General features: G+C 52.3%; 105 protein-coding genes, 1 pseudogene and 1 riboswitch (1 of these 107 running past the window's edge). Of the genes and pseudogenes, 48 read left to right on the top strand and 58 right to left on the bottom strand.

Features of this window, described 5'->3' with window-relative positions:
- Both D6029_RS17745 and D6029_RS17740 read left to right on the top strand, forming a co-directional pair.
- Positions 1–179, top strand: partial view of a leucyl aminopeptidase gene (locus D6029_RS17745; RefSeq protein ID WP_120066060.1) — the end only. It extends 1,291 nt beyond the left edge of the window; the window shows 179 of its 1,470 coding nt (coding positions 1,292–1,470); its start codon lies off the left edge, out of view; the stop codon is at positions 177–179.
- Positions 154–459: a PTS sugar transporter subunit IIB gene (locus tag D6029_RS17740; protein ID WP_120066059.1), complete on the top strand. Its 306-nt coding sequence runs from the start codon at positions 154–156 to the stop codon at positions 457–459. Before D6029_RS17745 ends, D6029_RS17740 begins: the two co-directional genes overlap by 26 nt.
- Here D6029_RS17740 and D6029_RS17735 read toward each other — a convergent pair.
- A complete protein-coding gene (locus tag D6029_RS17735) occupies positions 456–1,277 on the bottom strand; it encodes a helix-turn-helix domain-containing protein (RefSeq protein ID WP_120066058.1) in 822 nt (273 codons plus the stop codon). The genes D6029_RS17740 and D6029_RS17735 overlap by 4 nt on opposite strands.
- 359 nt (positions 1,278–1,636) lie before the next feature.
- Between D6029_RS17735 and ybiJ the strand changes: the two genes are divergently transcribed.
- Positions 1,637–1,897: a DUF1471 family protein YbiJ gene (ybiJ, locus tag D6029_RS17730; protein ID WP_120066057.1), complete on the top strand. Its 261-nt coding sequence runs from the start codon at positions 1,637–1,639 to the stop codon at positions 1,895–1,897.
- Positions 1,898–2,137: 240 nt separating this feature from the next.
- Here ybiJ and ybiB read toward each other — a convergent pair whose 3' ends face one another.
- Positions 2,138–3,106 (bottom strand): DNA-binding protein YbiB, encoded by a 969-nt coding sequence (ybiB, locus tag D6029_RS17725; protein WP_120066056.1) that lies wholly within the window; start codon positions 3,104–3,106, stop codon positions 2,138–2,140.
- A gap of 229 nt (positions 3,107–3,335) precedes the next feature.
- Here ybiB and D6029_RS17720 point away from each other — a divergent pair, with 229 nt between their 5' ends.
- The 5 genes from D6029_RS17720 (at position 3,336) to D6029_RS17700 (ending at position 8,830) form a co-directional block, all read left to right on the top strand.
- The gene (locus tag D6029_RS17720) at positions 3,336–3,866 is read left to right on the top strand and encodes a fimbrial protein (RefSeq protein WP_120066055.1); all 531 of its coding nucleotides are present in this window, start codon (positions 3,336–3,338) and stop codon (positions 3,864–3,866) included.
- Between the two features lie 127 nt (positions 3,867–3,993).
- A complete protein-coding gene (locus D6029_RS17715) occupies positions 3,994–4,674 on the top strand; it encodes a fimbrial biogenesis chaperone (RefSeq protein ID WP_120066054.1) in 681 nt (226 codons plus the stop codon).
- Between the two features lie 66 nt (positions 4,675–4,740).
- Positions 4,741–7,314 carry a fimbria/pilus outer membrane usher protein gene (locus D6029_RS17710; RefSeq protein WP_147365248.1) on the top strand — a complete coding sequence of 858 codons (2,574 nt, stop codon included), beginning with the start codon at positions 4,741–4,743 and terminating at the stop codon, positions 7,312–7,314.
- Positions 7,315–7,336: 22 nt separating this feature from the next.
- Positions 7,337–8,317, top strand: coding sequence for a fimbrial protein (locus tag D6029_RS17705; RefSeq protein WP_120066053.1), 981 nt, complete (start codon positions 7,337–7,339; stop codon positions 8,315–8,317).
- A gap of 9 nt (positions 8,318–8,326) precedes the next feature.
- Positions 8,327–8,830 carry a fimbrial protein gene (locus D6029_RS17700; RefSeq protein WP_120066052.1) on the top strand — a complete coding sequence of 168 codons (504 nt, stop codon included), beginning with the start codon at positions 8,327–8,329 and terminating at the stop codon, positions 8,828–8,830.
- On the opposite strand, the gene dinG is transcribed toward D6029_RS17700, so the two are convergent.
- Positions 8,827–10,983: an ATP-dependent DNA helicase DinG gene (gene dinG, locus D6029_RS17695; RefSeq protein WP_120066073.1), complete on the bottom strand. Its 2,157-nt coding sequence runs from the start codon at positions 10,981–10,983 to the stop codon at positions 8,827–8,829. The two genes, D6029_RS17700 and dinG, sit on opposite strands and share 4 nt — an antisense overlap.
- A gap of 139 nt (positions 10,984–11,122) precedes the next feature.
- Here dinG and D6029_RS17690 point away from each other — a divergent pair, with 139 nt between their 5' ends.
- From D6029_RS17690 to D6029_RS22695, 3 genes are all read left to right on the top strand, one after another.
- Entirely contained in the window at positions 11,123–12,244 is a 1,122-nt protein-coding gene (locus D6029_RS17690) for a ribosomal protein uL16 3-hydroxylase (RefSeq protein ID WP_120066051.1), read from the top strand.
- Positions 12,245–12,315: 71 nt separating this feature from the next.
- Positions 12,316–13,071 carry a MerR family transcriptional regulator gene (locus D6029_RS17685; protein ID WP_120066050.1) on the top strand — a complete coding sequence of 252 codons (756 nt, stop codon included), beginning with the start codon at positions 12,316–12,318 and terminating at the stop codon, positions 13,069–13,071.
- A gap of 69 nt (positions 13,072–13,140) precedes the next feature.
- The gene (locus tag D6029_RS22695; protein WP_244212422.1) at positions 13,141–13,248 is read left to right on the top strand and encodes a hypothetical protein; all 108 of its coding nucleotides are present in this window, start codon (positions 13,141–13,143) and stop codon (positions 13,246–13,248) included.
- Here the strand turns inward: D6029_RS22695 and D6029_RS17680 are convergent.
- The 5 genes from D6029_RS17680 to bglX form a co-directional block, all read right to left on the bottom strand.
- Entirely contained in the window at positions 13,229–13,960 is a 732-nt protein-coding gene (locus tag D6029_RS17680) for an ABC transporter permease (RefSeq protein WP_120066049.1), read from the bottom strand. The two genes, D6029_RS22695 and D6029_RS17680, sit on opposite strands and share 20 nt — an antisense overlap.
- The gene (locus tag D6029_RS17675; RefSeq protein ID WP_120066048.1) at positions 13,944–14,903 is read right to left on the bottom strand and encodes an ABC transporter ATP-binding protein; all 960 of its coding nucleotides are present in this window, start codon (positions 14,901–14,903) and stop codon (positions 13,944–13,946) included. The genes D6029_RS17680 and D6029_RS17675 overlap by 17 nt, the downstream gene beginning before the upstream one ends.
- Positions 14,900–16,057, bottom strand: coding sequence for an ABC transporter permease (locus D6029_RS17670; RefSeq protein WP_120066047.1), 1,158 nt, complete (start codon positions 16,055–16,057; stop codon positions 14,900–14,902). The genes D6029_RS17675 and D6029_RS17670 overlap by 4 nt, the downstream gene beginning before the upstream one ends.
- A 31-nt stretch (positions 16,058–16,088) precedes the next feature.
- Positions 16,089–17,000, bottom strand: a complete 912-nt coding sequence (gene osmF, locus D6029_RS17665) for a glycine betaine ABC transporter substrate-binding protein OsmF (RefSeq protein WP_120066046.1) — start codon at positions 16,998–17,000, stop codon at positions 16,089–16,091.
- A gap of 152 nt (positions 17,001–17,152) precedes the next feature.
- The gene (gene bglX, locus D6029_RS17660) at positions 17,153–19,450 is read right to left on the bottom strand and encodes a beta-glucosidase BglX (protein WP_120066072.1); all 2,298 of its coding nucleotides are present in this window, start codon (positions 19,448–19,450) and stop codon (positions 17,153–17,155) included.
- A gap of 193 nt (positions 19,451–19,643) precedes the next feature.
- On the opposite strand from bglX, the gene dld reads away from it, so the two are divergent.
- Both dld and D6029_RS17650 read left to right on the top strand, forming a co-directional pair.
- Positions 19,644–21,389, top strand: coding sequence for a D-lactate dehydrogenase (gene dld / locus D6029_RS17655; protein ID WP_120066045.1), 1,746 nt, complete (start codon positions 19,644–19,646; stop codon positions 21,387–21,389).
- A gap of 161 nt (positions 21,390–21,550) precedes the next feature.
- Positions 21,551–22,102 carry a GNAT family N-acetyltransferase gene (locus D6029_RS17650; RefSeq protein ID WP_120066044.1) on the top strand — a complete coding sequence of 184 codons (552 nt, stop codon included), beginning with the start codon at positions 21,551–21,553 and terminating at the stop codon, positions 22,100–22,102.
- Positions 22,103–22,107: 5 nt separating this feature from the next.
- Here the strand turns inward: D6029_RS17650 and pbpG are convergent, their stop codons facing one another.
- Positions 22,108–23,058, bottom strand: a complete 951-nt coding sequence (gene pbpG / locus D6029_RS17645; RefSeq protein ID WP_120066043.1) for a D-alanyl-D-alanine endopeptidase — start codon at positions 23,056–23,058, stop codon at positions 22,108–22,110.
- Positions 23,059–23,195: 137 nt separating this feature from the next.
- Positions 23,196–23,783: a Yip1 family protein gene (locus D6029_RS17640; RefSeq protein ID WP_034494197.1), complete on the bottom strand. Its 588-nt coding sequence runs from the start codon at positions 23,781–23,783 to the stop codon at positions 23,196–23,198.
- Between the two features lie 282 nt (positions 23,784–24,065).
- Between D6029_RS17640 and D6029_RS17635 the strand changes: the two genes are divergently transcribed.
- Together D6029_RS17635 and D6029_RS17630 are read left to right on the top strand one after the other, a co-directional pair.
- Complete coding sequence (locus tag D6029_RS17635) at positions 24,066–25,292, top strand: MFS transporter (protein WP_120066042.1); 1,227 nt, start codon at positions 24,066–24,068, stop codon at positions 25,290–25,292.
- A gap of 52 nt (positions 25,293–25,344) precedes the next feature.
- Positions 25,345–25,914, top strand: a complete 570-nt coding sequence (locus D6029_RS17630) for a DedA family protein (protein WP_120066041.1) — start codon at positions 25,345–25,347, stop codon at positions 25,912–25,914.
- Here D6029_RS17630 and D6029_RS17625 read toward each other — a convergent pair.
- Positions 25,911–26,684 (bottom strand): SDR family oxidoreductase, encoded by a 774-nt coding sequence (locus D6029_RS17625; RefSeq protein WP_120066040.1) that lies wholly within the window; start codon positions 26,682–26,684, stop codon positions 25,911–25,913. The two genes, D6029_RS17630 and D6029_RS17625, sit on opposite strands and share 4 nt — an antisense overlap.
- A 65-nt stretch (positions 26,685–26,749) precedes the next feature.
- Positions 26,750–28,198 (bottom strand): multidrug resistance outer membrane protein MdtQ, encoded by a 1,449-nt coding sequence (mdtQ, locus tag D6029_RS17620; RefSeq protein ID WP_120066039.1) that lies wholly within the window; start codon positions 28,196–28,198, stop codon positions 26,750–26,752.
- A gap of 258 nt (positions 28,199–28,456) precedes the next feature.
- Here mdtQ and D6029_RS17615 point away from each other — a divergent pair, with 258 nt between their 5' ends.
- From D6029_RS17615 to D6029_RS17605, 3 genes are all read left to right on the top strand, one after another.
- The gene (locus D6029_RS17615) at positions 28,457–29,194 is read left to right on the top strand and encodes a class I SAM-dependent methyltransferase (protein WP_120066038.1); all 738 of its coding nucleotides are present in this window, start codon (positions 28,457–28,459) and stop codon (positions 29,192–29,194) included.
- A 106-nt stretch (positions 29,195–29,300) separates the two neighbouring features.
- Complete coding sequence (gene yohP / locus D6029_RS22880) at positions 29,301–29,384, top strand: small membrane protein YohP (protein ID WP_072009412.1); 84 nt, start codon at positions 29,301–29,303, stop codon at positions 29,382–29,384.
- A 145-nt stretch (positions 29,385–29,529) separates the two neighbouring features.
- A complete protein-coding gene (locus tag D6029_RS17605) occupies positions 29,530–30,444 on the top strand; it encodes a LysR family transcriptional regulator (protein WP_120066037.1) in 915 nt (304 codons plus the stop codon).
- Between the two features lie 104 nt (positions 30,445–30,548).
- Here D6029_RS17605 and D6029_RS17600 read toward each other — a convergent pair whose 3' ends face one another.
- The 5 genes from D6029_RS17600 to rhlE form a co-directional block, all read right to left on the bottom strand.
- Positions 30,549–31,943 (bottom strand): glycoside hydrolase family 1 protein, encoded by a 1,395-nt coding sequence (locus D6029_RS17600; protein WP_120066036.1) that lies wholly within the window; start codon positions 31,941–31,943, stop codon positions 30,549–30,551.
- Positions 31,944–31,958: 15 nt separating this feature from the next.
- On the bottom strand, positions 31,959–33,818 hold the full coding sequence (gene bglF, locus D6029_RS17595) for a PTS beta-glucoside transporter subunit IIABC (RefSeq protein WP_120066035.1): 1,860 nt from the start codon (positions 33,816–33,818) through the stop codon (positions 31,959–31,961).
- Between the two features lie 151 nt (positions 33,819–33,969).
- A complete protein-coding gene (gene licT / locus D6029_RS17590; protein ID WP_120066034.1) occupies positions 33,970–34,812 on the bottom strand; it encodes a BglG family transcription antiterminator LicT in 843 nt (280 codons plus the stop codon).
- A 160-nt stretch (positions 34,813–34,972) separates the two neighbouring features.
- Positions 34,973–35,905, bottom strand: a complete 933-nt coding sequence (gene dusC / locus D6029_RS17585; protein ID WP_120066033.1) for a tRNA dihydrouridine(16) synthase DusC — start codon at positions 35,903–35,905, stop codon at positions 34,973–34,975.
- A gap of 110 nt (positions 35,906–36,015) precedes the next feature.
- Positions 36,016–37,383, bottom strand: a complete 1,368-nt coding sequence (gene rhlE, locus D6029_RS17580) for an ATP-dependent RNA helicase RhlE (protein ID WP_120066032.1) — start codon at positions 37,381–37,383, stop codon at positions 36,016–36,018.
- A gap of 252 nt (positions 37,384–37,635) precedes the next feature.
- Between rhlE and cecR the strand changes: the two genes are divergently transcribed.
- Genes cecR through D6029_RS17555 form a run of 5 tightly spaced genes read left to right on the top strand, consistent with a single transcriptional unit; the run spans position 37,636 to position 43,305 of the window.
- Entirely contained in the window at positions 37,636–38,331 is a 696-nt protein-coding gene (gene cecR / locus D6029_RS17575; RefSeq protein WP_120066031.1) for a transcriptional regulator CecR, read from the top strand.
- On the top strand, positions 38,321–39,322 hold the full coding sequence (gene hlyD, locus D6029_RS17570) for a secretion protein HlyD (protein ID WP_120066030.1): 1,002 nt from the start codon (positions 38,321–38,323) through the stop codon (positions 39,320–39,322). Before cecR ends, hlyD begins: the two co-directional genes overlap by 11 nt.
- Complete coding sequence (locus D6029_RS17565) at positions 39,315–41,063, top strand: ATP-binding cassette domain-containing protein (RefSeq protein WP_120066029.1); 1,749 nt, start codon at positions 39,315–39,317, stop codon at positions 41,061–41,063. Before hlyD ends, D6029_RS17565 begins: the two co-directional genes overlap by 8 nt.
- Positions 41,050–42,189, top strand: coding sequence for an ABC transporter permease (locus tag D6029_RS17560; protein WP_120066028.1), 1,140 nt, complete (start codon positions 41,050–41,052; stop codon positions 42,187–42,189). The genes D6029_RS17565 and D6029_RS17560 overlap by 14 nt, the downstream gene beginning before the upstream one ends.
- 9 nt (positions 42,190–42,198) lie before the next feature.
- The gene (locus D6029_RS17555; RefSeq protein ID WP_120066027.1) at positions 42,199–43,305 is read left to right on the top strand and encodes an ABC transporter permease; all 1,107 of its coding nucleotides are present in this window, start codon (positions 42,199–42,201) and stop codon (positions 43,303–43,305) included.
- Here the strand turns inward: D6029_RS17555 and D6029_RS17550 are convergent.
- On the bottom strand, positions 43,267–43,677 hold the full coding sequence (locus D6029_RS17550; protein WP_120066026.1) for a YbhQ family protein: 411 nt from the start codon (positions 43,675–43,677) through the stop codon (positions 43,267–43,269). The two genes, D6029_RS17555 and D6029_RS17550, sit on opposite strands and share 39 nt — an antisense overlap.
- Before the next feature lie 132 nt (positions 43,678–43,809).
- Here D6029_RS17550 and D6029_RS17545 point away from each other — a divergent pair, with 132 nt between their 5' ends.
- Genes D6029_RS17545 through D6029_RS17535 form a run of 3 tightly spaced genes read left to right on the top strand, consistent with a single transcriptional unit; the run spans position 43,810 to position 46,870 of the window.
- A complete protein-coding gene (locus tag D6029_RS17545) occupies positions 43,810–44,568 on the top strand; it encodes an endonuclease/exonuclease/phosphatase family protein (protein WP_120066025.1) in 759 nt (252 codons plus the stop codon).
- On the top strand, positions 44,565–45,821 hold the full coding sequence (gene clsB, locus D6029_RS17540; protein WP_120066024.1) for a cardiolipin synthase ClsB: 1,257 nt from the start codon (positions 44,565–44,567) through the stop codon (positions 45,819–45,821). The genes D6029_RS17545 and clsB overlap by 4 nt, the downstream gene beginning before the upstream one ends.
- Positions 45,821–46,870: a lysylphosphatidylglycerol synthase transmembrane domain-containing protein gene (locus D6029_RS17535; RefSeq protein ID WP_120066023.1), complete on the top strand. Its 1,050-nt coding sequence runs from the start codon at positions 45,821–45,823 to the stop codon at positions 46,868–46,870. Before clsB ends, D6029_RS17535 begins: the two co-directional genes overlap by 1 nt.
- Here D6029_RS17535 and D6029_RS17530 read toward each other — a convergent pair.
- From D6029_RS17530 to moaA, 6 genes are all read right to left on the bottom strand, one after another.
- Positions 46,867–47,577 (bottom strand): Bax inhibitor-1/YccA family protein, encoded by a 711-nt coding sequence (locus tag D6029_RS17530; protein ID WP_120066022.1) that lies wholly within the window; start codon positions 47,575–47,577, stop codon positions 46,867–46,869. The genes D6029_RS17535 and D6029_RS17530 overlap by 4 nt on opposite strands.
- 87 nt (positions 47,578–47,664) lie before the next feature.
- A complete protein-coding gene (gene moaE / locus D6029_RS17525) occupies positions 47,665–48,117 on the bottom strand; it encodes a molybdopterin synthase catalytic subunit MoaE (RefSeq protein WP_120066021.1) in 453 nt (150 codons plus the stop codon).
- Position 48,118: 1 nt separating this feature from the next.
- Entirely contained in the window at positions 48,119–48,364 is a 246-nt protein-coding gene (gene moaD, locus D6029_RS17520) for a molybdopterin synthase sulfur carrier subunit (protein WP_120066020.1), read from the bottom strand.
- Positions 48,357–48,854: a cyclic pyranopterin monophosphate synthase MoaC gene (gene moaC / locus D6029_RS17515; RefSeq protein WP_120066019.1), complete on the bottom strand. Its 498-nt coding sequence runs from the start codon at positions 48,852–48,854 to the stop codon at positions 48,357–48,359. Before moaC ends, moaD begins: the two co-directional genes overlap by 8 nt.
- 3 nt (positions 48,855–48,857) lie before the next feature.
- Positions 48,858–49,370: a molybdenum cofactor biosynthesis protein B gene (gene moaB / locus D6029_RS17510; protein ID WP_120066018.1), complete on the bottom strand. Its 513-nt coding sequence runs from the start codon at positions 49,368–49,370 to the stop codon at positions 48,858–48,860.
- A gap of 22 nt (positions 49,371–49,392) precedes the next feature.
- The gene (gene moaA / locus D6029_RS17505; protein ID WP_120066017.1) at positions 49,393–50,382 is read right to left on the bottom strand and encodes a GTP 3',8-cyclase MoaA; all 990 of its coding nucleotides are present in this window, start codon (positions 50,380–50,382) and stop codon (positions 49,393–49,395) included.
- Positions 50,370–50,503, bottom strand: a riboswitch (molybdenum cofactor riboswitch). (Overlaps the previous gene by 13 nt.)
- Before the next feature lie 199 nt (positions 50,504–50,702).
- Between moaA and yvcK the strand changes: the two genes are divergently transcribed.
- Positions 50,703–51,611, top strand: a complete 909-nt coding sequence (gene yvcK, locus D6029_RS17500) for a uridine diphosphate-N-acetylglucosamine-binding protein YvcK (RefSeq protein WP_120066016.1) — start codon at positions 50,703–50,705, stop codon at positions 51,609–51,611.
- A 102-nt stretch (positions 51,612–51,713) separates the two neighbouring features.
- On the opposite strand, the gene uvrB is transcribed toward yvcK, so the two are convergent.
- Positions 51,714–53,729 (bottom strand): excinuclease ABC subunit UvrB, encoded by a 2,016-nt coding sequence (uvrB, locus tag D6029_RS17495; protein ID WP_120066015.1) that lies wholly within the window; start codon positions 53,727–53,729, stop codon positions 51,714–51,716.
- Between the two features lie 14 nt (positions 53,730–53,743).
- On the opposite strand from uvrB, the gene D6029_RS22430 reads away from it, so the two are divergent.
- Both D6029_RS22430 and D6029_RS17490 read left to right on the top strand, forming a co-directional pair.
- Entirely contained in the window at positions 53,744–54,112 is a 369-nt protein-coding gene (locus D6029_RS22430; protein WP_147365247.1) for a hypothetical protein, read from the top strand.
- A 429-nt stretch (positions 54,113–54,541) separates the two neighbouring features.
- Positions 54,542–55,252, top strand: coding sequence for an ABC transporter ATP-binding protein (locus tag D6029_RS17490; protein ID WP_120066014.1), 711 nt, complete (start codon positions 54,542–54,544; stop codon positions 55,250–55,252).
- A gap of 43 nt (positions 55,253–55,295) precedes the next feature.
- Here D6029_RS17490 and D6029_RS17485 read toward each other — a convergent pair whose 3' ends face one another.
- The 6 genes from D6029_RS17485 to bioB form a co-directional block, all read right to left on the bottom strand.
- On the bottom strand, positions 55,296–55,814 hold the full coding sequence (locus D6029_RS17485; RefSeq protein WP_120066013.1) for a helix-turn-helix transcriptional regulator: 519 nt from the start codon (positions 55,812–55,814) through the stop codon (positions 55,296–55,298).
- Between the two features lie 17 nt (positions 55,815–55,831).
- Positions 55,832–56,095, bottom strand: coding sequence for a hypothetical protein (locus D6029_RS22690; protein WP_120066012.1), 264 nt, complete (start codon positions 56,093–56,095; stop codon positions 55,832–55,834).
- A gap of 171 nt (positions 56,096–56,266) precedes the next feature.
- Entirely contained in the window at positions 56,267–56,950 is a 684-nt protein-coding gene (gene bioD / locus D6029_RS17475) for a dethiobiotin synthase (protein ID WP_120066011.1), read from the bottom strand.
- The gene (bioC, locus tag D6029_RS17470; RefSeq protein ID WP_120066010.1) at positions 56,943–57,701 is read right to left on the bottom strand and encodes a malonyl-ACP O-methyltransferase BioC; all 759 of its coding nucleotides are present in this window, start codon (positions 57,699–57,701) and stop codon (positions 56,943–56,945) included. Before bioC ends, bioD begins: the two co-directional genes overlap by 8 nt.
- Positions 57,685–58,836 (bottom strand): 8-amino-7-oxononanoate synthase, encoded by a 1,152-nt coding sequence (gene bioF, locus D6029_RS17465; protein ID WP_120066009.1) that lies wholly within the window; start codon positions 58,834–58,836, stop codon positions 57,685–57,687. Before bioF ends, bioC begins: the two co-directional genes overlap by 17 nt.
- The gene (gene bioB, locus D6029_RS17460; protein WP_120066008.1) at positions 58,833–59,873 is read right to left on the bottom strand and encodes a biotin synthase BioB; all 1,041 of its coding nucleotides are present in this window, start codon (positions 59,871–59,873) and stop codon (positions 58,833–58,835) included. The genes bioF and bioB overlap by 4 nt, the downstream gene beginning before the upstream one ends.
- Positions 59,874–59,962: 89 nt before the next feature.
- Between bioB and bioA the strand changes: the two genes are divergently transcribed.
- The 4 genes and pseudogenes from bioA (at position 59,963) to D6029_RS17440 (ending at position 63,904) form a co-directional block, all read left to right on the top strand.
- Entirely contained in the window at positions 59,963–61,252 is a 1,290-nt protein-coding gene (bioA, locus tag D6029_RS17455; protein WP_120066007.1) for an adenosylmethionine--8-amino-7-oxononanoate transaminase, read from the top strand.
- A 70-nt stretch (positions 61,253–61,322) separates the two neighbouring features.
- Entirely contained in the window at positions 61,323–62,003 is a 681-nt protein-coding gene (locus D6029_RS17450; RefSeq protein WP_120066006.1) for a type 1 glutamine amidotransferase domain-containing protein, read from the top strand.
- 15 nt (positions 62,004–62,018) lie between these two features.
- Complete coding sequence (locus D6029_RS17445; RefSeq protein ID WP_120066005.1) at positions 62,019–62,495, top strand: kinase inhibitor; 477 nt, start codon at positions 62,019–62,021, stop codon at positions 62,493–62,495.
- 111 nt (positions 62,496–62,606) lie between these two features.
- Positions 62,607–63,904: pseudogene (locus D6029_RS17440) on the top strand (putative acyl-CoA thioester hydrolase).
- Positions 63,905–63,970: 66 nt separating this feature from the next.
- Here D6029_RS17440 and pgl read toward each other — a convergent pair.
- Positions 63,971–64,969: a 6-phosphogluconolactonase gene (gene pgl / locus D6029_RS17435; protein ID WP_167456025.1), complete on the bottom strand. Its 999-nt coding sequence runs from the start codon at positions 64,967–64,969 to the stop codon at positions 63,971–63,973.
- A 129-nt stretch (positions 64,970–65,098) separates the two neighbouring features.
- Here pgl and D6029_RS17430 point away from each other — a divergent pair, with 129 nt between their 5' ends.
- Positions 65,099–65,917, top strand: coding sequence for a pyridoxal phosphatase (locus tag D6029_RS17430; protein WP_120066003.1), 819 nt, complete (start codon positions 65,099–65,101; stop codon positions 65,915–65,917).
- A 50-nt stretch (positions 65,918–65,967) separates the two neighbouring features.
- Here the strand turns inward: D6029_RS17430 and modC are convergent, their stop codons facing one another.
- The 9 genes from modC to D6029_RS17385 form a co-directional block, all read right to left on the bottom strand.
- Positions 65,968–67,026, bottom strand: a complete 1,059-nt coding sequence (gene modC / locus D6029_RS17425) for a molybdenum ABC transporter ATP-binding protein ModC (protein WP_120066002.1) — start codon at positions 67,024–67,026, stop codon at positions 65,968–65,970.
- On the bottom strand, positions 67,026–67,718 hold the full coding sequence (gene modB, locus D6029_RS17420) for a molybdate ABC transporter permease subunit (protein ID WP_120066001.1): 693 nt from the start codon (positions 67,716–67,718) through the stop codon (positions 67,026–67,028). The genes modC and modB overlap by 1 nt, the downstream gene beginning before the upstream one ends.
- Positions 67,718–68,491 (bottom strand): molybdate ABC transporter substrate-binding protein, encoded by a 774-nt coding sequence (modA, locus tag D6029_RS17415; RefSeq protein WP_120066000.1) that lies wholly within the window; start codon positions 68,489–68,491, stop codon positions 67,718–67,720. The genes modB and modA overlap by 1 nt, the downstream gene beginning before the upstream one ends.
- A 123-nt stretch (positions 68,492–68,614) precedes the next feature.
- Positions 68,615–70,054 carry a magnesium transporter gene (gene mgtE, locus D6029_RS17410; RefSeq protein ID WP_120065999.1) on the bottom strand — a complete coding sequence of 480 codons (1,440 nt, stop codon included), beginning with the start codon at positions 70,052–70,054 and terminating at the stop codon, positions 68,615–68,617.
- Between the two features lie 153 nt (positions 70,055–70,207).
- Positions 70,208–71,854, bottom strand: coding sequence for a multidrug ABC transporter permease/ATP-binding protein (locus tag D6029_RS17405; protein WP_120065998.1), 1,647 nt, complete (start codon positions 71,852–71,854; stop codon positions 70,208–70,210).
- Positions 71,855–71,925: 71 nt separating this feature from the next.
- A complete protein-coding gene (gene alkB / locus D6029_RS17400; protein WP_120065997.1) occupies positions 71,926–72,567 on the bottom strand; it encodes a DNA oxidative demethylase AlkB in 642 nt (213 codons plus the stop codon).
- A complete protein-coding gene (gene ada / locus D6029_RS17395) occupies positions 72,567–73,637 on the bottom strand; it encodes a bifunctional DNA-binding transcriptional regulator/O6-methylguanine-DNA methyltransferase Ada (RefSeq protein ID WP_120065996.1) in 1,071 nt (356 codons plus the stop codon). The genes alkB and ada overlap by 1 nt, the downstream gene beginning before the upstream one ends.
- An 81-nt stretch (positions 73,638–73,718) precedes the next feature.
- Positions 73,719–74,759 (bottom strand): FAD:protein FMN transferase ApbE, encoded by a 1,041-nt coding sequence (apbE, locus tag D6029_RS17390; protein ID WP_120065995.1) that lies wholly within the window; start codon positions 74,757–74,759, stop codon positions 73,719–73,721.
- Positions 74,760–74,898: 139 nt separating this feature from the next.
- The gene (locus tag D6029_RS17385) at positions 74,899–76,029 is read right to left on the bottom strand and encodes a porin OmpC (protein ID WP_120065994.1); all 1,131 of its coding nucleotides are present in this window, start codon (positions 76,027–76,029) and stop codon (positions 74,899–74,901) included.
- A gap of 865 nt (positions 76,030–76,894) precedes the next feature.
- Here D6029_RS17385 and rcsD point away from each other — a divergent pair.
- Positions 76,895–79,552, top strand: coding sequence for a phosphotransferase RcsD (gene rcsD, locus D6029_RS17380; RefSeq protein WP_208642696.1), 2,658 nt, complete (start codon positions 76,895–76,897; stop codon positions 79,550–79,552).
- A 16-nt stretch (positions 79,553–79,568) separates the two neighbouring features.
- On the top strand, positions 79,569–80,219 hold the full coding sequence (rcsB, locus tag D6029_RS17375; protein ID WP_120065992.1) for a response regulator transcription factor RcsB: 651 nt from the start codon (positions 79,569–79,571) through the stop codon (positions 80,217–80,219).
- An 83-nt stretch (positions 80,220–80,302) separates the two neighbouring features.
- Here the strand turns inward: rcsB and rcsC are convergent, their stop codons facing one another.
- The 3 genes from rcsC to gyrA form a co-directional block, all read right to left on the bottom strand.
- The gene (gene rcsC / locus D6029_RS17370; RefSeq protein ID WP_120065991.1) at positions 80,303–83,149 is read right to left on the bottom strand and encodes a two-component system sensor histidine kinase RcsC; all 2,847 of its coding nucleotides are present in this window, start codon (positions 83,147–83,149) and stop codon (positions 80,303–80,305) included.
- Positions 83,150–83,365: 216 nt separating this feature from the next.
- Positions 83,366–83,752 carry an ASCH domain-containing protein gene (locus D6029_RS17365; protein WP_120065990.1) on the bottom strand — a complete coding sequence of 129 codons (387 nt, stop codon included), beginning with the start codon at positions 83,750–83,752 and terminating at the stop codon, positions 83,366–83,368.
- A 111-nt stretch (positions 83,753–83,863) separates the two neighbouring features.
- Positions 83,864–86,527 (bottom strand): DNA topoisomerase (ATP-hydrolyzing) subunit A, encoded by a 2,664-nt coding sequence (gene gyrA, locus D6029_RS17360; protein ID WP_120065989.1) that lies wholly within the window; start codon positions 86,525–86,527, stop codon positions 83,864–83,866.
- 160 nt (positions 86,528–86,687) lie between these two features.
- Between gyrA and ubiG the strand changes: the two genes are divergently transcribed.
- The 4 genes from ubiG (at position 86,688) to yfaE (ending at position 91,517) form a co-directional block, all read left to right on the top strand.
- Positions 86,688–87,407 carry a bifunctional 2-polyprenyl-6-hydroxyphenol methylase/3-demethylubiquinol 3-O-methyltransferase UbiG gene (ubiG, locus tag D6029_RS17355; RefSeq protein ID WP_120065988.1) on the top strand — a complete coding sequence of 240 codons (720 nt, stop codon included), beginning with the start codon at positions 86,688–86,690 and terminating at the stop codon, positions 87,405–87,407.
- A gap of 354 nt (positions 87,408–87,761) precedes the next feature.
- Complete coding sequence (nrdA, locus tag D6029_RS17350; protein ID WP_120065987.1) at positions 87,762–90,047, top strand: class 1a ribonucleoside-diphosphate reductase subunit alpha; 2,286 nt, start codon at positions 87,762–87,764, stop codon at positions 90,045–90,047.
- Positions 90,048–90,128: 81 nt separating this feature from the next.
- Complete coding sequence (gene nrdB / locus D6029_RS17345; RefSeq protein ID WP_120065986.1) at positions 90,129–91,259, top strand: class Ia ribonucleoside-diphosphate reductase subunit beta; 1,131 nt, start codon at positions 90,129–90,131, stop codon at positions 91,257–91,259.
- 3 nt (positions 91,260–91,262) lie between these two features.
- On the top strand, positions 91,263–91,517 hold the full coding sequence (gene yfaE / locus D6029_RS17340; protein ID WP_120065985.1) for a class I ribonucleotide reductase maintenance protein YfaE: 255 nt from the start codon (positions 91,263–91,265) through the stop codon (positions 91,515–91,517).
- 63 nt (positions 91,518–91,580) lie between these two features.
- Here the strand turns inward: yfaE and glpT are convergent, their stop codons facing one another.
- Positions 91,581–92,939 (bottom strand): glycerol-3-phosphate transporter, encoded by a 1,359-nt coding sequence (gene glpT / locus D6029_RS17335; protein ID WP_120065984.1) that lies wholly within the window; start codon positions 92,937–92,939, stop codon positions 91,581–91,583.
- Between the two features lie 239 nt (positions 92,940–93,178).
- Between glpT and glpA the strand changes: the two genes are divergently transcribed.
- Genes glpA through glpC form a run of 3 tightly spaced genes read left to right on the top strand, consistent with a single transcriptional unit; the run spans position 93,179 to position 97,250 of the window.
- Positions 93,179–94,798, top strand: coding sequence for an anaerobic glycerol-3-phosphate dehydrogenase subunit A (gene glpA, locus D6029_RS17330; RefSeq protein ID WP_418230275.1), 1,620 nt, complete (start codon positions 93,179–93,181; stop codon positions 94,796–94,798).
- Positions 94,795–96,054: a glycerol-3-phosphate dehydrogenase subunit GlpB gene (gene glpB, locus D6029_RS17325; protein WP_120065982.1), complete on the top strand. Its 1,260-nt coding sequence runs from the start codon at positions 94,795–94,797 to the stop codon at positions 96,052–96,054. The genes glpA and glpB overlap by 4 nt, the downstream gene beginning before the upstream one ends.
- Positions 96,051–97,250 carry an anaerobic glycerol-3-phosphate dehydrogenase subunit GlpC gene (glpC, locus tag D6029_RS17320; RefSeq protein ID WP_167456024.1) on the top strand — a complete coding sequence of 400 codons (1,200 nt, stop codon included), beginning with the start codon at positions 96,051–96,053 and terminating at the stop codon, positions 97,248–97,250. Before glpB ends, glpC begins: the two co-directional genes overlap by 4 nt.
- A 2-nt stretch (positions 97,251–97,252) precedes the next feature.
- Here the strand turns inward: glpC and D6029_RS17315 are convergent, their stop codons facing one another.
- From D6029_RS17315 to tctD, 4 genes are all read right to left on the bottom strand, one after another.
- On the bottom strand, positions 97,253–98,449 hold the full coding sequence (locus tag D6029_RS17315; RefSeq protein WP_120065981.1) for a nicotinamide mononucleotide deamidase-related protein YfaY: 1,197 nt from the start codon (positions 98,447–98,449) through the stop codon (positions 97,253–97,255).
- A gap of 140 nt (positions 98,450–98,589) precedes the next feature.
- On the bottom strand, positions 98,590–99,132 hold the full coding sequence (locus tag D6029_RS17310; protein ID WP_120065980.1) for a YfaZ family outer membrane protein: 543 nt from the start codon (positions 99,130–99,132) through the stop codon (positions 98,590–98,592).
- 164 nt (positions 99,133–99,296) lie between these two features.
- Positions 99,297–100,703 (bottom strand): sensor histidine kinase, encoded by a 1,407-nt coding sequence (locus D6029_RS17305; protein WP_120065979.1) that lies wholly within the window; start codon positions 100,701–100,703, stop codon positions 99,297–99,299.
- Positions 100,690–101,364: a transcriptional regulator TctD gene (gene tctD, locus D6029_RS17300; protein ID WP_120065978.1), complete on the bottom strand. Its 675-nt coding sequence runs from the start codon at positions 101,362–101,364 to the stop codon at positions 100,690–100,692. The genes D6029_RS17305 and tctD overlap by 14 nt, the downstream gene beginning before the upstream one ends.
- A gap of 137 nt (positions 101,365–101,501) precedes the next feature.
- On the opposite strand from tctD, the gene D6029_RS17295 reads away from it, so the two are divergent.
- From D6029_RS17295 to D6029_RS17285, 3 genes are read left to right on the top strand one after another with little or no spacing between them, the layout of a single operon-like run.
- Entirely contained in the window at positions 101,502–102,482 is a 981-nt protein-coding gene (locus tag D6029_RS17295; RefSeq protein WP_120065977.1) for a Bug family tripartite tricarboxylate transporter substrate binding protein, read from the top strand.
- A 12-nt stretch (positions 102,483–102,494) separates the two neighbouring features.
- Entirely contained in the window at positions 102,495–102,926 is a 432-nt protein-coding gene (locus D6029_RS17290) for a tripartite tricarboxylate transporter TctB family protein (RefSeq protein ID WP_120065976.1), read from the top strand.
- Between the two features lie 14 nt (positions 102,927–102,940).
- Entirely contained in the window at positions 102,941–104,458 is a 1,518-nt protein-coding gene (locus D6029_RS17285; protein WP_120065975.1) for a tripartite tricarboxylate transporter permease, read from the top strand.
- A 57-nt stretch (positions 104,459–104,515) separates the two neighbouring features.
- Here the strand turns inward: D6029_RS17285 and menE are convergent, their stop codons facing one another.
- The 8 genes from menE to D6029_RS17245 form a co-directional block, all read right to left on the bottom strand.
- Positions 104,516–105,880: an o-succinylbenzoate--CoA ligase gene (menE, locus tag D6029_RS17280; protein WP_120065974.1), complete on the bottom strand. Its 1,365-nt coding sequence runs from the start codon at positions 105,878–105,880 to the stop codon at positions 104,516–104,518.
- Positions 105,877–106,842: an o-succinylbenzoate synthase gene (gene menC, locus D6029_RS17275; protein ID WP_120065973.1), complete on the bottom strand. Its 966-nt coding sequence runs from the start codon at positions 106,840–106,842 to the stop codon at positions 105,877–105,879. Before menC ends, menE begins: the two co-directional genes overlap by 4 nt.
- The gene (gene menB / locus D6029_RS17270) at positions 106,842–107,699 is read right to left on the bottom strand and encodes a 1,4-dihydroxy-2-naphthoyl-CoA synthase (RefSeq protein ID WP_120065972.1); all 858 of its coding nucleotides are present in this window, start codon (positions 107,697–107,699) and stop codon (positions 106,842–106,844) included. Before menB ends, menC begins: the two co-directional genes overlap by 1 nt.
- A complete protein-coding gene (gene menH, locus D6029_RS17265; protein ID WP_120065971.1) occupies positions 107,696–108,478 on the bottom strand; it encodes a 2-succinyl-6-hydroxy-2,4-cyclohexadiene-1-carboxylate synthase in 783 nt (260 codons plus the stop codon). Before menH ends, menB begins: the two co-directional genes overlap by 4 nt.
- Positions 108,475–110,145: a 2-succinyl-5-enolpyruvyl-6-hydroxy-3-cyclohexene-1-carboxylic-acid synthase gene (menD, locus tag D6029_RS17260; RefSeq protein WP_120065970.1), complete on the bottom strand. Its 1,671-nt coding sequence runs from the start codon at positions 110,143–110,145 to the stop codon at positions 108,475–108,477. The genes menH and menD overlap by 4 nt, the downstream gene beginning before the upstream one ends.
- A gap of 207 nt (positions 110,146–110,352) precedes the next feature.
- Positions 110,353–111,654 (bottom strand): isochorismate synthase MenF, encoded by a 1,302-nt coding sequence (gene menF / locus D6029_RS17255; protein WP_120065969.1) that lies wholly within the window; start codon positions 111,652–111,654, stop codon positions 110,353–110,355.
- A gap of 122 nt (positions 111,655–111,776) precedes the next feature.
- Positions 111,777–112,076, bottom strand: coding sequence for a stress response protein ElaB (gene elaB, locus D6029_RS17250; RefSeq protein WP_115630109.1), 300 nt, complete (start codon positions 112,074–112,076; stop codon positions 111,777–111,779).
- Positions 112,077–112,146: 70 nt separating this feature from the next.
- Positions 112,147–112,596, bottom strand: coding sequence for a GNAT family N-acetyltransferase (locus D6029_RS17245; protein WP_120065968.1), 450 nt, complete (start codon positions 112,594–112,596; stop codon positions 112,147–112,149).
- Positions 112,597–113,007: 411 nt separating this feature from the next.
- On the opposite strand from D6029_RS17245, the gene D6029_RS17240 reads away from it, so the two are divergent.
- Positions 113,008–114,375, top strand: coding sequence for a phosphoethanolamine transferase (locus tag D6029_RS17240; RefSeq protein WP_167456023.1), 1,368 nt, complete (start codon positions 113,008–113,010; stop codon positions 114,373–114,375).
- A gap of 82 nt (positions 114,376–114,457) precedes the next feature.
- Here the strand turns inward: D6029_RS17240 and D6029_RS17235 are convergent, their stop codons facing one another.
- On the bottom strand, positions 114,458–114,664 hold the full coding sequence (locus tag D6029_RS17235; RefSeq protein ID WP_120065966.1) for a YbfA family protein: 207 nt from the start codon (positions 114,662–114,664) through the stop codon (positions 114,458–114,460).
- A gap of 429 nt (positions 114,665–115,093) precedes the next feature.
- On the opposite strand from D6029_RS17235, the gene kdpF reads away from it, so the two are divergent.
- Positions 115,094–115,183: a K(+)-transporting ATPase subunit F gene (gene kdpF, locus D6029_RS17230; protein WP_120066070.1), complete on the top strand. Its 90-nt coding sequence runs from the start codon at positions 115,094–115,096 to the stop codon at positions 115,181–115,183.
- Positions 115,184–115,343: the final 160 nt, after the last annotated feature.

Here is a 115,343-nt window from a genome sequence, read left to right as displayed (position 1 = left end):
CTCAATTCTTGAGTAAGTTTTGCCACAAGTCGCCATGGGCGCATTTAGATGTCAGCGGCACCGCGTTGAGCCGGGGTAAATACACCCAGGCCAGCGGACGCCCTGCTCTGTTACTGACGCAATTTTTACTCGATATCTGCAAAGGAAAGACAAATGAAAAAGATTCTGCTGGTATGTGATTTAGGCATGTCGACCAGTCTGGTGGTCAAACGCATGCAGGAAGCGGCGGTGAAACGTGGGCTTGAAGTTGAGATTCAGGCGAAGGGCATGAGCGATTTTAAAAACGTGATTACCGCTTTTGATTGCGCGCTTCTTGGCCCGCAAATCGCTTATAAACTGGCGGACTGTAAACAGATTGCCGCGCCGCTCAATAAGCGAGTGGAAACTATTAATATGATGGATTACGGCATGGTCAACGGGGAGAAAATTCTTGACCACGCATTGAGCCTGATTAACTAACGAGTTTTTAGCCACGCAGCCGGCGTGAGGTTTTTAAGTCGGCTGCGGATAATCCGCTTATTCAGCAAATCTTCAAATTCCAGCAACACCGCGCCAAAACCCAAACGCCTATCGTAGCGCTCGCCGTTGAGTAACTGTTCCAGCGTTTGCGCCCATTCGCCACTTGCTGCTCTTTCCTGCCAGGCTTCCGGCTGGGCTTCATCCAGCGGAACGTCGAGCCTTTGCGCCAGCTCCTGCGTCAGCTTCGTTGAGCAGGCAGTCAACGATTTCACTTTTAACAGTAAGCCCTGCTGCAAAAAACCCACCAGCGCATCAAGCGATTGCTGTTCGTCACGTTCACGCAATGCCACAGCCAAAAACCCAGAAACCGGGCAGCTAAAGGCCAGCAACGCGCCATGTTTATGGCTAATGCTTTCAGGAAGCGAAAACACATCAAGGCGTAAATGCCCGACGGGCTGCTTTAAATCAGGTTTCGACAGACGGGATTGCTGCCAGTTTTGCAACGTGCGGCTAACGCTTGCGCGGGAAATTCCCTGCTGAACGAGTAACTGTGCAGCTTCCACAAGCTCATCGAGAGAAAGCGATAATCGCACACGCAGAAAGACCAGCATCGCTTCTTGTTCGTGGCTCAGCGCACGATGAATGGTATTAGGCCGATGAGATTTGTCATAACAGTCATCTCGCTTACGCCAACGCCTGACGGTATCCACAGAAATGTTCAGCTCTTCCGCCAGTTCACTGTCGGTTTTGTCAGAGCTTTGAATATATTTGCGGGTACGTGGCGTGGTGGTGGCGTTGGAGTGCAGCTTGATCTCCATCGAACCTCTTCATCATGAGTTAAGTAAGATCTTCATTATAAAAGTAAGTGTCGCAGCGGAAAGAACAAATCCACACATTATCGTAAAAATAGCGCGCAAGCGATTGCAGGCCAGACCAGTTCTATCTTATGAAAAAAAGTAGCAAAAAATGCGGAAAGCGAAGCGGGATCTGGATCACACAATTAACAATGATGATTCGCTCGCTAATCATCACTCATTTCAATGATTTAACTCAACTTCAAAAAAATTGAACAAGGCCGTCAATTCTATTCGATTTTATATTCTGCTCAAAAGTGTGACCATAATCACATCGACGGAACAACGTCACCTTAAACAGAATAACCTGCGAGAAATTAACTATGAAAACCATCAAATATGCTGTAGCCGCTATCGCCCTGACCACTCTTTCTTTCGGTGCCATGGCTGCACAATCTATCAGCGCTGCTGACGCTCAGAACATGAACAAAATCGGCGTGGTTTCTGCTGACAACGCAACCACTCTGGATGGTCTGGAAGCGCAACTGGCTTCTAAAGCAGAACAAGCGGGCGCAAAAGCGTACTCAATCACTTCTGCTAACACCAACGGCAAAATGAGCGGTACTGCGGTTATCTATAAATAACCCTGCGGTATTGCACGGATTTTTACCCAAATAATTCAAGATGCATCGCGGCGGCAAGCGAATGAATCCCGATGAGCTTACATAAGTAAGTGATTCGGGTGAGTAAGCGCAGCCAACAAAGAGGCAGCTTGAAGTATGACGGGTACACCCTCATATTTGGAGCTCTGCTCCACCCTGTTTGACTCTGTTATACCCTTGTTGCCCGCGGCTCTTTACCGCGGGCTTTTTTTTGCCTGTTTATCAGAATGTCTGATTAACGCGAAGCAAACCATCTTCAAACGTCGCCACTTCACCCGTCGCCACCAGGCAGCACGCCATTTGTGTTTTCAATGATTGCGGGATGGGTTCTACACCTGCCACGCAGCGTTCAATCCAGCGCGCGGTCACTTCAGGATCTTTGCCAGCCGGCAATACCACTTCGCCTTCACTGGTTTCGGTCTGGCGTTCGCTTACCACTCGTTCGCCCAAACTATCAATCAACGTAATTTGCGGGCAGCGTTGCGGATTGGCATAAACTTCCCCTTCCGTGCCATGCATCAACAGGCCGCGCCCGCCAATATCAGCGAAGAACTTCGCCACTTTTGACACATATTCAGGATGGGAAACGCTGGCAAGACGCAGCGCTGCATCTTCTTCAAACGGCGTCGCTAGTTTTGCTAGCGTGTGCGCACTGTTTCGCACGCCCATGCGCCAGCGCATCGCGAGCTGATCTTCCATCGGCGGGCAAAGCGCGCTGATCGGGATATACACCGGATGATGCGAATCCAGTTTGGCTTGCGCCTGGCCCGCATGTAGCGTCGGTTCAATGCCCATCAGCGTAAAAATGGTTTCAGTTAACACACGAGTCGGATCGTGGCTGACGCCGTGCACCACCACCGGGAAGCCCAGGCGGTTTAGCAGCATCGCTAATAATGGCGTGAGGTTGGCTTGTTTGCGCGCACCGTTGTAAGACGGGATGACAATCGGCATCGGCTTGTTAACCGGCGGCGTCAGGGAGATTAAATGGTGCTTCATCGCGTCATAGAAGCCGAGCATTTCTGCCTCGCCTTCTCCTTTAATGCGCAACGCAATTAGTACGCCGCCTAGCTCCAGTTCCGGCACTTCGCCTCTGAGCATATGGGCATACAGGCCACGAGCGGTGTCAAAATCCAGATCGCGAGCATGGTTCTTACCGCGCCCGACTTCTTTAATGATCTTACGGTAATCCATCGGTTAATCCTTGCAAATTGAGTCGTGTGATGATGCCCGGACTAGCATATGCCAATATTCAACAAATGGGTGAATGAGCCAAATTGTTAGCTAACTACTTATATAGCATCATATTAATTTTCGCTAAATTATTCATTAAGCATTGACACATTGCAATACATACACGCGGTGAATATATTTGTTTCAACCCATCAGGGTAAAATGTTTTCTAACCTCTTAAGGATATTCAATGAAACGTGTAATTGCTTTGTCTCTTTTATCAAGTGCGTTTATCGCATCACCCGCTACTTTTGCCGCTAACGGTGAAGGCCAGGTTAATTTCACCGGTGAAATTCTCGATACCGCCTGTGAAGTCGTTAATTCACTTGCCGCACCACTTAATGTTCAAATGGGGAAAGTATCTAAAAATGTATTTACTGCCAAGGGTGATACGACTTCACCAGAGAGTTTTAATGTCATTTTAAGGAATTGCCCAGCGTCTGTTTCTACTGCTTCAATTACATTCTCTGGTACACCGGACACGAATAATGGAGATGTCCTCGCTATTTCTAGCGGTGCGGGTGTGGCAACAGGTGTTGGTATTCAGTTGCTCGATGAATCATTACAACCTTTGCCGCTATTCCAGGCATCTATTGATCATCCTTTAACTCCAGCGGTTGATAACGAATTGCATTTCGGGGCTCGTTATATTAGCACTGCCAGTTCTGTCACTGCGGGTGTAGCAAATGGCGTAACTAACTTCACCGTCGTATATAACTAATCTCCCGTCTAAGATTGTGAGTCTAACTCACTAGCATTATTATTTATTTTCACCGTCATTAAAATAAACTCCGCTGGTGAGTCAGACTTTATTATTTTTTATTAATCAAAACTTCACAGGTATTATTATGCGTAAATTAATCATTGCAGCACTTTGCATTGCTACAACTTCTGTCGCAGCTCACGCTGGCGTTATTATCGGTGGTACCCGTCTGGTTTATAATGGTGATCAAAAGGAATCTTCGATAAGTATTAATAATCCAGACAGTACTAACTATCTCATTCAATCATGGATTTCTCCAGAAAATGAAGGGGGCAGCAAACCACCTTTCATTATTACGCCGCCATTGTTTCGCTTAAAAAGTTCTGAAGAAAATATCCTGCGCGTAGTAAAAACTGCCGGGCAACTCCCGGAAGATAAAGAGTCACTGTACTGGCTGGACATTAAAAGCGTTCCTTCGGCTAAGAAAGGCGATAACGCCAATACGTTACAAATCGCGGTGAAAACGAAAATAAAATTAATCTACCGCCCCCAGAGTATTTCCGGCACACCAGAAGAAGTCGCCAATAAAATCACATGGAAGAAAAGCGGCAATACATTAACGGCTAACAACCCAACCCCTTTCTATATGAATTTGCAGGATGTTAAATTGAATAATAAAGAGATTAAGAATGTAAATTACCTGCCGCCAATGAGTAGCAAGACCTACACACTTAACGCCAGCGAAAGCCAGGGTAACAACATGAGCTGGAAAATCATTAATGACTATGGCGGTATCAGTAAAACCTTTACCACCAGTGTACATTAACAGTTTTTATCATAACCACTGTTAAATGGCTGGCGAGCATTGTTGTATTAATCATGGTAATTAATTATGTCTTGTATTTTTCAGCGCAACCAAAAAATAGTCACCACGACGCGTATCGCCTTCGCTGTCTCATTGTGCATTGTTTTAATGGGATCCATGCCGGGAAAGGTACAAGCAGATGATTATTTTAATCCTGCATTATTGGATTTAGAAAACCCAGACCAGGGTAAAACTGATTTCAGTGTATTTGAAAAAGACGATGCTCAGGCACCCGGGACGTATCATGTCAATATTTACATCAATAACGAATCTGTGGATACCCGGGATATTGTTTTCAGTCTCTCAGAAAAAGATAACTCCACTTTACAACCCTGTTTCTCACGAGAAATGCTGGAAGAATTTGGCGTAAAAGAAGATGCACTGCCAAAAAATGAAGCCACGGATAAATGTGTTTATATCACTCAGATCCCCGATGCCAGTGCTGAATTTAAATTTAACGAACAAAAGTTAATGGTGAGCATTCCGCAATTCTTGTTAAAACACGTACCACGCGGATATGTTTCTCCCGATCAATATGATGAAGGGATCAACGCTGCACTCTTGAATTACAGCTTTTCGGGAAGCAAAAGCACCGGACTTAACGAACAGGCGCAAGATAACACGAATTACTTTCTCAACCTGAGACCGGGCCTGAATCTGGGTGCATGGCGTTTGCGAAACTATTCAACCTGGAACCAAAACTCCAACGAAAACGGTAATAAAGAAGATGATTTTTCTAGCGTCTATACCTACGCACAACGCGATATTATTGCCCTGAAGAGCCAGTTAACGTTGGGTCAGAGCAGTTCACCCTCCGATGTTTTTGACAGCGTGTCGTTTACCGGTGCGCAACTGGCATCAGACGACGACATGCTCCCGGACAGCATGAAAGGCTTTGCCCCGTTAATTCACGGCATCGCGCGCAGCAATGCACAGGTTACGGTGCGCCAGAATGGCTATGTGATTTACCAAAGTTATGTGTCGCCGGGTGCATTTGAAATTAACGACATGTATCCAACCGGCAGCAGCGGCGATTTAAATGTCACCGTGAAAGAGTCAGATGGCAGCGAGCAAAATTTCGTCGTGCCTTATGCATCGCTTCCTGTGTTACAGCGCGAGGGGCATCTGAAATACAGTATTACCGCAGGACAATATCGCTCTTACAACGATGACGTCACACCCAGCCCATTCCTGCAAGGCACTGCCATGTACGGCTTAAAAGGTGGTTGGACGGTGTATGGTGGCCTGCAAGGCAGCTCGCATTATTCAGCGCTGAGCATGGGGGTGGGTAAAAACTTCGGCTCCTTTGGGGCGCTTTCACTCGATGTTGATCATGCAAAATCAACGCTTAAAGACGAATCAGAACAGACGGGTAACTCATGGCGTCTACGTTATAGCAAAGATTTTGCGACCACTGGCACTACGGTTGCTGTTGCGGGTTATCGCTACTCGACGGCGGGTTTTTATTCGCTGCAAGATGTGATGGATTCCTATACCGATGACAGCGATGACACCCTCAATGACCATCGCAGCCAGCGCCAGGAAGTCACCATCAACCAAAAAATTAGCCCAACGCTTGGCTCGCTGTCCATCAGTGTAGTAAAAGAACAATACTGGAACTCGGACAAAAGTATGGCATCGCTGAGCCTGGGTTATAACAACAGCTGGAATGGAATCAGCTATGGTATTAATTACAGCTATAATAAAAACACCAATAATAATGATGATGACAATGACCACGAAGAAAATGATTATGACAACGATAAAGTGTTATCTTTTAACGTCTCAATACCTTTAGACCGGTGGTTAAAAAACACCTACGTCAACTACAGCTTAAATAATAGCAAAGAATCAGGAACCACACATAACATAGGAATTAGCGGTTCTGCACTGGAAGGTAATAATTTGAGTTGGAATATCCAACAAGGTCTTTCAGCTCAAGGCGACAATAATTCCACCACGCTCAATGCCGATTATAAAGGTACGTATGGCGAATTGACTGCCGGTTATTCGCAAGATCAAAATCAACGCCAGATTAACTACGGTGTGCAAGGCGGTATTGTCGCACATGCTAATGGCGTGACTTTCAGCCAACCGCTGGGTGAAACAATCGCGTTAATTAAAGCTCCCGGCATTGAAGGGGTTGGTGTTAATAACCAGACCGGCGTGAAAACAGATTTCCGTGGTTATACCGTGGTGCCTTATGTCAGTCCATACCATAAAACCGCACTGTCATTAAATACGCAAATGCTGGCAGACGATGCCGATTTAACAATGGCATCCCAATCGGTAACACCGACGCGCGGTGCCGTAGTACGCGCCAGCTACGACACGCGTATCGGAAAGCGCGTGTTAATGATGCTCACGCGCAGCAGTCAACACCCAGTTCCATTTGGGGCTTCGGTCACTATTGCGGATACCAAAGATACTGAAGAATTTATCGTGGGTGATGACGGCCAGGTTTATCTCACGGGTCTGGAGGACGAGGGTTCGCTGTTGGTGAGTTGGGGGAAAGGTGCGGATAAACAGTGCCACGTCAATTACCAATTACCTAAAACGGCCGCACAGGATATTCCGACAATTAACGCTACGTGCCAATAAACATTAATCCCAGGTAACGATTATGAAATACTTAAAATACCTTTTTTGTGCAACATTACTTATCATCATGATATTGCACTCGCAGCATGCTCATGCTGCCTGCACCTCACCGGACATCCCTAATCAGGCAGTGATGAATTCTATTTCCGTGTCTTCGACTTTACCCGTTGGGCAGATTATTCCCGGAACCGATCACTTATTTACCATCAGTGGTTCTTGCTCGTCGGGACATAATAACAATGTGATCATCGGCTGTTATTACGGTTCAGGTAATGCGGTCGCAGGCTTTCCTGGTGTTTATGACACGGGTGTAGCCGGAATAGGTATTACCTTAATTAACGAACAAGGACAGCGTATTGTAGGGACTGGCCAAAGTTGTGATACCCGGGGGACACCCTTGGGATACGTTTCAACCGATGGTAAAGACACCTTTAATTTCACCGCCACCATTGCCCTGGTAAAAACATCCGTCAATATTTCGTCTGGTTCACTCCAGCAGGCACAAACAAAATTTGGTGTGGGTGTGTATGGGCGCGATGCGATTGGGAATCCGAATCAACTTTCCTATGCCGGGAATATTAATTTTAAAGCCGTGACCTGTAATGTCCCAACCAAAGCACTGTCGGTTGATCTTGGCAGCCCATTCGCGGGTGATTTTCCGGGAGTTGGGAGTACGACACTCGCCAAAACATTTATTGTTCCGGTTACCTGCAACGACCCAGTAGAAATAGGAACCGAACTTTCCAGTGGTAATGGCTATGAATTACCCGATATAGGCGTAGTGAAATTAACCCAGGAATCGGGCGTTGCCACAGGTGTTGGCGTGCAATTTTTATATAATGGCAGTCCATTAGTCGTAAACAACTACATCACCACCGGAAATATTACCGTAGCGGATGAAACCATTAATATTCCCTTTGATGTGCGTTATTACCAGACAGCATCGACGGTCACTCCTGGTGCGGCCAACGCTGTTGCCACGCTGAGTATTTCTTATCACTAGGACGACATCATGTTAAAAATTGTTTTTGCCCTTTTTGCTTGCAGTCTGTTTATGGCCCATGCCGACGATGTCGTCGTTAATGTAACCGGCAGAATTGCTGCTTCACCCTGCAATGTGGATGCGGGCACCACTAACCAAACGGTAGATTTAGGTCAGGCAGTAGCAACAGATTTTAAACAAGCCGGAGCGGGATCGAAATGGCACGACTTCGACCTCAAACTCTCTGGTTGCCCGGCCACTACCACTTATGCAGCCGCTCTTTTTATGGGCCAACCGGATTCTACCTCAACCACAAAATTCGCTAATCTGGGCACCAGCACCGGGCTTGCGCTTGATATCGAAAACCGCAACCACGATACAAGTTATGGGCCAAATGACCGTTTCACCGTTCCGGTAAACGACAGTGATCACAAGGCCACATTTCCTCTCTCAGCCAGAATGTATAGCACTTCCGGCACCGTGACAGGCGGGTCTTTTTCGAGTGTTGTTCAAGTTGTCTTTGTTTATAACTAACGGCGTTTACGCGGCGCACGTTTTTTTGCTGGAGCCACGGCAGGTGCCGCTTTTGCCGCAGGCGCTTCGGGCTGGCTTATTGGAAACACCGGCAAGGCATTCAGCAAACGCTGGCCGTAGTTTTTGGTCAGCAGTCGGCGGTCGTAAATCACCACTTCGCCATAACAGCCGTGGCTACGAATCAAACGCCCGACCTGCTGAATAAGGTTGAACGACGCCGCAGGTAAACTCTGCACTTCAAACGGATAGCGTTTCAGGGTTTTCAGCCATTCGCCTTCGGTGAGCACCACCGGGCTGTCGATAGGCGGGAAGGCGATTTTGTGAATATGCACCTGGCTGAGTAAATCACCTTTTAAATCCAGACCTTCAGCAAAAGATTGCAGGCCAATCAACACGCTGGTTTCGCCCTGCTCCACCCGCTTGCGATGGGTTTCCACCAGCCGATAACGCGGCTGATCGCCCTGCACTAATAACGTCAAACGCAGATCGGTGACGTGTGTTAAAAACACCTGCATCGCCCGGTTGCTGGCAAACAGCACCAGCATGCCTTTATGTTCCCCTTTCGCCAGTTCCGCGCGGAAAAACGCCGCCATTTCAGCCAGATGTTGGGCTTCATTTTCCATCGTCGGTTCAACGGTGAGCTGCGGAATCACCAGCTTCCCCTGCTCAACATGGTTAAACGGCGAGTCCAGCGCGATAAACCGGTCGCCCGCGTGTTCATCCAACCCGCTCATCTCTTTCAGACGGTCGAATTTATTGAGCGAACGTAGCGTGGCGGAAGTGACAATCACATGCGGCACATTACGCCACACCAATTTTTCGAGCTGATCGCTGACGCGAATACCAACGCAATGGAAGTACAAATGCGGCTGGCCGTCACGGATATCCCGCGTCACCCATTTTGAAACTGGCGCACCGGATGCCTGCTCCAACGACGACAGCCGCCACAGTTTGCTTTGGGTTTCGAAATAACCCAGGGCGCGGTTCATATGCAAAAGCGCACGATGCAAACGCACGATATCGTGGCTGCCGGTTTTTTCACTGAGATCGTTAAGCAGCGCTTCTGACAAGCCGCGCAGCCCTTCCATTAATTTTGCCAGCCGCTTGCAGATCACCATCAATTCTTCGGGCAGCACGCCCATTTCGAAGCGATGTTCCGCTTCTTGCTCACCCGGCAACCACAACGAAACGATGCTGCTAAACGAGTTCAGCAGTTCGTAAATTTCATCACAATGATTGGTCAGGCGTTCAGGGGAAGTCAGCGGCGGAGGGCTTTTCGGGCGGAACTGCGCCATGCAGGTTTCCACCAGTTTGGTGAACAAATCGAGCTGCAAACGGCTGTAACCGGGCGTGACTTCAGCGCTCATTTCCAGCGCGTCGCGGGCGACGTCTGGCAAATGATGGCCTTCGTCTAAGATCAGCAGCAGGTTTTTCGCTTCCGGTAACACCGCATCGCTTTCCATCGCTGCCATTACCAGCGCGTGGTTAGCGACCACCACTTCGGCATCGTCGATTTCACGCCGCGCCACAAAGAACGGACATTCGCGATACCAGTGGCAATTGCGGCCCAGGCAACTGGCTTTGTCGGTGCTCAGGCGTCGCCATAAATCATCTTCAATGTTTTGCGCGGCGTGGTCACGCAGCCCGTCCCATTTATAGGCATCGAGATCGGTTTTCAGCTTCCCGCAGCGCTGTTGTTCGTCTTTGCTGGTGGGTGCCATTTCGTCTTCGAGAAACGCCAGCAAATCGCCTTGCGCCAGATTATCCGTCGCCAGCGCCGCCAGATTGCGCGGGCAAACGTAGCGCCCGCGCCCAAAGGCGGCGGTGAATTTTAAATCGGGGATAATTTTGCGCAGCAACGGTAAATCTTTGCTAAATATCTGATCCTGCAACGCGACGTTGGCGGTGCTGACCACCAGCGTTTTTTGTTCGCCACGGGCAATGGCAATGCCGGGAATCAGGTACGAAAGGGTTTTCCCCACGCCGGTGGGTGCCTCAATCGCCAGATGACGCCCCTCTTCACCCGCGAGCGTTTTCGCCACTTCGGCAATCATTTGCCGTTGCGGTGGGCGCGGAATAAAGTCCGGGATCTGCTGCTGTAGCGCCTTATACCAGGCGGCGATTTGCTCTTTTTGAGCGGAGGACAAAGCCATGGAGATCACTTTCACTGTATAAACAACCACTATTGTCCCACTTTTTGCAGTCTTACAGCAAGCCTTGACGCATGACAAGGTGGCCAGCAGCCGTTCCTCTCTATAATCGAGCCCGTTTATCCTCCACTGGTATCAAAAAATGGATTATCAACTCAATTTAGACTGGCCTGAATTTATGGCGAAATACTGGCAGAAAAAGCCAGTCGTTTTAAAAAATGCATTTCCTGATTTTGTCGATCCGATTACCCCGGATGAATTAGCCGGTCTTGCTATGGAAGCAGAAGTGGACAGCCGCCTGGTGAGCCATAGCAATGGTCAATGGCAGGCCGCCAACGGGCCTTTCGAGCATTTTGATAATCTGGGCGATAGCGGTTGGTCACTGCTGGCGCAAGCGGTAAACCACTGGCATGCACCCTCTGCTGAACTGGTGCGCCCGTTCCGCGTGTTGCCAGACTGGCGTTTAGATGATCTGATGATCTCTTTCTCAGTGCCGGGTGGTGGCGTAGGCCCACACATCGATCAGTACGATGTGTTTATTATTCAGGGCATGGGCAGCCGCCGTTGGCGTGTGGGCGACAAACTGCCAATGCGTCAGTTCTGCCCGCATCCGGCGTTGCTGCACGTTGACCCATTCGAGCCGATTATTGATGAAGATTTAGAACCGGGCGACATTCTGTATATTCCACCAGGTTTCCCGCACGATGGCTTCACCCATGAAACGGCGCTCAACTATTCCGTCGGTTTCCGTGGGCCAAATGGCCGAGATTTGATCAGCAGCTTTGCCGATTACGCGCTGGAAAACGACCTGGGCGGCGAGCATTACAGCGATCCTGATCTCACCGTCCGCGAGCATCCAGGCAAAGTGGAAAGCTACGAGCTGAATCGCCTGCGCGACATGATGATGGAAGTCATCAGCCAGCCTGAAGATTTCAAACAGTGGTTTGGCCGTTTCGTCACTACGCCGCGTCATGAACTCGACGTCGCACCTGCCGAGCCGCCATATCAGCAAGACGAAATCCTCGACGCGTTGATGGGCGGTGAAAGCCTGACGCGCTTAAGCGGATTGCGCGTGCTGAACGTCGATGGCGTGTTCTTCGTCAACAGCGAACCGATGGCAGCACCGGTTCCTGCGGCAGCTGATGCGCTGTGCCGTTTCACGACGTTGAGCCAAACAGAATTGGGCGATGCGCTGCAAAATCCAGAGTTTGTTAACGTATTGACTGAACTGGTTAATCAGGGCTACTGGTACTTCGACGACTAATATAGTTCACCAAAGTTATCTTCACTGACTACATTTATACGGGGGCTTCCCGGGAAGACGGTGGGAATAACATGGCGCTTTTTACCATTGGTGAAGTGGCTGTGCTTTGTGATATCAACCCCGTAACGTTGCGTGCCTGGCAACGACGTTACGGGTTATTGAAACCGCAGCGAACAGATGGCGGCCATCGGCTATTTGACGATGCAGACATCGAGCGTATCCGCGAAATCAAACACTGGATTGAAAATGGTGTTCAGGTTAGCAAGGTGAAAGCCCTGCTAAACGGTGAGCTTCAGGATCTGGAAAGCGGCTGGCGTGAGCGCCAGGAACTGTTACTACACCATTTGCAAGGCGGCAACCCTTCTCGCCTCCGGGCATGGATTGCAGATATCGGTCGTGATTACCCCGCTGAAACTCTCGTCCAACAACTTTACACCCCGCTACGTCGCCGCCTGCAATGCCAGCAAGTTACCCTCAATACACTTCTAAGCCTGCTGGACGGGGCGCTGATTAATTACATCGCGCTGTGCCTCGCATCGGCACGCAAACGCAGCGGTAAAGATGCTTTGCTGGTAGGTTGGGACACACCCGATACCACGCGTTTATGGATGGCGGCGTGGATGGCAATCCAACAAGGCTGGCGGATTGACGTATTGGCGCATCCGCTGCATCAACTTCGCCCTGAGATCTTCGCCCAACAGACGTTATTAGTGTGGTGCGGCGACACGCCGACAACTCATCAACTCGACCAACTTGAGCTTTGGCGCTGTGCGGGCAAGCAGATTTTCCCGCTGATGAGCAACGGGCATTCGACCGAACGCGCATAAGATAAATTTAAAGGTTCATTAACAACCCGGCTTCATCTTATAATCACCTCCGCGATATAAGGAGCGAAGATGAAACTAAGTAAAATTGCCCTTGTGGGTGGAATGTTGACCATGGCCATCGGCGGGATTGGCGGCGTAGTGCTGATGGGTTACATCGTTATTCTGCATGGCGCGTGATGTAGCGTAAAACGCGCTCAAACAGGCGGTCGATAACAATTGCCGCCAGCGCCACCAGCAAAGCACCCTGAATCACATAGGCGGTGTTAAAACCGCTCAGGCCGATGATTATCGGTGAACCTAACGTGCTGGCCCCCACGGTTGAGGCAATCGCCGCCGTGCCAATATTAATAATCACCGAAGTGCGGATCCCCGCCAGAATCAACGGTGCCGCCAGCGGTAACTCTACTTTTCGCAGCATCTGCCAACGGCTCATTCCCGCGCCCATCGCAATCTCTTTTGTCGCTTCCGGCACCGCCCCCATTCCAGCCAAAGTCCCTTGTAAAATGGGCAGCAAACCGTAAAGCACCAGCGCGATAATCGCAGGCTGTTGACCAAACCCCATCACTGGAACCGCAATCGCCAGCACCGCCACGGGCGGGAAGGTTTGCCCGGCTGCGGTAATGGTTTCGACCAAAGAACGGAACTCCAGCCCCGCCGGACGCGTCACCGCAACGCCCAGCCCAACGCCAACCACAATCGCCACCATGCTTGAAACACCCACCAGCAGGAAATGTTTCAGCGCCAGCGCCATAAAGCTGTCTTGCAGATAAACCGGCCTTTCCAGCTCTGGAAACAGCCAACTGAATAATGTGCTGCTGTACGGCATCACCGCTAATAGTGCGATGAATACCGCAATCAGCCACAGTAATGGGTCACGAAGCAGGCGCATTTTCACCTCGCAACGATTCTCCCTGAACTAAATCGCTAAAATGCAGCACGCCGCTTGGCTCGCCGCGCTGATTCACCACCGGCAACTGTTGGCACTGACGGTGGACAAATAACGATAACGCCTCGCGCAGCGTCAAGGATTCATTGATTGGCTCGCCGTCTAAACGTTCGTGAGTCCGCACCCGGTCAGCCACATAACGCAATGAGAGCAAGCGCACGCCCAGTTCACTGCGGCCAAAGAAATCCCGCACAAAATCCGTCGCCGGGCGCGTTAACAGTTCCAGCGGCGTGCCTTGTTGAATCACCTTTCCGTTGTCCATCAGCACAATGCGATCGGCCAGCGTCAGCGCTTCGTCGATATCGTGCGTAACCAGCACAATGGTGCGCCCGAGCAACTGATGAATGCGGATAATTTCCTGTTGCAGCGCCCCACGCGTCACCGGGTCGAGCGCGCCGAAGGGTTCGTCCATCAGCAATACTTCCGGGTCAGCCGCGAGCGCCCGCGCCACGCCGACGCGCTGCTGTTGCCCGCCAGAAAGCTGGTGCGGATAACGGTCACGAAATTGCGCCGCCTCAAGGCCGAGTAAATCGAGCAATTCGTCGATACGGGCGTTGATTCGCGCCTTCGGCCATTTCAGCAATTGCGGCACGGTGGCGATGTTCTGCGCCACATTCCAGTGCGGAAACAGGCCAATCGACTGAATCGCATAACCCATGCGGCGGCGTAGTGTTTTGGCATCAAAATTACGGATTTCTTCTCCGGCAAAGCGAATGCGCCCGGTATCGTGCTCCACCAGGCGGTTGATCATTTTCAGCGTCGTAGACTTGCCCGAGCCGGAGGTGCCAATCAGCACCGTAAACTGCCCTTCTTTAATGTTCAGCGACAGGTCACTGACCGCCGCCTCGCCCTGGAAAAACTTGCTGACATTTTCAAATTCAATCATGGCTGTTTTTCCTCCAGCAAAGAGATAAACAGTTTAAAAAGTGCGTCACAAATAATGGCTAATGCAATAACCGGGATCACGCCAAGCAACACTAAATCCAGCGCGCTGCTAAGCAAGCCCTGGAAGATGATCGCCCCAAAACCGCCCGCCCCAATCAGCGCGGCAATCACCGTCATGCCGATGGTTTGCACACAGACCACACGCAGGCTGCGCAGCAAAACCGGCAGCGCCAGCGGCACTTCGGCCTGCCAGAAAATCTGCCAGCGCGACATGCCCATACCTTCAGCACTTTCAATAATATTACGTGGAACCTGCGCCAGCCCGGCGACCACACCGCGCACCAACGGCAACAGCGCGTACAGCACCAGCGCGATTAACGCCGGAGCAACGCCAATTCCGCTCACGCCCACTGAACCTAACCACGGCGCGAGTTTGACTAACCCCGCCAACGGCGCAATCAATAAACCAAACAGCGCCACCGACGGCACGGTTTGGATGACGTTGAGCACTGAAAACACGGAAGATTGCCAGCCTGGACGGGTATAACAAAACACGCCCAACGGCACGCCAATCACTAACGCAGGCAGCAAAGTGCCAAACAGCAACGCCAGGTGGCGGAACAGCGCATCGTCGAACACTTCCTGGCGGTTGGCATACTCTTTTAGCAAAGAGAGATCGGCAAAATAGCCACTGAGCAGTAATGCGACAGGCACAATCCAGATTTGCATATTGAGTAGCAAACGCCAGAGCACACTTGGCGTCAGGCGGTTAATCGCATCGGCACACAGCAGCAAACAAAGCGTTAACGACAGCCATAACCCGCTACCGGGCGACGTTCGCGCAAGCGTGCTGCCCGTTTCGGCAAAGTGTGTCGCCGTCTGCCCAAGCATCCACAAAATGATGAGAAACAAAAACTCGCCCACGATAAGGGTCAATAACAATGGGAGTGGCCGACACGGTGTCAGCACCAGAATGGCCAGAACGAGAACCGGAAGTGAAAACAGCAACCAGGTTTGCGCCGGGAGATGACTAAGCGCGATAGACTCCCCGGAAACCAGGCGGTTAGGGGCGAAGTTGATAAACGGTAACGCAGCGCCCGCCACCGCCAGCAAAATCACCAGTAGCAGCAGGACGCGATTATGAATTTTGAGCAAACGAACGTCCTGTATTTTTAATTCACAAAAGCTATTTCACAAAGCCTTTCTGTTTCAGGTAGTCAGCCGCCACTTTTTTGGCATCTAACCCTTCCACCGCAATGCTGGCGTTAAGCTGTTGTAGCGTTTTTTCATCCAGAGATGCAAACACAGGTTTTAGCCAGGCGTCCAGTTCCGGGTAGGCTTTTAGCACCGCTTCACGCACCACAGGCGTTGGGGCGTAGATTGGCTGCACACCTTTCGGGTCGCTCAGGGTTTGCAAACCCAGTGCCGCCACCGGGCCATCCGTTCCGTAAGCCATCGCCGCGTTAACGCCAGAAGTTTGTTGCGCCGCCGCTTTAATCGTTACCGCGGTATCACCACCCGCCAGCGACAATAACTGCGGCTGCTCGAGTTTGAACCCGTAGGCTTTTTCAAAGGCAGGAAGCGCATCAGAGCGTTCGATAAATTCAGCTGAAGCCGCCAGTTTAAATTCGCCGCCTTTTTTCAGATAGGCGCTGAGATCGTCAAGCGAGGTAAGTTTGTTTTTTTCAGCCAGATCTTTGCGCACCGCAATGGTCCAGGTGTTATTCGCGGGTGCCGGCGTTAACCACACCAGGTGATTTTTTTCGGCATCGAGTTTTTTGACTTTCTCATAGCCCTGCTGGGCATTTTTCCACGCTGCGTCTTTTTCATCTTTGAAAAAAAACGCCCCGTTACCGGTGTATTCCGGGTAAATATCCAGTTCGCCCGCGGTAATCGCCCCACGCACTACAGGAGTTGTGCCTAATTGCACTTTATTGACGGTTTTAACACCGTGGCTGTCCAGTACCTGCAAAATGATATTACCGAGCAACGACCCTTCGGTATCAATCTTTGAGCCGACTTTGACGGGCTCTGCGGCCTTTGCCCCTGCGGCTAATAATGCTAACCCTGCCATGCTCCAACGCGCTGCTAAGTTCATCGTGCTTCCTCGCTGTTTTTCTTTGCTTAAAAATCATGGAGTCGCAAAAGTTTAGTTGAATTTTTGGAGGTTGGTGGAATGAGACGGGCAGAATAAGAAAAGAGCCGGAAAACCGGCTCTTTATTTGGGACTATCTTCAAGGATGAAGGAGATTACTTCAGTTCAAACTCACCCTGCTTAACACGGGCAGAATCCAAACCAATAAACACGTTAAACTTGCCAGGTTCGGCAACGTGCTTCATTTGTGCATTCCAGAACTTCAGCCCCTCGACGTCAATCGGGAAGCTCACGGTCTGGGTTTCGCCAGGTTTGAGCATCACTTTCTTAAAGCCTTTCAGCTCTTTCACCGGGCGACTCATCGACGCCGTCACATCCTGCAAATACATCTGCACCACGGTTTCACCTGCGCGGTCACCGGTATTTTTCACTTCAACAGAGGCTTCAACTTTGCCATCGGCTTTCATGGTTGGCGCTGACATTTTCACATCAGAAACGGTAAACGTGGTGTAGCTCAGGCCGTAACCGAATGGATACAGCGGGCCGTTGGCTTCATCAAAGTAGCGTGAAGTGTATTTGTTTGGTTTTTCCGGGTTGTACGGGCGACCGGTGTTCAGGTGGCTATAGTAAGTCGGAATTTGCCCCACGGAACGTGGGAAGGACATCGGCAATTTGCCTGACGGGTTGTAATCGCCAAACAGAATGTCCGCCACCGCGTTTCCGCCTTCGGTGCCGCTATACCAGGCTTCGAGCAAGGCGTCGGCTTGTTGGTCTTCTTTGACCAGCGCCAGCGGGCGACCATTCATCATCACCAGCACCAGCGGTTTGCCAGTAGCTTTCAGCGCGGCAATCAAATCACGCTGGCTTTGCGGCAGAACCAAATCGGTACGGCTTGAAGCTTCGTGCGCCATGCCCTGCGCTTCACCGACTACGGCAACGACAACATCGGCAGATTTAGCGGTGTTCACCGCTTCGTCGATCATCTCTTTAGCAGAACGCTTATCTACCGAAACGGCAGGTTCGTACTGGTTCAGGAATTCAACGATGCCTTTGTCGTCGGTGACGTTCGCGCCTTTAGCGACCACGATTTTCGCGTTGTCGCCTACCGCCGTTTTAATGCCCTGCAATACGGTGACCGTCTGGTCAGAAACGCCTGCCGCAGACCAGCTACCCATCATGTCGCGCTTGCTGTCAGCCAGCGGGCCAACCACGGCGATAGTGCCGGATTTTTTCAGCGGCAAGGTTTGCTGACGGTTTTTCAGCAATACCATGCTTTCACGCGCCACTTCGCGCGCTTCTTTGCGATGCAGACGGCTTTCGGCGTTGGTATCTTCCGGGTCAGATTCTTTCGGCCCTAAGTGGCTGTATGGATCGTTAAACAGACCCATATCGTATTTCACGTTCAGCACGTGGCGCGTGGCATCATCCAGTTCAGCCATCGGCACCGCACCGCTTTTCACCAGTTCCGGCAAGTATTTGCTGTAGTACTCGTCGCTCATACTCATGTTGATGCCGGAGTTCAGCGCAACGCGCACCGCATCTTTCGGGTCGCTCGCCACGCCGTGTTTGATCAGCTCTTTGATTGCGCCGTGGTCAGAAATGGTGATGCCTTTAAATTTCCACTCGTCGCGCAGCAAGTCTTTCAACAGCCAGGAATCAGATGACGCTGGCGTGCCGTTCAGGGAGTTCAGCGCCACCATCACACCGCCGCTGCCCGCATCCAGTGCGGCTTTGTACGGCGGCATGTAGTCGTTGAACAGACGCTGCGGGCTCATATCCACGGTGTTGTACTCTTTGCCGCCTTCCACTGCGCCGTAGGCGGCGAAGTGTTTGACGCTGGTCATCACCGAGTAACGGTCTGCCGGGCTTTTGCCCTGCATCGCTTCAACCATGGTGCGGCCCATGATTGACGTCAGGTAAGTGTCTTCACCGAAACCTTCGGACACACGGCCCCAGCGCGGATCGCGCGAGACATCAACCATCGGTGCCCAGGTCATGTTCAGGCCATCGTCTGCGGCTTCATAAGCAGAAACCCGCCCTACCGTTTTCACGGCTTCCAGGTTAAAGGATGAGGCTAAACCGAGGCTGATAGGGAATACGGTACGTTGGCCGTGAACCACGTCGTAGGCAAAGAATAATGGGATTTTCAGGCGGTTAAGGCTCATCACCTGATCTTGCATGGCGCGGATGTCGTGGCGGGTGACGGTATTAAAAATCGCGCCCACTTGCCCGTCTTTGATCATCTCTCGAATGGCTTCTTTCGGGTTATCCGGCCCAACGCTGATTAACCGTAATTGGCCGATTTTTTCGTCGGTGGTCATTTTGGTCAGCAAATCAGTGACGAAGGCGTCACGGGCTTCCGGCGTTAACGGATGTGGGCCAAACATTTCGTTAGCCAGCGCGGGTTGCAGCGCAAGGCTAACTGCGATACTTACAGAACAGAGCCATTTCATCGACATTACTCTCTTGCTCAGGCCGCCACAGCGGGCAGCACGAAGTGATAAGACGTGCAGTGTGCCACAAGGTTACAGCGGTAAGAAGAGTCGCTTCGGTGTTATCTGCTGATTTTCCGAACGTTTCAGAAGATTCATTACCGATTTGCGAGCTATGCTTGTAGTCGTCAATATTTTCCCAAGGAGCGGATAAATGCCTAACCCTACCGATACTCAAAAACAGACCTTTATTAATGAATTAAACCGCCTGGTTGGCAGCTCACATGTATTAACCGATGCGGCAAAAACGGCGCGCTATCGCAAAGGCTTCCGCTCCGGTCAGGGCGACGCGCTGGCGGTGGTTTTCCCCGGCACGTTGCTGGAGTTATGGCGCGTGCTGAGTTTGTGCGTCAGTACCGACAAAATCATTTTGATGCAGGCGGCGAATACCGGGCTGACCGAAGGCTCAACGCCGAACGGCAATGATTACGACCGCGAAATTGTGATTATCAGCACCCTGCGCCTGGATAAAATGCAACTGCTCGATGGCGGCAAGCAGGTTCTGGCCTTCCCTGGCAGCACGTTGTATCAACTTGAAAAAGCCCTGAAACCGCTGGGGCGCGAGCCGCATTCGGTGATTGGTTCATCGTGTATTGGCGCGTCGGTGATCGGCGGCATTTGTAATAACTCCGGCGGTTCGCTGGTGAAACGCGGCCCGGCGTATACCGAAATGGCGCTGTATGCGCGCATTGATGAGCAAGGCAAATTAACCCTGGTCAACCATCTGGGGATTGATTTGGGCGTCACGCCGGAACAAATTCTCGGCAAGCTCGACGACGAACGAGTGAAGCCTGAAAACGTGCTACATGACCAACGCCAGGCTTCCGATAAAGATTACGCCGAACGCGTGCGTGATGTAGACGCCGACACGCCATCGCGCTTTAACGCCGACCCAAGCCGCCTGTTTGAAGCGTCCGGGTGCGCCGGGAAACTGGCTGTTTTTGCGGTACGCCTCGATACTTTTGTCGCCGAAAAGCAAAATGAAGTGTTTTACATCGGCACCAATCAACCGGAAGTGCTGACTGAGCTCCGCCGTCATATTCTGGCTAACTTTGAAAACCTGCCAGTCGCGGGCGAATACATGCACCGCGATATTTACGATATTGCCGAAGTGTATGGCAAAGACACTTTTATGATGATCGACAAACTCGGCACCGACAAAATGCCGTTGTTCTTCACCCTGAAAGGCCGCGCCGACGCGTGGTTTGAAAAAGTCCCGTTTGTTAAACCGCACTTTACCGACCGCGTGATGCAACGCTTGAGCGGCTGGTGCCCGAGCCATTTGCCGCCGCGCATGAATGAGTGGCGCAGCAAATACGAGCATCATCTACTGCTGAAAATGTCCGGCGAAGGGATTGCTGAGGCGCGCAACTGGCTGGAAAGCTACTTCCAACAGGCTGAAGGTGACTTTTTTGTCTGCACGCCAACCGAAGGGGCAAAAGCATTCTTGCATCGTTTTGCCGCCGCCGGGGCTGCCGTGCGTTATCACGCGGTTCACGCCGACGAAGTGGAAGATATTCTGGCGCTGGATATCGCCCTGCGTCGTAACGATCAGGAATGGTTCGAGCAATTACCGCCGGAAATCAGCAGCCAGATTAGCCACAGCCTGTATTACGGTCACTTTATGTGCCACGTTTTCCATCAGGATTACATCGTTAAAAAAGGTGTAGATGCCCACGTGCTGAAAGAGCAGATGCTTGCTCTACTGCGCACGCGCGGCGCGCAATATCCGGCAGAACACAACGTCGGGCATTTGTACGAAGCGCCGGATAGCTTAAAACAGTTTTATAAGGCCAATGACCCAACCAACAGCATGAACCCTGGCATTGGTAAAACCACAAAGCATAAATGTTGGGAAGAGCAAACTTGTAGCCATACGCATCACCACGACCACCATTGAGTGAGGGTGTCAACCACCAGAACAGGGGCTATGTTTAGACTATTTTTAGTACTAGATTAGGTCGCTGAACAGGTGTTGTAGGGGGATAAGCGATAGCGCCAGTCTTGTCGGATGACGCTGCGCTTATCCGACCTACAAATATTTTGGTACAGGAGCGAGAGATGTCAGTGCTCGAAACATTCCCCCAGGCGCGGTTGCAGGTTCGTGATGCCACGCCCGATGATATCCCGGCCATTACGGCTATTTATGAATGGCATGTGCTGCATGGCCGGGGTTCTTTTGAAGAAATCCCCCCAACACAAGCTCAAATGGCTGAACGGCTGCAAGCGGTTCGCGATCAGGAGCTGCCGTGGCTGGTGGCTTTGCATAGCGGCATTGTGGTGGGTTATTGCTACGCGACGGTTTATCGTCCGCGTCCTGCTTACCGTTTTACCCTTGAAGATTCGGTTTATATCGACGCCAGCATGACGGGCCAGGGTGTGGGAAGTGAGTTATTGAACCAGTTGATAGAGCGCTGTGAGCAAGGCCCGTGGCGGCAAATGGTGGCGATTATTGGCGACGGCGAAAACAACACCGGTTCATGTCGTCTGCATAAGCAGTTGGGTTTTGAAGTGGCCGGGCTGTTGCAAAGTGTGGGGTTCAAGTTGGGCGCATGGCGCGATACGTTGATTATGCAGCGTCCGCTTAACGATGGAGATCGGACGCTGCCATAAATCTTTTAATCGTCTAACGCATTACCCTGCGTACTGTTACTCGCCATTTGCGCCGCTTTTTGCTTTTTATAAGCCAGAGCCGACCCCGGAACTGGCGTTACTTTGCCGCTTTCCAAATAGTTACGCAGACGGTTTGCATCCGCGAAGTGGGTGTATTTACCGAATGCGTCCAGAACCACCAATGCCACCGGGCGATTGTTAATCATGGTGCGCATCACTAAACAATGGCCAGCATTGTTCGTAAAGCCGGTTTTGGTCAGCTGAATATTCCACTTGTTGTTATAAACCAAATGGTTGGTGTTACGGAACGGCAGCGTATACGCCGGGTTGGCAAAGGTCGCCATATCTTCTTTGGTGGTGCTCAACTGGCCAAGCAGCGGATATTGCTTCGAGGCAATCAGCAATTTGGACAAATCACGCGCCGTGGAAACGTTCTTAATCGATAACCCCGTCGGCTCGACATAGCGCGTGTGGGTCATGCCAAGAGATTTCGCTTTCGCATTCATCGCGCGAATAAATGCGTTATAGCCGCCCGGATAATGGTGCGCAAGGCTGGCAGCAGCACGATTTTCCGATGACATTAATGCCAGCAGCATCATGTCTTTACGGCTGATTTTGCTGTTCAGGCGTACGCGGGAATAGATGCCTTTCATTTCGGGCGTCTGGCTGATGTCGATACTCAGCATTTCATCCATCGGCAATTTGGCATCCAGCACTACCATCGCGGTCATCAATTTGGTGATTGAGGCGATCGGACGGACTAAATCCGGGTGGCTGGAATAGAGAACTTTGTTCGTCTGCAAATCGACAATCATGGCGCTACCGGAGGCAATTTCCTGCCCGGCAGACTGTTGTGTTGTCGAGGCAACTGAAGCTTTATTCGCGGCCTGGGAAGCGAATGGTACGGCAATCATCAGCGCAAGGCTGAGCAACGAGAGACGGATTTTTGTCGGCATGGTGACACTTCTGTAAGTATTCAATTATTTTATGTGCCCGCAAATCTATTCTCTTGATGAATGAATAGAATAGAACGGGGCGCCAGCATAATACTCTGACGCCCCGGAAAACTGCCACAATTGATTCGTAACAATTATCAGAATAGTCGATATCCATAACCCCAGAGAATTACACTCAGGGCCAGTAACACTTCCAGTACCAGCACACCAATGGCGAGCGTTGAGCTGGAAAAGCTCATTCCCTCTTCTTTATTGATGCCCAAAAACTCAGGCACACCAACGTACAACAGGTATCCGGTGTAGATTAATGCTGCCGCACCCACCAGCACGCACAGCCACACCAGCGGATAAAGTGCCACCAGGCCACTCAAAAACAGCGGTGTGGCGACATAACCCGCAAACACCATGCAACGAGCCAGTGACGGGCGATGCGGATAATTTCGCGCCATCCACCAGATCACGCGCCCCATCACGGCAACGCCTGCCAACATCAGTGCATAAAACAGTACGCCTAAATAGAATCCGGTAAACATCGATAATTGAACGAACGTACCGTCACCAAAGTTCCAGCCAATTTGGGTTGTGCCGATAAACGCACAGATAACCGGAATGGCCGCCATGATAAGCACATGGTGCGTGTAGTGATGCGATACCGTTTCGTTCTCGCGTTTTATGGTCTGCATTTCACGATTTGGATGGGAGAATAATCCCCAGACATGACTCATAACGCCTCCTGACAAACGAGTGAGCACAGTCAAAGTATAATGCACAGCGGTAGATTGTTTTTTAATCGGTTGAAAATAAGTGAGGTGAACGGGTGCGCGATTTTAATGCCGCTACGTTGACGAAACGGTAAAAGCGTCATATTTAAATAACCTACCTATTCTTCGTTCCAGGAATGTTCCCGATGTAGTTCCGTAACCAATGAGCCTGTCGTCACACGATGACTTCGTTATTTCTCAACCCGTTGAGAAACGCATACTTATTGGATTTTTACGGAAAACATCATGCTAAAAGCACTTTACCAGGCCCTGGCGGGAAAGCCGTGGCTGCAATTACTCGGCTTGTCTTTTGTCGTTTCCTCAATCGGGAATGGCATTACCTATATCGTTATTTTCAGCGAACTCATTCGTCTGTCTGCACCAGCCACTTCACTTGCTATCGCCTATGTTTTGTCGACGGCTCCCGGTTTTATCGGCAGTCTCATCGGTGAACGATTTTGCCGCAGTGGAAGCCCTTTTTGGATTCTGATCGCGGGCGAATGCCTCGGGCTTTTAGGACTTGCCGCCCCTTTTAGCGCGGTGATGAATGGATCTATCACGCTATTTTTTATCGCGCAGACCGTATCCGCATTTACCATCGGCATGACATTTCCGGCCATCAGTAAAATATTCAAAACAGGGCTTAGCGAAAAAGAGCTACCGGCTGCGACCGCACTTGAAACCTTTGTATTTGCCTGCAATGTAATATTTGGCGTTGGGCTCGGGCTGATATTTCTGGGGCAGGTCAGCGTTATTACTTTGCTGTTTATCGACCTGGGCAGCTTTGCTGTTGCGTTGATATTACTGATGCTGGCTAAATCACGGTTCCGCCAAACATTTATGGTGATTTGCGCATCTGGGGCAAAAATCAGTTGGCGCTCGATCTCCCCTTCGCAGCGGCGGACAATTTTGCTTTTACCGTTGCTGGCCTTTGCCGCAGCGCCTGCAATGTCTCTGTTGCCAACCCTGGTTCCCGCCACGTTTTCTACCCATGAGGCGCACCGCATGGCGCTGGCATTACTTTTCGCCCGCAGCCTCGGGCAATTAGTTGGCCCTCTCATTCTTAATCCTGAGAAGTTCGAAAAATACAGCAATAGCAACGTGCTCCTGCTCGGTTGCCTGTTTATCTTTATTGCTTGCTACGGGCTGGTTCCCTTTGTGCCATCACACTATCTGGCGTTAATACTGATCTTTACCGCCCATGTTTTCTCGAATGTCGTTTTTTCGCTGGCGGTTTACAGCCTTTTGCAAAAGTTTGATGAAAATCTGGTTGCCGCAGCCATGGCCAAAAGCTACCGCTGGCAGATGATCGTCACCTCGGTTGTTTCTGTAGGTGCGGGCTATAGCGCCCAGCATTTTGGGGTGACGCACACACTTTATCTGTTCAGCGGCGCAGGATTTATGCTGATCGTTATGCTGTCGTTAAGTGGACGCTGGGTAAAACTAAGATCAACCACATTGAGAATGGAGTAGCGGCAAGGTCTATACTGATAATGAGCAACAACAAGGAGTTACATAATTTACTGTGGATATTAATAATCTGATTGAGCATTACGGTTATGCCGCGCTCGTTATTGGCAGTATGGCCGAAGGGGAAACCATCACGCTGCTGGGCGGCGTTGCGGCGCATCAGGGGCTGTTGAAATTCCCGCTGGTGGTGCTTTCTGTGGCGCTTGGCGGAATGATTGGCGATCAACTGTTGTATCTGATTGGCCGTCGTTTTGGTGGCTCAATTAAAGAGCGTTTTAAGAAGCATCAAAAGAAAATCAATAAAGCACAGCGGTTGATAAATCGCCACCCGTATTGGTTCGTGATTGGCTCGCGTTTTATGTATGGGTTCCGCGTGATTGGCCCGATTTTGATTGGCGCCAGTCGCCTGCCGCCGAAGATTTTTCTGCCGCTTAACATTATTGGCGCAATCATTTGGGCAACGCTTTTTACCACGCTCGGCTATGTCGGTGGCGAAGTGGTTGGCCCATGGCTGCATAACCTGGACCAACATCTTAAGCACTGGATTTGGCTGCTGGGCGTGATTGCCCTGGTGTGGCTGGCGCGTTACTGGTTCAAACGCCGCGAGAGCAAAGATGAAGATTAGCCTTTGGGTTTGAAGTGAGGGTTGGCGAACATAAAGCCGCCATCAACAATAAACGATTGCCCGGTGGTGTAACTCGCGCTGTCAGAACATAACCATGCGACCAGGCTCGCAATTTCTTCCGTTTCCCCTGCTCGCCCCAGCGGGATTTCAGGGATTTTGCTTTTGGCTCCGTCGCCTTCGCTCATGTTATTCATTGGCGTGGCGACAGCGCCTGGCGCAACCGCATTCACCAGAATTTTGTGATGCACCAACTCCATCGCCATTGATTTCGTCAGCCCGCCAAGCGCATGTTTCGCGGCGGTATAGGCGCAGGCATCGGGCAGCGGCGTGTGTTCATGAACAGAAGTGATATTCACAATGCGCCCACCGTGACCTTGCGCCACCATGGCGCGGGCGACTTTTTGTGAACAGATAAATGCGCCGTCGACATCCACCGTAAACAGCTTTCGCCACTCATCGAGAGTGACATCCAGAAACGCATTTTTACTCATCGCCCCGGCGTTATTGATTAGCGCATCGACGCGCCCGAAGCGCGCAATCAGCTCATCAATACCTGCCGCACCGTCTGGAAGATTGGCTAAATCGAGTTGCACGGTTTCGGCTCGCCTGCCAAAACCTCTGACCTGACGCGCGGTTTCTTGCGCGCCTTGCTCGTCAGAATGCCAGGTGATACCGACATCAAACCCCTGCTCGGCCAGCATCAGCGCACATTTCTTGCCGATGCCTGAATCTGCCGCCGTGACGATAACAACTTTATTTGCAGTGCTCATCCACCCCTCCCGGCCATTTTCAAATCAGCTTTTAATTATAGGAGGTGGTGGAAGATTCGCGTTTGCTATGCCTTTCCAGACGGGTGGTAGCCGCCGCCTAACGCGGAGATTAACTGCACGTCAGCGTTAAGCCACTGCCCGTGGAGTTGAATCGCTTTCGCCTGTTCTGACAGCTCCGGCAAAGTGGCTGCGCTTAAACGCGCCCCTGAAATCACACCGGCTTTATAACGCGCCTGGGCAAGGGTTTTGAGTTTATGCGTGCCTTGTAAGATGGTGGTCTGGTGCTGGTTTTCAGCCGCCACGGCGTTCAACTGGCTGGCCGCTTTTTCAACATCATTGACCGCGCCGACCACCGCTTTGTTGTAGCTGGCAATCGACAAATTGCTCTCGGCACGCACAATATCGAGGTTGGCGTTCAGTCGGCCACTGTCGAAGATTGGCAACGTGAAGCCGCCAATAATGCCCATTTGTTGTGCCGAACCGCGGAACAAATCGCTCAGGTGCAGCGCATCATTTTGCAAGAAGGCGCTTAAATTCACATCCGGGTAAAACGCGGCTTTTGCGGCATCAACGCTGCTCAGCGAAGATTCGATATACCAGTGCGCTTCCTGAAGATCCGGGCGGCGCGCCAGCAATTCATAGCCCATATTTTCCGGCACGCTTGATTTCACTTTTGGCAGCGCAACGCGTTTGATATTTGAGGCCGCATGGGCATCGCCGGTAATGGCGGCAAGCTGCGCCTTCGCGATGTTAATGCGCCCTTCTATGTCATCGAGCTGCTGCTGGGTTTTCACAAAATCAATATTCGGTTCAACGTCGTCAACCGATGAGTTGATCCCTTGTGCATAAAGGTGTGTCTCAACATCAACGATATTTTTCTGTGCCGCGAGGGTTTGTTGTTTGACATCTTTTAACGCCAGTAGCGTTTGCATATCCCAGTACAGACGCACGACATTTGCCGAAATCACCTGTTTGGCCTGGGCAAGCTCGGCCTGTTTCGCTCTCATGACGCCGACTTTCGCTTCCACTTCCGAGCGATTTTTGCCCCACAAATCTAAATCCCAACTCGCCGTCAGCCCAAAGTTACCGTTGGTGTAATACGGGCCAGTGGTGCCAGCCGCCGGGTCAGTCAAGGCGAACGGCCCCATCACCCCTTCCTGAGACATTTTCTGGCGCTCAACGTTGGCGGAGAAATCCATCTGCGGGCCATCGCTGGCTTCCTGCATTTGTGTCTGCGCCTGCGCAAGCTTGATGCGTTGCTGCACCACGGCCAAATCTGGGGAGTCTTTCAGGGAGCGTTCGACCAACGTATTAATCTGGCTGTCGTGATAATCGCGCCACCAGTCGCTGCCCGGCCAACCATGCGCCAGTTCAGGAGGAAGTGGGGTATCCAGCTTTTGTGGAGGAGTTTTTTGTGCGAGAGGAGCATCGTCATTGTGCATTGGCGCACAGCCGGACAAAACGAGCATTAACGCGACGCCAGTCGCCGCGAGAGGGAAACGTGAGGAAGTCATAAGTAGCCACAGAGTAAAAGAAAGGACTCAGGTTACGCATTCCACCCGGCAAAAGTTTAGGTATCAGTGGCAATACACATGAAGTTAATAAGGGAAACAATTTGAAACTAGTTTATCTGAATTATTATATGTAGACGATAAATAACTACCGTTATTATATTTCCCCAATCAATATGTCATCAGCCATAAATCTTCCCCCTGCTAAATAACTTCACTAAACTTCTTCTGCCACTTACGGCTTTGCGAACAGGAGTTGCAATGACACAGAATATCTATGATAACCCGGCCTTTTTTGAAGGCTACGCGACGCTCGACCGCTCAATAAAAGGGTTAGATGGCGCCCCAGAATGGGCAACCATGCAAACCTTATTGCCGTCGCTACAGGGCAAAACCGTGGTGGATTTAGGCTGCGGTTACAGTTGGTTTTGCCGTTACGCCCGCGACAATGGCGCGGAAAATGTCCTGGGTCTGGATGTCTCATTGAAAATGCTGGAAAAGGCCGAGCAAATGACGACGGGCGAAGGCATCGTTTATCGCCGTGAAGATCTTGAGAAATTGCAGTTGAACGACCAAAGTGTCGACCTGTTTTACAGCTCGCTGGCACTGCATTATCTGGAAAATATTCCAGCGCTTTTCGCCACGCTTTATCAGGCGCTGATTCCCGGCGGTATGCTGGTGTTTTCGGCAGAACATCCGATTTATACCGCAGCGTTGCAACAAGGCTGGGTAACCGATCAGAGCGGGCAAAAATCCTGGCCGGTGAATCATTATCAGCAAGAAGGCGTGCGGATCAGCAACTGGTTTGCCGATGGCGTGAAGAAACAGCATCGCAAACTTTCGAGCTGGATAAACGCGCTTATCGCCAGCGGTTTTGTTATCGAGAAGCTTGATGAATGGGGCCCGAGCGCTGAGCAAATCGCGCAGAACCCGGCACTGGATGAAGAAAAAGAACGCCCGATGATTTTCCTGCTGGCGGCGCGTAAGCCACTAATCTAACTCACTTCAATTTATCTCAATTTCCGTAAATGGGGAGGCAACTCCCCCCGTTCCACACTTCCTTGCCTATACTGTTAAAACATTAGCCATAAGATAGGGAGTCGTGATGAAAATTATTCTTTGGGCAGTTTTGATTATCTTTATTATTGGCTTATTGGTCGTAACCGGTGTGTTTAAGATGATTTTCTGAAAACAGCGGGTGCCACAATGGTGGCACCCCTTTGTTATTTCCCTTCCCGCACCGTTCACACACTTTAATTTCCCTCGGATAACCCGTTCACCTTGCAGACACTATCCGCGAAGATTTATTATCACTTCAATTGATTGGAGAAATAATGACTATCAAAGAAAGTGATTTTCGCAAAATAGACCTCAACTTGTTGATTGCGTTTGCGGTTTTATTTCGCGAACAGAGTGTGTCTCTGGCGGCGGATAAGCTGCATCTCGGCCAGCCAGCGGTAAGCGGTTCGCTGGCACGTTTGCGTGAAATGTTTGATGACCCGCTTTTTATTCGCAGCGGCCATCGTATGCAGCCCACGGCGCGTGCGACGGAGCTGCATACAGAATTGATGCCATTATTGGAACAATTGCAAAGCGCACTGTTCCAGCAGGCCGAGTTTCACCCCGCATCAGCAAAAGCGACAATCACCATCGGCATGACCGATTGGGTGGAAATGTGGCTGATGCCACAACTGCTGCCAGCGCTGCGCGCGCAGGCGCCAGGCGTGCGCCTGAATATCGTCGCCAGTGATCCTTTTACGGATGCTCAGCGCCTGGAAGGTGGGGATTTGGATATGGCCATCAGCGTGGCAAACCAGTCCGCACGGTGGATGGAACGCGAACTTCTGACGCCGATGGAGTTCGTAACGCTCTGGCATCCGACGCAGTTGCAACTCGCCGCCCCGCTTTCTGCGGAGGTTTATGCTGCGCAACAGCATGTTTTGGTGAGCTACCGCGAAGCCACCAGCAGCCATATCGACACCGTGTTAGCCCGGCAAAATTTGAAACGTGAGATTAACTACACCACCCCGCACTTTTCCGCGCTGCCGGGACTATTAAGCATGATGCCGATGTTGGCAACTGTGCCACAGGGGTTGTGTGAGAATTGGCAGAAAACCTGGGGACTGTGCAGCAGTCCGGTGCCGCTGGATATTGCGCCTCTTGAAGTCGCGTTGTTATGGCATCAGCGCCATAACAGTGATGCGGCGCTGATGTGGGTGCGTGGGTTTATTAAGCGGATGTTGCGTTAAATCACCCTCACCCCGGCCCTCTCCCTGAGGGAGAGGGAGAAGGATAATGAGGAAACCAGACGATCCCCTCTCCCGTGGGAGAGGGTTAGGGTGAGGGCAAAAAATCACGCCTTCAAACTCGCCCCATTCGTCGCAATTACTTCTTTATACCAGTTGAAACTTTTCTTACGCGAACGCGCCAGCGTGCCGTTACCCTGGTCATCGCGATCAACGTAGATAAACCCGTAGCGTTTAGACAGTTCCGCTTTTGACGCACTCACCAGGTCGATTGGCCCCCAGCAGGTGTAGCCCAACACATCCACGCCATCTTCAATCGCTTCGCCAACTTGTACTAAGTGGTCATTGAGATAGCTGATGCGGTAATCATCATGCACCGTGCCGTCGGCTTCGAGTTTGTCCTTCGCTCCCAAGCCATTTTCAACAATAAACAATGGCTTCTGATAACGATCCCACAATTTATTGAGCAGAATGCGCAAACCAACCGGATCGATTTGCCAGCCCCATTCGGAGCTTGCTAGATGCGGGTTTGGCACCATATTCAAAATATTGCCGCGCGCTTTAGCATTCAGCTCTTCATCGGCGGTGACGCAACCGGACATGTAATAACTGAAGGAGATAAAGTCGATGGTGTTTTTCAATGCCTGGCGATCGCTGTCCGAGATTTCCACGTTGATGTTGTTATCGCGGAAATAGCGCAGCATGTAGCCCGGATATTCGCCACGGCATTGCACGTCGCCAAAGAACAGCCAGCTACGGTTTTCCTGCATCGTTTCCAGCACGTCTTCTGGTTTACAGCTCAGCGGATACATCAGGCCGCCCAGCAGCATATTGCCCATTTTCGCATCAGGAATAATTTCATGGCAGGCTTTCACTGCCAGCGCACTGGCGACCAGTTGACGATGAATTGCCTGGTAAATTTCGGCTTTGCTGCTGTTTTCTGGCAGCCCAACGCCGGTCATCGGCGCGTGTAATGCCATATTGATTTCGTTAAACGTCAGCCACAGTTTCACTTTGTTTTTAAAACGGGTGAATACGGTGCGCGCGTAACGCTCAAAGAAAGTGATGGTTTCGCGGTTGCCCCAGCCGCCGTAGTTTTTCACTAATCCCCATGGCATTTCATAATGCGAGAGCGTGACCATTGGCGTGATGTTGTGTTTCGCCAGTTCGTCGAATAAACGGTCGTAATAAGCCAACCCCGCTTCATTCGGCTGAGTTTCGTCACCGTTCGGGAAGATTCGCGTCCAGGCAATGGAAACCCGCAGGCAGCTAAAACCCATTTCCGCAAACAGCGCGATGTCTTCCGGGTAACGGTGGTAGAAATCAATGGCGACATCTTTAATACCAAAATCACCCGGCTGGCGATCAACCGTTGGGCTTAACACGCCATTTGGCTGCACGTCGGATGTAGAAATTCCCTTCCCGTCTTCCTGCCATGCGCCTTCTACCTGATTTGCGGCTACCGCGCCGCCCCACAGAAACGTCTTAGGAAATGCTTTCATAACCTTCTCCTTTATTTAACGGCTTACCGTCAGGAACGGCATACCAGAATCAATTGCATGTTCGTTTGAATGACGCGTAACACTTTTATATTCGTCGCTGTTACTGATAATCACCGGCGTGGCGAGGTCGTATCCCGCATCCAGAATCGCTTGTCTGTCGAACTCAATCAGCAAATCGCCGGGCTTAATTTTGTCTCCCACTGTCACATGGGTCGTGAAGTGCTGACCATTCAGTTTTACGGTATCAATACCGATATGAATCAATACTTCGATGCCGCTATCGCTGAGTAAACCAATGGCATGGCGCGTCTGGAATAACGAGGCGACTTCCCCGGAAAACGGCGCGATAACTTTGCCTGTTAGTGGGATGATCGCCGCGCCCTCGCCCAATAAACCGCTGGCAAAAGTGGAATCTGGAACCTGGTTCATGGCGAGAACCGTACCGCTCATTGGCGCAAGGATGTCGTTTTCATGCACTGCCACAGCCGCTGGCACCGCATTTTCAGCGCGAGGTGAACCGGCAACGCAAGTCAGGACGCAAGAGACGACCAGCGCGAGAACGGTTCCGATTACAGCGCCCCATACCGTCGCATCTACACCGCCCGGGGGGATCATTTGTGCGAACGTAAAAATATTGGCGAAGCCGAATGAATAGACACTGCTGTGGCTTAAACCCACAATCGCACCGCCCATTGCCCCGGCCACGCAGCCGAAAATAAACGGGCGGCGGTTTGGCAACGTCACGCCGTAAACCGCAGGCTCGGTAATACCGAAGATCCCGGCGCTGACCGCCGAACCCGCCAGCACTTTCAGACGCGCATCACGGGTGGTCAGGAATACGCCCAGACACGCCCCGACCTGCCCCATAATCGCCGGAAGCAACAGCGGTAACAGTGTGTCGTGTCCAAAAACGGAAAGGTTATTGATCATCAGCGGCACCATGCCCCAATGCAGGCCAAAAATGACGCACACTTGCCAGATGGCTCCCATCACCGCTCCCGCAAGCCACGGCGCAAACGCGTAAATAGCCTGGTAACCGTGAGCCAGCATCTGGCTAAGCCAGGTGGCAGCCGGGCCAATCAACAAGAAAGTTAGCGGCACGGTAATTGCCAGGCAAAATAGCGGCGTAAAGAAGTTACGCACCGCTGAAGGCAGCAATTTATTGCCCTGCTTTTCCACCCAGCAACTGACCCAGGCGGCGAAGATAATCGGGATAACCGATGAACTGTAATTAATGAAGGTTATCGGCAAACCAAGAAAATGTTCGGTGACCGCCCCTGGCTGGCTGGCGGCATCAAACGCCTGCATCACCACCGGGTGCGTCAGCGCGCCACCAATCGCCATCGTCACAAACGGGTTGCCGCCAAACTTCTTCCCGGCGGTGTAACCGAGCACCAGTGGGAAGAAGTAAAATAGCGAGTCGCTTGCCGCAAACCACAATTTGTAAGTGCCGCTATCCGTCGCCAGCCAACCAAAAACGACAGCCAGTGCCAACAAGCCTTTAAGAATACCGGAGGCCGCCATGACGCCAATGAACGGCGTGAAAACTGCGGAGACAATATCAATTAAGCGGCTGAGCAAATTCACTTTTTCGCTGGATTCTTGAGTTGGCTGAACGCTGTCATCCGTGATGCCAGCCTGCGCGCGCACCGCGTTGTAAACATCGTGAACATGGTTGCCAATCACGACCTGAAACTGCCCGCCGCTTTCCACCACCATAATCACGCCAGGGTTCTTTTTGAGTGCCTCGGCGTCAGCCTGCTTCTGGTCTTTTAGCCTGAAGCGCAGTCGTGTCGCGCAGTGAACCAGGCTTACGATATTTTCTCGACCACCGACATGGGTCAGAATATCTCGTGCAACATCTTGATATCCCATCATTCTTTCCTTTCACCTTTCGGCAATTGTGACTGAGTAAAGTAAAAAAAAACCTGAGACAGATTTCCCACAAAGGGAAACCCGTTCTCAGGTTTTGCCTGCCGCAGCAGTAACAATCCGTTTTTGTTATCGTCGGCCTTTCGGCACGCCGTTATGAAACTTTGAGACTCTCTTTACGCACCCGCTCAATGTGAATGGCGAGGAACATAATTTCTTCGGTGGTTAACTCTCGCTGATATTCCGTCATCAGATGACGACTGAGTTTTTCAGCACAGCGCCAGGCCTGAGGATAATTATCTTTCACAGCCGCGTGTAACGTTGCGTCGTCATCTGCCACCACGTTGCGGCTCAGCATTCGTTGGGCAAAAAACTTCAGGTGCGTCACAAAGCGCTGATAACTCAGGCTATCTTCGTCATACTCAAAACGTAGCTGATATTTAACGATCTGCAAGATTTCTTGCATCACGCGGGTCACGTGCATCACTTCCGGCATTTCGCTGTTTAATTGCGCCGTCACCAGATGCAAAGCGATAAATCCCGCCTCATCTTCAGCCAACTGAACATTCAGGCGCTTTTCGATGAGGGTCAGCGCTTCCTGGCCGAGCAAAAACTCTTTCGGGTACAGACGTTTAATTTCCCACATCAACACGTTACGGATTGCCACGCCCTTCTTTTGCCGCTCGATAGCAAAATGGCAATGGTCGGTCAGCGTGATGTAGAGGCTGTCTTGCAGTTTCCCCAAACGCTGGCGTGAAATCTCAATGATGCGATCGCATGTGGTCATCACTTCCAGCGGGATTTGGCTGAGCAATTCCCCTAACCGCGCAACCAGTTCGTCACTTTTCAGGGCGAAAACCTTTTCGATTTTCTCCTTCTCAAGCGGCTCACCGATATGCTTCTGAAACGCCAGACCGCGGCCCATGACCACCTGCTCGCGTCCGTGTTCATCCAGGATCACTACTACGTTGTTATTGAGTATTTTGGCGATCTTCATCCGTACTTTACCCATACCTCAGAAACAAAAAAAACCTGACATCCGACCGGAGCCAGAAAATCAGGTTTTGCCTGCAGACGCAGTAACAATCCAATTCGACAAATCTACCAGCTTCGCTTTTCTCCACAACCAGACGGTGAAAAAAGCGTGATGGAGATCGCTATAAGCGTTGAATCGCCAGCGCAATATCTTTTGACGTTTTCTGAGTACGTATTTCAGCAAAGACATCCGTCGCTTCACTATATTCTTTACGCAAATATCCTAGCCACTGTTTGATACGCGCAACGTGGTACATACCGGTGTCGCCCTGCTTTTCGAGCTGGCTGTATTTTTGCAGCAGTTTCACCACGTCCAGCCATGGCATGCGCGGTTCGTTGTATTTAATCACCCGGCTTAAATTCGGCACATTCAGTGCGCCACGCCCGATCATGACAGAATCGCAACCCGTTGCCGCCATGCAGTCTTGCGCACTTTGCCAGTCCCAGATTTCACCGTTGGCAATCACCGGAATCGACAAACGTTTGCGGATTTCACCAATCGCCGCCCAGTTAATGCGCTCGGCTTTGTAGCCGTCTTCTTTAGTGCGTCCATGAACCACAAGCTCGGTGGCACCGGCCTGTTGCACCGCATCGGCAATTTCAAACTGGCGTGAATCGCTGTCCCAACCGAGGCGGATTTTAACCGTGACGGGCAAATGCGCAGGCACCGCTTCACGCATTGCTTTTGCGCCACGGTAAATCAAGTCGGGATCTTTGAGCAAAGTGGCACCGCCACCGCTGCCGTTCACCAGTTTGGATGGGCAACCGCAGTTGAGATCAACGCCCCAGGAACCTAGCTCCACCGCACGCGCCGCGTTTTCAGCCAGCCATTGCGGGTGTTGGCCCAGTAATTGAATGCGCACTAATGTCCCGGAAGAGGTACGACTGGCGTGATGCAGCTCGGGGCAAAGCTTATAGAAGGATTTTGCCGGCAAAAGCTGATCGACCACGCGCAGAAACTCGGTGATACATAAGTCGTAGTCATTAACCTCTGTCAGCAGTTCCCGAACCAGCGAGTCGAGAACGCCTTCCATTGGTGCCAGTAGCACGCGCATGAACGTTTTTCCGGTAAAAAAAAAGAGGCGCTATGTTAGCACCTCTTTATTGGGTCTAAAACTACCCTCACCCCAGCCCTCTCCCGGTGGGAGAAGGGGATGAAAATTGATTATGCTGAAGCAGGCTTACGTGCCGGACGACGACGAGCGTTCGCACCAGCCGGTTTTGCAGCACCATCACCCTGTGGGCGAGATGGGCGGCGCGGTGCGTTGCTGCGCTCAGAAGATGCACCACCATTGCCACCACGACGTTGACCCTGGCCTTGACCGCCGCCGTTACCACGACCGCCGCCACGCTGCTGTTGACGACCGTTAACAATCGGCTCAGCAGGAATTGATGGGTCAACTTCATAACCCGGAATCGCCATACGCGGCACTTCACGCTTAAGCACACGTTCGATATCACGCAGCAGTTTGTGTTCATCAACACAAACCAAAGACAGTGCCTGACCGGTTGCCGCCGCACGGCCTGTACGGCCAATACGGTGTACGTAATCTTCAGGAACGTTCGGCAGTTCGTAGTTCACAACATGCGGCAGTTCTTCGATATCAAGACCACGCGCGGCGATATCAGTCGCCACCAGCACACGAATGCCACCGTTTTTGAAGTCAGCCAATGCACGAGTACGCGCGCCCTGGCTCTTGTTGCCGTGAATTGCCGCTGCGGTGATCCCGTCTTTGCCCAGCTGTTCTGCCAGGTGGTTTGCACCGTGTTTGGTACGGGTAAACACCAGCACTTGCTGCCAGTTACCTTCGCCAATCATCTGCGACAGCAGTTCTCTTTTACGTTTCTTATCAACGAAATGAACGTACTGAGTGACTTGTTCAGAAGCGGTGTTGCGACGCGCCACGGAAACTTCTTCCGGGTTATGCAGCAGCTTTTCAGCCAGGCCTTTAATGTCGTCAGAGAACGTTGCGGAGAACAGCAGGTTCTGGCGACGCGCAGGCAGTTTTGCCAGTACGCGACGAATATCGTGAATGAAGCCCATGTCCAGCATACGGTCGGCTTCGTCCAGCACCAGGATTTCAACCTGGTCGAGTTTCACGGCGTTCTGGTGTTCCAGATCCAACAGACGGCCCGGTGTTGCCACCAGCACATCGACACCGCTACGCAGTTTCATCATCTGCGGGTTAATGCTCACGCCGCCGAAAACCACCAGCGAACGGATATCTAAATATTTGCTGTAATCACGCACGTTTTCGCCAATCTGAGCAGCAAGCTCACGGGTTGGCGTCAGGATCAGCGCGCGAACCGGGCGACGACCGCCAGCATGCGGCTGTTTATTGACCAGGCGCTGCAACAGCGGCAAGGTAAAGCCTGCGGTTTTGCCGGTGCCGGTTTGGGCACTGGCCATCAGGTCACGGCCGGATAAAACAACCGGAATCGCCTGGCGTTGAATAGGGGTAGGCTCACGATAGCCCTGCTCTTCCACTGCACGCAGAATATCGGCGTTCAGGCCGAGAGAATCAAAAGACATTTGGAACTCCAGAATCGCCCTGACCGCGAGGTGCGGTGTAGTTTCCAGGGGTTCATATGACGCCAGTCATTCTGGCGCGAGAGAGGGGCACAAACCACGGTGCCGTAAGCCGCGCAGTGTAGCAGCTTTTGTGACTTTGCGCACAAATTCTATTTTTGTATACATTCACAAGATAAATGTTTGTAACTGGACACGCTGGAATCGGACGCCTACTCTTAATCAATCGATTGATTAACTTTTTAAGAGGTCGGTATGAACCCAGCACCGACGCCGGTCACTTCACGTGGCGAGCAGGCCAAAAACACACTGATTACCGCCGCTATCGCGCAGTTTGGCGAATACGGTTTACACGCCACTACCCGCGATATTGCTGCGTTGGCCGGGCAAAACATTGCCGCCATCACTTACTATTTTGGCTCAAAAGAAGAGCTGTATATGGCGTCCGCGCAGTGGATTGCGGATTTCATCACCCACAATTTCAAGCCGCATGTCGAACGTGCCGAGGCGATTCTTAGCCAGCAGTCGCCGGATAAACCGCAGATTCGCGAACTGATTCACACTGCCTGCGAGCACATGATTGTCCTGCTGACCGCCGATGAAACGCTGAATCTGAGCAAGTTTATCTCCCGCGAGCAGCTCTCACCCACTCCGGCTTATCAACTGATTCACGAACAGGTGATTGCGCCGATGCACACGCATCTCACCACGCTTGTCGGGCGCTACACCGGGCGCCGCCCTGATGACACCGCCACCATTTTGCACACTCATGCGCTGCTCGGGCAGGTGCTAGCGTTTCGTCTTGGGCGCGAAACCATCTTGCTGCGTGCCGGATGGACGACGTTTGATAGCGAAAACGTAAAGCAAATCAGCGACGTGGTACGCAGCCATATTGATTTTATTTTGCAGGGGTTATCGAGCCAACGAGGAATTGCCAGCAATGAAAAGTAAAAAGCCGATTGTTATCGCCGTGGTGGTTGTCGCGCTGATTGCCGCGGGACTTGGCGGGTGGTTCTGGTACAAAAGCCAGCAGGATCAAACGCTCACGCTGTACGGCAACGTGGATATCCGCACCGTTAATATGAGTTTCCGCGTCGGCGGACGTCTGGCGGCGTTGCAGGTGGATGAAGGCGATGCGATTAAAGCCGGTACTACGCTTGGCGAGCTGGACCAGGGGCCGTACCAAAATGCCCTGTTACAGGCGCAGGCCAATGTCGCTGCCGCACAGGCCAAGTTTGATTTGATCATCGCCGGGTATCGCGATGAAGAAATCGCCCAGGCCGCAGCGCAGGTGAATCAGGCGCAGGCCGCGGCTGATTACGCGCAGAATTTTTATCAGCGCCAGCAAGGTTTATGGGCGCGACGCGTGGTTTCCGCCAATGAGCTGGAAAACGCCCGTTCATCGAGCGACCAGGCCAAAGCCACGCTGAAAGCCGCTCGCGATAAGCTAAGCCAGTACAAAAAAGGCAATCGCCCGCAGGAAATTGCTCAGGCGCAAGCCAGCCTGCAACAGGCGAAAGCGCAACTTGCCCAGGCGCAATTGGATTTACAAGACACCACGCTGATTGCGCCATCTGACGGCACGATACTGACCCGCGCCGTAGAACCCGGCAGCATGTTGAATGCCGGAAGCACCGTATTAACGCTGTCTCTGACTCGCCCGGTATGGGTGCGGGCTTACGTCAACGAAGTGAGCCTGAACCAGGCAAAACCGGGTACCGAGCTGCTGGTATACACCGACGGTCGCCCGGATAAGCCGTATCACGGCAAAATTGGTTTTGTCTCCCCTACCGCTGAATTCACGCCGAAAACCGTCGAAACGCCGGATTTGCGCACCGATTTGGTGTATCGCCTGCGCATTATCGTGACGGATGCCGACGACGCGCTGCGCCAGGGAATGCCGGTCACCGTGAAATTCAATGACGAGAACGCGCATGAATAGCCAGGACGGCATCATTGCCCTGCACGGGTTAATGAAACAGTTTCCGGGGCAGGAAAAGCCTGCGGTCGCCAGCCTTGAATGTGAGATTCATACCGGCTCAGTGACCGGGCTGGTAGGTCCAGACGGCGCAGGGAAAACCACGCTGATGCGCATGCTGGCGGGTTTATTAAAACCGACCGAAGGCACCTCCAGCGTTATCGGGCTTGATCCGGTAGAAGATGACCGCGCCTTACACGCCGTTTTGGGATACATGCCGCAAAAATTCGGCCTGTATGAAGATTTAACGGTAATGGAAAACCTGACCTTGTACGCCGATTTGCGGGGCGTGACGGGCGAGGAACGAAAGGCCACGTTTAAGCGCCTGCTGGAATTTACCGCGCTTGGCCCATTTACCACGCGCCTTGCCGGGAAGCTTTCCGGTGGCATGAAACAAAAACTCGGCCTCGCCTGTACGCTGGTCGGCCAACCTAAAGTGTTGCTGCTCGATGAACCCGGCGTCGGCGTCGACCCCATTTCACGCCGCGAGCTGTGGCAAATGGTGCATGAGCTGGCGGGCGACGGCATGTTGATTCTGTGGAGCACGTCGTATCTCGACGAAGCCGAGCAGTGCCGCGATGTGTTGCTGATGAATGAAGGCGAGCTGTTGTATCACGGCGCGCCAAAAGAGCTGACACAGCAAATGGCCGGGCGTTCGCTGCTGGTAAGCCACAGCGAGGAAAATAATCGCAAGCTGTTGCAGCGTGCGTTGAAATTACAGCAGATCAGCGACGGCGTGATCCAGGGGCGTTCGGTGCGTTTAATTCTTGCAAAAGAAGCAACGGTTGAAGAACTCGCTCAGGCGCTCAATCTGCCCGCAGACAGCATTTCGCAAACTGAACCGCGCTTTGAAGATGCGTTTATCGACCTGCTCGGCGGTGCGGCAACTCAGGAATCTCCCCTCGGGAAAATTCTGCATACCGTGGAAGGGACTCAAGGTGAAACGGTGATCAAAGCCGAAGCGCTGACCAAAAAATTCGGCGATTTCGCAGCAACGGATAACGTGGATTTCACCGTCCAGCGCGGCGAGATTTTCGGCCTGCTGGGGCCAAATGGAGCCGGGAAATCCACCACCTTCAAAATGATGTGCGGCTTGCTGGTGCCGACTTCAGGCAAAGCGTTAGTGCTGGATATGGACTTAAAAACCAGTTCCGGCAAGGCGCGCCAGCATCTCGGTTACATGGCGCAAAAATTTTCGCTCTACGGCAACTTAACCGTGGCGCAAAACCTGCGGTTTTTCTCCGGCGTGTACGGCCTGCGCGGCAAAACGCAGGAAGAAAAAATCCAGCGCATGAGCGAAGCCTTCAGCCTGCAACCGATCATGAACAGTTCCACCGATGCGCTGCCGCTCGGTTTTAAGCAGCGCCTGGCGCTGGCGTGTTCGTTAATGCACGAACCCGACATTCTGTTTCTCGATGAACCGACCTCAGGCGTTGACCCGATTACGCGTCGGGAATTTTGGCTGCATATCAATAGCATGGTGGAAAAAGGCGTCACCGTGATGGTGACGACGCACTTTATGGATGAAGCGGAATATTGCGACCGTATCGGGCTGGTTTATCGCGGCAAGTTGATTGCCAGCGGCACGCCGGACGACCTGAAAGCACAAGCCGCAGACGACGAGCAAACTGACCCGACTATGGAACAGGCGTTTATTACGCTGATTCATCAATGGGATAAGGAGCACGAGCATGAGCGATCATAACCAGGCGGTGTCCTGGCGGCGGGTGCGCGCGTTGTGCGTGAAAGAAACGCGCCAGATTGTACGCGACCCCAGCAGTTGGCTGATTGCCGTGGTGATCCCGCTGTTGCTGCTGTTTATTTTTGGTTACGGCATTAACCTCGATTCCAGCCGCCTGCGCGTCGGGGTTTTGTTGGAGCAGCAAAGCGAAGAAGCGCTGGATTTCGCCCACACCATCACCGCTTCGCCCTACATTGACCCGACAATCAGCGATAACCGCCAGCATCTGATTCAGTTAATGCAGGCGGGGAAAATTCGCGGGCTGGTGGTCATTCCAACTGATTTTGCGCAAAACATGGCGCGACCCGGAGCCACCGCGCCCGTCCAGGTGATTACCGACGGCAGCGAACCCAACACCGCCAACTTTGTGCAGGGTTATATGGAAGGCATCTGGCAAATTTGGCAGCAACAGCGAGCGGAAGATCGGGGCGAAAAGTTTGAACCGCTGATAGACGTACAGCTTCGTTACTGGTTTAACCCGGCGGCTATCAGCCAGCATTTTATTATTCCCGGCGCGGTGACCATTATTATGACGGTGATCGGTGCCATTCTAACTTCGCTTGTCGTCGCGCGCGAATGGGAGCGCGGCACCATGGAAGCGCTGCTTTCCACACAGGTGACGCGCACCGAGTTGCTACTGTGCAAACTGCTGCCCTATTACGTGTTAGGAATGCTGGCGATGCTGCTGTGTATGCTGGTGTCGGTGTTTATTCTCGACGTGCCTTATCGCGGTTCGTTGCTCATTCTGTTCCTGGTGACCAGCCTGTTTTTACTCAGCACGCTCGGCATGGGGCTGTTGATTTCAACGATTACCCGCAACCAGTTTAACGCTGCGCAAGTGGCACTTAACGCTGCGTTCTTGCCGTCGATTATGTTGTCCGGCTTTATCTTCCAGATTGACAGTATGCCGGCGATTATCCGCGCCGTGACTTACGTGATCCCCGCCCGCTATTTTGTCAGCACGCTGCAAAGCCTGTTCCTGGCGGGGAATATTTCGACCGTTTTGATCATCAACACGCTGTTTTTGATTGCCTCGGCGGTGATGTTTATCGGCCTGACGGCACTGAAAACCAAGCGCCGTCTTGATTAGGGGAAAGCGATGATTTATCGGTTATGGACATTAATACGCAAAGAGCTGCAATCCCTACTGCGCGAGCCACAAACTCGTGCGATTTTGATTCTGCCCGTGGTTTTGCAGGTGGTGCTGTTTCCCTTTGCCGCAACGCTTGAAGTCACTAACGCCACCATCGCGATTTATAACGAAGACAACGGCAGCCACTCGGTTGAGCTGACACAGCGTTTTGCCCGCGCCAAAGGCTTTAGCCATGTGCTGTTGCTGAAAAGCCCGCAGGAAATTCAGCCGACCATTGATAACCAAAAAGCGCTGCTGCTGATTCGCTTCCCGGCGGATTTCTCGCGGGATATCGCCAGCCAGCAACAAGCCAAACTGCAAATTATTCTTGATGGGCGAAACTCAAACAGTGCGCAGATCGCCGCAAATTACCTGCAACAGATTGTGAAGAATTACCAGCAGGAACTGGTGTCCGGGCAGCCAAAACCGAATAACAGCGAACTGGTGGTGCGCAACTGGTACAACCCGAATCTGGATTACAAATGGTTCGTGGTGCCGTCATTGATTGCGATGATCACGACGATTGGCGTGATGATTGTGACGTCGCTATCCGTCGCCCGCGAACGCGAGCAAGGCACACTCGATCAGCTGTTAGTTTCGCCGCTCGCCACCTGGCAGATTTTTGTTGGCAAAGCGGTGCCCGCTCAAATCGTGGCAATCGGACAGGCCACCATCGTGCTGGGCGTGGGGATTTGGGGTTATCACATTCCGTTTTCCGGCTCGCTGTTGCTGTTTTACTTCACGATGCTGATTTACGGGCTGTCGCTGGTGGGATTCGGCCTGCTGATTTCCGCGCTCTGTTCAACGCAGCAGCAGGCGTTTATCGGCGTGTTTGTCTTTATGATGCCGGCGATTTTGCTCTCGGGTTATGTGTCCCCGGTGGAGAACATGCCGGTGTGGCTGCAAAACCTGACGTGGGCGAATCCGATTCGGCATTTCACCGATATCACTAAGCAGATTTATTTGAAGAACGCGAGTTTCGATATTGTGTGGGGAAGCGTGTGGCCGCTGTTGGTTATCGCGGCCATCACCATTTCAACGGCGTACTGGATGTTTCGGCGTAAAATCGCCTGAGGTTTTGTCTTTGGCGAGCAGCGAATAGATGATTGGCCCGGCAATCATCGCCAGACCCGCCGCCACCAGCAGAAACTTGTTTTCGACCACGCGTGACAACAGCCACAGCGCAATCATCGCGTTACCGAAATACCAGGTGGTGGTCAGCTCTTCAAGAAAATCGCCTATGTCACGTAACCGCCCGGTGCGCACACGGTGCAGGGCGAGCATCAGAATCACGGTTGCCGCATAGAGCACACACAGGCCGATGCCGACCGGTATTAAGGTGGCAGTTTTCCAGCCAACGAGCAGCGCACAGACCACCAAAAGATGCAGCATTATCTGCCAGCAGCTTAAGCCTGTTGTCACTTGTACACGTTGTTGCCATTTCATTATTTCTCTCCTGGCCGCTATTTCCTGTCTTTCAGAGTACCGCAGTATGCGGAAAATTCCGTAACCCGGCACCTATTTGTGACAGAGACTACACTTTATTTTCATCAGGATGTTAACAATGCCGGGAGAAGCATGGGTAACAAGGCTCAGCACTTTACCTTCAAAGTGCTCACAATAAATACACACAAAGGTTTTACCGCACTCAACAGGCGCTTTATTTTGCCGGAGTTGCGTGATGCGGTGCGCGCGGTTTCTGCCGATATCGTCTGTTTGCAGGAGGTGATGGGCGCACACGAAGTCCACCCACTGCATGTGGAAAACTGGCCTGATACCAGCCATTACGAATTTCTCGCCGACACCATGTGGAGCGATTTCGCCTATGGCCGTAACGCGGTTTACCCCGAAGGCCACCATGGCAATGCGGTGCTGTCTCGCTTCCCTATTCAGCATTTTGAAAACCGTGATATCTCGGTGGAAGGCCACGAAAAACGCGGCATGCTGCATTGCCAGATGAATGTGCCCGAGTCCAATAAGCGTGTGCATGTGATTTGCGTGCACCTTGGCCTGCGGGACGCGCACCGTCAGGCGCAGCTCAATATGTTGTGCCAACTGGTGAATAACCTTCCAGAAGGCGAGCCGGTGGTGGTTGCCGGGGATTTTAATGACTGGCAGCAACGCGCCAATTTACAGCTCAAACAGACGGGCCTGGATGAAGTGTTTACCCGCGCCTGGGGCCGCCCGGCGCGCACCTTCCCTGCCCGTTTCCCGCTGCTTCGCCTCGACAGAATTTATGTGAAAAATGCCTCTGCAAGCGCACCGACTGCGCTGCCGTTGCATCAATGGCGGCATCTCTCAGACCATGCGCCACTCGCCGTGGAGATTCATCTATGAAAAATAACTGGCGCGACGGGAACCGGATTTCACTGCTCGAAAACGGTGACGAGTTTTTCCCGGCGGTTTTCAAAGCCATTGAACAGGCGCGCAGCAAAGTGCTGCTCGAGACATTTATCTGGTTTGAAGATGACGTCGGCAAGCAATTGCATGAAGTTTTACTGAGTGCCGCACAGCGCGGCGTTAGCATTGAAGTTCTGCTTGATGGCTACGGTTCGCCGGATTTAAGCGATCAATTCGTAGAACAACTGACCACCGCTGGCGTACTGTTCCGTTATTACGATCCTCGCCCGCCGCTGTTTGGCATGCGCACCAATTTGTTCCGTCGTATGCACCGCAAAATCGTGGTGGTTGACGGCGCGGTGGCGTTTGTCGGTGGCATTAATTATTCCGCAGAACAGATGAGCGATTACGGCCCTGAAGCGAAACAGGATTATTCGGTCAAAGTCGAAGGGCCGGTGGTCGACGATATTTACCAGTACGTGATCTCCAATTTGCCAGGCTCTGACCACAAGCGCCAGTGGTGGCGTCGCCGCCGAAATCCCGCGCAAGAAAACCTCTCGCCCGGTGAAGCGCAGGCGCTGTTCGTCTGGCGCGACAACGAACAGCATCGCGACGACATCGAGCGTTATTACCTGAAAATGCTCAGTAAAGCGAAACGTGAAGTGATTATCGCCAATGCGTATTTCTTCCCTGGCTACAGGCTGCTACACGCAATGCGTAATGCTTCCCGGCGCGGCGTTTCGGTCAAATTGATTGTGCAAGGCGAGCCGGATATGCCGATTGTCAAAGTCGGCGCTCGCCTGCTTTACAACTATTTAACCCGCGCGGGCGTGAAAATTTATGAATACAAACGCCGCCCATTACACGGCAAAGTCGCGCTGATGGACGACCACTGGGCGACGGTCGGTTCCAGTAATCTTGATCCACTGAGTTTGTCGTTAAATCTTGAAGCGAACCTGATTATTTATGACCGCACCTTCAATGACACGCTGCGTGCCAACCTGACTGCTCTGATTGCCAAAGATTGCCAGCCAGTGGATGAGTCAATGTTGCCCAAACGCACCTGGTGGAATCTGGGCAAAAGCGTGCTGGCCTTCCACTTCTTACGCCATTTCCCGGCCATGGTCGGCTGGCTGCCCGCCCATACGCCAAAACTTGCGCAGGTGATGCCTCCGGCGCAGCCGCATATGGAAACTCAGGACAGGGTTGAATCAGAGGTTGAGACGGAAAACCAGGGAGTGAAATATTGATGTCGCACTCGCATCCGAAATGGCGCAAAGCAAAGAAAATCCTTACCTGGCTATTTTTTATTGCCGTGATCGTGCTGTTGGTGGTGTATGCCACGAAGGTGAACTGGGAAGAAGTCTGGGAGGTCATTAAGGACTATAACCGCCTGGCGCTGTTTAGCGCGGTCGGGCTGGTGGTTCTGAGCTATCTGATTTACGGCTGTTACGACCTGCTGGCGCGCTCGTATTGCGGGCATAAACTGGCGAAACGGCAGGTGATGCTGGTGTCGTTTATCTGTTATGCGTTCAACCTCACGCTAAGTACCTGGGTCGGCGGCATCGGCATGCGTTACCGACTTTATTCACGGCTTGGGCTGCCGAGTGCGACGATTACGCGCATCTTCTCATTGAGTATTTCCACCAACTGGCTGGGCTACATTTTGCTGGCGGGGGTGATTTTTACCGTCGGCGTGGTGCAATTGCCGGATCACTGGTACATCGACGAAACCACTTTGCGGATTTTGGGTGGCGTATTGCTGGCAATCATCGCGGTTTATCTGTGGTTTTGTGCCTTCGCCAAACATCGCCATATGACGATAAAAGGCCAGCGCCTGGTGCTGCCATCGTTTAAATTCGCGCTGATGCAGCTGGTTATCTCAAGCTGTAACTGGATGGTGATGGGGGCGATTATCTGGCTGTTGCTCGGCCAGCAGGTGAACTATTTCTTCGTGTTGGGCGTGTTATTAGTCAGCAGTATTGCCGGGGTGATTGTGCATATTCCTGCCGGAATCGGTGTGCTGGAAGCGGTGTTTATTGCTTTGCTGGCAGGCGAGCATGTCACTAACGGCAAGATTATTGCGGCATTGCTGGCGTACCGAATGCTCTATTACATCGCGCCGCTGATACTGGCGATAGTGTGTTATTTAGTGCTTGAGAGTCGGGCGAAGAAGATGCGCGTGAAGAATGAGAAGAAGCTAAACAACCCTCACCCCAGCCCTCTCCCTGAGGGAGAGGGTGAAAAGTTTACCCCTTCTCCTGGGGGAGAAGGCCGGGATGAGGGTGGCAGAACTTAACGGCGGTTGCCGAAAATACGCAGCAGCATCAGGAACAGGTTGATGAAGTCGAGATACAGCGTTAATGCGCCAAGAATCGAGTACTTGCGCATAGTTTGCGTATCACGAGTATCAATCTGCTCGCCGATGTTTTTCAGCTTCTGCGTGTCGTAGGCAGTCAGGCCGACAAACACGATCACGCCGATATACGTTACCGCCCACATCAGCGCGGTGCTCTCAAGCCAGATGTTGACCAAAGACGCCAGCACGATACCAATCAGCGCCATAAACAGCATGTTGCCAAAACCGCTTAAATCACGCTTGGTGGTGTAACCGTAGAGGCTCATCGCACCAAACATGCCGCCTGCCACCACGAAGGTGCTGGCGATGGATGAATAGGTGTAGACGATAAAAATACTGGAAAGCGTCAGGCCCGTTAATGCCGAATAAAGCATAAACAAGCTGGTCGCCATACCCGCGCTGAGCTTATGCACCATGCCTGAGAGCACAAAAACCAGCCCCAGTTGCACGATGATCAGCCCGAAGAAGGTGATTTTGCTGGAGAAAACAAACTCCATCACCGCTGGGGTATTGGCAGCGTACCAGGCGACAAATGCCGTCAGTAACAGGCCGCATGTCATCCAGCCATAAACTTGTGCCATATATGCCTGCAAGCCAGTACGGGCCTGCTGCACGATGGTGTCATTGGAACGTGGGAATCGATCCATGATGCTTCCTTAAGTGAATTACGTTGACCGAATTTCAGGCCGAAAGACCTGTACCTTAAGATTAACACAACTGCATGAAGGTGCCTGTTACCAACGTTTGGCGGCTTGCTTATCGGTATCCCGCGCTTCTACCCAGCGATCCCCGTCAGCCGTAGCCTCGCGCTTCCAGAACGGTGCACGCGTTTTCAGATAATCCATGATGAATTGTGCGGATTCAAACGCCGAATTACGGTGTGCGCCGGTCACGCCAACAAAAACAATTTCATCACCTGGCCATAATTCGCCGATGCGATGAATGACGCTCACGCGTTGCAGCGGCCAACGGCTGCGCGCTTCTTCGATAATTTCCGCCAGCGCTTTTTCCGTCATGCCCGGATAGTGTTCGAGCGTTAAGGCGCTGACGCTATCGCCCAAATTGTGGTTACGCACTTTGCCGGTAAAGGTCACTACCGCACCGTCTTCGTCACACTGCGCAAGCCACTGGTATTCATCGCCGACGTTGAAGTTTTCGTGGCTGACGCGGATTCGAGTGTTTTCCATTTTAGCCTCCGGTGACTGGCGGGAAGAAAGCCACTTCGTCGCCGTCGCTAACAGGATGGTCAAAACTCACCAGCGTCTGGTTAACCGCCGCCAATAATTTGCCAGACTCGAGCGCCAGCGCCCAACGGTCACTTTTAGTTGCCAGTTCGGCGCGAAGCTGCTCGACGTCATTGAAAGTGGCATCCAGTTGCAGACGGTCGCAATCGACCAGTTCACGCACCTGAGCAAAAAACAGCACGTTAATCATGGCTTTCCACCTTGCTGTCTACTTTAAAATCTCCAGATTTCCCACCGCTTTTCGCCAGCAGGCGCACCGGGCCAATCACCATATCTTTCTGCACGGCTTTGCACATGTCGTAAATGGTTAATGCCGCAACCGATGCGGCGGTTAGCGCTTCCATTTCCACGCCAGTTTTTCCGGTCAGGCGGCAAACGGATTCGATGCGCACACGGTTGTATTCCGGCTCGGCGGCTAAATTCACTTCGACTTTGCTGAGCATCAGCGGGTGGCAAAGCGGGATCAAATCCCAGGTGCGTTTTGCCGCCTGAATCCCGGCGATACGCGCCGTGGCAAACACATCACCTTTGTGGTGGCTGCCTTCGATAATCATGGCGAGCGTTGCAGGATCCATGGTGATAAACGCTTCGGCGCGCGCTTCACGCACGGTTTCGGCTTTGGCGGAAACATCGACCATGTGCGCTTCGCCAGCGGAATTAATATGAGTGAGTTGCGACATAGTTTATTTCTTGAGGTGTGGGTGGAAATTGCAAGGGCGCACGCGAGCATCCAGCTGTGGCTGAATGATATTTTCCCACGCGGTATGACACGCTTTGGTGGAACCCGGCATGGCAAAAATCAACGTGCGGTTCGCAATACCTGCTAATGCGCGTGATTGCAGCGTTGAAGTGCCGATTTCTTCAAAAGAGAGCATGCGGAACACTTCACCAAAACCTTCGATTTCACGGTCAAACAGAGGTAAAAGCGCTTCCGGGGCCTGGTCGCCATCGGTAAAACCGGTGCCGCCGTTGATCAGCACAACCTGCACTTCGTCATCAGCAATCCATTGCGAAACCTGGGCGCGTATCGCATAGCGATTCTCTTTAACGATCGCTTTGGCAACAACCTGATGCCCGGCTTCCGTAGCGGCTTCACGCAGATAATGTCCTGAAGTGTCGTCCTCTTCGCCGCGACGGCTTGAGACAGTCAGAATAGCAATATGTACCGGGATAAATTCACTGCTTACCTGGCTCATAGATCTCCCTTTTTATCTGGTTTTACCCGCCGATATAAGACAGGTTTTGAGTGATGCCGGTGTCACCGTCATGCAGGAAATGGGTCTGTTTTTTGTGCGTTAAGGCTTCGGCTATGCGCGCTTCGAGTTCGTCGATTTGCTCGTCGCTTGCCAGCAAATCACGCAGGGAAATGCCCTGCTCGCCGAACAAGCAGAGGTGCAGATTACCGACAGATGAAACGCGCAGGCGGTTACAGCTGGCACAGAAGTCTTTTTCATACGGCATGATGAGGCCGATTTCACCCGCGTAATCGGGGTGGCAAAAGACCTGCGCCGGGCCGTCGCTGCGGCTGCGTAGCTGGTGAACCCAGCCGCGAGCCAGTAACTGGTCGCGAATGGTTTTGCCGGAAATGTGGTGTTTACGGAACAGCTCGCCGCCGTCGCCGGTTTCCATCAATTCGATAAAACGCAGTTGAATAGGTCGCGGTTTGATCCACGCCAGGAAGGTATCGAGTTCGTGGTGATTTACGCCACGCATCAGCACGGTGTTCACTTTTACGCGCTCAAAACCGGCGGCAAAAGCGGCGTCTATGCCGTCCATCACCTGGCGGAATTTATCCTGCCCGGTAATAGCGTGGAACTGGCGAGCGTCAAGGCTATCAACGCTGACGTTAACAGCAGTCAGCCCGGCATCGCGCCATTGCTGGATATCTCGCGCAAGGCGATAGCCATTTGTGGTTACCGCAATCTGGCGAATACTGGCGTTTTCACGCACGGCGGCAATGATGTCGGTGAAGTCTTTACGTAAAGAGGGTTCGCCACCGGTCAGGCGGACTTTTTCAGTGCCGAGCGCGGCAAATGCTCGCGTGACGCGGCGAATTTCATCGACGTTGAGGAAACTTTTATTCGCCACACCGTGAGGCTTGTAGCCATCGGGCAGGCAATAGTTGCAACGGAAATTGCAAACGTCGGTAATAGACAAACGCAGGTAAAAAAACTTACGAGCGTAAGCATCGGTAAGTTGGGTAGCCATGTACACCTTCCAAATACGGGAGATGCAGTCATTTCTTTCTGCACCCTGGTGACTCGAGGTCACGGCCAAAGCACCGTATCTTGCGACTTAGGTCCAGAGGCTTAGTGTGTTTAGAGCGATAGTAGCGCGTGATGACGTTATTCGCCATAACAGCTTTCGCTGTATATTTATATACATAACGAACTAATCGTTCAATTTCGCTACAGACTACGCGAAAAGTGAACTTTTGCTTTGATATACATCATTAACGTCCGAGGCTGAATCGTATTTTACCTGCATTTGCGCTACCTTATTTCGATAGTTCGTCATAAGGAATAGTTATGCGCAATCGTACGTTTGCGGATTTAGACCGGGTGGTCGCCCTTGGCGGTGGGCACGGTCTGGGCAGGGTCATGTCGTCCCTCTCCTCTTTAGGTTCACGTTTAACCGGCATTGTTACCACCACCGATAACGGCGGTTCTACAGGACGTATTCGACGTTCTGAAGGAGGCATTGCCTGGGGTGATATGCGCAACTGTTTAAATCAGTTAATTACCGAACAAAGCGTGGCTTCGGCGATGTTTGAGTATCGTTTTGGCGGTAATGGCGAACTTTCTGGTCATAACCTCGGAAACCTGATGTTAAAGGCGCTCGATCACCTAAGCGTAAGGCCTTTGGAAGCGATCAATCTTATTCGTAACCTGCTTAAAGTGGATGCGTTTTTGATTCCAATGTCCGAACAGCCGGTAGATTTGATGGCTACGGATGCAGACGGCCATTTTATTTATGGTGAAGTGAATATCGACCAGCTTTCGTCGCCGCCGCAGGAGTTGTCGTTGTACCCAAAAGCTCATGCCACGCGTGAAGCGGTGCAGGCGATTGCCGAAGCTGACCTGATTTTGATTGGCCCAGGCAGTTTCTACACCAGTTTAATGCCGATACTTTTGCTGGAAGATATGGACCAGGCGTTGCGCCGCACCCCTGCTCCGGTGGTTTTCATTGGCAATTTGGGTAAGGAATTAAGCACCGCCGCCGCCAATCTGTCGCTGGCGCAAACACTGGATATTATGGAGCAGCGAATCGGTAAACGCGTAGTTGATGCCGTAGTCGTTGGCCCGCAGACTGACGTTTCTGAAATTACCGACCGTGTAGTCACCCAGGAACCGCTGGAAGCCAGCGATGTTCGCTATCGCCACGACAGGCATTTACTTCGCCTGGCGCTGGAAAAAGCGCTTCAACAACTCGGCTAATAATTACTGTAACTGGCAGGTAAAACGGTGGATGACGCTTATCCACCTTGCAAATGCTGTATTGCGTAGGTCGGATAAGCGGTAGCGTCATCCGACAATTCATTAAGACGTAGCAATAAACAACTGCCGTAACTGATGGAGTTGGTCGCGAATTTGCGCGGCTTCTTCAAATTCCAGATTTTGCGCGTGTTCCTGCATCTTCCCTTCTAACTGATGGATTTTCTGCTGCAACACTTTAGGTGTGAGGATGATTTCATCATCTTCAATCACGCTGCGCGCTTTGCTCTTAAGGCGGCCTTTGGTTTTCGCCATCCCTTCGCCTAGTTGCAGAACATCGACCACTCGTTTATTCAGCCCTTGCGGCGTAATGCCATTTTCTTCGTTGTACTGCTGCTGTTTTGCACGGCGGCGTTCCGTTTCACCAATCGCTTTCGCCATTGATGGGGTAATTTTGTCGCCATACAAAATGGCTTTGCCGTTGATGTTACGCGCCGCACGACCGATGGTCTGAATCAATGAACGCTCGGAACGCAGGAAGCCCTCTTTATCGGCGTCCAGAATCGCCACCAGCGACACCTCTGGCATGTCCAGGCCTTCACGCAGCAAGTTGATGCCCACCAGCACGTCGAACTCGCCAAGGCGCAAATCACGGATGATTTCCATACGCTCTACGGTGTCGATATCTGAGTGCAGGTAACGCACCTTTTCGCCATGCTCTTCAAGATATTCGGTTAGATCTTCCGCCATACGCTTGGTCAGCGTGGTGACTAGCACGCGTTCGTTGATTTCGACACGCTTACGAATTTCAGACAACAAATCGTCGACCTGAGTGCCAACAGGGCGCACCTCGATAATCGGATCAAGCAGACCGGTTGGCCTGACCACCTGATCAATCACATCGTCACCCGATTTTTCTAACTCGTAATTGCTCGGTGTTGCTGAAACATAAATAGTTTGCGGCGCCAGCGCTTCAAATTCTTCAAATCTCAACGGGCGGTTATCCAGCGCTGAGGGCAGACGGAAGCCATATTCGACCAGTGTTTCTTTGCGCGAGCGGTCACCTTTGTACATCCCACCGATTTGCGGAATGGTGACGTGCGATTCATCAACCACCAGCAAACCATCGGCAGGCAGGTAATCGAAAAGTGTTGGCGGCGGCTCGCCAGGGCCTCGGCCAGAAAGGAAGCGCGAGTAGTTTTCGACACCTGAGCAATAACCCAGTTCGTTCATCATTTCTAAATCAAATTGAGTCCGCTGCGAGAGGCGCTGCTCTTCAAGCAGTTTATTATTGGCCAGCAAAACTTTGCGGCGATCTGCCAGCTCAACTTTGATCTCTTCCATCGCTTGCAGGATTCGCTCACGTGGTGTGACGTAGTGCGATTTCGGGTAAACGGTGAAACGCTGGATAGTTTGGTCGATTTGCCCGGTCAGCGGGTCAAACAGCGATAGCCGCTCCACTTCTTCATCGAAAAGTTCTACGCGCACGGCTAAATCGTCCGACTCCGCCGGGAAGATATCCACCACTTCGCCGCGCACGCGGAATGTGCCGCGCTGGAACGCCTGGTCATTGCGGGTATATTGCAGTTCAGTCAGGCGGCGAATAATCGAGCGCTGATCGACGATCATCCCTTTGGTGAGATGCAGCATCATTTTCAGATACAAATCCGGGTCGCCCAGACCATAAATCGCCGACACCGACGCCACCACAATCACATCTCGCCTTTCAAGCAGTGCTTTAGTCGCCGACAAACGCATCTGTTCAATATGTTCGTTCACCGAGGAGTCTTTCTCGATAAAAGTATCGGAGCTCGGAACGTACGCTTCGGGCTGGTAGTAGTCGTAATAAGAAACGAAGAACTCCACCGCGTTATCCGGGAAGAACTCTTTCATCTCGCCATACAACTGCGCTGCCAGCGTTTTGTTGGGTGCCAACACCATGGTCGGGCGTTGTAAATCAGCAATCACATTCGCCACAGTAAATGTTTTACCGGAGCCTGTTACACCCAATAAAGTCTGGTGGGCAAGTCCGTCTTCCAGACCTTCTTTCAGACGACGAATGGCGTCTGGCTGATCGCCAGAAGGTTTGAATGCTGAATTTAGTTTGAACGCTTTACTCATGAAGAGGCTACCTGATGAAGAAACGAGCGGGCCGGAGGATAATTTTACTCGGCACAGGAAATTTTGCCAGAAAAAGATACTGGATGAAAACCCAGTTCCTTAGCAACGCGATTATGATACTGCCCTGCTTTGCCATCGGGTTTGCATGCAAAACAGGCAACTCTCAGTGCTTTGCGCTGACCAAAATGGTTATCCCCAGATTTTTTTATCTTTTAACAATTGTCAAGCAGTGTCATAAAAGCGTAAGGAACTTCTGTGGCACTTTTATTGCACCGATTGATTTTATTCAACTCATTAATTTTAAACGATTATTTGCAAAAGTCTGGTTTCGCGTCAATTCATCCGCAACCCGCGCCCGCTCTCGCTTACCGCAAGTTTTCTAACTCTAATGCACATGGTTATCCACAGGAATAGTGGATAACTGCCTTCAGCCCTTTTGCAGCGCAGACCGCAAAAAACCCTAAAATCTGTATTCCAGCTCCCAAAAATATTTTTCATGATTATTTTTGATTTTTTTTATCTGTCAAAAAGGCTGAAATTCTTTTGATATCGCTCACGGTTTGTACATTTCGCACAAAAGCGATTCTGCAATGCACCAAACCTGCAAACCACCAGGCACCGACAAAGTGCATTGACTTGCTTTAGTCGTAGAAGACGAAGACTTATTCACCCTTTTTTATGAGTCTATTCTCAAAGTTGCAATGTTATGACCTCCAGCCGGGTTCATGGCAGGAGAATTGCAATGATTACTGAAGCTACTGCAAATTGCATAAGTCGCCTACGTAGTCTGGCCTGCCAGAAGGAGAATGCCGATGTTGAGTCTTCGCGCTGTTAATCAGTTTTATGGCGAGAGCCATGTACTGTGGAATCTGGATCTTGAGCTAATGCCAGGCGAATGTACCTGCGTTCTCGGCGCCCCGGGAATGGGTAAAACAACACTGGTTAACTGCATTACGGGTTATCTACCGGTGCAAAGCGGCAGTATGACCTGGCTTGAAGCGGGACATCCTCCACAAGATTTGCTGACCCAACCCATTGAAGGCCGGGCTGCGCTCGGAATGAGCTACGTTGCGCAGGACAGGCGAATATTTTCTCAATTAAGCGTTGAGGAAAATCTTCAGATTGCGCAGTTGGCTGCCCGCATACAGTCACGGGCAATACCCAACATGATCTACGAGCTTTTCCCTGAACTTTACAGCTTGCGTCACGTACGTGGCGGAGAGCTTTCTGACTACCTTCAGCAGCAGTTAGCTCTGGCCCGTGCGCTGGTGACTGAACCCAAATTATTGATTCTGGATGAACCGACTTTCGGCAGCGGCCAGCGTTTTATCAACGACCTGGGGAATATCATCCGGCGACTCAGCCGTGATTTTGGGCTGACCATCCTGCTGGTTGAGCAACGTTTGTCGTTCATTCGCCGCGTGGCAGACCGCTTCTGCTTGCTTCATCGCGGGCGAAATGTGGCCCAGGGGAGCGTTGCGTTGCTGGATGACAAGCTGGTTTCCAGCTGGATATCCCCATAATGGTGTGTCATGCGACGGCAAGAACACCCACCCTGTTCTGCCGTCACAATTGGCCCAGTTGCTTCTGTATGTTCGCATCAAGATCCGCCAGTTCCCTTTGTAAATTACATTGCCGGGTTACGGCTGATAGCTCAACCAACGGCAAAGGGACTTTCGACACCCCTGCTTCACGCATCCATCGCAGCACCGGTTCCAGATGCCAGATGGCTGTTTTCCCGTCATGAACGGGTTGAGGGAATGCTTCACGGCTCACCATCACTTTGCGCATGTACTGGCGCGAAAAACCAAGCAGCTCAGCGATATCCGTAAGCCCCACTAAATCGGGCATCACTTCGACCAGTGTCGCACCAGGGATGATGCGTTTCACGTCTTTAATGGCGGAGACAACGGCCTGCTTTGCATCTTGCGCTCCACGAATGAAATTCAATGCAATACGACCCGTAACCCCCACGCCAATCAGCGCGTCGTCACAACCCTGGGCCCCTAACGCTTCCACCCATTCTTCCGGGTTCTGGCTCTTTTCTGGCAGTGTAAAGATCAATGTGAAGCTAAATTCTGACATCTTCTGCTCCTTGAAACTCAATGTCTGATGATCGGCGGCGTGCCTTGCTGGCTACAGTTATCGACCACACGACGTATTTGCCTGGCGTGATTAAACGCACTACGCGGAGTACTCCATATGCAGCTAATACAAAACTCACCGCAGCGACAGGCCTTATCATTCCACGGACAATACATCTTCCCCCAGCAATGCGAACCACCTGGTCGTACTTGCCAGCCCTGACATTTGGCATAAGTTAACGCCGCTTCTATGTCCTTATTAGGGTGTAAACGCCGTGCCATAAAACCTCCAGAGCATACTCTCAAAAAAGTTGTCACATGACAACATGAATTGAGAGGCAATTTACTCCAGCCCTTTTTTTCTACAAGCAGAACATTAAACGATTAACGACATCAGGAAGAGCGCCCGAAAGATTTTTCGGGCGTTGCAGAAATGTGCGAGGGTTTTGCGAGTTATGCCGAAAGAAGAGAGATATCCAGATACTGCCCCAACTCAGTAAGATCATTGATACTCGAGCAGAAAGGGATTTCACCGAGCATCGGAGCTTTTAAAACATCGCGCAAAGTAGCGATGTATTCGGCGTGGCGCTTGCCGGTGGGTTGCACGTCGTTGGCAATCCAACCCGCAATTTGCAAACCCGCATTCTGTATCGCATGTGCGGTTAACATCGCGTGATTGATACAGCCGAGTTTCACCCCAACCACCAGAATTACCGGCAATTTTTCTTGTATCACCCAATCAGCAAAGGTTTTTGTGGCTGAAAGCGGCGTAAACCAGCCTCCAGCCCCTTCGACCTGCACCCAATCAGCCTTAGCTGTAAGCGCCTGTAGCCCCGCAGAAAGCGGCAAAAAATCGATAGGCCGCTGCTCTTCTGCACTCACAATATGCGGCGATGTCGGTTCAAGAAAAGCAAACGGGTTGACTTGTTCGTAACCTAATTCAACGCTGCTATTGCGCTGAAGCGCCAACGCGTCGCTATTACGAATGCCATGCGCCGTTAGCTCACTTCCTGATGCCACCGGCTTATAGCCCGCAGTGCGATAACCCGCAGCCGTGGCGGCTTGCAGCAATGCGCAACTGGCGACGGTTTTGCCGACTTCGGTGTCGGTTCCGGTGACAAACCATTTTTTAATCACGTTCAATCACTCCACAAACGAGCTGCCAGGTCAGAGGGAATCGCCCCTCTTTTTGCGGCCAGGCGAGACTTAATTTTTGCAATTGTTGACGGGTCATCAGCGAGGCTTTGCGCCCGTCGTGAAGATGCGTCGCGCCCGTCCCTTTCAGGGATTGCATCGCACTTAATACGCTGTCGAAACACTGGGTAATTTCATGAATTTGCAGGGAACATCGCCAGTTCTGACACGCCTCCTGAATCTGTGAAAAAGACAAAAACTGGTTAGCATGAGATTGTTCATCCACCGCCCGCCAGGCGGTGTGCAGCTCATTTAATGAACCTGCCGCAAGCGTGGTAAAAGCCACACAGCCTCCCGCACGAGTCACGCGATAAAGCTCGCTTAAACCATTGTGTAAGTCGCCGCACCACTGTACGGCAAGGTTGCTCCAGGCCATATCGACCAACCCAGTTGGAAGGCCGATGGCCTCGATATCCCCTTCAAGATAACGGTCTGCACAACCGTGAAGTTCGGCATGTTTCAACATCGCAGGCGAAAGATCCAAAGCCGTCACGTGACAGCCTTTTGCACGCCATAAGCGGCTGTACCAGCCCGTTCCGCATCCGGCATCCAGCACGCTGGAAATATCCCGCCCTACGAGCCTGTTTGCGAGCAAGGTTCCACTCTCACGCTGGAGTTGCGCATGGCTGTCGTAGGTGGTTGCTGCGCGACCAAATGCAGAGGCGATGGCCGCTTTATTAACGTGTCGCGTCATACATTGCCTCCAGCAGCCTGTCGATATCTTCAAATGTGTGGCTGCCGGTGAGCGTGACACGCAGTCGTGCAGTCCCCTGCGGCACGGTAGGAGGGCGAATCGCTGTCAGCCAGAATCCCCGTTCGCGCAAAGTGGAAGCAAGGCTAACCGCAGCCTCGTTTTCGCCGACAATCAGCGGTTGGATAGCCGTTTGTGAAGCCATTAATTTGAGCGGTAATTGGCTGGCACCCGCACGGAAGCGGGCAATATTGGCGTTGAGCTGTGAACGCCTGGAATCATCCCCGCGAATCACGTTTAACGCCGCCGATAACGCGTACGCCTGCGCGGGCGGCATGGCGGTGCTGTAAATAAGATGGCGGGCAAATTGCAGCAAATAATCAGCCATCGATTCGCTACACAGCACGGCGGCCCCGCTGGCACCGAAAGCCTTGCCAAATGTCACCACCAGCAAATCGGGCTTAATGTGTTGTTGATAACAACTGCCGCGCCCTTCCTCGCCGATAACGCCGATACCGTGGGCATCGTCGACCATCAACAAGCCATTGGCGTTGCGGGTCGTTTGTGCGATATCGGCCAACGGCGCGGCGTCACCGTCCATGCTGAAAATGCCTTCCGTTACCACCAGTTGTTGCCCATCGATGGGTTGAGCCAACAGATTTTGTAGCGATACGACATCGTTATGGGCAAACCGGCGTAATTGCGCCGGGCTGTGCATCGCCGCTTCCAGCAGTGACGCGTGGCTGAGTTTATCAGCAACAATCCGGTCTGGTTTTTCAACCAGCGCAGCAATCACCGCTTGATTCGCGGCAAAACCTGAAATAAAAAGCAGCGCCCGAGGGTAGCCGAGCCAATCCGCGAGCTGCGCCTCAAATTGCTGATGCGCTTCGTTGTAGCCGGTGACATGCCCGGAACCGCCGCTGCCGACACCATAAATTTCCGCCCCATGCTGCCAGGCGGTAATCACTTTGCCGTGTTGGCTAATCCCCAGATAGTCGTTACTGGAAAAATTCAGGTAACGTTTACCGTCTTGCACCAGATGACGCCCGCTACCCTGCTGATTCGCCAGACGGGTTCGGAAACTACCGCTGGCGCGCCGTTGTTCAAGCGCGCTGTCGATGCGTTGCTGCCAGGTCATACAGCCGCCGCGTTGTAATATTTCTCCGTATCCGCGTTAAGCAATTGGTCCGTCAGTTGCTGCTGTTGTTCGTTGTCGCCTGCCTGCGTGGTGGTTTGTTGCGGGTTTAACCCCAGCTTGCGAAACAGTCGCAGATCTTTGTCTTCTTCCGGATTCGGCGTGGTCAGCAGTTTGCAGCCGTAGAAAATGGAGTTCGCCCCCGCCATGAAGCACATGGCCTGAGTTTGCTCGCTCATCTGCTCGCGCCCGGCAGAAAGGCGCACAAAAGAGGTTGGCATCATGATGCGTGCAACGGCAATAGTGCGAATAAAATCAAACGCATCCACGTCTTCGTTATCGGCCATCGGTGTGCCTTTTACCTTCACCAACATGTTGATAGGCACGCTTTCCGGCGGTGTCGGCAAATTGGCGAGTTGCAGCAACAATCCGGCGCGGTCAGTCACCGTTTCTCCCAAGCCAACGATACCGCCAGAACACACTTTAATCCCGGCACCGCGCACTTTGTCGAGGGTATCGAGGCGTTCCTGATAGGTACGAGTGGTTATAATATTGCCGTAAAATTCTGGCGAGGTATCGAGGTTATGGTTGTAATAATCCAGTCCCGCCGCCGCGAGCCGTTCCGCCTGTGCGCCGGTTAATGTGCCGAGCGTCATGCAGGTTTCCAGGCCCATTTCACGCACGCCCTGCACCATTTGCTCAAGGTAAGGCATGTCGCGATCGTTAGGATTTTTCCAGGCCGCGCCCATGCAGAAACGGGTGGAACCGGCGTTCAGCGCTTTACGCGCCGAGTCGAGAACCTGCTCGACTTCCATCAGTCGTTCGGACGTAAGCCCGGTTTTGTAGCGTGCACTTTGCGGGCAATATTTGCAGTCTTCCGGGCATGCGCCAGTTTTAATGGACAGCAAAGTGCTGACCTGAACATGGCGAGGATCGAAGTGCTGGCGATGCACCTGTTGCGCTTCAAACATCAGTTCAAGGAAAGGTTTTTCAAATAAAGCAGTGACCTGCGACATTGTCCAGCGTACGTGGTGAGCCATTGGGCGTCTCCAAAAAGGGTGTTGTTAGCCGTTGATTGACGTTATACTTGTAAACCTAAATCTTTTTTAAATGGTTTACAAGTCGCCCTATGACCCCTGCTGATTTAGCGTTCGACCAACAACATATCTGGCACCCGTACACATCCATGACCCAACCGTTACCGGTTTATCCGGTGGTTTCGGCATCGGGCTGCGAACTGCAACTTGCTGATGGAAAAGCCCTTGTTGACGGGATGTCGTCCTGGTGGGCGGCGATTCATGGCTACAATCACCCGCGCTTAAACCGGGCGATGAAAGAGCAGATTGACCAAATGTCGCACGTGATGTTTGGCGGAATCACTCACCCGCCGGCAGTGGCGTTGTGCCGCAAACTGGTTGATATGACACCTGAAAATCTCGAGTGCGTGTTTCTGGCCGACTCGGGTTCCGTCGCCGTAGAAGTGGCGATGAAAATGGCGTTGCAGTACTGGCACGCCAAAGGCGAACCGCGCCAGCGCTTCCTGACTTTCCGCAATGGTTATCATGGCGATACCTTTGGTGCGATGTCGGTTTGCGACCCGGATAACTCGATGCACAGTTTGTGGCAGGGTTATCTTCCTGAACATCTGTTTGCCCCTGCGCTAAACTGCCGTTTTGGCGAGGAATGGGACGAAATGGACATGGTGCCATTTGCGCGATTGATGGCGGCTCATCGCCATGAAATCGCAGCGGTTATACTTGAGCCAATTGTCCAGGGTGCAGGCGGAATGCGCTTTTATCACCCGGAATGGCTTAAGCGTATTCGCCGCATGTGCGACCGCGAAGGGATTTTGCTGATTGCCGATGAGATAGCCACCGGCTTTGGGCGCACCGGCAAAATGTTTGCTTGTGAACACGCGGGAATTGCACCGGATATTCTGTGTCTCGGTAAAGCGCTGACCGGCGGCACGATGACCCTTTCCGCCACACTCACCACGCGTCAGGTCGCCGAAACCATCAGCAACGGCGAAGCCGGATGCTTTATGCACGGCCCAACGTTTATGGGCAATCCGCTGGCTTGCGCGGTGGCAACGGAAAGCCTCGCACTTCTCGAGGAAGGCGATTGGCAACAGCAAGTTAATGTGCTGGAGCAGCAATTATCTGCTGGGCTGAAACCCTTGTTGGAAAGCGAGCAAGTGGCGGATGTGCGCGTTCTCGGCGCAATTGGCGTTGTCGAAACGCATAAGCCAGTGGATATGGCAGCACTTCAGGCGTTTTTTGTCGAACAAGGGGTGTGGATTCGCCCGTTTGGCCGCCTGATTTACCTGATGCCGCCGTATGTGATTAGCCCGGAGCAACTGGCAAAACTGATTCATGCAATGGCGCTGGCGGTAGAGAATCCGGCGTTTTTCAGAGGCTGAGTATCAGCAAGCCGCCCATTGATGCACTACACTTCGAGGATCTTTTCACGGCTCCAACAGGGAGATTTAGATGAAAATCCTCATGGTTTTAACTTCGCATAATCAACTGGGCAATACCGGCAAACCCACAGGCTTCTGGCTTGAGGAGTTTGCCGCGCCGTATTACGTCTTCCATGATGCGGGGATTCAAGTCACCCTCGCATCTCCAAAAGGTGGGCAGCCGCCGCTCGATCCCGTAAGCGATGAACCGGACGCGCAAACCGACGACACCCGCCGTTTTCGTAGTGATTCCGCAGCCCAGAAGTTGCTAGCCAACACGGTAAAACTTGAAAGTATCAAGGCCGAAGATTTTGACGCGGTGTTTTACCCAGGCGGCCACGGGCCGCTGTGGGATTTGGCCGAAGACCCACATTCCATCAAACTGATTGAGCAATTCTGGGCTTCAGGCAAACCCGTCGCGGCAGTGTGTCACGCGCCGGGCGTTTTGCGTAAAGTCACCAAACCCGACGGCTCGCCGCTGGTCAAAGGAAAACGCGTAACCGGTTTTACGAATAGCGAAGAAGAAGGCGTGGGCCTGACGGCGGTCGTGCCTTTCCTGGTAGAAGACGAGCTGAAAAAGGCGGGCGGTCTCTTTGAGCGCACCGACGACTGGGGCGAATACGCAGTAGTTGACGGGCATTTAGTGACCGGGCAAAACCCAGCGTCGTCGGCCATTGCGGCGGAAGAACTGCTGAAACTTCTTGATCTATAGCCATAAGGAGCGGTTATGAAACTGATAAGCCAGGATATTAAAGAAGGTGACAAACTCCCCCATCGCCACGTTTTTAACGGCATGGGTTACGAAGGCGATAATATTTCGCCACACCTTGCGTGGGATGACGTGCCAGTGGGAACCAAAAGTTTTGTCGTCACCTGTTATGACCCGGACGCGCCAACCGGTTCCGGCTGGTGGCACTGGGTTGTGGCGAATTTACCTGCCGATACGCGCGTGTTGCCACAAGGTGCCGGTTCGGGTTTAGCCGATTTGCCAGAACCCGCCGTTCAGACGCGTACCGATTTCGGACAATCTGGTTACGGCGGCGCGGCGCCGCCAAAAGGTGAAACCCATCGTTATATCTTTACCGTTCACGCCATCGACGTTGAAAGTCTTGAAGTTGATGAGAATGCATCGGGCGCGATGGTCGGTTTTAACGTCCATTTCCACGCTTTAGGCAGTGCCTCGATTACCGCGATGTTCAGTTAATCCGCTTTTTATGAAGCCGATTTGCACAATCGGCTTCCCGTTTCGCTCAACTTAGTATAAAAAAGCAGGCTTTCAGAATCCCTTTTAATATTGCATTGCAAGGAGCAAGCCTTGAACACAATTTCGGTTACTCGTCGCGCAGCCGTACTCGCTTTTGCTATGGCTTTGTCTGCCTGTAGCTCAACACCTCCGGAAGACCGCCCTTCAACACAAGTGGCACCTGGGACTCAGTCTCGTCCAGTTTTATCATCCGATGAAGCGCAGAACTTCGTTCAGGCGCGTTACTTCTCATCCAAAAATAAAGATGAAGCACCATGACTCCGTCCTCTATTCGCGTTCCTGCGCAGCCTGACTTTGTGGTCGGTGCCGCCGGTGGCGCAGGTGTGACACATACTTCCATTCAGGCAGCGGTAGATGCAGCAATTGCGAAACACAGCAGTTCACGTATGTACATTGCGATTCAGCCTGGAGAATACGCAGGCACCGTTTATATTCCGGCAGCTTCTGGTAGCGTGACGTTGTACGGCACCACCGATAACGCGAGCGATGTCAAAATCACTCTGCCGCTGGACTCTGAAATTGACGTGAACACCTGGCGTCGTGCGGTTAACCCATCAGGCAAATATATGCCGGGTAAACCCGCCTGGTATATGTTCGATAGCTGCCAGAACAAACGTAACGCCACCGTGGGCATTATGTGTTCCGCCGTTGTCTGGTCACAGAACAACGGGTTGCAGATGCAAAACCTGACTATCGCCAACACTCTGGGCGACAGCGTTGATGCTTCTAATCACCAGGCCGTTGCGCTGCGTACTGATGGCGACAAAGTACAGTTGAACAACGTTCATCTGCTGGGCCGTCAGAATACTTTCTTCGTGACCAATAGCGATGTGCAGAACCGTCTGTTGACTGATCGTCTGCCGCGTACTCTGGTGACTAACAGCTATATCGAAGGTGATGTGGATGTGGTGGCTGGCCGTGGTGCGGTGGTGTTTGATAACACTGATTTCCGCCTGGTAAACAGCCGTACTCCAGAAGGTTCTGTGTTTGCACCCGCCACGCTGCCAAACATTTATTATGGCTTCCTGGCAATCAACAGCCGCTTTAGCGCTGCTGGCGATAACACCGCACAACTGGGCCGCGCCTGGGATGTGGAAGCGAGCGAAAACGGTTATGCCGCAGGCCAGACGTCTAACGGCCAGGTGGTTATCCGTGACAGCGTGATTAATGAAGGCTTCAACAGCGCGAAACCATGGGGCGATGCCGCCGGTTCTAAGCGTCCATTTACCGGCAATATCGGGACTAAGGGCGAGAAAGGCGAAATTCAGCGCGACCTGAATGATGCTAACGCGAACCGCATGTGGGAATTCAACAACCGTGGCGTCGGTAGCACGGTAGTTGCTGAGTAAAATTAAGCATCCGCTTAAACAAAAAACCTCGCCACGGCGAGGTTTTTTTTATCACTAAATCAGAAATTACTTAGCATTTACAACGACCCACATCGGCCCCTGCCCTACGGCATAACGGCCTTTTTCTTCCAGCAAACCTTGCTCACCGGTAATTTGATAAACCGCGATATGGTGCGATTTCTGCCCGGCGGCAATCAGGTATTTACCGCTGTGATCAACGTTAAAGCCGCGCGGCTGAGTTTCGGTCGGCTGATAACCTTCCACCGCCAGGACGCTGCCGTCTTCTGAAACGCTGAATACCGTGATGATGCTGGCGGTACGGTCGCAAGTATAAAGATGGCGACCATCCGGTGTGATGTGAATATCTGCGGCCCAACGGGTGTCGGAGAAACCTGGCGGCATGATATCCAGCGTCTGCACGCATTCAATTTTGCCGTAGGTATTTTTCAGCTCCCATACGTCCACGGAACCGTTCAGCTCATTCACGCAGTAACCGTATTGTTGGTTCGGGTGGAACGCCATATGGCGCGGGCCAGCGCCCTCAACGGTGGTGACTTCCGCAGGAGTTTGCGCCACCAGATGACCATCATCAGACAGCGTAAACTGGCAAATTCTGTCTTGCTTGAGGGCTGGCACCCACAGCGTGCGGTTGTCCGGAGAAATGTTCGCCGAATGGCAGCCTTCCAGACCTTCAACCACATCAACCACTTCACCCGGCAGGCCGTCGTTCGCCAGGCTCACAACGCTTACGCTGCCTGCATTGTAAGAGGCGCTAAACAGGAAACGACCCTGATGGTCGGTAGAAATATGCGTTGGGCTGCCTGGAATTGCCGTCACACCCGCTTCGGTGAGCGTGCCGTCATCCGGCGTAATGCGATAAGCAATCACGCGAAACTCAGGGCGCACGCCGACGTACAGGTAACGTTTGTCCGGGCTAATGACCATTGGCTGAACCTGCCCTGGCGCGTCAACAACCTGCACCAGAGTCAACTCACCCGTGGTGTTAAGTGACCAGACGTGAATTTGCTGGCTTTCCGGGCTGGCGGTATAGACTGTTTGTTTCATGGAATCTCTCTCCTCCCAACGTATTGAGTTATTGTCACAAGGGTAGTGCGTGTTGCCATTTTGAACAACGCGGCAAGCGGTGTAACATCGGCACAGGCCTTATGATTCTGAATTTGACTGGAACCCTAAATGACTTATCGCGTAATCGCCCTTGATCTCGACGGCACGTTACTCACGCCGCAAAAAACCATTCTTCCTGAATCACTGACAGCTTTACAACGCGCACGTGACGCTGGCGTGAAAGTTGTCATTGTGACGGGTCGTCATCACGTTGCCATCCATCCTTTTTATCAGGCACTGGCTCTGGATACACCTGCAATTTGCTGTAATGGCACTTATTTGTATGATTATCATGCGAAAAAGGTGCTTGAGTCTGATCCATTGCAGCCACAGCAAGCCAGCCAATTGATTGATTTGCTGGATGCCCACAACGTTCATGGGCTGATGTATGTCGATGACGCGATGCTTTATCAGGAAACCACCGGGCATGTTTTGCGTACTGAAAACTGGGCGAAATCATTGCCTGAATCCCAGCGTCCGGTGTTCCGCCATGTGAATTCACTGCGCGAAGCGGCGCATGATGTCGAGTCTATCTGGAAATTCGCACTGACCGACGAAGACACCATTAAGCTGAAGAAATTTACTATGGTTGTTGAGCATGAAATGGGGCTGGCTTGCGAATGGTCATGGCACGATCAGGTCGATGTGGCGCAAAGCGGCAACAGCAAAGGCATGCGTCTGGCGCGTTGGGTTGAATCGCAAGGTTTGTCCATGCGCGATGTGATGGCTTTCGGCGATAACTTTAACGATTTAAGTATGCTGGAAACCGCTGGCCTTGGCGTGGCGATGGGCAATGCCGATGACGCGATTAAAGCGCGTGCCGATTTGGTGATTGGCACCAATTTAGAAACGGGCATCGCCGAGACGATTTATAAGCATTTGATTTAAAACGGTGAAAATGGTGGATGACGCTGCGCTTATCCACCCTACCGATCCCGTTATGCCGTTATCGACACACTTTTGATTTGTGCGTACAACCACTGGCCCGGCTTAATCATTAATTCGTCCCGCGCCCACGGGCTGATGCGCGCCCACAGCGTGCGCGAACCCACTTCTAGCTGCACTTCCACCTGCCCTTCATCGTCATAACACTGAGCGACTTTGGCGCGTAGCACGTTACGAATACTGCTGTTAATCGGCGGCTGGAGAATCAACGAAACGTCCGATGCCTGAATGCGAATGCGCAGCGACGCCTGCAACGGTTTATCGAGTTTATTGACCCACAAATGCTGGTCGCCGAGCGCCAGTGCGGTCATCGCGTAATGCGGGTGATGTTCCAGCACCGTCACTTTTAGCACGCTGCTTTGCTGTTCTTTCGGCAGCCACGGGTGCATTACGCTGCTGCCCCACACTTCTTCAAGATTACCAAAGGCTTTCACTTCGCCGCCGTCGAGCACCAGCACTTTATCCGCCAGATGGAGAATTTCTTCCAGTGAATGGCTGACGTACAGCATCGGGATATTAATTTCTCGCGCCAGTCGTTGCAGATACGGCAGCAGTTCGCGTTTACGCGGGATATCCAGCGAGGCGAGAGGCTCGTCCAACAGCAGTAATTCCGGCGATGTTAATAAAGCGCGACCAATCGCTACGCGCTGTTTTTCACCGCCGGACAGACTCCACGGGAAACGTTCTAACAGCGGTTCGATACCCAATAACGCCACCAGTTTATCGAACTGACCGGAAGCATTGCGGTGCATGCCGTATTTCAAATTGCCGCGCACCCGGTAATGCGGGAACAGTCGCGCATCCTGGAACACATAACCGATGCGGCGTTTTTCCGGTGCCAGGAAACATTTAGTTTCGGCATCGCTCAACACGCGATCGTTAAGAACGATACGTCCTTGTTGCGGGCGAGTCAGGCCGCTAATCGCATTGATTAGCGAAGTTTTTCCTGCGCCCGAAACGCCGAACACTGCCGTTATTCCCTGCCCCGGCAAGGTTTCATTAATCGCTAAACGATGGTCGCCCAGCGTCTGCACGAAATTAAGTTCCAGCATCAGGCAATCCCTATCCGTTTACGGCTCTGTCGCGCCAGCCATTCCGCCACCAGCAAAGAAACCAGCGCCAGCACAATGGAAATCATGCATAAACGCGCCGCCGCACTTTCGCCGCCGGGAGTTTGAATCAGGGTGTACATTGCCGAAGGGATGGTGCGCGTTTCACCGGGAATGTTGGAAACGAAGGTAATGGTTGCGCCAAACTCGCCGAGCGAACGGGCAAATGCCAGCACGGTTCCGGCAATAATTCCCGGCAGCGTCAGCGGCAACGTGATAGTGCAGAACACGCGCCAACGCCCGGCTCCGAGCGTGCGGGCGGCTTGCTCGAGTTTCATATCCACGCCTTCCAGCGCCAGGCGGATGGCTCGCACCATCAACGGGAACGACATCACGGCCGCCGCCAGTACCGCGCCACGCCAGCTAAACGCGAAGGTAATGCCGAATACGTCGTAAATCCAGGCTCCTATTACACCGCGCCGCCCCATCGCAATCAGCAATAAATAACCGACAACCACAGGCGGGAGCACTAACGGGAGGTGGATAATACTATCGAGCAGCGCTTTGCCAGGGAACCGGCAACGCACCAGCACCCAGGCAAATAAGATCCCAAAAGGAAGGCTAAATAGCACCGCTAGGGTGGAGACTTTCAGGCTCAGTAAAACCGCCTGCCATTCGGGATCGGTCAATATCATTATTTAGTCGTAAATCCGTAACGTTGGAAGATAGCTCCCGCTTCCGGTCCTTTCAGATAGTTATAAAACGCCGTAACGGTTGGGTTTTCGTGGCCTTTAACAATCGCAATCGGATATTCCACTTTTTTGTGGGAATCTTCCGGGAAGGTGCCGACGACTTTCACGCCCTTGCTTGCCACCGCATCGGAACCATAAACGATACCGAGTGGAGCTTCGTCGCGTTCAACCAGCGCCAGTGCGCCACGGACATCTTCTGCCGGAGCTAATTTTGGCGATAGCGTATCCCACGCGCCTAATTTTTGCAGCGCTTCTTTGGCATAAATGCCGGCTGGAACGTGGTCCGGGTCGCCAACCGCCAGGCGGCCACCGTTGAGCAATGAAGCCCAGTCAGTTTTAGCGTCAATCTTCACGTCGCCAATTTTGCTAGCTTTTGGCGCGACAACCACCAGGCTGTTGCCGAGCAATGTTTCCCGAGAGTCGGTTTTGATGGCGTCTTTGCTAACCGCGTAATCCATCCATTTCTGGTCGGCAGAAATGAATAAATCCGCTGGCGCACCGGCTTCAATCTGGCGCGCCAGCGTTGAAGAAGAAGCGAAAGAAGAAGCGATTTCGACCGTCTTACCTTTCTGATATTGCGTGGCAATATCCTGCATCGCATTGGTTAACGATGCGGCGGCAAAAACGGTGATTTTAGTGTTATCGGCGAATGCCTGCCCTGCCAACGTGACGCTCAAAGCCGCGCCTAATGCCAGACGTACCCACTGCTTAGCCATTTTATTACTCCACTGAGTTTCGTTATGTACTCCATAATATAACGGTGCTAAGACGGAAATTACAGAACTTATCGGCAGAAGCGACGGAAAGTTTATCCGCCAGTTGCCGACAAGCCACTACAGCTAAAGTAAAAATATCGTCGCAAGGCCGAGGAAAATAAAGAAGCCGCCGGTGTCGGTAACGGCGGTAATCATGACGCTGGAACCCACAGCTGGGTCTTTGCCCATGCGAATCATGAAAATCGGGATCAGCACGCCCATCAATGACGCCACTAACAAATTCAGTATCATCGCCAGGGTCATCACGCCGCCTAATGCGAGGTCGTCGTAGAGCAGCCAGGTCACGCCGCCCATCACCCCGCCCCAGACGATGCCGTTAATCAGCGCAACGCCCAGTTCACGCAAAACCAGGAACGAGAAGTTACCCGGCTGGATGTGTTGCAGCGCCAGTGCGCGCACAATCATGGTGATGGTCTGGTTGCCCGTATTGCCGCCAATCCCGGCCACAATCGGCATTAACGACGCCAAAGCCACCAGTTGCGAAATGGTATGTTCAAACAGGCCAATCACGCGCGAGGCGACAAAGGCGGTGCATAAATTCAACGCCAGCCAAGCCCAACGCGCCTTCACCGCTTTGCTGACTGGCGCGAACACATCTTCTTCGGCGCTCAAGCCACCCATGCGGCGCAAATCGTTATCGGTTTCTTCGTAAACCACATCAACAATTTCGTCGATTGTCAGGCGGCCAATCAGTTTGCCGCTGCTGTCGATGACCGCCGCACTGACTAAGTCGTCACGCTCGAAGGTTCGTGCTGCAACTTCGTCGTTGTCTTCCGGGGCGAAACAGGTCGGGTTGTCGTCCATGACTTCCAGCACCCGCGTTTGCGGCGCGTGTAGCAAAATGGAAGTCAAACCGAGTTCGCCGATCAGCGTTTTATCGCGTGTGGTAACGAACACTTTATCGGTATTTTGCGGCACTTTACCGCGCAAACGCAGGAAACGTTGCACCACCGCCAGCGTGACATCCGCCCGCACGGTGATCACCTCGAAATCCATAATCGCGCCGACGCTGTGCTTTTCGTAATGCAGCACTTGTCGGACGCGAGCGCGTTGTTCCTGCGGCAACGTCGCCAGCAAGCGCCCCATCAGGTCGCGAGGGAGGTATTGCGCGAGGTAAATTTGGTCGTCGATATCCAGCGGGCGAATAGTATTGAGCAACGCTTTGTCGCTCATATCTTCAATCAGGTCATCCCAGACGGTTTCCGAGGCCTCAATCAGCACTTTGCCACGCTGGTCTTCTCTCACCAGGCTCCACAATGCATGGCGCTCATCGCTGGGTAAGGCTTCGAGTACGTCGGCGAGGTCAGCGGCAGGCAGTCGCGCCACCAGTTTGACGATTTCGGCAATATCCTGCTCGGGGGTATGAGCGTCCGGCTGTGGGGTTTTATCGAGAATGCCGGTGGCGACGGCTTTATTGGTTAACAGAATCTGGAGGATTCGGGCTCGGTCTTGCTCACGCTGTTTGGTACCGTACTTTGCGGCGGACTTCGTAGTAACAGACATCTGGCAGTTTTCCCTGTGAAAGACGAGCTAAGTTATAGCCTGTTGGGGAGCAGTTAACCAGATTTTGTCGGGGGCGCTGCGCTTGCCCGACCTACGATTCGGTGTTGTTGGGTGGATGTCATCCACCCATTTGAAATGAACGCCGACAGCAGATCAGTTCTCGGTTCGCGCAACCGCATCGCGCGACGCACTGTCGCGTTCAAGCCCGGTTAATTCACTGAGTTTTCCATGACGCATTTCCAGCAATCGATCCGCATGAATAAAGTAATGATCGTCATGGCTGATGGCGAAAATGGTTTTACCCATTTGCTGCATTAATGGCAGCAGTGTCTGGTAAAACTCGCGGCGGAAATGCGGGTCCTGGTCGGCGGCCCATTCATCCAGCAGGATGATGTCGCGCTCTTCCGCCAGCGCCAGTAATAACGCCACGCGTTTCTTCTGCCCTTTCGAAAGTTTCAGATTCAGGATGGTGCCGTTTTCCAACTCTAGTTTGTTGCTCATTTTCAGGCGTTCAAGCCAGGTTGCCACCAGCTCAGGATTCGCCGGAACGCCCTGCGGGCCAAGCAAACGGTCAAACAGCCAAACATCGGTGAACACCGCAGAAAACAGCTTGCGATAATCATCCTGATTACTGGCATCAATCTTTTTGCCATCGAGATAGATTGCGCCCGAGATCGGCTGATACAGCCCGGTGAGCAACATCGCCATGGTGGATTTTCCGCTGCCGTTGCCGCCAATCAGGAACAGCAGTTCGCCACGTTCGATTTTGAGATTCAACGGGCCGACGGAGAACGTGTTGTCGCCGTATTGGAACACCACATCGCGCATTTCCAGCGTTTGCCAGCGAACCGGCTCTTTACTACGCGGGAAGGCTTCTTCGTAAGGCGCGAGGTGGAATTTATTGAGTTTGTTGAACGCCACTTGTGCGGTTAAAAGCGTCGGCAATGCGCCAACCGCTGAGAGCATCGGCGTGCGTAAGAACAGCAGCGTCAGGGAAAAAGTTGCTGCCACGTTGGTATCAGACCAGCCGAGGCTGTTCGCCATCCAGAACACCAGGCCAATCACGCCGAGCATCATAATGTTCGACCAGTTCACGGCGCTCAAATGGAAGGTATCGGCGCGAATAATATGACGACGGTAGTCATGGGCGTGAGGAATATAAGTGTCTTCGTAGACGCGTTCCGCCCGCTCGCGGTTTAACGCCAGCTCTTTGCGCCCTTCGATCACGGTCTGGTAATCGTTATACAGCTGGTCTTCGATTTCACGCAGTTGCGCCAGGTGTCTGTACACATGCTTCACTAATACGTAACCGCCGAAGATGGTGACAGCCACCCAAATCGCCGTCACGCCAAGCATTTTTGGTGATAACCATGCGAGGTATGCCGCAGAACCGAAGGTTAAAATAATGCCCTGCACCAGTTCCGGGAGACGTACAAAAGCGATGGTGATGTTGCGCACATCGCTGGTTAAACCCGCCAGCAACGCGGCATTGCCGAGTTGTTCGACGCGCTCAACGTGGGTGTCCATCAGGCGCTTAATAAATTCGCTGCGCAGGCGGTAAACGAAATGGTGGCCAAGTGTGGTTAACGCTAATTGCGAGCCGAGCGTCACCGCCATTAATAGCAGCAACAGGCCGAGAAATTCCGGCAAAACGGAAAGGGAAATATCAGGCGTCTCAATTAAACGCAGGTTGATAAAGGCGATCAAGCCAATACCGAGCGCCGCGCTAAGCAGGCTTAATGCCATTACCATCAAGAAAGGCCAGCGATACTGGCGGTAAACCACACGCAAAAGTTCCATCACTCACTACCCAAAATCGAAAACAGCGAGCAGTTTAAACGTCTCGGCTTTAACAGCAAGAATAATTCTTATTATCGAGTGTGGCGGAACGTAATGTTGTAGCGGTATTCATTGGTAAGCGCGTGCTGCGCGGGTTTGAGCGGTAAAATGCCATGGTAAAACAGCCGGGAAGCGCCGCCCCAGACCACCACATCGCCATGTTCAAGCATCACGCGCTTAAGCGGATCGTTGCGTTTAAGGCCACCGAACTGGAATACGGCGGGTACGCCAAGGGACACAGAAACGATGGGCTGTTGCAGATTCAGCTCGTCCTTATCCTGATGCAGCGAGAGTTTGGCCCCCGGCGCGTAGCGGTTAATCAGGCAGGCGTCCGGGGCAAAATCGGGATATCCCGCCGCTTTCGACGCCGCATCAGATAGCTCACGAAAAAGTGTCGGCATCGCGGGCCAGGGCTGCGAAGTCAGCGGATCGATGGGCGAATAAAGATAGCCGTGGCTGTCGGTCGTCCAGCCGACTTCTCCGCAATTGGTCATCGCTACCGACATCGTGTACCCGCCCGGCGTGACCATCTGGCGAAATGGCGATTGCCCGGCAAGTTGCATAATTTGCGCGATTAACCCCTGCGCATCGGCACAGGCAAAGCGGCGCAGGATCACCGCGCCCTCCGCCAGCGGCTCCTGCCACGGCGCTTCATCGGCAAATAAATCGAGCATCACTCCTCCTGCTGTTTGGCTTCAATCTCAAGTAACTGACGCTTACGATCCACGCCCCAGCGGTAACCCGAAAGCGCACCGTCATTGCGCACCACACGATGGCAGGGAATCACAACCGCCAGTTTGTTTGCCGCGCAGGCTCCCGCGACGGCGCGAACGGCCTGCGGTTTGCCAATACGCTGGGCAATATCACTGTAACTGGCGGTTTGCCCCGCCGGGATTTCACGTAACGCCTGCCAGACTTGCTGCTGAAAGGCGGTTCCCTGGATATCCAGCGGTAACGTTATTGGCTTGCCGGGATGTTCCAGCACGCTCACTACTTGCGCCACCCGCCGGGCAAAGGGGTCATCGCCCACATCGAGTGACGAATGCGGGAACAGCGTTTCCAGCTCGCAAATCAAACTTTGTGCATCGTTACCCAATAGTATGGCGCAAATCCCGCGCTCGCTCTGGGCCACCAGGAATTCCCCCAGACAGCATGAACCAACCACAAATTGAATCGCTGTTCGTTCGCCACCGCGACGATATTGCTTTGCCGTCATTCCCAGAACCTCATCGGCCTGCTGATAAAAATTACTGCCAGACTGATAACCCGCATCGAATACAGCACGCGTGACTTGTTCACCTTCAGTCAGTTGCTCGCGCAGCCGTTTGGCACGCAGCGCTTTTTGCCAGGCGTGAGGCGTTAAGCCAGTGACCTGTTTGAAGAGACGATGAAAATGAAAGGGGCTCATGGCAACTTGCGCCGCGAGTTCAGCCAGCACCATCGGTTCGCTGCTGGTTTCGAGGATTCGGCAAGCCTGGGTAATACGGTCGATGCGCTGTTGCTCAGGCGCGAGTTTATCCGGCTGGCAGCGTTTGCACGGACGGAATCCGGCTTTCACCGCGGCATCGACATTTTCAAAAAACAGAACGTTTTTACGCAGCGGATGGCGTGCGCGACAAGAAGGTCGGCAGCAGATTCCGGTGGTTTTCACCGCAAACACAAATTGCCCGTCAGAACGAGTATCGCGGGTTTCCACGGCCTGCCAACGGCTTTGATCAGTGTTTTCGTCAATAATCGTTTTCATGACTGGCTCCTGTTTTTGCTGTCATGGTATGACTTTGACAGCATTGCCGTGGCGGGAAACCCGCAATCTTGCTTTTTAATTTTACTCGCTAAGTAAGAAGGTCTTAAATTGCGGCGACATCCACGTGGAAAAACTGTCGCCCTCTTTGGTGATCAAATAGACCGCCAGTCCCTCTTTTTCTGCGACCTGTTTCGCTTTTTCAGTACCGAGCACCATCAGTCCGGTGTCCCAACCATCGGCTTCCATCGCCGTGGGTGAAATCACCGTCGCGGATACCAGTTTGTGTTGAATCGGCTGCCCGGTTTTTGGGTCAATCACATGTGAAAGGCGCTTGCCATCGAGTTCGTAATAATTGCGATAGCTTCCTGAAGTGCTGATGCCGTGACCGTTGAGATCGACCACCGCCTGCACCGCGTTTTCACGATCGGTTGGTTTTTGAATCGCCACGCGCCAGGCTTTGCCATCTGCGTTAGTGCCGCGTGTCACCACTGCCCCGCCGACGGAAACCAGGTAACGGCTGATGCCGTTTTGTTCCATCAAACGCGCCAGATGATCCGCCGCATAACCTTCGCCCATGGTTGAAAGATCAACATACAAGCCCGGAAGATCTTTGCGCAAATACTGCGTTCCAGCCTGGTTAATCACCGTCAGATGATGCAAACCGGTGAGTGCTTTTGCCGCATCTATTTGCGCCTGGTCTGGGGTTTTGATTGGCTGTTTATCCGGGCCAAACCCCCACAAATTCACCAGCGGCCCAACGGTGATATCCATCGCGCCATCGGTTTTCGCCCCGATGCGCAGCGCCATGGTCACAATATCGCTCATCGCTTCCGCCACCGGATAAGGTTCTGTCGATGCTGATTGGTTAAATCGGGAGAGCGCGGAATCTTTTTTGTACGTCGACAACAAGCGGTCATCGCCGTCTAACTGCGCCTGGATTTTTTCGCGCAGTTCCGTTTGGCGGGCATCGTCTACGCCCGCAAGGCTCGTACGCCAGTAAGTTCCCATGGTTTTGCCTTCCAGCACCATGCCGGAATTGCCTTTCGCCGTTGGGTTATCACAGCCTGCTAAAGCGCCCAGAACTATGGCAAACAGGCCATAGCGTAGTAATCGTAAGTCCATTGTTTCTCTCTCCTGTTTGAGCGCAAAAGGGTACACCAACTGGCAAAAAAATTGGTTTAAAAGTGCAGGTTGTTGAGGGTTCAGACGTAAAAAAGGCGCCCTGAGGCGCCTTTTAGAACTCACACTGCTTAAGCAGGAATTAGAACTGGTAAACCAGACCAACACCTACGATGTCATCGGTGTTAACACCGGCATCACGGGTGAAGTTGTTGTCATCCAGCAGGTTGATTTTGTAATCAACGTAGGTAGACATGTTTTTGTTGAAGTAGTAAGTCGCGCCAACATCAACATATTTAACCAGATCCTGGTCGCCGTAACCTTCGATGTCTTTACCTTTGGATTGCAGGTAAGCAACGGAAGGACGCAGACCGAAGTCGAACTGGTACTGAGCTACAACTTCAAAGTTCTGTGCTTTGTTAGCAAAGCCACCAGTTGTAATTGAGCCATCACTATTCACGCCGTTTTTGGTACCGAAACGAGTCGCGTTGTAAGTCTGGGTGTACTGTGCTGCCAGGTAAACGTTGTTAGCATCATATTTCATGCCGCCGCTGTAAGTTTCAGCGCGATCGCCGTCACCCTTGTATGCAGCACTGTTCTGCTCAGTAGTACGCTTGGAGCTAGAAATCGCTGAACCGATGCTGAAGCCTTCGCCCAGATCATAAGTCAGGGAACCGCCGAAGCCGTCACCGTTCTGTTTCAGAGCGCCACGGCCGTTAGCTGTAGAGCCTTCGCCAGAAACGCTGCCGTTTTTACCCTGGTATTGCAGAGCAAAGTTCAGGCCGTCAACCAGACCGAAGAAGTCGGTGTTACGGTAAGTTGCAACGCCGTTTGCACGAGATTGCAGGAAGTTATCAGAACCGTAAGTGTCGCCGCCAAATTCTGGCAGAACGTCAGTCCATGAAGTTACGTCGTATACAACGCCGTAGTTACGACCGTAGTCGAATGAACCGTAGTCAGCAAAACGCACACCTGCGAAGCCCAGACGAGTCCACGCCTGATCGCTGCTACCTTCGGTGTTGTTAGCTTGAACGTTGTATTCCCACTGGCCGTAACCGGTCAGTTGGTCATTAATCTGAGTTTCACCTTTGAAACCGATACGAACATATGACTGGTCACCGTCTTGACCATCGTTGTCAGAAAAGTAATGTAAGCCATCTACTTTACCGTACAGATCTAATTTGTTGCCGTCTTTGTTATAAATTTCGGCCGCATGAGCGGTGCCTGCTACCAGCAATGCTGGAACCAGGAGGGACAGTACTTTAACTTTCATGTTATTAACCCTCTGTTATATGCCTTTTTATATGCCACTGCTTACTGATTGTTTTTCCAATCAGTCGGCTAACCCATTGTCCAAAACAAATACAGATTAATCCAATCCGAATATGATACTAAAACCATAGAGATGTTTCATTTATCCATATACGTGTTTCAAAATGTAAATACGACTGAACTTTTTTCAGCACAAAAAGACAATTATATAAGCACTAATCGTCAAAAAAATTAAAACATGATTTAAAATCAGTAAGATACAATAAATACAAATCAGTAGCACTGAATGATAAAACGGACCTCTGATTTATATATAAAATAATTCCCGCTATCATCATTAACTTTATTTATTACCGTCATTCATCTCTGAATGTCTGTTTACCCCAAATTTGGACCGGATGCTTGCATCCGGTTTTTTTTACGCTTCTTTACGTTATCTTTACCATTTTGTGCTACTCCCTTCAAAAATGTAATGACTATTAATAAATCCGCCTGGTTATTAGCCTAAAACCTATTTTTGGTCTAAGAACGTTCTCAATAATGATTAGATGAATAAAAAATCATTTCAAAAATAATAGTTGTACAGCCGCGACTATTTTGTACAAAAATAAGGCACCAGAAATGCTTAAAATACAGGCTATTTGACACCTCAATTTTTGCTAATTATCAACGACCTGGAAATCTACCAATTTGGAATTATACTCGTTGAGTTTCACACAGAGTCGATGACGCCAGTGCCGGTTACAGGTATTCTTAGTGATGGTTTTTTGGTGACAGTTTTACCGCCTGTCTGGCTTCTATCGCTGCCAGGACAGAACAGTGGTTTTTATTAAATTGGCGAATGCTCGCCGGGTTGCGCGCTAACAATGAGTCAGTCAGACAGTATGATCCCTAACAAATTTTCGCTTATCCCCGGTAATATCACGCGCTTCTTTCTGCTATTGATCGTGATTTTGCTCGTTGCCATGGGTGTCATGGTGCAAAGTGCCGTCAATACCTGGCTGAAAGATAAGAGCTATCAGATTGTTGATATCACGCACTCGCTGCATAAGCGGATCGATAGCTATCGTTACGCCACCTGGCAAATTTACGACAACATCGCCGTGTCGACAGCACCAGCCAGTGATGGTTTGCAAGAAACGCGTCTGCGGCAGGATGTTTACTATTTAGAGAAACCTCGCCGCAAAACCGAAGCGCTGATTTTTGGCTCTCACGACAGCTCAACGCTGGATATGACGCAACGTATCTCGACCTACCTTGATACGTTGTGGGGTGCCGAAAATAGCCCGTGGTCGATGTACTATTTAAACGGCCAGGACAACAGCATGATCCTGGTTTCCACCCTGCCGCTTAAAGATCTTTCCTCCGGCCTGAAAGACAGCGGCGTCAGTTCGATTGTCGATTCTCGCCGCGCCGAAATGTTGCAGCAGGCCAACGCGCTCGATGAACGTGAGAGTTTTTCTCCATTGCGCCATCTAGCCTGGCAAAATGGCCACTACTTTACCCTTCGCACCACCTTTAACCAGCCGGGCCATCTGGCAACCGTTGTGGCGTTCGATTTACCGATTAACGATTTAATTCCACCGACGATGTCCCTGGACAGTTTCCGTCTGGAGAATAATGATACCCAGCCTCCAGCCAGTAGCGTGGAGAAAGAAGGGCCGGTTAGCATTGCCATCAACTTTAACGGGGCGAAAATCGAAATTGCCTCGCCGCTTGTAACCACAGATTTGCGCCTGGTCTGGCAGGTTCCCCTCGGCACATTGCTGATGGATACCTTGCAGAATATTTTACTGCCGCTGCTGCTCAATATCGCTTTGCTGGCGCTTGCCGTGTTTGGCTTCACGACATTCCGCCAACAGACTGCGCGTCCTGCCGAACCGCAAACGGGCAATGGTGAGTTACAAATCCTGCGTGCATTAAATGAAGAGATTGTCGCGCAGCTCCCGCTTGGGCTGCTGGTGCATGATTTAGACGCTAATCGCACGGTGATCAGCAATAAAATCGCCGATCACCTCCTGCCGCACCTGAATCTGCAAAATATTATTGCGATGGCCGATCAGCATCAGGGCGTAATACAAGCCACGATCAATAATGAACTGTATGAAATCCGGCAGTTCCGCAGCCAGATTGCCCCACGCACTCAGATATTTGTCATTCGCGATCAGGATCGCGAAATTCTGGTGAATAAAAAGCTCAAGCAGGCTCAGCGGTTGTATGAGAAAAACCAGCAAGGGCGCATCGCGTTCATGCAGCATATCGGTGCGGCATTACAGCTTCCGGTGAAAAACATCGCGGAACACGCCAGCGCATTAAACATCCCGGAGGCGCGCGTTGTTGCCAATAAAGCACAAAGTATTGCGCGCCTGGTAGATGAAATTCAGTTGCTGAATATGCTGGAAACCGACGCGTGGAAAACCAATGCTACGCAATTTGCTATCCAACCGCTGATTGATGAAGTGGCGCTGGAAATGCTGCCGATTATCAAACGCAAAGGCTTGCAGTTGCTGATCAATAATCACCTGGCGGCGGATGAAGAACGCCACGGCGACCGTGAAGCACTGCGCAAAGTTCTTCAGTTATTGCTGCATTATTCGGTGACGACCACACAGATTGGCAAAATCACGCTGGATATCACCGAAGAAGAATCCGGGGCTGACCGCTTGTTGTTCCGTATTCTGGATACAGGCGAAGGCATTAGCCACGGCGAAGTCGATAATCTGCATTTCCCTTTCCTTAACGAAACCAGCGAAGATCGTTACGGGCAAGCAAACGGACTCACCTTCTACCTTTGCGATCAGTTGTCACGCAAATTGGGCGGGCATCTGAATATCAAAACCCGTGACGGCATCGGTACGCGCTACAATCTGCACATTAAAATGACGGCAGAACCGCAGCACGAAGAGCAAGAAGAGAAGCTATTGGATGACGTGGTAGCGATGATTGATATCACCTCAAACGAAGTGCGAAACATCGTGACTCGGCTGTTGGAAAACTGGGGCGCGCAGTGCATCACCCCGGATGAAAGACTCGCAAGTCAAGAGTTTGATATATTCCTCACTGATAATCCGTCTAATCTTACATCTTCGGGTTTGCTTTTAAGCGATGATGAGAACGGAATGCGGAAAATAGGCCCAGGCCAGTTCCGGGTTAATTTTAATATCAGTAATGCCATGCAGGATGCGGTGCTACAACTGATAGAAGAGCAACTGGCGCAGGAAGGTGTTTCAGAATCACCGTTGGGTGGTGATGAAAATGCCCAGCTTCACGCCAGTGGCTATTACGCTCTGTTTGTTGACACAGTACCGGAAGATGTTAGGAGATTGTATACTGAATCTGCGGCGCACGATTTCGCAGCGTTAGCGCAGACAGCTCACCGCTTAAAGGGGGTGTTTGCAATGCTCAATCTGGTACCCGGCAAGCAGTTATGTGAAACGTTAGAGCATCACATTCGTGAAAGTGATGCTACCAACATACAAAAATATACCAGCGATATTGACGCTTACGTCAAGAGTTTGCTGTAGCAAGGTAGCCTATTACATGAACAGTATGAACGTAATTATTGCCGACGACCATCCGATTGTCCTGTTCGGCATTCGTAAATCACTCGAGCAGATCGAGTGGGTGAATGTTGTCGGTGAGTTTGAAGATTCCACAGCGCTTATCAATAACTTACCTAAATTAGACGCACACGTTCTGATTACCGATCTCTCCATGCCTGGAGACAAATACGGCGATGGCATTACGCTTATTAAATACATTAAGCGCCATTTCCCGAATATCTCAATCATCGTTCTGACGATGAACAACAACCCGGCGATTCTGAGCGCGGTATTAGAACTGGATATCGAAGGGATTGTATTGAAGCAAGGCGCGCCAACTGATTTACCAAAAGCGCTGGCCGCATTGCAGAAAGGCAAAAAATTCACTCCAGAGAGCGTTTCTCGCCTGCTGGAAAAAATCAGTGCTGGCGGTTATGGCGACAAACGCTTGTCTCCGAAAGAGAGCGAAGTCTTGCGCCTGTTCGCAGAAGGTTTCCTGGTAACTGAAATCGCCCGCAAACTTAACCGTAGTATCAAGACCATCAGTAGCCAGAAGAAATCAGCGATGATGAAACTGGGCGTGGAAAACGATATTGCTCTGCTGAACTATCTTTCGTCAGTGAGCCTGTCCCCGGCTGACAAAGACTAGATCAATGTCGGATGACGCTGCGCTTATCCGACCTACAAATAATGTTTTGTAGGTCGGATGGGCGTTAGCGAAATCCACTCTTTTTATCTGCTGCTCCGCACTCTCGCCGCATAAAGATCGACCGTCTTCTTCAGAATATCCAGCGTCACCGGCTTCGACAGACAGCTATCCATTCCCGACTCAATACAACGCTGCTTCTCTTCTGCCAGCGCATTCGCCGTTACGCCCACAACCGGCAGCGTCAAACCTAACTGGCGAATACGTTGTGTTAGTCGGTAACCATCCATGTTCGGCATATTCACGTCACTGAGCACGATATCAATGTGATTTTTACTCAGCACATTGAGCGCATCCACGCCGTCATTCGCCGTTTTGCATTGATAACCCAGCGATCCCAGCTGATCGGCCAGCAAACGTCGGTTGATAGGATGATCGTCAACCACCAGGATCATCATGTCGTCATTGCGTTCTTCATTACCGGTCAGCGTTGGTAATTCTGTATCGGTGCCCGGCAGCGTAACCGTCACGCTGTAAATACGGCCCAGTAGCAGCAATAAATCATGCGGCGCGGCCAGACTATGCAGCCAGCAACCCGGTGACGATTCTATCGGAATGCCGATATGACGACGGCAGAAAATAATCGCCGCCCGCCCTTCCCAGCTATTTTCAAGCTCGTCATCGGTGATCAAAATATCATCGCTGTCAGGCGTTTCGCCTTGATACAATCGAACGTCGATGCGATTTTTTGCCAGCATTGATTCGAGATATTGGCTCAGCGAAGCATTGCGTACGGCCAGCCAGCAACGCTTGTTCACCAGCCCTTCCACCTGCGATTGCTCCGCATAGACGGCACTGTATAAAGGAATGCGGATCGTAAACTGGCTGCCCATTCCCACTTCGGTATCCACCGAAATATCACCGTCCATCATGCTGATTAATTTCTCGCAGATGGCCAACCCCAGGCCGGTACCCTGGAAGTTATGCTGCACGCCCGTTCCGACCTGGAAGAACGGGTCGAACAGACGCGTGACCTCTTTCGCCGGAATACCCACGCCCGTATCACGCACCCGCAACGAGAGATAATCCCCTTCCACGCTAACATGCAGAATGATGCAGCCGACGTCAGTGAATTTGATGGCGTTGCTCAGCAAGTTGGAAATCACCTGCTGCAAACGCATCGGGTCGCCTTGCAGCGTTAATGGCACATCGGGTTCGATGAAACAGTAAAGGCCGAGTTGTTTACGCACCACCAGCGGTAAATAGTTGGCGGTAATGTGGCTCATCACTTCACGCGGCGAAAACTCACGCGGCTCAATTTTGAGCTGTTCAGACTCGATTTTTGAGAAGTCGAGAATATCGCTGATGATTTTCAGCAGCAGGCTGGAGGAGTTGTTCATCGCCGTCACCAGACGATCCACTCCTTTTGGCAACTCTTTGGTTTGCAACAAATCCAGGTTACCGATAATGCCGTACAGCGGTGTACGCAATTCGTGGCTGACCGTGGCAAGGAACATGGATTTCGACTGGCTCGCCTGCTCAGACGCCTGCGCCATTTCCTGCAGAGACTCTTCCATTTTGACGCGAGCACTCACATCCACCAGCACGCAAATCGCCACGTTTTCATTGCGATATCGCGAATGGACAAAGCTAATCTGCAAGTTGGTGTGGCTGCTGGTCAGCACATCGACGAAGTTAACCTGCTGGCCGCAGATAATTTGCGTCAGCCGCTGCCGATCTTCATGCGTCAGCATGTTGAGATAATTGTGCGCCAGTTCGTTACTCAGAATATTGGTGCCGTCCTGAGTACGCAGAATACAAATCCCGACGGGAGCCGAGGCCACAATTTTACGGTTGAACTGCTCGTGTTCTTCCAGGCGCTGGGCGTCATTTTCCGCCGGGATAAAGATGCGTTTTTCATACATCCGCGCCAGAGTAAACAGCAGGCCGCCGACTAATATGTTCAATAAAACAGCGTTGAGGATCAGCATACGGATCCGCTCCAGCACCATATCCACCGGTACGGAGTACACCACGCTCATGGATGATGGCGGCAAGTTTTTCTTGAGAATGAACTGTTTATAACCCGAGGTGTATCCAAACCAGGAGCGCTCTTGCAGCCATTTTTCTTCCGGTTCGATACGCGTTTCCGGGCCAGTCAGCGAAATCAATGGGCGGCTATTTTCATCCAGAATCGTCACGCCAATCGGCATCGAACCCGGCGAAAGGAAGTTTTCCATGCGGATGGTTTGCTCAACACCCAGCAGCGCCTGCAAACGGTTGGCGAGATAAACCGGCGTCAACGTATAGAAGTAACCGACACCCGGACGCGACCCCTGCCCAATCCAGTAAATGCTGTTGCCGCGCTCATCCTGCGGGGCATTACGATATTTCATAATGCGTTCGTGCAGTGTCTTCAGCGCTTTTTCACGCTCGAGCGGCATTTCACGCAGGCCAAAATCTGCCATGCACAGGTTGTCGCCACCAATCAAAAAGACGCGGTTGAGATCGTAAGCGGCAGAAAAGTTATCGCGCCAGTAGCGTAAAAACCACGCCAGCGATTGCAATGATGAACGCCAGGAAGCGCTGACGGCGGTGCAGTCAGAGTCCGGGAACAACGGCATGAAATTCGGCGGATCGACTTTGTTGTCATCATTTTCCATGACCGGCAACACGCCATTGGTCGCCGTCAGGCGATTTTCCGCGATGTACTTGAGCTCTTTCACCACATCAGAAGTGCGTTGAATGTAACGCTGCGCCTGATCGAAGCTGATGTTAAATTCCTGACGAATTTCTGACTCTTTTTCGTGCAAGGCATTAATGATGTAAAACACCGAAAACAGAGCAATCAGCAGCCAGAGCAATAAAGCCAGCGCCCGAAACATGTAGCGGGAGACTTTGAGTGTGGTGCGAAAGGAGACAAGATATTTCAAATTAAGCCTGGTCGTGGAAATTGCAAAACTTTGGATGCCGTTAAGGTAGTCGCAAAAATGATAGCCCGCAACGGCAAACCATTAAGGTTTAAACCCTAAATAATTCAAGTTGCATTGAGGCGGCAAGTGAACGAGTCCCGATGAGCTTACTCAAGTAAGTGATTCGGGTGAGCGAAAGCAGCCAACAAAGATGCAGCTTGAAGTATGACGGGTATATTAGAACTTCTCGATAACTTTAAAATGCATCAGCACCAGCGTCATATCCGGTGAGAACAACTCGTACTCTTCAAAGAAGCGTTTGTGCTCTTTGCGCCAGTAAGCCAGGGTTTTATCGCCCTCGCCTTCTGCCAACGCATGGGCTTCATTGACCTGGTCGTAAGTGCTCATATCCACGGTGGTCAGTTCAATGGCGCAAACCGGTTCATTTTTGCCATCGACAATCACAAAAATATCACCTGGTTGGGCAATGCCTTCGCCATCGAGGTTAGAACACGTGGCCGTTTTCACGCCCTCAAGCACTAACTTCGCCAGTTCGTCCGCCTGCTTCTCGGTATCACCGAATGCCCAGCGTTCTACATCTTCATACTTTTCAGGAATTGCCATTGCGTTACCTTTATCAGTTAAACCAGGACATCACTTGATATTAAAATAAAAAACGCCCGATGCAATAAATGCATCGGGCGTCTGGAACGATTTCAACCGGCAAAATTCAGATTATTCGTCTGCTTCGTCGGAAGCTTCGTCATCTGCGGCTTCGTCCGTTTCTGCTTCATCAGAGTCTGCTTCTGGCGCGATTTCATCATCACCTTCCGCAACGCTACCGTCGATAGCATCCAACTCTTCTTCGTCAACCGGTTCTGCAACACGTTGCAGGCCCACCACGTTTTCATCGTCCGCAGTACGGATGAGGATAACGCCCTGGGTGTTACGGCCAACGACACTCACTTCAGAAACACGAGTACGAACCAGCGTGCCTGCATCGGTGATCATCATAATCTGGTCGGTATCTTCCACCTGCACCGCGCCAACAACGCTGCCGTTGCGCTCGGTCACTTTGATGGAGATAACGCCCTGAGTCGCACGCGACTTAGTCGGATACTCTTCAGCCGCAGTACGTTTACCGTAACCATTTTGCGTCACGGTCAGGATGGAACCTTCGCCGCGAGGAATGATCAGGGAAACGACTTTGTCTTCGCCCGCAAGCTTGATACCGCGAACACCTGTTGCGGTACGGCCCATGGTACGAACAGCGTCTTCTTTGAAGCGCACCACTTTACCGGCTGCCGAGAACAACATGGCTTCGTTGCTACCGTCGGTCAAATCAACACCAATCAGCTCGTCACCTTCGTTCAGGTTAACGGCGATGATGCCTGCAGAACGTGGACGGCTAAAGTCGGTCAACGCGGTTTTCTTCACAGTACCGCTCGCGGTAGCCATAAACACGTTAACGCCTTCGGCATATTCACGCACCGGCAGAATTGCGGTAATACGTTCGTTCGCTTCCAGTGGCAGCAAGTTCACAATTGGACGGCCACGCGCACCACGGCTCGCTTCCGGCAACTGATAAACCTTCATCCAGTACAGACGACCACGGCTGGAGAACAGCAGAATGGTATCGTGTGTATTGGCAACCAACAGGCGGTCGATGAAATCTTCTTCTTTAATACGTGCTGCGGATTTACCTTTACCACCACGACGTTGTGCTTCGTAGTCAGTCAGCGGTTGATACTTCACATAGCCCTGGTGGGACAGCGTCACAACCACGTCTTCGCGGTTGATCAAATCTTCAATGTTGATATCAGAGGTATTCGCGGTGATCTCAGTACGACGCTTGTCGCCAAACTGATCGCGCATCGCAACCAGTTCTTCGGTGATCACTTCCATCAGACGTTCAGCGCTGCCCAAAATGTGCAGCAACTCAGCGATCTGCTCCAGCAGCTCTTTGTATTCGTCGAGCAGTTTTTCGTGCTCAAGGCCGGTCAGTTTCTGCAAACGCAGATCCAGAATCGCCTGAGCTTGTTGCTCAGTCAGGAAATATTGACCATCACGAATACCGAACTCCGGCTCCAGCCACTCTGGGCGGGCGGCGTCATCACCAGCACGCTCAAGCATCGCAGAAACGTTGCCAAGAGCCCATGAACGTGCGATCAGGCCAGCTTTCGCTTCTGCCGCATTTGGGGAGTGGCGAATCAGTTCGATGATTGGGTCGATGTTAGCCAGTGCAATTGCCAGGCCTTCAAGGATGTGCGCACGGTCGCGCGCTTTACGCAGTTCGAAAATGGTACGACGAGTCACAACTTCACGACGGTGACGCACGAACGCAGAAAGAATGTCTTTCAGGTTCATGATCTTCGGCTGGCCCTGGTGCAGCGCAACCATGTTGATACCGAAGGAAGTTTGCAGTTGAGTCAGGGAATAGAGGTTGTTCAGAACCACTTCACCCACTGCATCGCGTTTGATTTCGATAACAATGCGCATCCCGTCTTTATCAGACTCGTCACGCAGAGCACTGATGCCCTCAACGCGTTTTTCTTTCACCAGTTCAGCGATTTTCTCGATCAGGCGAGCTTTGTTCACCTGGTATGGAATTTCATGAACGATGATAGTCTCACGGCCGGTTTTAGCGTCCGCTTCGACTTCCGCGCGTGCGCGGATGTAAATCTTGCCACGACCAGTACGGTATGCGTCTTCAATGCCGCGACGGCCATTGATGATAGCGGCAGTCGGGAAATCCGGGCCTGGGATGTGTTCCATTAGACCTTCAACGGTAATGTCTTCGTCTTCGATAAACGCGAGGCAACCGTTGATGACTTCAGTGATGTTGTGTGGCGGAATGTTCGTCGCCATACCGACGGCAATACCGGAAGAACCGTTAACCAGCAGGTTAGGGATCTTGGTCGGCATAACATCTGGAATACGCTCGGTGCCGTCGTAGTTATCGACGAAATCTACCGTATCTTTTTCCAGGTCAGCCATGAGTTCGTGGGCGATTTTCGACATACGGATTTCCGTATAACGCATCGCTGCGGCGGAGTCGCCATCCACTGAACCGAAGTTACCCTGGCCATCGACCAGCATGTAACGCAAAGAGAATGGCTGCGCCATACGTACGATAGTGTCATAAACCGCAGTATCACCATGAGGGTGGTACTTACCGATTACATCACCAACAACACGGGCGGATTTTTTGTAGGCTTTATTCCAGTCATTGCCCAATACGTTCATGGCGTAAAGTACGCGACGGTGTACCGGCTTCAGTCCATCTCGGACATCTGGCAGTGCGCGGCCGACAATAACCGACATCGCGTAATCCAGATAGGAGCTCTTAAGCTCTTCCTCAATGTTGACCGGTGTAATTTCTCTGGCAAGGTCGCTCATGTATCCGCTATCCCTCTACTGTGTCCCGGATTCAAAGGTCGCAAATTATAACACAAACCCCCAGGTGTGGGGAAACCAGAACACGATTGCGTAGAGGCTTTATTCGTGGGATTTGACTGATATACTCCCGCCACGAAACGAACAAGGAGTGAGTAGCCCCATGAATGCCGAAAACCAGCCGGTAATCCAGAACGTTGACCATGATGAAATCGCCAAATTCGAAGCCGTTGCCTCGCGCTGGTGGGATTTAGAAGGCGAATTTAAACCGTTACACCGCATCAATCCGCTGCGTTTGGGCTATATCAGCCAGCGCGCCGACGGTTTGTTCGGTAAAACGGTGCTTGATGTCGGCTGCGGCGGCGGGATTCTGGCTGAAAGCATGGCGCGTGAAGGTGCAAACGTGACCGGGCTGGATATGGGCTTCGAGCCGCTGCAAGTGGCTAAACTCCACGCGCTGGAAAGCGGCATTCACGTCGATTACGTTCAGGAAACCGTTGAACAACACGCTGATAAATTTGCCGGGAAGTATGACGTGGTGACCTGCATGGAAATGCTCGAACACGTTCCCGACCCGAAATCAGTGGTGGCGGCCTGCGCAAAACTGGTGAAACCTGGCGGCCACGTCTTCTTCTCCACCCTGAACCGTAACGGCAAATCCTGGCTGATGGCGGTGGTAGGCGCGGAATACATTCTGCGCATGGTGCCAAAAGGCACGCACGACATTAAGAAATTCATCAAACCTGCGGAATTGCTCTCCTGGGTGGATGAAACGCAACTGCGCGAACGTCACATGACCGGCTTACATTTCAATCCGCTGACCAATACGTTCAAACTCGCGCCAGGCGTTGACGTGAACTACATGCTGCATACCCAGGGTTAACCCTGCTCGTCATAAGTTAATAAGATGAAAATTGCGCAACATCAAGTTGCGCAATTATCCATTAAGTTTAAGAAATCAGCACTCGATCAAAAATATCATTTTTTTTGCATCCCATTGACAATTGTCACAGGCCTTACGTGACGTGGACTTAGCGAAATTCTGCTTGTCACAACCTCAAATCGTTGCCGAAATCAATACTTGTTCTCAGCCGATTAGTTACTAGAATACTCACCATATAGTGATCAAGTAATCCATAACCCCCTACATATAGTATTTATCCACAAGGTTAGCCACAAGTTGCTAACTGTGGATAACACGGGGTATTTTTCATTTCACGGACAGGTACACACTCACATGAATCAGAGTCTGCTGGTTACAAAACGTGACGGTCGCACTGAGCGCATCGATCTGGATAAAATCCACCGAGTTCTGGATTGGGCCGCCGAAGGCTTAAATAACGTATCCGTTTCACAGGTTGAACTGCGCTCGCACATTCAGTTTTATGACGGCATCAAAACTTCTGACATTCATGAAACCATCATCAAGGCGGCGGCAGATTTAATCTCCCGTGAAGCGCCTGATTACCAGTACCTGGCTGCGCGCCTGGCCGTTTTCCATCTGCGTAAAAAAGCTTACGGTGAGTTCGAGCCGCCTAAACTCTACAACCATATTGTGAACATGGTTGAGATGGGCAAATACGATAGACATCTGCTGGAAGACTACACGGAAGAAGAGTTCAAGCAGATGGACGATTACCTCGACCACGACCGCGACATGAGCTTCTCTTATGCGGCGGTGAAGCAGCTTGAAGGTAAATACCTGGTTCAAAACCGTGTCACCGGCGAAATCTACGAGAGCGCTCAGTTCCTCTATATTCTGGTTGCCGCGTGCCTGTTCTCCGGCTACCCGCGTGAAACGCGTCTGAGCTACGTGAAGCGTTTCTACGATGCGGTTTCTACGTTCAAAATTTCTCTGCCGACGCCGATTATGTCTGGCGTGCGCACCCCGACTCGCCAGTTCAGCTCTTGCGTGCTGATCGAGTGCGGCGACAGCCTGGATTCAATCAACGCCACTTCCAGCGCGATTGTGAAATACGTTTCCCAACGTGCGGGCATCGGCATCAACGCCGGTCGCATTCGTGCGCTGGGCAGCCCAATTCGCGGCGGTGAAGCGTTCCATACCGGTTGTATCCCGTTCTACAAACACTTCCAGACCGCAGTGAAATCCTGCTCTCAGGGCGGCGTGCGTGGCGGTGCTGCGACACTGTTCTACCCAATGTGGCACCTGGAAGTGGAAAGCCTGCTGGTGCTGAAAAACAACCGTGGTGTTGAAGGCAACCGCGTGCGCCATATGGATTACGGCGTGCAAATCAACAAACTGATGTACACCCGTTTGTTGAAAGGCGAAGACATCACCCTGTTCAGCCCGTCTGACGTTCCTGGCCTGTACGACGCATTCTTTGCCGATCAGGACAAATTCGAGCAGCTGTACACCAAATACGAAAAAGACGACAGCATTCGTAAACAGCGCGTGAAAGCGGCTGAACTGTTCTCTTTAATGATGCAGGAACGTGCTTCAACTGGCCGTATCTACATTCAGAACGTTGACCACTGCAACACCCACAGCCCGTTTGATCCGGCTATCGCGCCGGTTCGCCAGTCAAACCTGTGCCTGGAAATCGCGCTGCCGACCAAACCAATGAATGACATCAACGACGAAGACGGTGAAATCGCGCTGTGTACGTTGTCTGCCTTCAACCTGGGCGCAATCGAAAGCCTGGATGAGCTGGAAGAACTGTCGATTCTGGCGGTACGTGCGCTGGATGCCCTGCTCGATTACCAGGATTACCCAATCGTTGCCGCGAAACGTGGTGCAATGGGCCGCCGTACGCTGGGCGTGGGCGTGATTAACTTCGCTTATTACCTGGCGAAAAATGGCGTGCGTTATTCCGACGGTAGCGCCAACAACCTGACGCACAAAACCTTCGAAGCGATTCAATATTATCTGTTGAAAGCCTCGAACGAACTGGCTAAAGAGCAAGGCCCTTGCCTGTGGTTCAACGAAACCACGTATGCACAAGGCATCCTGCCAATCGACACTTATAAGAAAGACCTGGATGTGATCAGCAACGAGCCGCTGCATCTGGACTGGGAAACGCTGCGTGAGTCAATCAAGACTCACGGCCTGCGTAACTCAACACTTTCTGCGTTAATGCCGTCTGAAACCTCATCGCAGATTTCTAACGCGACGAACGGTATCGAGCCACCACGCGGCCATATCAGCATTAAAGCGTCGAAAGACGGGATCCTGCGTCAAGTGGTGCCAGATTACGAAAAACTGAAAGACAACTACGAGCTGCTGTGGGATCTGCCGAATAACGACGGTTATCTGCAATTAGTCGGTTTGATGCAGAAATTTATCGACCAGTCGATCTCTGCAAACACCAACTACGACCCGACGCGCTTCCCGTCTGGCAAAGTGCCGATGCAGCAATTGCTCAAAGATTTGCTCACCGCCTATAAATTCGGTGTCAAAACGCTTTACTATCAGAACACCCGCGACGGCGCGGAAGATGCGCAAGACGACCTGGCGCCTTCAATCCAGGACGATGGCTGCGAAAGCGGCGCATGTAAGATCTGATAATCCTCCCTTTTCTCGTCCCCTCTCCCTCCGGGAGAGGGTTGGGATGAGGGTGAAGCAAGAACAACAGGACCCCATTTCATGGCATACACCACTTTTTCACAGACGAAAAACGATCAACTTGCGGAGCCGATGTTCTTCGGCCAGCCGGTGAACGTGGCACGCTACGACCAGCAAAAATATGACATCTTCGAAAAGCTGATCGAAAAGCAACTCTCCTTCTTCTGGCGTCCGGAAGAAGTGGACGTTTCCCGCGACCGCATCGATTACCAGGCGCTGCCCGATCACGAAAAACACATCTTCATCAGCAACCTGAAATATCAGACGCTGCTGGACTCCATTCAAGGCCGTAGCCCGAACGTGGCGCTGTTGCCGCTGATTTCCATTCCTGAACTGGAAACCTGGGTTGAAACGTGGGCGTTCTCCGAAACCATCCACTCGCGTTCTTACACCCACATCATCCGTAATATCGTCAACGATCCGGCGATCGTGTTTGACGATATCGTCACTAACCAGGAAATCTTAAAGCGCGCGAAAGATATCTCTGGTTACTACGACACGCTGATTGAAATGACCAGCTACTGGCATCTACTGGGCGAAGGCACGCACAACGTAAACGGCAAAACCGTGACCGTGAATCTGCGCGCCCTGAAACGCCAACTGTATCTGTGCCTGATGAGCGTGAACGCGCTGGAAGCGATTCGCTTTTACGTTAGCTTCGCTTGCTCGTTCGCTTTCGCCGAGCGTGAACTGATGGAAGGCAACGCCAAAATCATCAAGCTGATTGCCCGTGACGAAGCGCTGCATTTAACCGGCACTCAGCACATGCTGAACCTGATGCGTTCTGGTGAAGACGACCCGGAAATGGCAGAAATCGCGCTGGAATGCCGCCAGGAATGTTACGACCTGTTCGTGTTGGCTGCCGAACAAGAAAAAGAGTGGGCAAGCTACTTGTTCCGCGATGGTTCGATGATTGGTCTGAATAAAGACATTCTGTGCCAGTATGTTGATTACATTACCAACATCCGTATGCAGGCTGTCGGCCTCGATTTGCCATTCAAAACTCGCTCTAACCCAATTCCATGGATCAATGCCTGGTTGGTTTCAGACAACGTGCAGGTTGCACCGCAGGAAGTGGAAGTGAGTTCTTATCTGGTAGGTCAGATTGACTCCAATATTGACGCCGATGACCTGAGCAATTTCCAGCTCTAAGCCATGAGCCGCATTACGTTACGCATCACTGGGGCACAGCTTTTGTGCCACGAAGAACACCCTTCCCTGCTGGCGACACTGGAATCCCACCAGGTCGCCGTCGAGTATCAATGCCGCGCCGGTTATTGCGGCTCGTGCCGTACTCGCTTAGTGGCAGGCGAAGTGAAGTGGTTGACGGAACCGCTGGCGTTTATCCAGCCCGGTGAAATTCTTCCCTGCTGCTGCCAGGCGCAGGGCGATATAGAAATCGAGATGTAACGCTTACCCAGCCTACAACCGCGGTCGTAGGTCGGATAAGCACAGCGTCATTCCTTTGACGCTTTAACCTTTATCTTCCCGCGCTTTCATTTCCTGATGATGTTTGTTCTCACCCACCATCACCACCAGCAACAAAACCACGGCCATAATACTGCCGCCGATCATCACCATAAAGCCGCCATCCCAGCCGAAGAAATCAACCGTGTAACCCACAATGGCGCTGGCGGCGACCGAACCACCGAGGTAGCCGAACAGGCCGGTAAAGCCCGCTGCCGTTCCCGCTGCTTTTTTCGGTGCCAGTTCCAGCGCGTGCAGGCCAATCAGCATCACCGGGCCGTAGATCAGGAAGCCAATCACAATCATACAGGCCATATCCACGCCCGGATTTCCCGGCGGGTTGAGCCAGTAAACGACTGTCGCGATGGTCACCAGAATCATAAAGAACACGCCGGTTGCGCCACGGTTGCCGCGGAACACTTTGTCCGACATCCAGCCACACAGCAGCGTTCCCGGTATCCCGGCATACTCATAAAGGAAGTAAGCCCAGGACGATTTATCCAGCGCGAAGTGCTTCACTTCTTTCAAATACGTTGGCGACCAGTCGAGAATGCCGTAACGCAGTAAATAGACGAAAACGTTGGCAATGGCGATGTACCACAGCAGGCGGTTGGGGAAAACGTACTGCATGAAGATTTGCTTCGCCGTCAGCTCTTCTTCTGTTTTTTCATTGTAGTCGTCAGGGTAATCGTTTTTGTACTCTTCAATGGGCGGCAGACCGCAGGATTGCGGGGTATCGCGCATTAAACCAAAGGCAATCAGCGCCACCAGAATCGCCGCAAAGGCCGGCATATAAAGTGCCGCATGCCAGTCGTTAAACCACGCCATCCCGAGCAAGAACAGCAACGGCGGCAGGCCACCGCCGACGTTATGCGCGCAGTTCCAGACGGAGACAATTCCGCCACGCTCTTTCTTCGACCACCAGTGCACCATGGTACGCCCACACGGTGGCCAGCCCATCCCCTGGAACCAGCCGCATAAAAACAGCAGCACAAACATCACCGCGATGCTCGATGTCGCCCAGGGAACAAACCCCATAAACAGCATCACCGCTGCCGCCAGAATCAAACCGGCGGGTAAGAAAACGCGTGGATTCGAGCGGTCAGAAACCGACCCCATAATGAATTTTGAGAAGCCGTAAGCGATGGAAATCCCGGAAAGCGCGAATCCTAAATCCCCACGCGAGAAACCTTGTTCGATGAGATACGGCATCGCCAGGGTGAAGTTTTTACGCACCAGATAATAGGCCGCGTAACCGAAGAAAATCCCCATGAAGATTTGCCAGCGCAGGCGTTTATAAGTGGGATCGACGTGCTCGCTCTTCAGCCGTGGCTGGTGTGCGGCAGGTTTGAAAATGCTCAGCATAAATGCCTCCGTGGCAATTGTTTATCAGGCAATGTTCATTTGCGAGCGCATGTTAAGGATTATCCCGGTGAGTTGATGTGAAACACCCCACAACATATTACATTTTTATTACAAATCATCGAAAAGGTGCATGACATCACACTTTGCTTTCGATTTATGCTCGAATTTGCTCGATATCAAACATTGAGAAAGTGATTTGTGGCTGAATGTCACTCAAGAGAATTTTTCAGGAGATGAGCATGGCGACGGGATGCAAAGAGAGAGATGTGATCATTATTGGCGGGGGGGCAACCGGTGCGGGAATTGCCCGCGACTGTGCCCGGCGTGGGTTACAAACGTTATTGCTGGAACGGCACGATATCGCCACCGGGGCGACCGGGCGAAACCACGGCTTACTCCACAGCGGTGCGCGATACGCCATGACGGACAGCGAATCGGCCCGCGAATGTATTGAAGAAAACCGCATTCTGAAACGCATCGCTCGCCATTGTATCGAACGCACCGACGGCTTGTTTATCACCCTTCCCGAAGACGATTTATCCCTACAGAATATCTTTATCGCCTCTTGCCAGGACGCAGGGATTGACGCTCAACGCATCGACCCTAAAGAAGCCTTGCGTCTGGAACCTGCGGCAAACCCTGAATTGATTGGCGCGGTGCGTGTACCTGATGGCACCGTGGATCCTTTCCGCCTGACCGCCGCCAATATGCTCGATGCCCGGGAACACGGCGCTGAAATCCTCACCGGCCAGGAAGTTACCGGCCTGATTCGCCATGGCGACCGGGTTTGCGGCGTGCGCGTTTACAACCATCAAACCGGGCAACAGCAGGATCTATACGCCAGCGTGGTGGTGAATGCCGCCGGGATCTGGGGCCAGCGCATCGCGGAATATGCTGATTTGCGCGTGCGTATGTTGCCCGCCAAGGGATCGCTGCTGATCCTCGGCCATCGCATCAATAACATGGTGATCAACCGCTGCCGCAAACCGGCCGACGCCGATATTCTGGTGCCCGGCGATACCATTTCCCTGATTGGCACTACCTCAACGCCTATCGAATACGACCAAATCGACAATATGCGTGTCACGCCGCAAGAGGTCGATATCCTGATTCGCGAAGGCTCGAAGCTCGCCCCAAAACTGGCTCAAACCCGCATTCTACGGGCGTATGCGGGCGTGCGTCCGCTGGTCGCCAGCGACAACGATCCTACCGGGCGTAATGCAAGCCGCGGCATTGTGTTGCTCGACCACGCAAAGCGCGACGGCATGGAAGGCTTCATTACCATCACTGGCGGCAAGCTGATGACCTATCGTTTGATGGCGGAATGGGCGACCAACGCGGTATGCGAAAAGCTCGGCAATACCCAGGCTTGCACAACTGCAACCGCGCCGCTCCCGGGTTCAGAAAGCTCGGCGGAAGAAACACTGAGCAAAGTCATTTCTCTGCCGCTGACTATTCGCCGCTCAGCGGTGTGGCGTCATGGCGATCGCGCCGGGCAATTATTGGCAGGCGACCGACTGAGCAACAGTCTCGTTTGCGAGTGCGAAGCCGTCACCGCTGGCGAAGTGCGTTATGCGGTGAATAATCTTGCCGTCAGCAACCTTGGTGATTTACGCCGCCGCACCCGCGTGGGAATGGGTACTTGCCAGGGAGAATTGTGCGCCTGCCGCGCCGCCGGCTTATTACAACGTTTTGGCGCCTCGACACCCGCTCAATCCCTCGAGCAGCTTTCCACTTTTCTCAATGAACGCTGGAAAGGAATCCGCCCGATTGCCTGGGATGATGCGCTGCGGGAAAGTGAGTTCACCGCCTGGGTTTACCAGGGTTTGTGCGGGCTAAAAAAAGGAACAGCACAATGAAATTCGACACCCTGATTATCGGCGGCGGTTTAGCGGGACTGGTATGCGGGATTCGCCTCGCAGAAGCGGGGCTGCAGTGCGCCATCGTCAGCCGTGGGCAAAGCGCGCTGCATTTTTCGTCGGGTTCCCTGGATTTGCTGGCGGAATTGCCCGATGGCAGCCCGGTGAACTCACCGTTAAACGCGCTGGAAGCGCTTAAACAGCAAGCGCCAGAGCACCCTTACAGCCTGATGGGCGCGGCAAACGTCGCCCGTTATGCCGCTGAAAGCGAAGCGCTGCTTGCCCGTTGTAACATCACGCTCAAGGGCTGTTATCAGCAAAACCATCAGCGTATTACGCCGCTGGGAACACAGCGCGCGACGTGGCTTAGCCCGGAGGAAGTGCCGATTGCGCCTCTCCTATGGCGGCACATTACGGTGGTTGGCATCGCCGGTTTTCTTGATTTCCAGGCTGAGTTGGTCGCCGGTTCGCTGGCAGCAGACAATATCGCAGTGAAAACGGCTGAGCTGACGCTCCCCGCTTTAGACACGCTGCGCAACAACCCGAGTGAGTTCCGCGCCGCCAATATCGCCCGCGTGCTGGAGTTGCCGGAGCAGCAAAAACTGCTTATCGAAGAACTCAAAACGCTGGCACACAACACCGACGCCCTTTTCCTTCCGGCTTGTCTGGGAAGCGAAAACTCGCTGGCGTGGCAGCATATCAGCAGCCAATTACCCTGCCCGTTGCACCTGTTGCCCACGCTGCCGCCTTCGGTTCTCGGGATGCGCATGTCCCACCAATTGCGCCGCCGTTTCCAGCAGCTGGGCGGAATCGTCATGCCGGGCGATGCGGTCGTGGAGACAAAAGTAGAGCACCAAAATGTCAGCGCAGTTTTCACCCGCAATCACGGCGACGTCCCGTTGCGGGCAAACCATGTGGTTCTCGCCAGCGGCAGTTTTTTCAGTAATGGCCTGCAAGCGAAATTTAACGGCATTCGGGAGGCTATTTTTGGCCTTGATGTTCATGCGCCTGCGCAGCGTGAAGGCTGGAGTAAAGAGGACTTTTTCAGCCCGCAGCCCTACTTGCAGGCGGGCGTTGCGGTCGATGAACATTTTCATCCCACGCGCGGCGGGGAGCATATCGAAAACCTGTTTGCCATTGGTTCAGTGCTCGCCGGATTCGACCCGATTCAACAAGGTTGCGGCGCAGGCGTTTCGATGTTGGGCGCACTGCATGTCGCCCGGCAAATTCTCGAGATTCAGGGGAGAAACCAATGAATCTGCTTGATGAAAAAAGCTTTGAAAACTGCATTAAATGCACGGTTTGCACCACCGTTTGCCCGGTCAGCCGGGTGAATTCGGATTATCCAGGCCCGAAACAATCCGGGCCAGATGGCGAACGCCTGCGCCTGAAAGATACGGCACTTTATGATGACGCGCTGAAATATTGCACCAACTGCAAGCGCTGCGAAGTGGCCTGCCCGTCGGATGTCAAAATTGGCGATATTATCCAGCGTGCGAAAGCCCGCTACGGCAAATCCCCCTTCAATTTAAGAGACGCCATTCTCAGCCATACCGATTTGATGGGTACGCTCTCAACACCATTTGCACCGTTGGTGAACACCGCCACGTCACTCAAACCGGTGCGCAATTTGCTGGATAAAACCCTCGGCATCGACGCTCACCGCGCATTACCTAAATATTCTTCCGGCACGTTTCGCGGGTGGTATCGCAAACACGCTGCGGCGCAAAAGGCTTTTGCGGAACAGGTCGCGTTTTTCCATGGCTGTTACGTCAACTACAACCACTCTCAACTCGGGAAAGATTTAGTACGCGTGATGAACGCGATGGGTTTTGGCGTGCAATTGCTGGAGCGGGAAAAGTGCTGTGGCGTGCCGTTGATTGCCAACGGTTTTATCGACAAAGCCAAAAAACAGGCCGCGATTAACGCCGCGTCGTTAGAAAAAGCGGTGCTCGGGCAAGGGCTGCCGGTGATTGCCACTTCCTCCACCTGCACCTTTACCCTGCGCGACGAATATCCGCAGGTACTGGATATCGACACTCGCCCGATGCGCGACCATATCGAACTGGCGACACGTTTTATCTGGAAACAATTGGAAAGTGGGCGAGAGTTAAAACTCAAAGCACAGCCGCTGCGGATTGCTTACCACACGCCCTGTCATATGGAGAAAATGGGCTGGTCGTTATATACGCTCGATTTACTGCGCCGCCTGCCGGGAGTGGAACTGGTAATGCTCGAATCGCAGTGCTGTGGAATTGCCGGAACTTATGGATTTAAAAAGGAAAACTACGCAACGTCGCAAAGTATTGGCGCGCCGTTATTCCAGCAAATAGAAGAGAGTGGGGTCGATTTGGTGGTGACGGATTGCGAAACCTGCAAGTGGCAGATTGAGATGTCTACCAGCAAAAAATGCGAGCACCCGATTACGTTGTTAGCACGGGCGCTCGCTTAAAACTAAATTTCGATGCTCTTCACGACATTTACCCAGCCATGCTCGGTGGCAATATTCTGGTCATTAAGCCAGCGACGCAGCATATTTAATGCCATCATCGCGCAAACTTCCTGGAGGGTGCGCAGGGCGTGGCGAGTAACGCTGAATTTCACTTGCAGGCCGTAAGTGCCTTTTGGCGTATGCAGGGCGAAGTTCAGATGCTCGTCATCGAGACTTCCGACCACCAGCGCCACCGCGCTGCCTGCTTGTAACGCAAAAGCTTTGGCTCGCTCGGTTATCTGCGTCAGCGTTTCAGGGCGAGAAGAAAGCACCTCGCTATTTCCCAACGGCGCTTGCGCACTGGAGAGTTGCAAACACAGCAGCCCGGCGGTGAATTGCTCGCTGACGGCAACATTGAGCGATTGCGCTCGCAGGCGTTCCGCCAGTTGCGCGGGCAAACCGTCGGTCCCTTCAAAAATAGCGCTTTCACCGGCCACACGCTGAACCTCAGGCCAGACGGCTTCCATTGCCGCACGTTGGGTCGCAGGCCCGGTCAATTTCAGTTCGATAATCGGCATGGATGAGCGATAGCCCATAACCGCGCCTTCCGGCAGCGGGATCGGTTCAAGGCTTTGTGCTAACTCACTTTCAGAGCGTCCGAACGTTGTCAGGCGTAAGCAAACGGGGGGTTCTGGCAGCTCAAATCGTTCACGCACGCGCGGCATTATTTGTTGCTCGACCATCACTTTAAATTCGGAAGGCACGCCGGGCGTGAAAAACATCAGGCAGCGGTTGAGTTGCAGCGCAAAACCACACGCGGTGCCGACCGGGTTATCCACCATTTCGCTGGTCGCAGGAATGAGTGCTTGTTTGCGATTACTCGGCGCCATTTCACGCCCACGTTCGGCAAAGAAACGCTCCATATGCGCCAGCCATTCCTGATGCATCACCAACTCCACGCCTGCGGCAGTGGCGGCGGCCAGCGCGCTGAGGTCATCACTGGTTGGCCCAAGCCCGCCATTCACAATCAGAATATCGGCCTGTTCGCTGCGCTCTTTGAGCACCGCGATTAAATCTTCAAGACTGTCGCCCACCGTATTACGGCGCGACATCGGCAAACCCTGGTTAAAGAAGTAGTCAGCAAGCCAGGCTGCGTTGGTATCAATAATTTGACCATGCAGCACTTCGTCGCCGGTAGACAGCATTTCCACTTTTATCATTGTTGTGCTCCGCGGGAAGAAAACGGTTCACTATAGCGCAAATCATTTGAGGGAAAGAAAGGGAATCAGCAAACCTCTTATCCGACTTACAAAACCCGTTTATCTGCAATCTGAGGCCGCATTTCTGCGGCCTGGATAAATCAGAAACCTGCGCTTACGCCAACGTACGGGCCGTCTGCAATCGCGTTATCACGATCGCCATCTTTGCCGTCCAGGCCGATGTAGCGATAACCCGCTTCAACGGTAATTGGGCGCATGATAGTCCAACGCGCACCGGCGCTCGCTTCCTGGTAATTTTTCACGCCGCTGGAAAGCGAATCTGGGGAGTAGTAATAGTCGCCAAACACGGAGACGCTGTCGAAAATTTGCCAGCTTAAACCGCCACCGACTGCCAGCGCGTAACCTTCGTCGCCATCTTTAGGATTCAGATAAACCGCACGGCCACCAACGGTGCCCATAAATGGACCCAATGGCACGTTCAGACCCAGGCCTAAACCTGCGGTGTCGCCGTCGTCATCGTTGTGTGTGTAGTTGCCGTTCATGGTCAGGCCAGCAGAATCCTGACCGAAACCGACGGACAAGTTAGTGTATTTTTCACCCGCCTGACCGCTGATGCTAATCGCGCTTGCTGATGCTGAAACGAGTGCCAGACCGGCAACCGTTGCCACTAATAATTTGTTCATGCTTTCAATCCTAAGCAGTAAAAAGGGATGTCCCTGAAAAGAGGCCGATTTTACAGCCAGTATTGATGTAATCAATGTGTTAGAAATGCTTTTCGCCTTTCGTTTGTAAGAAAATGAAAACAAAAGGCAATGGTATTTGAGGATTAGGATTTTTCCGGGTTCCTTTAAGCGACGATCAGCTTAATTCTCACCAATAAACCGCCTGATTCTGAGCGCAACAATTCAGGCTTTGTGCGGTGATAGCGGGCAATATCATTCACCAGCGCCAGGCCAATTCCCGCCCCGCTTTGCTCGGCGCTATTATCTAAACGGTGGAATGGCATCAGCGCGTGGCGAACCAGCCCGCTTTCAATGCCTGGCCCGCTGTCTTCAATTTCCAGCCAGACAATTTGCGTTGCATCGCTCGTCACGCGAATAGTAACTACGCCATTTTCTGGCGTATATTTGAGCGCATTATCCAGCAGGTTGACGCACATTTCCGCCAGTAAAACCGGCTCGCCCGTAATCCAGGCCTCGTCCACCCCTTCATAACCGAGATCGATATTTTTACTTCTTGCCTGCGCCATGCTTGAAAAACAACACGCCTGGGCGATTTTCACCAAATCCAGCGGCTCCATCGCCTGCCCTTCGGCTTGATCCGCACGGCTCAAACGTGAAAGTTGTAATAAGCGTTCGGTTAAATGAATGGTGTTATCGAGCGTCGATTGCATGGCGACCAGGCTTTCGCGCCATTGCTGCGGGTCGGGGCTACTCAGCGCCACGGCGGCCTGGGTTTTTAGCACGGTTAACGGGGTTCGCAACTGGTGAGAGGCGTCGGCGCTGAAGCGGGATTGCCGGGCAAGCACGCCGCGCAGGCGGTCGATGTAACGGTTAAACGAGACAATTAATAAGCGAGTTTCCGACCAGGGTAGCAAATCAGGCAGCGGCGTTAAATCGCCTGGGTCACGGCGCACCATCTGCACCGAGAGCTGGCGCATCGGCTTGAGCACGCGCCGCAATAATAGCCAGGCGAGCGTTAACGTCAGTAACACCAGGCCGCCCTGAGTCAGCGTTGCTGAGGCTAGCAAACGCACCGCCAGATAGTGCCGCGACTGAACAGTTTCGGCGACGATAATCTGCGCCATGCCGTTTACCCCGCCTTCGTTCACGGGTTGAAGCAGACGTGCCACGCGCAATTCTTGCCCGCGATAGGTGGCGTTATAGAACCACGCCAGCGCCGGGTAAAGCTCTGTACCCGGCGTGTTTGCAGGCATGTCGGGGAGATCGTCATAACCGGAAATCACTTTGCCGTGGGTGTCGGTGACTTTGTAATACAACCGATCATTCATATTGCGCTCGAAGCTGTCGAGCACCACCCACGGCACATCAACGACAAGTTTCCCGTCATTCACGACTAATTGTTCTGCAACCGTTCGGGTCGAGGCCAGCAACGTGCGGTCATAAGCCTGCGTGGCAGCGTTCATGGCGCTCAAATAACTGCTAACCGCAGAAAACCCCCACAAAACAAACAGCGGCAAACCGAGAAACAGCAGTAATTGCCCAAATAACGACTGCGGTTTAATGGCTTGCATCGCTGCACTCCAGCACGTAACCAAGCCCGCGCAGCGTGGTGATTTGCACGTTACTGGCGGCGAGTTTTTTACGCAGCCGGTGAATATACAGTTCGATGCTTTCCGGGCTGGCTTCGTCGCTAAGGCTAAATACTTGTTCAAACAATTGCTGTTTGGGAACCGGGCGCGTGCGGCGATACATCAACACCGTCAAGATCGCGTGTTCGCGCGGGGTTAACGCCAGCGGTTTGTTTTCCAGCAAGAAATATCCATCGTCATGAAATGCCAGTTGGCCCAACTGTTGCTGCTCGTGGATTTGCCCTTCGCTGCGCCGCACCAGCGCTCGCAACCTCGCATCTAACTCTTCGAGATCGAATGGTTTCGGCAAATAATCATCGGCCCCGGTATTCAGCCCTTTCACCCGGTCGCTCACCGTGCTGTGCGCGGTAAGCAGCAAAACGGGCACCGTCTGCCCGCGCTTGCGCAAACGCTGTAAAACCTCAAGACCATCCATTCGCGGCATGCCGATGTCCATCACCGCCACCGCGTAACGTTCGTTTTGTAACAGATGGTCGGCGGCCTGCCCGTCAAACACGCAATCCACCGCAAAGCCCGCCTGAATCAGCGCTTTCTCCAGCCAGTGAGCCAGCTCACGGTTATCTTCTGCCAGTAAGAGACGCATATCACATCCTGTAAAGTTTCAGTCCGCATGAAAGGTAAATGAAAGGTTAATCACTTAACAATCATGCAACGAAGCAGCTGTAATGCGCTTCACATAAAAACGAAACATCACCCGGCTTTTATGACGTGAGGATGAAAATGAAACGTACCCTACTCTCAGCATTAACCGCTTCCGCCCTGTTATTAACGGCTTTCAATACTCTGGCCGCCGAAGTCCCTTCCCGCACCGAATGTATCGCTCCGGCTAAACCTGGCGGCGGTTTTGACCTGACCTGCAAACTGATTCAGGTCAGCCTGCAAGAAACCGGCGTGCTCGAAAAACCGATGCGCGTCACTTATATGCCAGGCGGCGTTGGCGCGGTGGCCTATAACGCGATTGTCGCCCAGCGCCCGGCTGAACCTGGAACCGTGGTCGCATTTTCCGGTGGTTCTTTGCTGAATCTGTCGCAAGGTAAGTTTGGCCGTTACGGCGTGGATGATGTGCGCTGGCTGGCGAGCGTTGGCACCGATTACGGCATGATTGCGGTGCGTGCCGATTCGCCATGGAAAGATTTGAAGTCCCTGCTGGCGGCGATGGAAAAAGATCCGAACAGCGTGGTGATTGGCGCGGGCGCGTCCATCGGCAGCCAGGACTGGATGAAGACGGCGCTGCTGGCGCAAAAAGCCAATGTCGATCCGCACAAGATGCGTTACGTGGCTTTTGAAGGCGGCGGTGAACCGGTCACCGCCTTGATGGGCAATCATGTTCAGGCTGTATCTGGCGACCTGAGCGAAATGGTGCCGTATCTCAACGGCGACAAACTGCGCGTGCTGGCGGTGTTTTCCAACGAACGTCTGCCGGGCGAACTGGCAAAAATCCCTACCGCTAAAGAGCAAGGTTTCGACCTGGTGTGGCCGATTATTCGCGGCTTCTACGTTGGCCCGAAAGTCAGCGATGCGGAATATCAGTGGTGGGTCGACACCTTTAACAAGCTTCAGCAAACCGAAGATTTCAAAAAGCAGCGCGATTTGCGCGGCCTGTTCGAGTTCAACATGAGCGGCAAAGAGCTGGACGATTACGTGAAGAAACAGGTCACGGGTTATCGCGAACAAGCCAAAGCGTTCGGCCTGGCTAAATAACCGGAGGCGATGATGAGCGATCGTATTTTTGCCGGGATCTGGATTGTGCTGTGTATCGCCGGCCTGTTTATTGGCTGGCAAATTCAGAGTGAATACAGTTACGAACCCGTTGGGCCTCGCCCGTTTCCCATGGCTATTCTCGGCCTGATGTTAATGTGCGCGGTGCTGTTGATTTTGCGTCACCCGGACGTTGTGGAATGGCCGCATCGCCAGACGCTGCAACGCCTGGTGATTATGGTCATCAGTCTGGCGCTTTATGCCTGGACGTTTGAATGGCTCGGCTTCCCGCTGGCAACGACGCTCCTCACCGCCTGTTTCGGCATGTTGTTTGGCGCGACAATTCCAGCGGCATTAATTTCCGGCGTGGTGATGGGCGGCGTGTTGTTTTACTCCTTTGACCGCCTGTTGGATGTCACCCTTCCTCTCGGCGTTTGGCTGAACTAGCGGAGAATTTACCCATGGATACCTGGTTCTATTTATCGCAAGGTTTTGCGGTTGCCCTGACGCCGGAAAACCTGATGATTGCCCTGATTGGCTGCTTTGTCGGCACTATCGTCGGGCTGCTGCCGGGCCTCGGCCCAATTAACGGCGTGGCGATTTTACTGCCATTGGCGTTTGCACTGAAGTTACCGCCGGAATCCGCGCTGATTCTACTGGCAACGGTCTACATTGGCTGCGAATACGGGGGGCGTATCTCATCAATACTGCTTAACGTGCCGGGGGATGCCGCCGCGATTATGACCGCGCTCGACGGCTACCCGATGGCGAAGGAAGGTCGCGGAGGTGTGGCGTTATCGATTTCCGCCGTCAGTTCGTTTATCGGTTCGCTGCTGGCAATTGTCGGCATCATTCTGTTTGCTCCGGCACTGGCGCAATGGTCGCTGGCGTTTGGGCCTGCTGAATATTTCGCCTTAATGGTTTTTGCCATCGCTTGCCTTGGCAGCATGATGGCGCAAAACCCGCTGAAATCGTTCCTTGCCGCATTGATTGGTCTGGGTCTTGCCACCGTCGGAGTGGATGCCAACACCGGGGTTTATCGCTTCACTTTTGATAGCGTTCACCTCTCCGACGGTGTGCAATTTATTGTGGTGGTGATTGGCCTGTTCTCGGTTTCTGAAATCCTGTTAATGCTCGAAAGCACCAGTAGCGGGCAAGTACTGGTACGCAAAACCGGGCGCATGATGTTTAACATGAAGGAAGCCGCACACTGTACGGGGGCTACTTTACGCTCGTCTGTTATCGGCTTCTTCGTCGGGATTTTACCGGGCGCGGGGGCAACCATCGCCAGTGCGATTGCGTATATGACCGAGAAGAAAATCAGTGGCAATAGCGAGACATTCGGCAAAGGCGATATTCGCGGCGTGGCGGCACCGGAAGCGGCAAATAACGCATCGGCCTGCGGTTCGTTTATTCCGATGTTGACGCTGGGGGTTCCGGGTTCGGGGACTACGGCGGTGATGATGGGCGCGTTGACGCTCTATAACATCACGCCAGGCCCGGCGATGTTTACAGAGCAGCCGGATATCGTTTGGGGATTGATTGCCTCGCTGTTGATTGCCAACGTGATGCTGCTGATTATGAACATCCCGCTCATCGGCTTCTTTACTAAGATGTTGAGCATTCCGCTGTGGTTCCTGGTGCCTGCGATTGCCGCGGTTTCTGCGGTGGGCGTTTATGCGGTTCACAGCACCACTTTCGATTTGCTGTTGATGGTTGGCCTGGGCGTGCTCGGTTATATCCTGCGTAAGATGCATTTCCCGATGTCGCCGCTGATTCTGGGCTTTGTGCTGGGGGAAATGCTGGAGCAAAACCTGCGCCGTGCGCTGTCTATCAGAAACGGCGGGCTGAGCATTCTGTGGGAAAGCGGTGTGGCGAAGGGGCTGTTGATTATGGCGGTGACGGTTATCGCGGTGCCGCCGGTTTTACGTTTGATTCGCCGCCAGCGAAATAAATCGGCGTTAGAGTCAGGTTTGTAGAGTGCTTTTGTAGGTCGGGCAAGCGCAGCGCCCCCGACATAAAACGGGCGGGTGGGTTTAGATTTTAGCCACCCGCTCGACCCACAACTTCAACTGCGCACGCGAAATCTTGATCCCGCCCTGCTTAATCTCATCGGGCAAACGTAACCAACGAACAGGCTGCTGAAAACGCGCCACTTTTCCCTGTAGCCATTCGGTCAACAAAGACAAATCAAAATCGTCATCGGCTTCCACCACCGCCATCGGGCGCTGACCAAATTCGGCATCATCAACCGGAACAACAAACGCCAGCTTAACTGCCGGATGTTTAGCAATCACGCTTTCAACTTCTTCCGGCTGGATCCCTTCCCCGCCGCTGAAAAACAGGTTGTCGAGGCGGCCAATGATCGTCAGGCGATTGCCATTTAACACGCCACGATCGCGGGTGGCAAACCAGCCTTCGGCATTCACTAGTGGGGCAACGTTCCCGGCTTTCCAGTAGCCCGATGCCAGGCTCGTGGCACGAATCCACACTTCGTCATTAACCACTTTCACTTCGCGGCCCGATAATGCTTCACCGACATCCGGCAACCCATCGGCACGTTTTGCGCACACGGTTGAAGCCAGTTCCGTTAAGCCGTATCCGCACCAGCAATGGATACCTTTGGCTTGCGCGGCTTGGGTCAATTCAACGGGAATCGCTGCACCGCCGAGTAACACTTCGCGTAACGCCAGCGGCTGCGATTGTTCCAGCAAGCGCCACAGTTGCGTCGGCACCAGCGAGGCATGAGTGCAACCTTGCAGCGCGTCATTCAACGGATGTAAATCACGCACCACCATGCCACCGCCCGCCAACAGCCAGCGCCACAAAATGCCCTGGCCAGAAACGTGGAACAGCGGCAACGAAAGCAGCCAGCTATCGTTCGTGTCATAGTTCATCACCGCCAGCACACCCGCCGCGCTGGCAAGATGGGCCTGCGCGGTATGCACTGCGGCTTTCGGTAAACCGGTGGAGCCGGAAGTCAGCGTCATCGAGGCAAAGCGCGAAGGCTGCCACGCTACCTGAAAACGCTCGCCTTCTTCCAGCGTTAACGAATTGATATTTGCCACACTGAGCGGCGCGCCAAACGTGAGCGCATGGCTGATGGTCAGATCGGGGAGTAACTGTTCGAGCAACGCATCCGGCAATTGCGGATTGAGCGGTAAAACGCGCGCCCCACATTGTAATAATGCGAGGAACGCCAGCACCATTTCCGGGGAGTTTTTCGAGCGCAGCACCACGCCCTGCCCTTCGCGCACGCCTTGCTGTTGGAAGCCACCAGCCAGCATGTCGATGCGCTGGCATAACTCGCGCCAGGTCAGGCTGTCATCGCCCAGAATCAGCGCGGATTGGTTACCGCGAAGGTGCGCCCAATGTTGCCAGGGGAAATCTTGAAAACTCATAACACTCGCTCAAGGGATTCCAGCGACCAGCACGGTAACGGACTGTTTGGCCATTCACGCACTAACTGCGCCTGCATCAATGACAGCGTATCCAGGCCCGGCATCGTTTGCGGCGTCAGCCATGCGGCAATTCGCGCCAGTTGTGTCAGGCCGAGGCTTGATTCAATCGACGAGCTGATCACCGCCGTCAATCCCAACGCATGAGCTTGCTCGACCTGCTGACGCACTTTCGCCAAGCTGCCGGTGAGCGTGGGTTTAATCACGACAGCACCCAGGCCAGGTTCGGCGGCAAACGCAAAATCAGGTTCACGCAGGCTTTCATCCCATGCGATAGCGATTCCGGTTTCGCGGGCAAACTCACGCGATTGCTCGCGGGTTTTGCACGGTTCTTCGATAAACGCGATACGTGAGCGGAAATCCGGATTGACATATTTGGCGAACTGCTGGGCTTTCAGCGGTGTCCAGGCGCGGTTGGCGTCAAGGCGTAAACGCAAATCGGGCATCGCTTCAAGCAGCAAGTTAACCACCATGCCATCGCGCACCGCTTCATACAAACCGACTTTGACCTTCGCGACTTTCTCGCCGGGAATGGCGCTGAGCATTTCGAACAGTTCGTCCGGATCGCCAGTGCAAAGCGGTGCCGCTCGGTAATCTGCCGCCTGCGGAAGCTCGCCGCTGATTTCCGCCAGCGCACAACTCAGGCCAAAAGCCACCGACGGCATTTCGGGTAAGTCAGTATCGTTACCCGTTTGCCAGGCTTGCAGCCAGAGCAATGCTTCGCTTTGCGCTTCTTCGACCGTTTCAATGCTAAAACCCGGCAACGGTGAAATCTCACCGCAGCCTTGTTTTTCGCCGTCCGTCAGCCGCACCAGCAAACCGTCGCGTGTTTTCAGGCGCCGCTCACGCAGCACCACTCCCGCATCCATCGGCACCTGAAAGCGCCACAGTTCGACGCGACGCATTACGGATTCCGTTTAAATTTGCTGAAGTCCGGCTGGCGTTTTTGGTTGAACGCGTTGCGGCCTTCCTGACCTTCTTCGGTCATGTAGAACAACATGGTGGCGTTGCCTGCCAGTTCCTGCAAACCGGCCTGGCCATCGCAATCGGCATTGAGTGCGGCTTTCAGGCAACGCAGAGCCATCGGGCTGTTTTGCAGCATTTCACGACACCAGCGCACGGTCTCTTTTTCGAGATCGGCATTTGGCACCACGGTGTTGACCAGGCCCATATCCAGCGCTTCTTTCGCGTCGTACTGGCGGCACAGGAACCAGATTTCACGGGCTTTTTTCTGGCCGACAATACGCGCCATGTAGGAAGCGCCCCAGCCGCCGTCGAAGGATCCGACTTTCGGGCCAGTCTGGCCGAAGACTGCGTTTTCAGCGGCAATCGTCAGGTCACACATCATGTGCAGCACGTGGCCACCGCCGATGGAGTAACCAGCAACCATCGCCACGACAGGTTTTGGACAGGTGCGAATCTGGCGCTGGAAATCCAGCACGTTCAGGTGATGGGTGCCGCTGGCGTCCTGGTAACCGCCGTAATCGCCACGCACTTTCTGGTCACCGCCTGCGCAGAAAGCTTTTTCGCCTTCGCCGGTCAGAATGATGGTGCCGATGTTGTCGTCATAACGCGCGTCAGCCAGGGCATTGATCATCTCTTTCACGGTCAACGGGCGGAAGGCGTTACGCACTTCCGGGCGGTTGATGGTGATTTTCGCGATGCCATCGGCAGATTTGTGGTAACGGATATCGGTGTAACCTTCCGAGCAATCCTGCCATTCAACCGGGGCATAGAGCATTTGTTCGTCTGGATAAATCATGGTGTTTCCTCGCAAGGTTTTCGCAATAAGTTGAGCAGGCAAGCACTGAATGCAGCCGGGTTTTCCCGATGCGCATTGTGGCCTGCGGCAGTAATAAGATGAGGTGTCTGGCCGAGGCTTTGCGCCACGGTGCGGAATTTTTCATCCCGCTCACCACAAAGATAGTAAAAAGGCTGTGGCAATTGTTGGAGCGCGGCCTGCAAATTGGGCTGATTGCCGAGTGACGTTGCTTCGAGCATAGCGGCGAGAGTTGCCGCATTATTCTGGCTGCGAACCGCAATGAGTTCGCGACGTTGCTCGTCGTTGAGCGACTGAAATACCGGCTGTTGATACCAGTCGGCGAGCACGTCTTTTAAGGGTTCGCTGCGTAAACGCTGCGCCCAGCGTTGATCGCTGGCTTGTCTTTCGCGGCGCAAGGTTTCGTCAGCCAAACCGGGATGACTGCCTTCCACAATCAGACCCTGCAAACCCGTATTCTCGCCCTGACAAGCGTGATACATCGCCACTCGCCCGCCGAGTGAATAACCGATCAGCCAGTATTTTAGTATGTTGTAACTAAGCAGGGTTTTACGCAGTAATTCGTCAACCTGTTGGAAGCTTTCGGCGTTAATATCCAACGATTTTCCGTGACCGGGTAAGTCGATGTGCAGTTGCGGCCAGTCGCTGAAGTTTTCGCTGAGGGGTTGCCATTCCTGCTGGCTGCCCAAAAAGCCATGCAGCCAAACCAGGCACGGCAATTTTGCCTCACGCCCTTCGCGAAGAACCGCATGTAAAATCATGCCTGGCTGACCTGCGCCAGCAAATGCTGCAAAGTTTGTGCGCCGTCGGTTTCGCCAACCGTCAGTTCGATGACTGTCGTGCGCGGCATGCGCCAGGCGGTATCGACTGCGTTTTGTAATTCGTCCCAGCTTGTCGGGTTGTGGTAGCCGAGGCCGAACATCGCCGCCGCATGGGCGAATTTGACGTTCTGCGGCATGCAGTAGAAACGCTCTCGTTCAGCGGCAGGCGTTGGCAATAACGAGAAGATTTGCCCGCCGTTGTTATTCACAATCAGCAGCACAAACGGCGCGGAGACTTCGCGTAACAGTGCCAGCGAGTTCATATCGTAAAGTGCCGAAAGGTCGCCGACAATCGCCAGCGTCGAACGGGCCGTGGCGCGTTGCACACCCGCCGCCGTGGAGAGCAAGCCGTCGATGCCACTTGCGCCACGGTTGCTATAAACCGGGTAGCCGACTGGCATTTGCGCGAAAGAATCCACCAGCCGAACAATCAAACTATTGCCAACGAACACCTGCCCGGCGTCCGGTAACAGTTCCGGCAATCGCGCAGCCACTTGCGCTTCGCCAAATTCCGCCGTGCCCTTTTTCACCGCCTGCTGGGCGATTTTTGCCAGCGTTGTGAGTTTCTCATCCCAGGCCACGCGTTTTTCAGCCGGATGAAGTTCGAGCCACTGTACAATGTCGCACGATAAACGACGGCCACGATGGTTTGCAGGGTCGAGGCGGCCTGGCAGGTTATCCACCAGCCAATATTCTTCAGGCTCGCAGGTCGCTTGCCATTGCAGAACGCGTTTTCCCGTCAGGCTGCTGCCAAACTGAATAATAATTTGCGCTTCGGCAAGTTCAGTTACCGCCTGGCTGTTACTCAACCATAAATCCGCACACGGCAGCGGTTGCCCGGTTTGCGAGAGCACATCGCCAATCAGCGGCCAGCCCAGCATTTTCGCCCAGGCTGCAACGTGTTTGCCTTCTTCGGCATTCAAACGCCCGGCAACCACCACGCCGCGTTTTTGCCGCCAGAAGAACCAGTCGCGCTGTTTGATTGCTTCCAGAGCAGAACCGGTGCGCAGCCAGGGTTTGTCGCTTTGCCACCAGTCGCCCAGCGCCTGTTGCCAGCTCATGCCGGTTTCATCAGGTTCGCCATACAGCGGTTCAGCGAAGGGGCAATTGATGTGAACCGCGCCGCCTGTTTGCTGGCCGAGGGCGTTGTCGATGGTCGAAACTAACCAGCGCGCGGGAATATCCTGCGTCGGGCGCGGCAGATTAATGGAATCTGTGGGATGGGAGCTGAAAATACCCGGCTGGCGAATGGCCTGATTGGCACCGCAATCAATGAGTTCCGGCGGGCGATCGGCGGTGAGCACCACCAGTTTTTCCCCGGTCAAACCCGCTTCGATAATCGCCGGATAGAGGTTTGCCACCGCCGTACCGGAAGTGACGATAATCGCGACGGGAGCCTGGCTGGCTTTTGCCAGGCCTAATGCCAGATGCCCTAAACCACGCTCGTCAAAATGCGTATGGCAAATAAAAGCCCGATTTTCAGCCGCGCCAAGGGTCAGCGGCGTAGAACGCGAACCCGGCGCGATGCACACGTGGCGCACACCGTGGCGAGTTAACGCTTCAAGAATTACCGTAGCCCAACGGCGGTTAAACGAGCTTATCGACATGATTCAGTCCTGAGTCAATTTTGCTGACTCATTATAATTATTGATGGGACAATTATTTTGATGTGAATACGTAATACCCTTCATACTTCAAGCCGCATCTTTGTTAGCGACGAGACCTCGCCCGAATCACTTACTAATGTAAGCTCATCGGGACTCGCTCACTTGCCGCCTCGATGCAACTCGAATTATTTTGGGTATCTCTAATACTCAAAACGTTGTTTTCGTCAGTAGCGTGCGTAATCCGGCGGCTTTATTTTCGATTTCCTGCCATTCTTCCGCCGCGTCGGAACCCGCGACAATCCCCGCTCCGGCGTACAATCGCACCATGTTATTGGTCACTTTTGCCGAGCGTAAGGCGACGCAGAATTCCGCCTGGCGCTGCGAGAGATACCCGGCCGATCCCGCATACCATTCACGTTCAAACGGTTCATATTGAGTAATGAATTGGCGCGCTCTATCGCGAGGCAAACCCGCCACCGCAGCCGTGGGTTGCAGTAAAGTCAGGCATTCTACGTCGTCGGGCCTGGCAAGTTCAGTCCAGATGCAACGGCGCAGATGCTGCACTTTTCGCAGGCGCACAATTTGCGGAGGCAGAACATCAATCGCGCCCACCGCTTTTTGCAGGCGCTGACAAATATCTTCAACCACCAGCATGTTTTCACGCTGGTTTTTATCGTCTTTTAACAGCCATTGGCCGAGTGACCAGGCGCGATGTTCGTCCGGGTGATTCGCCACGGTTCCGGCGAGTGCCTCGGTACGCAACGCGTTATCAATGCGCCGCCAAAGTCGCTCCGGGCTTGAGCCAAGGAACGCATGGCTGGCATCAAAAACCATCAGAAAATGATAGCAATTCAGGTTAACCCGCCGACTCGCCGCCATAAATCCCGCCGCAGAAACCGCCGAGGTAAATTGCAAATCGGTGATTCGAGCCAGCACCACTTTATCAAGCTCATGTTGCTCAATCGCAGTTGTGGCCCGCTCAATTAGCTGATGCCATTCAGGCTGAGTCGGAATGTGCTGCTCGCCCACACAATTTAAGCGCTGCGATGGCAGCAATTTGGCAGGCAGCAGTTGTTCGAGGAATTGCCGCGCCTCACGCGCATCTTCTTGTAAGGAGGTTTCGCTATACAAATGAAGATACAGAAACGCGCCGCCGCCAGTGCGACGCCACTCAAGGCGAGGAAGAAATAAGAAGCTCGTCGTTGGCGAGAAAGCATTGACGCCAGTGATACGAAGGGTTGGCTGGCTGGCGTAATCATTCAGAAATGCGCTGGCAGCCTCCAGGGTTTCAAACTTCTGTAGTGCGCCAAGCGCCGCGATTTCGTCATCGCCATTGCGCTGTTGCCAGTAAAATTGAGGATACAGGCGTTGGCTGGTTAGCCACGCGAGGGCATCTGAGGCATCACTCAGACTAATGGCAATGGATAATTGCTCTAAGCCCGGCGCATCCGCAAATTCTGCGTTCAATGCAAGCTGTAGCTGTTGCAGCGCGACGACAACTGAATTCACGTTTACCTCACCTTCCCTGAAAACCCCTGATTATACGTGGTCATGACGGCAAAAAAAAATCCCACCCAATGGGTAAGATTTTCTTTAATCGGCACACGGTGAATTTATGTGCCGATTCTAAACTAGCGTCTGGCTAATAACAGGCCTAACACCAGACCCGCCGCAGCCCCCACGCCCACTCCTTGCCATGGTTTTTCATGAACATAATCATCAGCGCGATAAACCGCTTTTTTGGCCCGATAATAGTAATTATCGGAAGCGTTACTGACCCGCGCTTTGACTTCACTGAGCGCCTGTTCGGCACGTTCTTTCAGCTCAATGTATTTTTGGTCAGCCGGGTCACCTGAGGAACGCAGTACTTCTTCCAGCGTTTCACTCAGCAAAGTTAAGTCATCATCAAGACGAGATTCATACGGTTGCATCACTGTTCTCCGTGTTTAAAAAATGCTCGTCCGCTAACTATAGACAACACTACTACTTTTCGCCCGATGATTAACGATTTGCCATGCCGATATGAGGAATGCCATCTTCGTCATAAACCTCGGTCACCGGGATAAATCCAAAGTGTGCGTAGAACGATTGCAAATGAGCCTGCGCGCCTAAGTAGACGGTTTTTTCCGGCCAGTATTGTTGGCAAGAGGCCATGGCTTGTTCCATTAATTGGTAGCCCAGTTTTTCGCCACGCACGCTTTTGTCGATAATGACGCGGCCAATGACGACCGGTTCAAATTCGCTGTCGCTTTTCAAAATGCGGGCATAAGCGACCAGTTTACCGTCGCGCCAACCGAGGATATGGCGGTTCTCGCCGACTAAGTCGTCACCATCGATATCCTGATAAGGGCAGTTCTGCTCAACGACAAACACTTCATTGCGTAATGCTAAAAGCGTGTAGAGATCGGTGACGCTCAATTCTGAATGATGTAAATCTTGCCAAATCAACATGCTGCAGATCCCATAAGTGGCTGGAATGATTATCTTCACATATTTTGTACGATAAAAAAAACATCAAGAACTCTTGTTCTACTCGCCGCTTAATGACTTATGTCAAAGAACGAATTCATCACATGAATATCTCTATGCTTATTCATGCCTTCAGGTATATTAAACCGCACTAAAAGCTAAATTTTCATAACCATTTAAATATGGTGATTCCTCGCGGGTGTTGTTTATATGTTAAGTAAAACATATCGGTTTATTCCGTTAGCAATATGTATATTAATTGTAGCATTTGCCAATGTATTGTTTGCCCCGGCCCACGTGATGTTTCAGCGATTAATTATATTTGTGTTGTTAGTGTTATCACTGGGACTAATTAAGCGAAAGTCTGTTCGCCTATTTGTCGCTGCACTACCGATGTTTATCATTGCGTGGGATATTACGCTCACGTTCTATGCACGGAACAGCTTTGGCTCGGCGTTTAGCTATGGTTTTGCCATGAGTGTATTGGATAGCGATAGCCATGAAATCACCGGAATGCTAATGCTGTATCAAAAGTACTGCGTTGGTTTTTTGGCGTTGGTCATTTTGTTATTACACTGTGTCGCAACCACCCCATCGCTGGGCAAAAAATGGCTGGCAAAATTACCCCTTTATATATTAGTCGTGCTGCTACTCAGCAATATTGTGCAAGCGACCGTTCATATTATGAAGAAAAATTGCCAGGGTAGCATTGCGGTGCGAGTCGTTAATTATTTACCTTTCAGCAATATTAAATACTTCCTGCAAGCGTGGAATGATCAGCAGTTAATTAAAAATATAGCCAGTCATGTTCCTGATTATACTTTGCAAAAACAGGAAACGGGCATTGATACCTATGTGCTGGTTATTGGGGAATCCGCACGCAGTGAAAACATGAGTATTTATGGATACCCGCAGCCGACCACACCCCAGTTGGAAGCCGAGCGTAATCACCTGTTGCTATGGACACACGCCATTAGCGGCGCTCCAATCACGATTACCGCGGTGCCGATGACGATCACCGCCGATACGGTCACTAACCATAATCCTCAGAATTATTCCGATAACATTATTAATCTGGCTAATCAGGCGGGGTTTGATACGTCGTGGTTTAGTAAGCAAGGAATGCTTGGAGATTATAATAATGCGATTACCGGTATTGCGATGAACGCGACGCATAAACACTGGTTGAACGATGGCTATGATGATGCGTTATTACCCGATTTGCGTAAGGCTTTAATTCATCAGGGCAAGCAGTTAATCGTAATGCATATATATGGTAGCCATGAACCGGAATGCTCGCGTTTTCCCGCCTCGGATGCGCCATTCACGAAGCAAAGTGATGGTATTGATGCCTGCTATGACAATTCAATTCATTACACGGATAAGTTACTCGGAAATATTTTTAGCCTGCTGAAAGACCGCCGGGCATCGGTCGCTTATTTTTCCGATCACGCGCTGGAACGGGATCCTGCTCAAAGCGTGGTTTATCATCATGGCGGCGTGAAACCGAGCCAACATGCTTTCGAAGTGCCGATGTTTATCTGGTACAGCCCACAGGTGAATAACCCGGATATCGGCACCGTGGATGCAACTTACTCGACGGCTAATAACGATAAAATATTACGCCGCTGGATGGGGATTTCGTTACCGGGAGATAAACCGCAAGATAGCGTGCAACACACGGCTAATCGGCTGTCTGGCGCTGTGCCGGTTATGGATACCACGAATCATGTTTATAACTGGCAAGAGTTGGTGCATTAAGCAGTTGTGATAGACCAAAAAAAAGCCCCATCAGAAATGATGGGGCTTGCTGAACTTTAAGCCAGGGTTCTGTTTAACCCACTTAGTAAAAATCACCGGATGCCGCTTCGGCTTGTGCCATCCAGACCGGTTTTTCACTGGTTTTAGACCACACGCGGTGCAGGTAGCTGTAAAAACGGGAACGATCTTTCCAGAACAGCATGACTGGCAGCGCCAGAACACCTGCCAGTACCACGAAAGTGCGACGCAGGAAGACCTGATGCAGTGGATAATCTTTATATAGAGTCATTGGTTTCTCCCTCCATTGTGTGACCGGTAGCAAACACCGGGAAAATAGAACTTGTTATCTGGCCAAAATAGTATCGCATTGACTGAAAGTTTACTACTCATCCGACCACTTAAAGTCACTTTTTGCCACAAATTTACAATTCAAATCGTAATTAAGTTACAAAACAGTTAAATAAATACTAACCATTAGTTAACAAATGGCTTTTGCGATTTTTATACTTTTTTTACACCCCACCCTCAGACTTTTACGACATCTTTGCACTGAAAATTTCACACTCGTTGCATTACATATCAGCCCTAAATAATTCGAATTGCAGGAAGGCGGCAATCGAGAGAATCCCGATGAGCTTACTCAAGTAAGTGATTCGGGTGAGCGAGAGCAGCCAACACACCTGCAAATCGAAGTATGAAGGGCACGCGGAGGTGGATTGTGAGTGCAGGACTGATCGTCGGAGTAGTGCTGGTATTCATGCTGTTGGGCTATTTAATTTATGCCCTGATCAATGCGGAGGCATTCTGATGGCCGCCTCCGCATTTTTACTGATCGCCAGTTTCTTGCTGGTGCTTTTTGCGCTGGCGAAACCGTTGGGAAGCGTGCTGGCGCGCTTAATTGATGGCGAACCGTTGCCCGTTGTCGGGAAAATGGATTCGCTGCTGCTGAATGTTTTGGGAACCGAAAC

The organism is Buttiauxella izardii (assembly GCF_003601925.1).
GTDB classification, from domain to species: Bacteria; Pseudomonadota; Gammaproteobacteria; order Enterobacterales; family Enterobacteriaceae; genus Buttiauxella; species Buttiauxella izardii.
Note: the sequence above shows the minus strand (reverse complement) of the source record. Positions and strands in the feature narration are given on the sequence as shown.

Bases quoted from the DNA above. Each gene is read 5' to 3' on its own strand.
- D6029_RS17740 (WP_120066059.1), top strand. From the start codon at position 154: ATGAAAAAGATTCTGCTGGTATGTGATTTAGGCATGTCGACCAGTCTG.
- D6029_RS17735 (WP_120066058.1), bottom strand. From the start codon at position 1,277: ATGGAGATCAAGCTGCACTCCAACGCCACCACCACGCCACGTACCCGC.
- ybiJ (WP_120066057.1), top strand. From the start codon at position 1,637: ATGAAAACCATCAAATATGCTGTAGCCGCTATCGCCCTGACCACTCTT.
- ybiB (WP_120066056.1), bottom strand. From the start codon at position 3,106: ATGGATTACCGTAAGATCATTAAAGAAGTCGGGCGCGGTAAGAACCAT.
- D6029_RS17720 (WP_120066055.1), top strand. From the start codon at position 3,336: ATGAAACGTGTAATTGCTTTGTCTCTTTTATCAAGTGCGTTTATCGCA.
- D6029_RS17715 (WP_120066054.1), top strand. From the start codon at position 3,994: ATGCGTAAATTAATCATTGCAGCACTTTGCATTGCTACAACTTCTGTC.
- D6029_RS17710 (WP_147365248.1), top strand. From the start codon at position 4,741: ATGTCTTGTATTTTTCAGCGCAACCAAAAAATAGTCACCACGACGCGT.
- D6029_RS17705 (WP_120066053.1), top strand. From the start codon at position 7,337: ATGAAATACTTAAAATACCTTTTTTGTGCAACATTACTTATCATCATG.
- D6029_RS17700 (WP_120066052.1), top strand. From the start codon at position 8,327: ATGTTAAAAATTGTTTTTGCCCTTTTTGCTTGCAGTCTGTTTATGGCC.
- dinG (WP_120066073.1), bottom strand. From the start codon at position 10,983: ATGGCTTTGTCCTCCGCTCAAAAAGAGCAAATCGCCGCCTGGTATAAG.
- D6029_RS17690 (WP_120066051.1), top strand. From the start codon at position 11,123: ATGGATTATCAACTCAATTTAGACTGGCCTGAATTTATGGCGAAATAC.
- D6029_RS17685 (WP_120066050.1), top strand. From the start codon at position 12,316: ATGGCGCTTTTTACCATTGGTGAAGTGGCTGTGCTTTGTGATATCAAC.
- D6029_RS22695 (WP_244212422.1), top strand. From the start codon at position 13,141: ATGAAACTAAGTAAAATTGCCCTTGTGGGTGGAATGTTGACCATGGCC.
- D6029_RS17680 (WP_120066049.1), bottom strand. From the start codon at position 13,960: ATGCGCCTGCTTCGTGACCCATTACTGTGGCTGATTGCGGTATTCATC.
- D6029_RS17675 (WP_120066048.1), bottom strand. From the start codon at position 14,903: ATGATTGAATTTGAAAATGTCAGCAAGTTTTTCCAGGGCGAGGCGGCG.
- osmF (WP_120066046.1), bottom strand. From the start codon at position 17,000: ATGAACTTAGCAGCGCGTTGGAGCATGGCAGGGTTAGCATTATTAGCC.
- bglX (WP_120066072.1), bottom strand. From the start codon at position 19,450: ATGAAATGGCTCTGTTCTGTAAGTATCGCAGTTAGCCTTGCGCTGCAA.
- dld (WP_120066045.1), top strand. From the start codon at position 19,644: ATGCCTAACCCTACCGATACTCAAAAACAGACCTTTATTAATGAATTA.
- D6029_RS17650 (WP_120066044.1), top strand. From the start codon at position 21,551: ATGTCAGTGCTCGAAACATTCCCCCAGGCGCGGTTGCAGGTTCGTGAT.
- pbpG (WP_120066043.1), bottom strand. From the start codon at position 23,058: ATGCCGACAAAAATCCGTCTCTCGTTGCTCAGCCTTGCGCTGATGATT.
- D6029_RS17640 (WP_034494197.1), bottom strand. From the start codon at position 23,783: ATGAGTCATGTCTGGGGATTATTCTCCCATCCAAATCGTGAAATGCAG.
- D6029_RS17635 (WP_120066042.1), top strand. From the start codon at position 24,066: ATGCTAAAAGCACTTTACCAGGCCCTGGCGGGAAAGCCGTGGCTGCAA.
- D6029_RS17625 (WP_120066040.1), bottom strand. From the start codon at position 26,684: ATGAGCACTGCAAATAAAGTTGTTATCGTCACGGCGGCAGATTCAGGC.
- mdtQ (WP_120066039.1), bottom strand. From the start codon at position 28,198: ATGACTTCCTCACGTTTCCCTCTCGCGGCGACTGGCGTCGCGTTAATG.
- D6029_RS17615 (WP_120066038.1), top strand. From the start codon at position 28,457: ATGACACAGAATATCTATGATAACCCGGCCTTTTTTGAAGGCTACGCG.
- yohP (WP_072009412.1), top strand. From the start codon at position 29,301: ATGAAAATTATTCTTTGGGCAGTTTTGATTATCTTTATTATTGGCTTA.
- D6029_RS17605 (WP_120066037.1), top strand. From the start codon at position 29,530: ATGACTATCAAAGAAAGTGATTTTCGCAAAATAGACCTCAACTTGTTG.
- D6029_RS17600 (WP_120066036.1), bottom strand. From the start codon at position 31,943: ATGAAAGCATTTCCTAAGACGTTTCTGTGGGGCGGCGCGGTAGCCGCA.
- bglF (WP_120066035.1), bottom strand. From the start codon at position 33,818: ATGGGATATCAAGATGTTGCACGAGATATTCTGACCCATGTCGGTGGT.
- licT (WP_120066034.1), bottom strand. From the start codon at position 34,812: ATGAAGATCGCCAAAATACTCAATAACAACGTAGTAGTGATCCTGGAT.
- dusC (WP_120066033.1), bottom strand. From the start codon at position 35,905: ATGCGCGTGCTACTGGCACCAATGGAAGGCGTTCTCGACTCGCTGGTT.
- rhlE (WP_120066032.1), bottom strand. From the start codon at position 37,383: ATGTCTTTTGATTCTCTCGGCCTGAACGCCGATATTCTGCGTGCAGTG.
- cecR (WP_120066031.1), top strand. From the start codon at position 37,636: ATGAACCCAGCACCGACGCCGGTCACTTCACGTGGCGAGCAGGCCAAA.
- hlyD (WP_120066030.1), top strand. From the start codon at position 38,321: ATGAAAAGTAAAAAGCCGATTGTTATCGCCGTGGTGGTTGTCGCGCTG.
- D6029_RS17565 (WP_120066029.1), top strand. From the start codon at position 39,315: ATGAATAGCCAGGACGGCATCATTGCCCTGCACGGGTTAATGAAACAG.
- D6029_RS17560 (WP_120066028.1), top strand. From the start codon at position 41,050: ATGAGCGATCATAACCAGGCGGTGTCCTGGCGGCGGGTGCGCGCGTTG.
- D6029_RS17555 (WP_120066027.1), top strand. From the start codon at position 42,199: ATGATTTATCGGTTATGGACATTAATACGCAAAGAGCTGCAATCCCTA.
- D6029_RS17550 (WP_120066026.1), bottom strand. From the start codon at position 43,677: ATGAAATGGCAACAACGTGTACAAGTGACAACAGGCTTAAGCTGCTGG.
- D6029_RS17545 (WP_120066025.1), top strand. From the start codon at position 43,810: ATGGGTAACAAGGCTCAGCACTTTACCTTCAAAGTGCTCACAATAAAT.
- clsB (WP_120066024.1), top strand. From the start codon at position 44,565: ATGAAAAATAACTGGCGCGACGGGAACCGGATTTCACTGCTCGAAAAC.
- D6029_RS17535 (WP_120066023.1), top strand. From the start codon at position 45,821: ATGTCGCACTCGCATCCGAAATGGCGCAAAGCAAAGAAAATCCTTACC.
- D6029_RS17530 (WP_120066022.1), bottom strand. From the start codon at position 47,577: ATGGATCGATTCCCACGTTCCAATGACACCATCGTGCAGCAGGCCCGT.
- moaE (WP_120066021.1), bottom strand. From the start codon at position 48,117: ATGGAAAACACTCGAATCCGCGTCAGCCACGAAAACTTCAACGTCGGC.
- moaD (WP_120066020.1), bottom strand. From the start codon at position 48,364: ATGATTAACGTGCTGTTTTTTGCTCAGGTGCGTGAACTGGTCGATTGC.
- moaC (WP_120066019.1), bottom strand. From the start codon at position 48,854: ATGTCGCAACTCACTCATATTAATTCCGCTGGCGAAGCGCACATGGTC.
- moaB (WP_120066018.1), bottom strand. From the start codon at position 49,370: ATGAGCCAGGTAAGCAGTGAATTTATCCCGGTACATATTGCTATTCTG.
- moaA (WP_120066017.1), bottom strand. From the start codon at position 50,382: ATGGCTACCCAACTTACCGATGCTTACGCTCGTAAGTTTTTTTACCTG.
- yvcK (WP_120066016.1), top strand. From the start codon at position 50,703: ATGCGCAATCGTACGTTTGCGGATTTAGACCGGGTGGTCGCCCTTGGC.
- uvrB (WP_120066015.1), bottom strand. From the start codon at position 53,729: ATGAGTAAAGCGTTCAAACTAAATTCAGCATTCAAACCTTCTGGCGAT.
- D6029_RS22430 (WP_147365247.1), top strand. From the start codon at position 53,744: ATGAAGAAACGAGCGGGCCGGAGGATAATTTTACTCGGCACAGGAAAT.
- D6029_RS17490 (WP_120066014.1), top strand. From the start codon at position 54,542: ATGTTGAGTCTTCGCGCTGTTAATCAGTTTTATGGCGAGAGCCATGTA.
- D6029_RS17485 (WP_120066013.1), bottom strand. From the start codon at position 55,814: ATGTCAGAATTTAGCTTCACATTGATCTTTACACTGCCAGAAAAGAGC.
- D6029_RS22690 (WP_120066012.1), bottom strand. From the start codon at position 56,095: ATGGCACGGCGTTTACACCCTAATAAGGACATAGAAGCGGCGTTAACT.
- bioC (WP_120066010.1), bottom strand. From the start codon at position 57,701: ATGACGCGACACGTTAATAAAGCGGCCATCGCCTCTGCATTTGGTCGC.
- bioF (WP_120066009.1), bottom strand. From the start codon at position 58,836: ATGACCTGGCAGCAACGCATCGACAGCGCGCTTGAACAACGGCGCGCC.
- bioB (WP_120066008.1), bottom strand. From the start codon at position 59,873: ATGGCTCACCACGTACGCTGGACAATGTCGCAGGTCACTGCTTTATTT.
- bioA (WP_120066007.1), top strand. From the start codon at position 59,963: ATGACCCCTGCTGATTTAGCGTTCGACCAACAACATATCTGGCACCCG.
- D6029_RS17450 (WP_120066006.1), top strand. From the start codon at position 61,323: ATGAAAATCCTCATGGTTTTAACTTCGCATAATCAACTGGGCAATACC.
- D6029_RS17445 (WP_120066005.1), top strand. From the start codon at position 62,019: ATGAAACTGATAAGCCAGGATATTAAAGAAGGTGACAAACTCCCCCAT.
- pgl (WP_167456025.1), bottom strand. From the start codon at position 64,969: ATGAAACAAACAGTCTATACCGCCAGCCCGGAAAGCCAGCAAATTCAC.
- D6029_RS17430 (WP_120066003.1), top strand. From the start codon at position 65,099: ATGACTTATCGCGTAATCGCCCTTGATCTCGACGGCACGTTACTCACG.
- modC (WP_120066002.1), bottom strand. From the start codon at position 67,026: ATGCTGGAACTTAATTTCGTGCAGACGCTGGGCGACCATCGTTTAGCG.
- modB (WP_120066001.1), bottom strand. From the start codon at position 67,718: ATGATATTGACCGATCCCGAATGGCAGGCGGTTTTACTGAGCCTGAAA.
- modA (WP_120066000.1), bottom strand. From the start codon at position 68,491: ATGGCTAAGCAGTGGGTACGTCTGGCATTAGGCGCGGCTTTGAGCGTC.
- mgtE (WP_120065999.1), bottom strand. From the start codon at position 70,054: ATGTCTGTTACTACGAAGTCCGCCGCAAAGTACGGTACCAAACAGCGT.
- D6029_RS17405 (WP_120065998.1), bottom strand. From the start codon at position 71,854: ATGGAACTTTTGCGTGTGGTTTACCGCCAGTATCGCTGGCCTTTCTTG.
- alkB (WP_120065997.1), bottom strand. From the start codon at position 72,567: ATGCTCGATTTATTTGCCGATGAAGCGCCGTGGCAGGAGCCGCTGGCG.
- ada (WP_120065996.1), bottom strand. From the start codon at position 73,637: ATGAAAACGATTATTGACGAAAACACTGATCAAAGCCGTTGGCAGGCC.
- apbE (WP_120065995.1), bottom strand. From the start codon at position 74,759: ATGGACTTACGATTACTACGCTATGGCCTGTTTGCCATAGTTCTGGGC.
- D6029_RS17385 (WP_120065994.1), bottom strand. From the start codon at position 76,029: ATGAAAGTTAAAGTACTGTCCCTCCTGGTTCCAGCATTGCTGGTAGCA.
- rcsD (WP_208642696.1), top strand. From the start codon at position 76,895: ATGAGTCAGTCAGACAGTATGATCCCTAACAAATTTTCGCTTATCCCC.
- rcsB (WP_120065992.1), top strand. From the start codon at position 79,569: ATGAACAGTATGAACGTAATTATTGCCGACGACCATCCGATTGTCCTG.
- D6029_RS17365 (WP_120065990.1), bottom strand. From the start codon at position 83,752: ATGGCAATTCCTGAAAAGTATGAAGATGTAGAACGCTGGGCATTCGGT.
- gyrA (WP_120065989.1), bottom strand. From the start codon at position 86,527: ATGAGCGACCTTGCCAGAGAAATTACACCGGTCAACATTGAGGAAGAG.
- ubiG (WP_120065988.1), top strand. From the start codon at position 86,688: ATGAATGCCGAAAACCAGCCGGTAATCCAGAACGTTGACCATGATGAA.
- nrdA (WP_120065987.1), top strand. From the start codon at position 87,762: ATGAATCAGAGTCTGCTGGTTACAAAACGTGACGGTCGCACTGAGCGC.
- nrdB (WP_120065986.1), top strand. From the start codon at position 90,129: ATGGCATACACCACTTTTTCACAGACGAAAAACGATCAACTTGCGGAG.
- yfaE (WP_120065985.1), top strand. From the start codon at position 91,263: ATGAGCCGCATTACGTTACGCATCACTGGGGCACAGCTTTTGTGCCAC.
- glpT (WP_120065984.1), bottom strand. From the start codon at position 92,939: ATGCTGAGCATTTTCAAACCTGCCGCACACCAGCCACGGCTGAAGAGC.
- glpA (WP_418230275.1), top strand. From the start codon at position 93,179: ATGGCGACGGGATGCAAAGAGAGAGATGTGATCATTATTGGCGGGGGG.
- glpB (WP_120065982.1), top strand. From the start codon at position 94,795: ATGAAATTCGACACCCTGATTATCGGCGGCGGTTTAGCGGGACTGGTA.
- glpC (WP_167456024.1), top strand. From the start codon at position 96,051: ATGAATCTGCTTGATGAAAAAAGCTTTGAAAACTGCATTAAATGCACG.
- D6029_RS17315 (WP_120065981.1), bottom strand. From the start codon at position 98,449: ATGATAAAAGTGGAAATGCTGTCTACCGGCGACGAAGTGCTGCATGGT.
- D6029_RS17310 (WP_120065980.1), bottom strand. From the start codon at position 99,132: ATGAACAAATTATTAGTGGCAACGGTTGCCGGTCTGGCACTCGTTTCA.
- D6029_RS17305 (WP_120065979.1), bottom strand. From the start codon at position 100,703: ATGCAAGCCATTAAACCGCAGTCGTTATTTGGGCAATTACTGCTGTTT.
- tctD (WP_120065978.1), bottom strand. From the start codon at position 101,364: ATGCGTCTCTTACTGGCAGAAGATAACCGTGAGCTGGCTCACTGGCTG.
- D6029_RS17295 (WP_120065977.1), top strand. From the start codon at position 101,502: ATGAAACGTACCCTACTCTCAGCATTAACCGCTTCCGCCCTGTTATTA.
- D6029_RS17290 (WP_120065976.1), top strand. From the start codon at position 102,495: ATGAGCGATCGTATTTTTGCCGGGATCTGGATTGTGCTGTGTATCGCC.
- D6029_RS17285 (WP_120065975.1), top strand. From the start codon at position 102,941: ATGGATACCTGGTTCTATTTATCGCAAGGTTTTGCGGTTGCCCTGACG.
- menE (WP_120065974.1), bottom strand. From the start codon at position 105,880: ATGAGTTTTCAAGATTTCCCCTGGCAACATTGGGCGCACCTTCGCGGT.
- menC (WP_120065973.1), bottom strand. From the start codon at position 106,842: ATGCGTCGCGTCGAACTGTGGCGCTTTCAGGTGCCGATGGATGCGGGA.
- menB (WP_120065972.1), bottom strand. From the start codon at position 107,699: ATGATTTATCCAGACGAACAAATGCTCTATGCCCCGGTTGAATGGCAG.
- menH (WP_120065971.1), bottom strand. From the start codon at position 108,478: ATGATTTTACATGCGGTTCTTCGCGAAGGGCGTGAGGCAAAATTGCCG.
- menD (WP_120065970.1), bottom strand. From the start codon at position 110,145: ATGTCGATAAGCTCGTTTAACCGCCGTTGGGCTACGGTAATTCTTGAA.
- elaB (WP_115630109.1), bottom strand. From the start codon at position 112,076: ATGCAACCGTATGAATCTCGTCTTGATGATGACTTAACTTTGCTGAGT.
- D6029_RS17245 (WP_120065968.1), bottom strand. From the start codon at position 112,596: ATGTTGATTTGGCAAGATTTACATCATTCAGAATTGAGCGTCACCGAT.
- D6029_RS17240 (WP_167456023.1), top strand. From the start codon at position 113,008: ATGTTTATCATTGCGTGGGATATTACGCTCACGTTCTATGCACGGAAC.
- D6029_RS17235 (WP_120065966.1), bottom strand. From the start codon at position 114,664: ATGACTCTATATAAAGATTATCCACTGCATCAGGTCTTCCTGCGTCGC.